The following is a 115,343-nucleotide window of genomic DNA, read 5'->3' on the forward strand; positions in this document are numbered from 1 at the left end:
ACAAGGATTTATGGGAGAAAAATATGCCATTCAAAAAGGTGAGAGCAATGAAGTCGCTAAGGCAATCAACGAACATTACATGCCAAGAAATGCTGAAGACTCAGTGGCAGAATCCAATCCAGGGGCTGTCTTAGCGGTTGCTGAGAAGCTGGATACAATCGTATCATTCTTTGCTATTGGTACCATTCCAAGTGGCTCACAAGATCCATATGCCCTAAGACGTCAAGCAACAGGCATTGTTCAGACATTAATTCGTAAAAATTGGGACATTAAATTAGAAGAATTACTAGAAGATGCATTAAGTCTAGTTGGTGAAGCAGAAATTAATAAGACTGAGTTAACTGAAGTGAAAACAAATCTACTTTCATTCTTCAAACTCCGTCTAAAACATTTCTTACAAGAACAAGGAATTCGTTATGATTTAATTGATGCTGTCCTAGCTGACGAAGTAGGGGTTGTTTCATCACTTGTTCGTAAAGCTCATGTTTTAAACGCTAAAAAAGAGCAAGATGGATTTAAAGAAGATATGGAATCATTAAGCCGAATTCTAAACATTTCTAATAAAGCTGAGAATGTAGGAGCAATTAATATCGAGATTTTTGAAAACCAATATGAAAAAGATTTATACGAAAAATTCCAAGTAATTAGTAATCAAGTTTCGAATTTAGTGAATGAAGAAGAGTACTTCCAGTTGCTCACATCCATGAGACCAGAAATCGATGAATATTTTAATAACACCATGGTTATGGCCGAAGATTTAAAGATTCGTGAAAACCGCTTAAACCTTATGTTTGCCATTGCTCAAGTCATTAAGCAGTTTGCTCATGTAAATGAGGTAATTGTAAAATAGTTAGAACACTTGAGGAACTTTACAAGAATAAAATATTGAGAGCCTATCCAGAAGGGATAAGGCTCTCATCATTCATACACTTTAGTTTTAATCACTGCTCAAAATAAAAACTATTCTTTTCATTTTGAATAAATAGTATATAATATTTCTTATAAAAGTATAACATTATTAATCAATGGGCAACTAAGGTGGTGATTAAAATAGAACTTAACAAAAGGCAAGAATTAATTTTACAGATTGTAAAAGAGAATGGGCCAATCACCGGTGAACACATAGCAGATCGACTTAATCTAACTAGAGCCACTTTACGACCGGATTTAGCTATTTTAACAATGGCGGGCTACTTAGATGCAAGGCCTCGAGTTGGCTATTTTTATACAGGAAAGTCTGGGACGCAGCTACTTACTGAAAACCTACAAAAATTATATGTTAAAGACTATCAATCCATTCCTGTCGTTGTAAACGATAGTGTCTCTGTGTACGATGCTATTGTAACCATGTTTTTGGAAGATGTAGGGACTCTGTTTGTTGTTGACCATTCTTCCTTATTGGCAGGAGTTTTATCTAGAAAAGATTTATTAAGAGCGAGCATAGGAAATCAGGACTTATCTACACTTCCAGTAAATATTATTATGACTAGAATGCCGAACGTTACCATGTGCCAGAAGGATGACCTTTTAATCGATGTAGCCCAAAAGCTAATTGAAAAACAGATAGATGCGATGCCGGTTGTTAAACCGAATGAAAATGGATACGAAGTGACCGGAAGAATAACAAAGACTAATTTAACGAAAGCATTTCTTGCTCTCGCAAAAGATGATTAGGACTTTATATCAAAAGTTTCATATAATTTGAAATAGAAATGGTATAAAAATCATTGTGTAATAGACCATATAGTAAAAAATATTGTAGAAGGGGGATGGTACTAGGAATGGGAGAAATGCCAGTCATTTATGTAGTGTCTGACTCTGTTGGTGAAACAGCTGAGCTTGTTACGAAAGCGGCAATAAGCCAATTTGACGGTAACAGTGTAACGATAAAAAGGTTTCCCTATGTAGAAGACCATACGCATATTGATGAAGTAATGTCATTAGTTAAGTTAGATCAAGGCATGATTGCATATACATTAGTAAAACCTGATATGCGCAAATATCTTCGTGAATTATCGTTAAAAGAGGGAGTATATGCTTTTGATATTATTGGTCCTCTTATGGATCAAATCCAAAAGGCATCTGGCAAACAGCCTCTTTTCGAACCTGGTTTAGTTAGGAAGCTAGATGAGGACTATTTTAAGAAAGTCGAAGCCATTGAGTTTGCTGTAAAGTATGACGATGGAAGAGACCCACGTGGGATATTAAAAGCAGATATCGTACTTATAGGAGTTTCAAGAACATCAAAAACCCCTTTATCACAATACTTAGCGCATAAAAGATTAAAAGTGGCTAATGTCCCTTTAGTTCCAGAAGTAGATCCACCGGAAGAACTTTTTCGAGTTCCACCTGAAAAATGTTATGGATTAAAGATAATGCCGGATAAACTTAATAATATTCGCCGAGAAAGACTAATTTCTCTAGGCTTAAATGATAAAGCTAGTTATGCAAACATTGAGCGGATTAAAGAAGAAATCACCTATTTTGATAAAATTGTTTCGAGAATCGGCTGTAAAGTAATTGATGTTACAAACAAAGCAGTAGAAGAAACAGCGAATGTTGTTTTAAATTATTATCAAAATAAAATCTAAAAAATTAAGCACATGATCACGTGTGCTTTTTCTTTTTGTTCGAGAAAATATTATTTTAACTTTTTTGGTATTTTTTTTGAGTTTAGAGAGTATAAAATATTTAGTGAAAAACAATGGAAAAAACAAAAATTCTATACTATAATAAAAAATTGTGATAAAAATGTTCATAATAGGTTTAGACTTAGGCAAGAACGAATAAACTATTTATTGTCAGAAGTCAAGAAGTATGAGTAAAAAAAAATCGACAAATACTCAATTTTAAAAGTTATTCTTTTTTTTTGAAGGATTATGTGGAGTGATGTAGAATATTTAGTACATTAAGGAATTCAACAATCCTTGTAGATGCAGATTCATGTCCAGTGAAAGAAGAAATTGTCGAAATAGCTAATGACTTTCAATAAAAGTCATCTTCATAGCGTCATATAACCATATGTGAAAAATGACACTTCTAACGAGATATGGAAATTTGTTGATTCAAGTAAAGAAGCTGTTGATTTTTTTATCATGAATCACAAGGGTCCTAAACCTTTTACTCGAGAAGATCGGAATAGGTTTGTAAAAAAATTAAAGGAAATTTTGTCGAAATTTGCAGGAAATCTTTAATTTATCACGAATACCTCATTAATAACATGGAGTTGTTCTCATGGCAGAGCGTATCGCCGAAGAAAAAATTAATGAAATTCGGCAAGCAGTTGATATTGTCGATGTTATTAGCGATTATGTTCAACTAAAGAAACAAGGACGAAATTATTTCGGTTTGTGTCCTTTCCATGGCGAGAATACACCATCATTTTCCGTATCTTCAGATAAACAGATTTATCGTTGTTTTGGTTGTGGTGCGGGTGGTAATGCATTCTCATTTTTAATGGAGCTTGAAGGTTTCTCTTTTCTAGAAGCTGCACTTAAGCTTGCTGAAAGAGCAAATGTAGAGTTGAATATTCAACCTAGTTCATTTGCAAATGACAATTCAATACCTAATGATTTTCGGTTAATGATGGAAGCTCACGAGCTGTTACGTAAATTCTACCATCATTTACTTGTAAATACAAAAGATGGTCAACACGCTTTAGAATACTTGCTAGATAGAGGCTTTACTTTAAAATCAATTGAGAAATTTCAAATAGGGTACGCGCTGAATTCTTGGGACTTTGTCTATAAGTTTTTGACCAAACGGAACTTTCAGCCGGACTTATTAGAAAAATCAGGTCTAGTGATAAAACGTGAGAGAGACGGAAGCTTTTTTGATCGATTTAGAGATCGAATTATGTTCCCTATTTTTGACCATAAAGGGAATACCATTGCGTTTTCGGGAAGATCGCTTGGGGCTGTCGATAACGAGCCAAAATATTTAAATAGTCCCGAAACAGCAATTTTTAACAAAAGTAAAATTTTATATAATTTTCACTTGGCAAGACCGAGTATGAAGAAATTAAGTCAGCTAATATTATTTGAGGGGTTTGCCGATGTAATTGCAGCTGACAAATCAGGCATTGAAAATGGTGTTGCTACAATGGGAACATCGTTGACTGATGATCACGTTTCTATCATACGTAGAAATGTTGAATCAGTTACAATTTGCTACGATGGAGATAATGCAGGGATTGAAGCTGCATACCGTGCTGCTACAACGCTTGCTAGTTCAGGCTCTAGCGTTAGAGTGGCAATGATTCCAGATCGACTGGACCCGGACGACTATATAAAAAAGTATGGCCCAGAAAAGTTTCAAAATGAGGTTATCGGTGCTAGTGTAACCTTTATGACTTTTAAACTTCAATATTTAAGAAGAGGAAAAGATCTTCAAAATGAAGGAGATCGACTCCAATATATCGAAAATGTTCTAAAGGAAATTAGTTCACTAGAAAAAGTTGTAGAAAGAGATCACTACTTAAGACAATTAGCGAATGAGTTTTCCTTATCGCTAGAGGCTCTTCAACAACAACAAAAACAGATTTACTTTGCCAATAAGCGTAATAATCGAGGGCAAGTAATTAAGCCTATCAAGCCTGTAATGATGCAAAGGCAAGTTGATCAGTTAAGACCAGCATACCATACAGCAGAAAGGCATTTAATTGCACATATGCTTAGAGATGCTGAAACTGCATATAAAGTTCAAGAACTGCTTCAAGGAAATTCCTTTAATATTGATGAACATCAAGCAATCATTACTTACTTATTTGGTTATTATGAGAAAGGAATGGAGGCCAATCCAAGTGATTTTCTAAATTATTTAGAAGATGAAAAATTAAAAAGGATTGTGGCTGATATTGAAATGATGTCTATTAATGAAGAACTATCGATGCAAGAGCTGTCTGATTATATCAAACAGGTGTTGAATTATCGAAAAGTGTTAAAGATAAAGGAAAAAGTACTTGAAGAAAAAGAGGCTGAACGTCAAAAAGATTATGCAAAAGCTGCCGCAATTGCAATGGAGATTCTCCAATTGCGTAAATCGTTATAAATTTAGTTTTGTTCTGCGATTTTTGGAAGGAGGGGTTACATATGGCTGAAAAGTCTGCCCGTTCAAAAGAGGTTGATTCAGAATTAACCCTAGAACAAGTGAAAGACCAATTAACCGAAGTAGGAAAAAAAATCGGGGTATTAGCCTATGATGATATTGCTGAAAAGCTCTCTAATTTTGAATTAGATTCTGATCAAATGGATGAGTTTTATGAGTTCTTAGGTGACCAAGGAGTAGAGTTAGTCGGAGATAATGAAGACGCTGATCCTGGTATTCAAGAACTAGCAAAGGGTGAGGAAGAGTTTGACTTAAACGACTTAAGTGTTCCTCCTGGTGTTAAAATTAATGACCCTGTCCGCATGTATTTAAAGGAGATTGGTCGTGTAGATTTATTAACGGCTGAAGAAGAAATTAAGTTAGCAAATAGGATTGAGGAAGGCGACGAGGAAGCAAAAAGACGCCTTGCTGAAGCCAACTTACGTTTAGTAGTAAGTATCGCTAAGAGATATGTTGGCCGTGGAATGCTTTTCTTAGATTTAATTCAAGAAGGAAACATGGGTCTAATTAAAGCTGTTGAGAAATTCGACTACCGTAAAGGATTCAAATTTAGTACGTACGCAACATGGTGGATTCGTCAAGCCATTACACGTGCTATTGCTGACCAAGCGAGAACGATCCGTATTCCCGTTCATATGGTTGAGACAATTAATAAACTAATCCGTGTACAACGTCAATTACTTCAAGATTTAGGGCGCGAACCATCACCTGAAGAAATTGCTGAGGATATGGATTTAACCCCTGATAAAGTCAGAGAAATCTTAAAAATCGCTCAAGAGCCTGTTTCATTAGAAACACCAATTGGAGAAGAAGATGACTCGCATTTAGGTGACTTTATTGAAGACCAGGATGCAACTTCTCCATCTGAGCATGCAGCTTATGAGTTACTAAAAGAACAGTTAGAAGATGTTTTAGATACACTTACAGACCGTGAAGAAAATGTCCTAAGACTTCGTTTCGGACTTGATGATGGACGTACACGTACATTAGAAGAAGTTGGTAAAGTATTCGGTGTAACTCGTGAGCGTATCCGTCAGATCGAAGCTAAAGCATTACGTAAGCTAAGACATCCTAGCCGAAGCAAGCGATTAAAAGACTTCCTAGAATAGAATCTTTCAAGTAATTGGCCAATCTTTCAACAATTTAAATAATTAAATATTGCCAGAAAATAGTTTACTTCTTACAATTGAGGTAAACTATTTTTATTTTGGATAAATTTACTGATTTTGTAAGACTAGGAAGGAACGTCAAAACATGAATGAAGCACGTAAAAAAATTATTGTAAATGAGATTCTTTATTGGAAGAAGAGTCGAATGCTTCCAGAACATTATTGTGATTATTTACTAGCACTGTATACAGAGGGAAATCAACCGCAAGAAATTAGAAATGAAAAAGGAAATGCGAGGAAATCCTGGCATGTATTAAATTATTTTCTCTTGATGTTAATTCCAGCATCGGTATTTTTAATTTATTTTACTGAATTGTCTATTATTTTGCAAATGGCTCTTTTATCTATTTTAATTTTATCTGGGTTAGTGGCAGCAATTTATTTTTCTAGAAAAGGAAATATGTATCAGCTTTCCCTGATAGTGTCTGCACTAATATTACTTTTTTCAACGGTTGAATTAACGACAAAAGCTTTCCCTGATCAAATTGGTTTCCTATACGGGGCTTTAATTTTAAACTGTTTACTATGGTTGTTTAGCGGGCGGAAATTAAGGTTACTATATTTCACCATTTCTGGATACTTAGGTCTAATCTTATTAATTATCTCTATATTCATATAATAAAATTTTTTTCGAGATTTTTAAATGTTGAGAAAATTTATACTTCCCTTATATAATAGTATTGAAAGCGTATTCAATATAGGCGTCAAGGGGGATATAAAATGAACTTCGAATTAACAAGTGAACAGCAAATGATATTACGCACGATTCGTGAATTTGCCAACGAGGAAGTAGCACCAGGTGCAATGGAAAGAGATAAGACAAAAGAATTTCCAAAAGAGATTTTTAAAAAACTTGCTGACTTAGGCATGATGGGATTACCGTTCCCAGAGCAATACGGTGGTGCGGGAGCAGATACGATTAGTTTTGCTATCGTAACTGAAGAGTTAAGTAGAGCATGTGCATCAACAGGTATTACGTATTCAGCTCATATCTCATTAGGTGGGGCTCCACTTTACTTATTTGGAACAGAAGAACAAAAACAAAAATATTTAGTTCCTATCTGTACTGGTGAATCATTTGGAGCGTTCGGATTAACCGAACCAAATGCTGGATCAGATGCAGGTGGTACACAAACAACTGCTGTGAAAAAAGACGACGAATACATTATTAATGGTAATAAATGTTATATTACAAATGCTAGCTATGCAAAGCATTTAGCACTAACAGCAATAACTGGGGAAACCAACGGGAAAAAAGAGATTAGTGCTATTATTGTTCCTACTGATGCAGAAGGGTTCACAGTTATTGATAACTATGAAAAAATGGGCTTAAATGCTTCTAATACTACTGAACTTGTACTTGAAGACGTGCGCGTTCCGACTGAGCACTTGCTCGGTAAAGAAGGGGAAGGTTTTAAACAATTCCTTATTACACTTGATGGAGGAAGAATTGGTATCGGTGCAATGGCTGTAGGTATAGCACAAGCTGCATATGAGAAGGCTTTACAATATGCGAAAGAAAGAAAACAATTCGGTCAGTCTCTATCAAAATTCCAAGCTATTCAATTCAAATTAGCTGATATGGCTATGAAAATTGAATTAGCTAGAAACATGGTTTATAAGGCTGCTTGGTTAAAGGATCAAGGGAAAGCATTCAGTAAAGAAGCTGCAATGTGTAAATTATATGCTTCAGAAATCTGTATGGAAGTTGCGGATCAGGCTGTTCAAATTCACGGTGGATACGGCTACATGAAGGAATATGAAGTAGAGCGTTATATGCGTGATGGAAAGTTAACAGAGATCGGTGAAGGTACATCTGAAGTACAAAGAATGGTTATTGCACGTCAGATTGGATGCTAATTTGTGTAGTACTATTATTTTAGGTATTATGAGAAGAGCTGAACGCTGTGTCAGCTCTTTTCATTTGTTAAAAAGCTGCGTTTTTGTCGAAAAAACGATATATTGGAAAATTCGATGATATATCCATTAAATTCGATGATATATCCATTAAATTCGATGATATATCCATTAAAATCGGTGATATATAAAAGAATTCGATGATATATACACTATTATCGATGATAAAAGAAAATTCTCTAATCTTTTCCTTGCAGAATCTCAGTTATTTTTCAGTCTGAATACCTTTTCATTCTAGAAAAACTAAAATTATACAACAAATCATTCTAAACATCACTATTTAGCCAAAAAATTTGTCTATTTTACGAACTTAATGTGACAAAGTTTACTTTAGGGCTTTTCCTTCTTCTTATTTTCAAGTAAAATAGATTTTGTTTGTACTCTATCATTAATGGAAATGTTCTTACATAAGGGAGGTAAAAGCATGAATCGTAATCCGATCATTCCATTCATTCTAATTATGGTTTTCGGTGTAACTGCAATGTTTCTTGTTTCTTTTAAAGGTTTAGGTGACATGAAAGACCTTGCTGCTGAAAAAGAAGGCGGAGAAAAAACTGAAGAAGTGGCTTCAAACCCTGAAGACATTTATCAGCAAAGCTGTATTGGATGTCATGGAGCAGATTACTCAGGTGGAGTTGGTCCAGCATTAAAAGGTGTTGGTGACAAATTATCAGCTGAGGAAATCGAAAATATCCTTGTAAACGGTCAAGGATCTATGCCACCAGGATTAGTAAAACCAGAAAATGCACCTGCTATGGCAGAGTGGCTAGCTGAAATTAAATAAATAGAAGTCCTTTGCATATGCAAAGGACTTTTTTTATACTAAAGGATATAAAGTCTTAATACATAGGTGTGGTGTTGATATGAATAGTGAGAAATTATCAAATAGATTAGCAACGGTAGTAAAGTATATACCAAAAGGATTTAAAATTGCAGATATTGGTTCTGACCATGCTTATTTACCTTGTCACGTTGTGGCACAGGGGTTAGTTCCCTTTGCCATTGCTGGCGAAGTAGTAGAAGGACCATTTCAATCAGCCAAAAAACAAGTAGCATTAGAAGGGCTTACGGAGAAAATTTCAGTAAGAATGGGAAGTGGGTTAGAAGTCATTTCACCTAATGAAGTTGATTGTATTACGATTGCCGGCATGGGAGGAGCTTTAATTGCTTCTATTTTGGACGAAGGTAAAGACAAGCTGGGTTCAGTCCAAAGGTTAATTCTACAACCAAATTTAAGTGCTAAATCAATCCGTACATGGTTAATCGACCATCATTGGGAGTTAGTTGGTGAAGAGATTCTAGAGGAAGACGATAAGATATATGAAGTATTAATCGCGGAGAAAGGTGACCCTTTGGCCCCTTATTCTAATGAAACTTTAGAATCTGACTTGTTATTTGGACCGTTCCTTAAAAAACAGAAATCTGAAACTTTTACGAAAAAGTGGCTTAATGAAAAGAAAAATTGGGAGCGTATACTCCAGCAAATAGAAACAGCATCAAATCAAGGTGAAAATAATCCGAAACGTGAGGAACTACTAAACAAAATAAAAATGGTAGAGGAGGTCTTAAATTGAAAAAAGTAAACGGACATGAAATAATTCAGCTTTTTGAACAATATTCCCCAAAAGGATATGCAATGGAAGGGGATAAAATCGGGTTACAAATTGGCCGACTAAATAAACCAGTTGAAAATGTCATGGTTGTTTTAGATTTACTTGAAGAAGTGGTGGAAGAAGCAATCGCTAAAAATGTTCAGTTAATTATCGCTCACCATCCCATTATCTATCGACCGCTTCAAAAAATAGCCACTGATACTCCAGCTGGAAGAATTATAGAAAAACTTTTAAAACACGATATAACAGTCTATGCTGCTCATACAAACCTAGATGTTGCTAAGGGTGGGGTTAATGACCTTTTAGCAGAAGCATTAGAGTTAACGGACGTAGAGGTATTAGTGCCTACATATAGTGAAAACTTGAAGAAACTTGTCGTTTTTGTTCCTGAGGAAGCGAGCAATCAAGTCAGAGACGCATTAGGAAACGCGGGCGCGGGAGCAATTGGAAACTATAGTCACTGCTCTTTCTCCTCATCTGGTACAGGACAATTTCTACCAGGGGAAAATACAAACCCTCATATTGGTGTTCAAGGTCAGTTAGAAACTGTTGCTGAAGTACGAATTGAAACGATTTTTCCAGAGCACTTAGAGAAAAAAGTGTTGTCCGCCATGTTTAAATCACACCCATACGAGGAAGTAGCCTACGATATATATTCTCTTGATAATAAAGGGGAATCCCTTGGTTTAGGTAGAATAGGAAAAATTAAGGAAATGACGTTAAAAGAATTTGCAGACCATGTGAAAAAGTCTCTTGATGTTAAAGGTGTCCGTGTCGTTGGAGACTTAAGTTCTAAGGTGAAAAAAGTAGCTGTACTTGGTGGAGATGGCAATAAATATTTTAGCTCTGCGAAGTTTAGAGGTGCCGATGTATATGTAACGGGGGACCTTTATTATCATGTAGCACATGATGCGATGATGATGGGGCTAAATATGGTTGACCCTGGCCATAACGTTGAAAAAGTGATGAAACAAGGTGTTAGTACAGTTTTAACAAAAATGTGTCAGGATAAGGGGTATGATGTGAAGGTATTTCCTTCAGAAATCAATACCGATCCATTTCAATTTTTATAAGTTAAAAAAACCGAATTCCACATGCGGAATTCGGTTTTTTCACTTCTCTTTCCTATTGTTTAACTCGAGGTAAAATTTTATTTAATGGAACTTTCTTCTCTGTCACCCAAGTAGCTGGATTTGTTGGGTCAAATTGCTCGATGAAAGAAATCACTTCTTTAGTGATTGGTGTTGGTGTTGAAGCCCCAGAAGTGACTGCTACAGTTTGGGCATCTTTTATCCAATCAATATTCAGTTCAGAAAGATCACCAATTCGATAAGCTGTCGTGTGAGCTATTTCCTCTGAGACTTGTGCGAGCCTGTTAGAATTATTACTTTTAGGATCTCCAACTACAATTAATACATCCGCTTGACCCGCTTGTTCAGCCACAGCCTCTTGTCTTACTTGAGTAGCTAGGCAAATCTCTTTATGGAATTCAGCATGAGGATACTTATCTTTGATGTTTTCCATTAGATGTCCGACATCCCATTGACTCATTGTCGTTTGGTTTGTCACAAGGATTTTATCAGCTTGGATATTTAAATCTTTAATGTCAGTATCTGTTTCAACTAGATGGACAATATTTGGAGCGACACCTAATGCACCTTCTGGCTCTGGATGTCCTTTTTTACCAATGTAGATGACTTGGTAACCCTCTGTTTCCTTTTCGCGAATCAAATCATGTGTTTTCGTAACGTCCGGACAAGTCGCATCAATGGTAACAAGTCCTTTTTTCATAGCGATTTCTCTAACTTCTGGAGAAACACCATGGGCTGTAAAAATAACTGTTCCTTTGTCCACTTTTTCTAAGATTTCTTTGCGATTTTTACCGTCTAAAGTGATAATACCTTCTTCTTCAAATGCGTCAGTAACATGTTGATTATGAACAATCATTCCTAAAATATATATAGGTCTAGGTAATGTCTTATCTAAAGCAGCGTTTCTTGCTATAACCATTGCATCGACAACGCCATAACAGTAGCCACGTGGTGAAATTTTAATTACTTTCATATTTATATCCTCCTAAAAGCAAAATGCTTTAGCTCTATATAATTATATATAACTTAGTGTATTTCATAAAGTATCTTATAAATACAGAATGATGTCTAATAAAAACAAAAAAGAATGCTTTTGCATTCTTTTTAGATTGTACTTTATTTTGTTAAACATATAATTTCGGAACAGATTGACCTCGTGTATTTCCTGACTTTACTAGCTTTGTTTCTTCAACCGACTCTATATTATTATTCTGAGTTGTGGGTCTTTTTTTCTTAGCTGGTCTTTTTGTTTTTGCTTCAGCTTCTGTGGCTTCCGTTTCTACATCGTTTGTTTCATCTGCATCAGGAAGATCTTTTAATCCTCTATACAACTTCCACATTGCTGGAATGTTTTTTACGATTGGTCCATATTGCTGTACCATTGGACCGATTTGTTGTGCTGTATTTAATACCTTTTGTGTGTTTGTTAAAAATCCGTTTAAAGCAGTAGGGTTCGTCAATGCTTGCATGATACCACCGCCTCCTGAAGAAGCGGCACCAGCTGATCGACTGGCGGCTCCTAGGATGCTTCCAGAGCGTCCTGCTGACCCTAAGGCTGATTGTGCGCCGGTTGAGTTACCTTTACCTAATAGTTTAGCTAATAAGCCACCACCGGCTTTCCCTTGAGGTCCTCTAGGCATTCCACCCATCATCGGTCCCATTCCGCCTCTACCCATCATAGGGCCATAAGAAGGTGGTCTCATCATGGAATTCATCATTTGAGGTGGAAATCCACCTCGCATTGGAAATCTTGGTGCCATTTTGTTTGCCTCCTTTCAAAATAATCTCTTATATTAACCTATGCACTTAAAAGAATTTGGTTTAGTTCTTTTGCGGAGGACAACTTAATTTGTTAAAAATAAGGAAAAAAGCTAAAAATAATAATATGAAATACCAACTGAGTGGCGCTTTACTAAAATCTTTATTATAATTACATGATGGATATTCGGGCGGTGTTTAATAGTGGCTGTTTATACGAGGTAATTAACCTCTAAAAATGTCCGGAAAAAATCAGACAGCCTAACCAAAATAGAAGGAGTAAACATATGACGGAAACTAAATTTGATGTATATGATTTCAAACCATTCATAATAAAAGCAATTAAAGAAATTGGTTTTTATGAACCTACGGAAATTCAAGAAAGATTAATCCCTACCGTTTTAAAAGGGGATAGTGCGATTGGACAATCTCAAACGGGTACAGGAAAAACACATTCTTACATACTACCTATCCTTGAAAAAATCAATCCAAACAAGCAAGAGGTACAAGCTGTCATTACTGCACCAACACGTGAATTAGCTAGTCAAATCTACCAAGAGATATTGAAGATTACGAAGCATGCTTCAGAAGGTGAAGAAATCACAGCTCGTAATTTTATCGGAGGAACAGACAAACAAAGAGCGATTGAGAAACTAAAGACTCAGCCTCATATTGTTGTCGGTACTCCAGGAAGATTAAATGATTTAGTAAAAGAACAAGCTCTATTTGTGCACACAGCAAAAATGCTCGTTGTAGATGAAGCAGATTTAATGTTAGATATGGGCTTTATTGAAGATGTAGATCAAATGGGGGCTAAGATGCCTGGTGACTTACAAATGTTAGTTTTCTCAGCAACCATTCCTGAAAAACTAAAGCCTTTCCTGAAGAAGTATATGGAAAATCCGAAATATATTCATATTGAACCGAAGCAATTAACCGCAGCGAAGATTCAACATTATCTTATTCCTTCGAGACACAGGGATAAAAAAGCAGTCGTATTTGAAGCATTGAATGCTTTTAATCCTTACCTAGCCATCGTGTTTACAAATACAAAGAAAATGGCCGAGGAAGTAGCTGGGGCACTGTCGCATAGAGGATTAAAGGTTGCACGTATCCATGGAGATTTAAGTCCGCGCGAACGTAAAAAAATGATGAAGCAAATTAAGGATTTAGAGTTCCAATATATCGTTGCTACAGACCTTGCAGCACGAGGAATTGATATTCAAGGAATTAGCCATGTTATTAACTATGAATTACCATCAGACTTGGATTTCTATGTTCACCGTGTGGGACGTACAGCTCGTGCAGGATTCTCGGGTATAGCCTTAACCATTTATGAAACTAGTGATGAAGATGCACTAAACAAGCTAGAGAAGTTAGGAATTGAGTTTAAGAATGTCGACTTGAAAAAAGGGGAAGTAATCGAGCTTGAAGATCGAAATAAGCGTAAAAAACGTCAACGTCAAGTCGATGAAGCCGCTCTAGCTGCTCAAGCAATCGTAAAGAAGCCGAAGAAAGTTAAACCTGGCTATAAAAAGAAAATGAAATATGAGATAGATAAAGTTAAAAAGCGTCAAAATCGAATAAAAAAACGAGATAAATAAAGGGAGTTAGGGGAGAGAAAAAGATGTTAAAGATTGGATCTCACGTTTCAATGAGTGGAAAAAAAATGCTTCTAGCTGCTAGTGAAGAAGCTGTCTCATATGGTGCAAACACATTCATGATTTATACAGGAGCTCCACAAAACACGAGACGAAAAAAAATTGAAGACTTAAACATTGAAGCTGGTCTTAAGCATATGAAAGAAAATGGCATTGACGAAATTATTGTACATGCCCCATATATTATAAACATTGGAAACACAACAAACCCTGATACATTTGATTTAGGAGTTCGTTTTTTAACTACTGAAATTGAAAGAACAGAAGCTCTCGGCGCTTCACAGATCGTCCTTCACCCTGGTGCTCATGTAGGGGCAGGAGTAGACGAAGGCATTAAGAAGATTATTGAGGGTCTAAATGAAGTTCTAACAGGTAATGAAAAAGTACAAATTGCTCTAGAAACAATGGCTGGTAAGGGATCAGAGTGCGGAAGCTCCTTTGAAGAACTAGCAAGAATTATTGATGGTGTCTCTCATAATGATCGAATTTCTATCTGTTTTGATACATGTCATACTCATGATGCAGGTTATAACATCGTTGAAGATTTTGATGGGGTACTAGATCAATTTGATAAAATTATCGGACTAGACCGTTTAAAAGTCTTACACATTAATGATAGTAAAAATGAAAAAGGAATGCGTAAGGACCGACATGAAAACATTGGGTTTGGTCACATCGGCTTTGAAGCTTTAAATTATATCGTTCACCATCCTCAACTAACAGCAGTGCCTAAAATTTTAGAAACACCATTTGTAGGTGAAGATAAAAACGATAAAAAGCCACCATACTTCCATGAAATCCAAATGCTAAGAAATAAAGAGTTTAACGAAAATGTATTAAACCTAATCGCTTCAATCTAAAATTAAGAAGAACAAGTCGATAAACTTGTTCTTCTTTTATATGTGTATATACATATTCGGATAGCTCTCTAAGTACTATTTAGTAAATTGAGTAAATATTTTATTCACTTCTTTTGCTGTATTAGGTCCAGCTATTTTAGCAATTTCTTTTATAATTTTTGCACGGTCACTGTCATTAAAAATATTCACTTGTTTCCCTCTTAAGTAATTAGCAATTTGCTTCGCATGATCTCTACTTATAGACACTTGAAATTGCTTTGCGTATTTAAGTAGTTCTTCTGCTGTTATTGTGTTGATTTTATGATTGATGATGTTTTCAAAGATTTTCAATTTTCATCACTCCCTCGTAGTAGCCTATGAGGTACTTTTGGAATATGTGACAACAAATAAATATAAAAATAAAACCGTTAGCTCTTATAGATTAAAACCAACCAACTTTACAACATTAAGAAGTTGAGTTATACTACATTCTGTTAAATCGGAATGATTCTTAATTTTTAAGGTGATAATAATGCATTCACAAAATATAATCGATATAAAAAATTTATCTTATCGATATGATAAGGAGCTTGTCCTTGAGAATGTCAACCTATCGATTCCAGAGGGTGCATTTTTAGGACTAGTTGGTCCAAATGGTTCTGGTAAATCCACAATTATAAAGTTAATTCTAGGTTTATTAAAGGCACAAATGGGAGAAATAAAACTATTTGGTCAGGATAGCAATCGTTTTAAAGACTGGCATCGGATAGGGTTTGTTTCACAAAAGGCTAATTCCTTTAATACTGGTTTCCCTGCAACGGTTTATGAAGTAGTAGCAAGTGGATTGACCCAAAAACTAGGTCTATTTAAAATGATGAAAAAACACCATCATCAAAAGGTTCAAGAGGTTCTTGAATCAGTTGGCCTTTCCTCGTTCGCTACTCGTAATATTGGAGAGTTATCTGGAGGGCAGCAGCAGAGGGTGTTTATTGCAAGAGCACTTGTTAGTGATCCCAAATTGCTTATTTTAGATGAGCCAACCGTTGGGGTTGATGCACAGAATGTACAATCTTTTTATGAAATGCTCGATCAGCTAAACAAAAAGGATGGAATCACATTACTTTTAGTTACACACGATATTGGAACCATAACAGACAAAGTAACCCATGTTGCCTGTCTAAATAAATGCCTTCATTTTCACGGGCTTACTCAAGAATTTGAGCAACTTAAAAACAATGATTTATCTCAATTTTACGGTCATGATGTTCACGTTCTGACACATAACCATGATCATCACCATTGTCATGGAGGAACACATCAATGATACAAGGTATATTACAATATGAATTTTTACAAAATGCCTTTCTAACTGGTGTAATTATTGGGATTATTGCCCCTTTACTAGGAGTTTTTATTGTTGTACGCCGATTATCTCTAATCGCAGATGCCCTTAGTCATGTAACATTGGCAGGAATAGCGGCAAGCCTTTTTATTGAAAAAAAACTCATGCTATTTCCAGGGTTGAACCCTATGTATTTGGGAATGGGATTCTCTGTAACAGGAGCATTATTGATTGAAAGGCTTAGAAGTGTTTATAAGCATTATCAAGAGCTTGCCATACCTATTATTTTGTCTAGCGGAATTGGATTAGGTGTAATCTTCATTTCTTTAGCGGATGGTTTTAATACTGATTTATTTAGTTATTTATTTGGAAGTGTTAGTGCTGTCAGTCGAACGGATTTATATATTATTATTTTGATAAGTATTGTTGTTATTTCGCTAATTATCCTTTTATATAAGGAATTATTTGTATTATCTTTTGATGAAGAACATGCAAAAGCGGCAGGTATTCCCTCTAAAAGAATTCACTTCATTTTTATCATCATGGTGGCTTTAGTCATTGCTGCCTCCATGAGGGTAGTGGGAATTTTATTAGTTTCTTCGTTGATGACGTTACCTGTAGCGGCCAGTATCAGAATTGCAAATGGTTTTAAACAAACGATTTTTTTCTCTGTTTTATTTGGTGAAATTGCTGTTCTAGGTGGACTCACGCTCTCCTATTACTTAGACCTTGCACCTGGTGGAACCATTGTAATGATTTCTGTCTTAATTTTAATTATAGCTATTTTATTTAAACAACTTTATTCGCGGTTTTCTGTTCCTAAAAGTTTATAATGATTTTAAGGTAAGGTTTTAATTGAGGTGAAATTGGATGAATGTAGGTCAAGCATTGGAGTTAATGAAAGAAAAAGGATTCAAATATACAGGGAAAAGGGAAGAAATGCTACAGCTTTTCTCTATTCAAAATAAATATTTAACGGCAAAAGATGTATTAGATGCCATGAAGAATGATTATCCAGGACTTAGCTTTGATACAATCTATCGCAATCTTTCGTTATTTGTGGAGCTCGGTATTCTTGAAATGACAGAATTGTCAGGGGAAAAGCATTTCCGTTTTACATGCTCACATAAACACCACCATCATCATTTTATTTGTTTAGATTGTGGAAAAACAAAAGAAATTGAAACTTGTCCAATGAATAATCTGAAAGAAAATTTAAATGGTTATGATATATCGGGTCATAAGTTTGAAATATATGGGCGCTGCCCTGAATGTGTGTAATAGATGAAAAAAAAGACGACTTTATACAGTCGTCTTTTTTCGTTTATGTAGTTGACTTCAGCCAATCATCTACCCATTTCTTTGCTTCTAGCCAATGGGTTACTCGTATCACGCCGCTCGGAATAGGGTCTTGGTTATACGGTGTATCAAAAAGTATGACCGGAATTCCACATTCCTCGTGAATAGAGACTGCATTATCATGCTTGTCCTCAAAAAAGATATCCACTTGACATGCTTTTGCTGTTTCAACCTTTTCATGAGTTCCAATAAGTTCAATATGATGGTAACCGAGTTCATTTCTTTGAAACCATTTCTTTGTGACATCTAATAAATAAGATCCCCTTGCACTTATAAAATAAAGCTCATGCTCCTTTTGCCATTCTAGTAGGATATTTTTCGCTCCATCAGCAAGAGGAGACTCGGCATAAATCAGGGGCTCACTTTCTAGAAACCATTTGGCAAACTCTTCCTCAGAAACATCCACTAAAGGCATTAAATCATACTGCTTTATATCAGCAAGGGTAATATCTAAATTAAACGATCGATTTAAGTAAGGAACGATGGTGGCTGGACAAGTGACTGTACCATCAATATCAATGCCAAATCTTTTTTTCATTATGGTTCTCCTCACAGTAGTTGTTCTTATTATTTTATCAAAATTATCGGGTGTACTAAAGGACTTTTGCGTTTTTATTAGATAAGAACTTATCGTGGCTAACCGAAGGGCGCTTTCGTTTTTCTTATGACAACTAAGACAAAGATTAACAATTATAAAAGAACCATTATATCAAATAATATAAATGCTCCACCAAAGAAAGCGAGGGATTCGAATATGGCAGATCAACGTAGCAATAACGATGATAGCAATCTTCGTAGTAGCGAGCAATTTGGTCAGAATACAAAAGACAACCAAACGGGAACTGCAAATTATTCTAGTACAACCTCAGCTGATATTGCAGCACCTGGTATCTATTCTGAAGAAGCATCTTCAAAATCAACTGCACCAAGAAGTGCTGATTCCAGTAAAACAAGTTTTTCAGAAGAAACTTCAACTGAATTAACATCACCATCAAGAACACATTATAGTGGTGCAAGTTATTTTGAGAATTCAGCTTCAACTCAGAAGTCTCAAAATAATTATAATGAGGAAACTTCAAACGAGTTAACTCAGAATAATTATACTGATCAAACTTATACAGGAATGTCTGTGCCGATAAATTCTAAGAATAAAAACAATAAAAATTATTCTGAGGAAACGGCAGCGGAGATTGCTGCACCTGTGTCATACGATAGAGGGATAGCAAATAGACGTAAAACAGAAGGTCAAACAAATGATGGCAGAGGTATGGCAGCAGCAGGTACAGGAGTAGGATTTGCTGCGATCATCCTTTCTATTTTATCTTTATTTGTTTTACCAGTATTATTTGGTGCAGCAGGGATTGTACTAGGTTTCATTGCTTTACGTAGAGGTTCAACAGGTCTTGGTAGCTGGGCGATTGGTATTGGAGCAGTTTCAATTATCATCGGTATATTTATATTACCGTTCTTTTAATGAAGATGTAGATATAAAAAAGGCTTGGCGAACGCCAAGCCTTTCCTGTAATTATACATTTTGAGATTCAGCTTGTTTGGCTAAATATTCTTCAGCAATTTGATCAATTTCCTTCTTTAGCTCTTCCACCATAATCGCTTCAGGAACCTTTCTAACGATTTCACCTTTGCGGAATAATAAGCCTTCGCCTCTTGCTCCGGCAATTCCTATATCGGCTTCACGAGCTTCTCCAGGACCATTTACTGCACATCCAAGTACAGCAACCTTAATTGGTACCTTAATTTTTTGAATGTATTCTTCTACTTCATTTGCAATACTAATTAAATCAATTTCAATACGTCCACATGTAGGGCAAGAAATAAGGGTTGCAGCATTAGACAGCAAGCCAAAAGACTTTAATAATTCTCTAGCCACTTTGACTTCTTCAACAGGGTCTGCACTTAAAGAAACACGTACTGTATTTCCAATACCCATGTTTAAAATTGCTCCTAAACCAGCGGCACTCTTAACCGTCCCGGCAAATAAAGTACCTGACTCTGTAATCCCGAGGTGAAGAGGATAGTCAAAGGATCGAGATGCTTTTTCAAAAGCTTCGATAGCTAGATTAACGTCAGAAGCTTTCATGGAAACGATAATATCATGGAAATCTAAATCCTCTAAGATCTTTATATGATGTAGAGCACTTTCGACCATTCCATCTGCTGTTGGATATCCGTATTTCTCAATGATACGCTTTTCTAGAGATCCAGCATTTACACCAATACGGATAGGAATCCCACGCTCTTTAGCGGCTTTTACAACGGCTTCTACTTTCTCACGTTTTCCAATGTTCCCTGGATTAATTCTGATCTTATCTGCTCCACCCTCAATAGCTTTAAGCGCTAACTTGTAATCAAAGTGAATATCAACTACAAGAGGTATATTAATTCTTTTCTTAATTTCACTAATAGCATTAGCGGCTCTTTCATCAGGACATGCAACACGAACAATTTGACATCCTGCTTCTTCAAGACGTTTAATCTCAGCAACAGTTGCCTCCACATCATGTGTTTTTGTTGTTGTCATACTCTGAATAATTACCTGATTATTACCACCAATGGTTAAAGGTCCTACTTTTACAGGTCTAGTTTTGGTACGATGTATAATCTCACCCAATCGTGATTCGCTCCTTTAAATTTCATCTTTTACGATTCGTTTTGGCTGTTTTTTACAAAACATTAAGAATAGACTAATACGCTATTGTATACGGATGTTTACAAAATAGCTTTTTAATTAACCTAAAGAAAAAAGTCTAATGATATTTTGTCTTTATACCGTTTATTGTATCAATGAAGTCATAAAATTGACAAGAAAGTAACTAGTCAATGAAAAAAATTACTCATTACTATAGTTTGGAAACTTATATGTTTGACCAAATTTAATTTGTTCAGGCTTTAATCCAGCGTTGAGCTCAATGAAATCATTTACTACTTTCTCTATAGAAACAGGAATGGATTGATCTAACTGCTTTTCAATTACTGATAAAACCGTATCACCATGCTCTACCTTTTTCTCGAAATATGAAATTGTGGTTTCCTCTGTAGTAGTAGTAACCATCGTTGGTTCTGCTATAGCAGGGAGTGTCCCTTGGCTTAAGTCATAATATACAACATACATAACTAATATAAACATCAAGAATCCTAGTAATCGCTTCATAGGAAATACCACCTTAATTTAATGGTTTTTCCAAAACATATGCTTGTCCAATAATATATAGAACTTCTTTTATAGCTTAAAAGATTTATTTTTTATTCTGTACCTTCCCGTTATAGATCAGATTATTTTTCACCTTAAAGAAAACATTACATATCCTTTACAAATTCTTAATAGTAATTTGTCATAATGAGATTGGATATTAGGGGAAAGGTGTGTTTTCTTGGTGGTAAGTGGCGATATTTATCGAAAATTTTTTACTAGGAAAAATGGGAACATAGAAAAAAGTAGTTTGTTCTCGACCAAAAGTATACGGGGGAGATTGTTATTTAGTTTTAGTTTTATTTTATTTGTTTCAGGGGTTTTAGCTTTTTATTCAATAATAAATGTTAAAAAAGTAAATGAATTAGCAGAAGAGCTAATTTTAAATGAATCAGAAGAGCTGATATTATTACAGGATTTAAGATTTAATATGTCTGAAAGGTTGAGACTAGTTAATAACTATCTACTTGAAGGAACACCAGTGGCAAAAGACCAATTCGAAGCCAATGTGAATATCAGTAAGAAAATGGAAGGTCAGATATTAGCAAATAAAAGGAATAAATCCTCTGAAAAAGAGATAAAAAAAATAATTGAATCGGGAACAAAGTGGAATGAAATCATGCAAAAAGACGTGATAACTGTCTATGATCAGGGAGACAAGCGTCAGGCTCTATTAAATCTTGGCTCAGAGCAATTTAAGGCTGAAAATAATATGTCTGCATTAAAAAAAATAGCTGATGAAAAAGAAAAAAGAGTTAAAGAATTAGGTAATGAAATAATAACAAACGGTAACAAAGTTAGTTTAATTACAACCATATTAACGGTAATAGTAGCAATGGTTACCATATTAGTTGCTGTACTCCTATCAAAATCCATTTACATACCGATTAATCGACTTTCTTTACGAGTAAAAGACATAGCTGATGGAGATTTTAGTAAACCGAAAATGGAAGTAACTTCAGAAGATGAAATAGGACAACTAACAAAAATGTTTAATATGATGGTTCAAGACCTTAGGAACCTAATTGTCCAAGCGTCAAGTACGTCATTCCAAGTTTATGCTTCTGCTGAAGAGTTAACAGTTAGTTCGGAAGAAACGTCTAAAGGTACTGAACAAATTACAAGCTCAATACAGGAAGTTGCCGCTTCTTCTAACAAACAATTAGCAAGTGTAAATGAAGCAACACAAACAATTGAAGAGTTAAACAAAAATCTAGATACATTAAAACAGTCAGTTTATGTATTAGAACATTCTTCACTAGCTGTAGCAGAAGTATCTAATAAAGGTAATAATGTAGTTGAACATGCCATTTCTCAAATGAACCATATTAGCCATTCAGTTAGTGATGTATCATATCTAATTGAAACACTTGGAAAACGCTCGAATGAAATCAGTTCTATAACTGAAGTCATTACAAGTCTCGCTGAACAGACCAATTTATTAGCCTTAAATGCTGCGATTGAAGCTGCGCGAGCTGGTGAACAAGGTAAAGGATTTGCGGTTGTAGCAGATGAGGTAAGAAAGTTAGCTGTACAATCAAAAGACTCTTCTAATCAAATTGTTCAACTTATTACCCGAATTCAAGCGGATACGCTTAACGCTATTGAAGCAATGAAAAAGAGTACAAAAGAAGTGGAAAATGGGACCGTAGCAGTCAATGAAGCAGGTTTGTCTTTTAAACATATAAACCAGTCTATACAAGATATTAGAAACAATATTGACTCGATTAACGCATTTGTTGACAATATGTCATCTAGTTCAAAAAATGTAACTTCAAATATTGAAGTGTTAACGGAAATTGCCAATATTAACTCAACATATTCCAATAGCGTAGCTTTATCAGTAAAAGAACAACTAGCAACCATCGAAGAAATAACAGCTTCTGCACAGACGCTAAATACTATGGCTCTTCATCTAGAGGAAGTTTTGCGTAAGTTTAAAATATAGTACATACATAATGCAAAAGGGGTGGCAAAAGCCAACCCCTTTTTGGTTTATTTATTTTTGGGTTTTGGAATTTCTCGTATAGCTAGGAATAAAACAAGTATTGAAACAAACCAGTTTAATAAGAAGCCGTTTGGTACGCCGGTTTGAATCGCTTCCATTATGGTAAAGAAAATCGTTGGCAGAGTTACACTGTATGCTGCCATTCTCCATAATTGTCTATATTGAAGATTCCTTTGAGTCATACTTCTTAATACTAAACCAATAGCAGCTAAAATAGAAACCTCTATAAACTTAATCCCGCTAGAGAAGATATAAATAACAATGATAAAAATGGGAATTATAATAGCCAAGAGTGAATCAAGAGTATCTAAGAATTTAATAAAGTCATCTTTTGTTATAACTAGATCAGTAAACATTGAATAGGAATAAGCATCTAAAGTTCCACCTGTAACAACGATAAAGTCCTTTTGTAGGAGTGCAATACCATTGTCTACAGTCTTTAAGTCATCTTGCTGTATCTTGCCTGTTGAATCAAAGATAATTGAAAAATCATTCTCATGAATTTCTACAGGTTCGGTTTGTTCACTAGAAAGTGATCCATTTTCAATAACAAATGAAGGGATTTCATCATTAATTGTTGATTGGGCTGCTTCAAGTCCGTTTACCATTGTCATACTGAAGTATGTTACGGTTGGAATAACTGATAATAAAGTTAACAAGAAAACATAAAGAATTGTTTTTCCAATCCCTTGAAAACGGAACAAAGCAATATCTTTTGGAGAATATAAGCTTTTTGTAAATTGTTTAAATATGTTCATGATAGACCACCCTTATAAATATTCATCATTTATTTTAGCCTTCTATCATTCTTAGTACAAGTTTTGAGAAAAATTAATGATTATAATCATTATAATCTGTAACAGAATTGTAATATAGTAGTTCTATTGTTAAGGTATTGTAAATTCGCTATCTAACATATTTACATATTCTAAACAATTAAACATAATTGTAGAGGGTTTGTTGGTTATTGTCGAATAATTATTTAATTAGGGGTTGAAGAATTTTGGAACTTGATGTTCAGAAGATGATATTCGAATTTATAGGTGGCCTTGGTATTTTCTTATTTGGTATTAAATTTATGGGGGATGGTCTTCAAAAATCTGCAGGAGATAAGCTTCGTGATATTTTAGACCGTTTTACAACAAATCCACTAATGGGTGTATTAGCTGGGGTTATTGTTACTATATTAATCCAAAGTAGCTCAGGAACAACTGTAATTACCGTAGGATTAGTAAGTGCAGGTTTCATGACGCTTAGACAAGCTATTGGGGTTATAATGGGTGCTAACATAGGAACAACCGTAACGGCATTTATTATCGGTATAAAAGTAGGAGACTATGCTCTTCCGATTATCGCTGTTGGAGCCATTTTAATTTTCTTCTTTAAAAATAATCGAATACAGAACTTTGGAAATATTGTCTTTGGTTTTGGAGCTTTATTCTTTGGATTAGAGTTAATGAGTTCTGGTATGAAGCCTCTAAGATCTTTAGAAGCATTTCAGGAGTTAACGGTTAGTTTGAGTTCAAATCCAATTCTAGGAGTAGTAATTGGAACAGTATTTACTGTCATTGTTCAAAGCTCGAGTGCTACTATTGGGATATTACAGGGGTTATTTGCTGAGAACCTAATAAACTTAGATGCAGCTCTTCCAGTACTTTTTGGTGACAATATTGGTACAACGATTACCGCTGTACTAGCTGCTATCGGTGCATCAGTTGCTGCAAGACGAGCAGCTGCGACTCACGTCTTATTTAACCTAATTGGTACAACCATTTTCATGATTTTACTAGTACCATTTACATCAGTAGTTGGTTATTTACAAAATGCAATGAACTTAAACCCTGAAATGACAATTGCATTTGCACATGGAATATTCAATACAACGAATACATTAATACAATTACCTTTCATTGGACTATTAGCTTTAATTGTTACAAAATTAATTCCAGGAGAGGATTCTATAATAGAGTACAAAGCGAAACATTTAGATCCACATTTTATCCAACAATCTCCGTCGATTGCACTTGGACAGGCAAAAGAAGAAGTCCTACGTATGGGTCAGTTTGCTGTACTTGGTTTAGAGGAAACAAACAATTTTTTAAAAACTTCACAAACAAAACATTCACAAACAGCACTTCAATTAGAAGATGCAATTAACAATTTAGACCGCAAAATTACTGATTATTTAGTTGACCTTGCATCACATTCTTTATCTCATCACGAATCAGAAGAACACTCTGCTTTAATGGATACGGTTCGTGATATTGAACGTATCGGTGACCACTTTGAAAACATCGTTGAATTAGTGGATTACAAACAAGCAAATAAAGTGAAAATTACTGATACAGCTATGTCTGACCTTGAAGAAATGTTTAATTTAACCATTTCTACTGTAAAAGAAGCTATGCAAGCTTTAGACCATAAAGATAAAGACGCTGCAAGACATGTTGTGGAGAAAGAAGATCTTATTGATAAAATGGAGAGAAAACTTCGTAAGCAGCATATCATTCGTATAAATGAAGGTTCATGTTCGGGTCAAGCTGGTATCGTTTATGTTGACATCATTAGTAACCTTGAGCGTATTGGTGACCATGCGGTAAATATTGCTGAAGCAGTATTAGGCGAAAGACATTAACTCCATATGTTGAAAAAAGTAAGGGAAAGATTCCCTTACTTTTTTTGATAGAAGAATATACTATATAGGTAATTTTTATATTTTGTTGTATGATTAATCATAATTGGAGAATCATGTTAGGAGTGTTTGAATTGGCTGAATCTTTATATTGGGGAATCATTATTATTCTCTTTATTATTTCATTTATTGGTTTAGTGTACCCTATTATTCCAAGTGTTCTATTTATATTTGCTGCTTTTATCTTATATGGTTTTTTATTTACCTTCGAGCCTTTTAATTGGTTATTCTGGCTCATACAGAGTTTATTTTTAATTTTACTATTCGGAGCGGATTATGTTGCTAATATGATAGGAGTAAAAAAATATGGAGGCTCAAAGGCGGGGATTTGGGGAAGCACAATCGGATTATTGGTAGGGCCTTTTATTATCCCTCTATTTGGAATAATCATTGGACCATTTATAGGAGCAATTATTGCTGAACTGATAGTGAATAAAAAAGATTTTAAAGACGCTGTTAAAATTGGATTTGGCTCCGTAGTGGGCTTTATTAGTAGTGTGATAACAAAAGGAATTATCCAAGGAGTTATGATTGGATATTTCTTACTAGTCGTTCTATAGAAAAAATCGCCTGTTTTGGCGATTTTTTTCATACTAATTCAACCCGCAAATTTCGTAAGGGCAATTTTGGCAATCAACTTCTTCTTTTAAATAACTTAAGTTTTTTACGGTAAATTTTAATTGATCGTATGAGATGACATTTTTATCTCTTAGTTCTTTCAACATTCTTAATACGACTTCTCGAGTACTAAAGGTTAAACTGGCTAATTCTTGATGAGTTAGTGGCAAATCAATTAAAATGCCATCATCCCGCATAATACCGTAGCTGTTACATAAACGTATTAAGATGGAATACAAACCACCCTTTTTACCATTCATCATTAAATCCTGGCATTTCATTTGTGCCTTTAAATATCGAGTACTTAACCAGGTTGTGAGAGTTGTCAAAGCTTGAGGGTTACTAAGGATAAATTTTTCAAATATCTCTCTATTAATCATTAGAACTTCACAATCGGATAACGTTTTCGCATAAAAGTGATATTTCGGATTATGCTTAAACAATTGATACTCAATGATTAACTCGTCATGATTTAGGATTTTTAAGATAAATTCTTTACCCTTTGAATGGTACCTCCCTACAGAGACTTTACCCTGTAATAATATATAAATATGATTAACAGAATCAGATTCATTAAAAAGAAGAGTCCCGGCCCTAATTTTTTGAACAGTCTCTTTATCAATAAATTCTTGAACTAATAAGCTATAAAGTGAGATAGTTGGTATGTTCACATGAGGTCACTCCTTTGTCTCTCCCTTTGATTAAATAAAATTGATTAAACACTGTCAATATGACATTGGAAAACCATGGGAGTGAAATGAGCTTAGCGAAGACAAGAACGTTGATTTGTCACTGCTTTTAACATTATTGACAATATGTTGAATCATTCATTTCAATGCTATTTTCAACATTAAAAGGGACCTTAAATGAAAAATATAGAGAAAACTTTTCTAAAGTAAACAGGAAAATGCCAGGCTTATGGTGAATATTCTTAAGCTATATGGGTATTGTATATTTGTTAGCATAAATATACTTGCAAAATTGAAAGCATTTTATTTGAATCAAATATCCATCTTTGGTAATCTTAAGTTAATCACTTTAGAAACATTCTTAAATGAAAAACTTTATTGAAATGCTTCTAAGGATTATAAAAAAATAAATACATACATAGGAGGAGTAAATTATGGCATTTGAATTACCACAATTACCTTATGCTTATGACGCTCTAGAACCACATATCGACAAAGAAACTATGAACATTCACCACACAAAACACCACAACACTTATGTTACAAACTTAAATGCTGCATTAGAAGGAAACGAAGAGCTTCTTTCAAAATCAATCGAAGAGCTAGTTTCTAACTTAGATGCAGTTCCTGAAGCTGCACGTACAGCTGTACGTAACAATGGTGGAGGCCATGCTAACCACGCATTATTCTGGCAAATCCTTTCTCCAAACGGTGGGGGAGAGCCAACTGGTGATCTAGGAACTGCAATCAACAGCAAATTTGGAAGCTACGATAACTTCAAAGCTGAATTCGCTAAAGCTGCAACTACAAGATTTGGTTCTGGTTGGGCTTGGCTAGTTGTAAACAACGGTGAGTTAGAAGTAACAAGCACACCAAACCAAGATACTCCATTAATGGAAGGCAAAACTCCTATCCTAGGTTTAGATGTTTGGGAGCATGCCTACTACTTAAACTACCAAAATCGTCGCCCTGACTACATCAGCTCTTTCTGGAATGTAGTTAATTGGGAAGAAGTTTCAAACCGTTACAACGCTGCAAAATAATCATATATGAAAGAAGAGGCCATTGGTCTCTTCTTTTTTTTCTTCATTTTCTCATATGTGAATAATCAATGGCATTTTGTAGAGACTAATCCCTAGATATAAAGGGGAGTTTCTTATGAGCATATTTAAAAAACTGATCGGCGACATTGAACTAACAAAGGATTTAACTTTATTGCTATTAATAGGTGGGCTATATTCTCTGAGTGTTGCCTTATCTAACACATTTGTAAATATCTATCTTTGGAAGCAAACGGGAGAATACCTGAATTTAGGTTTATATAATCTATCTATTGTTGTCTTACAGCCAATAACCTTTATTCTTGCGGGAAGGTGGGCTAAAAAAATTGACAGAGTGATTGTGTTAAGAATCGGTGTCATTTTTTTAGCTCTCTTTTATTTATCTGTTTTGCTGATTGGTGCTAATGCTTCTAAATTTCTCTTGGTATTAGGGGGACTATTAGGTATTGGCTATGGATTCTATTGGTTAGCCTTTAATGTATTAACCTTCGAAATTACAGAGCCTGAAACTAGAGACTTCTTTAATGGATTTTTAGGGATTTTATCTTCTGTTGGTGGAATGATAGGTCCCTTTGCAGCAGGATTCATTATTTCTAAGTTGGCAAAAACGGCAGGATATTCAATTGTTTTTGGGATTTCACTAGGCTTATTTTCTCTAGCCGTTTTATTAAGCTTTTCTCTTAAGAGAAGACCAGCGGAGGGGAAATATTGGGTTACGAGAATTCTTAGTGAACGAAAAAACAATTTGAATTGGAAAATGGTTACTAATGCTCATTTTTTCCAGGGCCTACGAGAAGGTACTTTCGTCTTTGTTATTTCGGTATTTGTATTTATTTCAACAGGGAGTGAGATGGCCTTAGGAACCTTTGGGTTAGTGAACTCTGGTATTGCCTTTGTCACCTATTATTTGGTTTCGAGGATGATTAAAAAGGACCAACGCAAAAAGGCGATATTAATTGGCGGAATATTACTTTATGCTGCCATACTTATAATCGTCTTTAAGGTTACCTATATGAAAATGTTAATATATGCAGCTGTTATTGCGATTGCTTATCCCATTCTTTTAGTACCTTATGTTTCCTTAACTTACGATGTGATTGGTACTGGGTGGAAAGCTGCTGAAATGAGGATTGAGTATATTGTTGTTAGAGAAATATTTTTAAATTCAGGTAGAATTGTTTCCATATTAGCATTCCTTTTTACCGTTTCGTTCTTTAATCCTGAGAAAGGTATACCTATATTGTTGTTAATCATTGGTGCGGGACATTCGATAATCTACTTTTTTATAAGACGGATTCAGTTTTCTTCATAACTGTGGGAGAGGTAATTTACCTTTCCTTTTTCGCGTAAATCCTTATTAAAAACATAGATATTCTCTTTTGAACGGATGTGAAAATGAAAGTGAACAGTAAAACCAAGAAGAAGAAGACTCATGTACCCTTCCGTTTAAATGTTGTATTCTTCTTAGTATTTCTTCTTTTTTCTGTGCTCATATTACGGTTAGGTATGGTACAAATTGTTTATGGTGACGACTACAAAAGGGAAATAGAAAGAACGGAAGATTATACGATTAGTAATCCTGTTCCGAGAGGGAAAATTTTTGACCGAAACGGAAGGATTATTGTGGACAATGTAGCCCAAAATGCCATTACATATACGAATCATGGAGCAAGTCAAAGTGAAATGTTAAAGGTTGCTGAAAAGCTCGCTTTTTTAATTGAGATGGATACGGATAAAGTGACAGAGCGGGACAAGAAAGATTACTGGATTATGAAAAACTTAAGCAAAGCTCAGAAAAAAGTATCTAAGGAAGAAAGGGAGAGGATCAAAAGCAAAGATATAACAGTCAAGGAATTTAATAGGCAAACTTATGATTTAATGCTACAAAGAGTAACTGATACCGAGTTAAAAGAGCTTAACAAACATGACTTAGAGGTTTTGGCTATCTACAAAATTTTTAATAATGGATATGCACACTCAAGATTAATGGTAAAAAATAAGGGTGTGACAAGAGAGGAATATGCTAAAGTTAGTGAAAACCTACAATTATTACCTGGGGTAGACACAACGACAGATTGGGAACGAAGCTATGCGTTTGATAAAACCTTAAAAACGATACTGGGTAAAGTGAATGATGGGGTTCCGAGAGAGCAGCTTGACTATTTTATGGCGAGAGAATACAGTCAGAACGATCGAGTGGGTAGAAGCTATATTGAATATCAATATGAAAATGTTTTGCATGGTCAGAAAGCGAAGGTAAAGAATATTACTGATAAAAAAGGAAACGTTTTAAGAACAGAAGTGGTTTCGGAAGGAAAAAGTGGAAAAGATATTGTTTTAACCATCGATATGGAACTACAGCTGGCGGTTGAAAAAATATTAGAGCAAGAATTATGGAAAGCCAAAAAACAACCAAATACAGAGTTGTTAGATAGAGCTTATGTTGTCCTATTAAACCCTCATACAGGGGAAGTCTTGTCCATGGCTGGCAAACAAATCGCAAGAGATGAGAAGACAGGAAAATTAGAAATGCAAGACCATACGTATGGAACGATATCTAGTTCCTATAGCATGGGATCTTCTGTTAAAGGTGCAACCATCCTGACTGGTTATAAAACAGGTGTCAATCAAGTTGGAACATACTATTTAGACATTCCTCTAAAGATAAAAGATACTCCACCAAAAGGATCATGGAGTAATAAATTCGGTACTTTGAACGAAATTCGTGCTCTAAGAGTGTCCTCAAATGTATATATGTTCAAAACTGCAATTGCTATTGGAAATGGTGAATATGAGCCTAATCAACCACTTCGGATGGATACCAATAAAGCATTTGACGTAATCAGGCAGTCCTTTACGGAGTTTGGCCTTGGAACCCGAACAGGGATTGATCTTCCTAACGAACAAATAGGATTTAGAGGACCACAAAAGCTCCCCGGCTTCCTATTAGACTTAGTAATTGGCCAATATGATACATATACACCGATGCAAATTGCTCAATATGTAGCAACGATAGCTAATGGTGGGTATCGAGTTCAGCCTCGTATAGTAAAAGAAATTCGCGAGACAACGATAGACGACACTAGACTAGGTCCAATTATCCAAGAAATAGAACCAACCGTATTAAACCGGATTGACTTAAAGCCTGGTTGGTTGGAAAATGTTCAGGAAGGGTTCAGACAGGTTATGCAGCATCCAGAAGGAACAGCTGCAAGGCGTTTTAAAGACGCACCCTATTCTCCTGCCGGAAAGACAGGAACGGCTGAAGCGTTTTATGATGGACCAGAAAGAAGGAAGTATCAAAAAGCACCTGAGGTTATGAATCTAAGTTTAGTTGCCTATGCCCCTCATAAAAATCCTGAAGTTGCTATGGCGGTAGTTGTTCCTTGGGCATATCAAGGGAAAAAAGGCCATACGGCTAATTACGAAATAGGTCGTAATGTTTTAGACGTGTACTTTAAGCTTAAAAAAACAAATGTGAATCATTAGTTAAAGCACATGTCTATTCAAATGTACTCTTTTATGAGTACATTTTTTTTCTTATCTAGGAAAGATTAAGACTAAATAAAAGCTTATTAACTAAAGAAAGATTTGAAATGGCTTTAATATAGTGCTTCATCAAAGGTTAGAATCCAATATGTTGCCCAAACTTCGACAGGTTTACACAAGATTCAACTGAATTTACAAAAGCTTTACATTTCATTAAAACCATATTAACACTCTCCGTTTATTCTAATACTCGTAGGACAAATACAAAAAACCAAAATTTCTTAGGGGGAATTACGGAAAATGAAAAGTCTTAAAAAGGTTAGCTTACTATTACTACTATCAGCGTTAATGGTTATCGTGGCTGCATGTGGTGGTAATGAAAAAACGAATGAAGAAACTAAAGGGTCAGATAATACAGAGTCTCAAGAGCTAGAAGGCAGTGTAGTAATTGATGGATCAGGTACAGTATATCCTTTCATGGCTAAGGCTGCTGAAGACTATATGATTAATAAAGAAGAAAATGTTTCAGTTGAAGTAGGTCGCGCAGGTACATCTGCTGGATTCAAAAAATTCTTAGTAGAAAACGGAACAGACTTTAACAATGCTTCTCGTACGATTAAAGAAGAAGAAGCTGCAACTGCTTCAGATTTAGGAATTGAAGTACAAGAATTAAAAGTAGCTTTAGATGGTTTAACATTTGTTATCAATAAAGAAAATACATGGGCAAAAGAACTTACTAAAGAAGAAATTATTGAGATCTTCCTTGCAAGTGGTGGTAAGAAAAACTGGTCTGATGTACGTCCAGACTTCCCGAATGAGCCTATCGTTGCAATGGGTCCAAATGAAAACCATGGAACATATGAGTTCTTCTGGGAAAAAATTCTTGGTGAGCAAGATTTAGTTGAAGGAGTTAACCTTCAACAAGAATATTCGACATTAGTTGACTTAGTATCTAAAGACAAAAATGCTATCGCGTTCTTCGGTTATGGTTACTATGAAAGCAATCAAGATAAATTACAAGCTGTTAATGTAGATTTCGGAAATGGTCCTATTGAGCCATCTTTAGACACAATTGGTGAAGGTGATAGTTTTGCTTACTCTCCATTCACTCGTCCTGTGTTTACTTACCTAAACAAACAAATGGCGAAAGACAAGCCACAAGTATTAGACTTCGCCATCTATGCAATGGAAAACGCACAACAAACAGCTAAAGACACTGGATTCGCTCCTTTAACGGATGAAGAAGTTCAAGCATCTGTTGACGCTTTAAAAGCTCTAAAATAATCTACTGGGGTTTAGTAGAAGAAGGTGAGAAGTCAATCTTCTCATCTTCTTTAGCTGTAAAAATTTTTAGAATAGTATTTAGATTATTATTCTAAAGGGGTAAGGATGAAAGGGGTTTTTAACTTGGATAAAACGATAGAAAATAATAAGAAAGTGAATGTAAGAGAGTTAATCGAACAAAACAAACGCTCTGTTACGATCACAACCGTTCTAGAAAAACTGATGCCAAAAATACTTTTTACAATTGCAACTATTTCTATCCTAACAACAGCTGGAATTTTATTTACATTATTAACGGAAACGATAGAATTTTTTAAAGATGTCCCTTTTATTGAATTTTTCACAGGTACGGTATTAAAGCCTTTAGGGGAACATGCTCAATTTGGAGTATTACCATTACTGACAGGTACATTAATTTCCTCAGCTATTGCGATGCTTGTCGCTATTCCTATTGGATTAATGACCGCTATTTACTTAAGTGAATATGCGTCAGATAAAGTTAGAAGAGCATTAAAACCAATGTTAGAAATACTAGCAGGTATTCCTACCATTGTATATGGATTCTTTGCATTTACATTTGTGACTCCATTATTAACAAATATTATACCTTCATTACAGCCTACTAATATCCTCAGTCCTGGTATCGTAATGGGTATTATGATTATTCCAATGGTTGCATCTCTTTCAGAAGATGCAATGAGTTCCGTTCCAAATTCAATGAGAGAGGGAGCTTTAGCTCTAGGTGCAACAAGACTAGAAGTTACTTGGAAGGTAGTTGTTCCAGCGGCTATCTCCGGGATTATCGCTTCATTTGTTCTAGGAATTTCTCGTGCAATTGGGGAAACGATGATTGTTACCATCGCAAGTGGAAGTTCTAAAAATTTCACTTTTGATGTTACTCAGTCTATGCAAACGATGACTGCTTATATAGTTGAAGTTACTGGTGGGGATGCTCCAGCAGGCTCAACTCTATATTTCAGCTTATATGCAGTGGCTATGACGCTATTCGTATTTACGTTAGTGATGAACCTATTTGCACAGTATATCTCTCGTAAATTCAGGGAGGAATATTAATATGAAACATGTCGATACAGCTTTAGTTAAAAAAAGAATGGGTTCACGTCTATTCATAAATAATTTAGGAAAAACTTTATTTCTTTTAGCAACCCTTTTTGGTTTAGTTGTACTAGTAGTCTTAATATATCGTGTATTTTCACAAAGTATTGGCTGGATAGATATAGATTTTCTTATGAACAAATTATCTACTGATCCCAATAGAGCTGGGATACAAGGGGCTGTTGCTGGAACGCTATGGTTAATGCTTGTAGTAGCTCCAGTTACGATGCTATTAGGGGTAGGTACAGCGATTTATCTAGAAGAATATGCACAAAAAGGAAGAATTCAATCTTTTATTCAAACGAACATTACAAACTTAGCTGGTGTACCATCTATTGTATTCGGATTATTAGGTTTAACATTATTTGTTAGGGGTCTAAACCTAGGTTCAATTATTTTAGCTGGTGGACTTACAATGGCCTTACTTGTATTACCGGTTGTAGTTGTTGCTAGCCAAGAGGCGATCCGGGCAGTTCCACAATTTTTACGTGAGGCTTCATATGGTATGGGTGCTACTAAATGGCAAACGATTAAGAATGTAGTTTTACCAGCAGCTATTCCTGGCATTTTAACTGGTCTTATTTTAGCTCTATCTCGTGCAATTGGTGAAACAGCACCATTAGTTGTTATCGGAATTCCTGCGTTAATAATTCCTATTCCAGATAGTGTCTTTGATAAGTTTACGGTAATGCCAATGCAAATTTACTACTGGACAATTGACTCAGCTCTCGTTTCTGAATATGCAAATTTAGCGGCAGCTACCATTGTCATTTTATTACTTATTTTATTTTTAATGAATTCAATTGCAATTGTGATTAGAAATAAATTCCAAAGAAGATTTTAATGGATGAAAGGGGTATTCACCATGGCAGTTATGACTGGTAATGAGAATACAGTAAAGCAAGCTACGACAATAGGGAATGTTGAAGAACAAATGGTAAACAAGAAAGTAGTATATGATACGAAGGATTTAAATTTATGGTATGGAAATGATCATGCTTTAAAGAACATTAATCTTCAAGTACATGAAAATGAAGTTACGGCCATCATTGGTCCTTCAGGTTGCGGGAAGTCAACATTTATCAAAACACTTAACAGAATGGTTGAACTTATTCCTGTTGTGAAAATTTCTGGAGATATCCAGTATAGAGGAAAGAGTATTTTAGATAAATCCTATAAAGTAGAAGAGTTAAGAACCCATGTAGGAATGGTGTTTCAAAAGCCAAATCCTTTTCCGAAGTCAATTTATGAAAATATTGTATACGGTCCTAAAATCCATGGGATCCGCAACAAGAAAATATTAGATGAAATCGTTGAAAAAAGCTTACGTGGTGCAGCTATTTGGGATGAAGTTAAAGACCGTCTTCATGAAAATGCTTATGGTCTATCAGGTGGTCAGCAACAACGTTTATGTATTGCACGTTGTTTAGCAGTAGAGCCTGATGTCATTCTAATGGATGAGCCAACATCCGCTCTAGACCCAATTTCAACCTTAAAAGTAGAAGAGCTAATGCAAGAGCTTAAAAAAGATTTCAGTATCATTATTGTTACTCACAATATGCAACAAGCTGCACGTATCTCTGATAAGACTGCATTCTTCTTAAACGGAGAAGTTGTGGAGTACTCAGATACAAATAAAATCTTTTCTACTCCATCTGATAAACGTACAGAAGACTATATAACTGGCCGATTTGGATGATACGTAATCGTCGTTTATATAAATTGACAAAGGGAGGATTAGACAGATGCCAATCCGTGAACGGTTTCATTATGATTTAAAAGAGTTACAAGACAAATTATTGGAATTGGGTAATTTTGCTAATGAGGCATTACAGCAATCACTTCTTGCATTAGAAACAAAAAATGTTGAGCTAGCATTAGAAATTATGGAGAATGATACAAAAGCAGACCTTTTATACGAAGAGATTAATGACTTCGCTATCCTTTTGATTGCTAAACAACAACCAGTAGCCATTGATTTAAGGAGAATCATTGTTGGGATTAAAATTGCTACAGATATTGAACGTATTGCGGATTTTGCCGTAAATATTGCAAAGTCAACTATTCGTATTGGAAACGAAGATCATGTAAAACCTCTAGATCATATTAGAAAAATGTCTGAAATCACTTCTCAGATGCTAAATCTTTCTTTGGAAGGATTTATTGAAGAAGATCTTGATATGGCTAAAAAAGTTGCAGAAATGGATGATGAGGTAGATTCCCTATATGGGCAGGCAATTAAGGATCTTTTACAAATTAATCAGCAGAAGCCGGAACTTTTACCACAAATTACACAGTTATCCTTTACATGTCGATATTTAGAGCGTGCCGCGGACCATGTAACAAACATTGCTGAAAGTATTTTCTATCTTGTAAAGGGTAGACATTATGATTTAAATGACTAAAGTATATTAAAGGGAGGTCTGACAAATCAATGTTGTCAGACCTCTTTGTGTTATATCTTTAATCAGGACTTCCTTGTACAAGGTAATTATCCGCAGGATTTTCTAAATGATCCTCACCATAGAATCGGTCATTAATTTTCATATTTGCTTCCATGGTTTGAACATCTTCAGTCTCGAGACGTTGAATCATTTCACTTCTTTCTTTACTTGAAACCGCTTTTCTATTTTCCAATAGTGTCACCCCCAGTATGATTAGTTTTTTCTGAATATCCTAAAATATATCCATAATAAAACCATTAAATGTGAACATTTAATGGTTGCAGTTTAATTATTCTTAGTTATCGTTCTACCAATTTCCTCAAATGACATCATACTACTTATTTGATAAGTTCCTAGTTGTAGCCTTGTTGCATAATCTTCATCGACTAAGAACAACTCAAATTCAATAGCATCATCAATAATATTTGCTTTTTTTAGTTTGCTTGATATTTCATCAGCAGTCATTCCTCTTTTAATTTCGAGAGTGTAAATCTTTTCGATTTGAATCTCTTTCTTTGTTTCTTTTTCTTTTTTGTTATTTTGTTTATCCGTTTTATCAGTCGTTTCGGTTTCTTCTTTTTTAGTTTCTTCTTGTTGTTCCTGCACTTTTTCTAATTGTGCATACTCGTCTGCAGAAAGTACTTTATAGCCAGCTTTTGTTAGTGTTGTTATCGCTTCCTTTTCGCTCAAAGGCTCTTGATTAGACGAATTAGACGAATAATAATAAACACCAATGAGTGAGGTGGATAGTAGAATTCCTAATGAAAAAGCTCTTAATGTACTTCTATTCATACGGATAGCCTCGTTTATTAGATTGCTCATTTAAAATCTCTTCAACATCGTCCTGGGATAAGGAAGACTGTTTACAGATTTGATCGATGGATAAGCCTTGCTGCGCTAATGAAATAACTTGGTTCTTGATAATAGCATGTACTGTTTTTTTAGAAGAAGGTACAGTTTGAACAAAAGAAGCTACTGAGGGCTTCTCATACTCTGCATCATTCAATAAGAGTTCTTCCTCTAAGACTTTAAGTTTTCTTTTTATTTGATAAAGCTCTTGAATGTTTTGCATAGATAGCTGATCAAGCTCATTTCTCACTTCTTTAACAGAATCTTTAACAAAAAAGGAGCTAAGAAGTAATAATATTGAAACGGAAAGCAGTCCAATAAAAATATATTCCACAATGTCACCTCAATGATTTCCATAGGTAAAAATACCTATACATAATTACTTGATAGAAATATTCTATCATTTTAACTGACAAAATTCGATATATCCTTATAGAAATAAAAAATATCATTGAACTTGTCGGAAAAGTAACGATTAATCAGTGTTTTCATGTCGAATGTAAAGATTTTATATGTATTGGATGAGGGAATAAAAAAAAATTATTCGCCCTATCTCACTATTCCCTAGGAAATACAATTTACGACAAAATGCGTTCGTTGTAGGTGAATCTTATCAATGCTAACATTATATATAGATGAAGGAATATATGTTGTTTCCGTACATACAATAGATAAGTTAACCTGAGGTGGTTAGTGTGATAAATGAAATAATCAAGCTTAAGAGAAAAGGACTGTCCTTCCGAAAGATTGCCGAAGAACTAAATTCAACGGTCGGAAAAGTTCAATATCAATGGAATAAGTATGCAAAAGTCCAAGCCCCAACTCCAATAAAAACAGATTTTACTCCAATTAGAAAAGCTAAAACTACTGCTACTCAACCTTTAACTGAGCAGTCTACCTTACGTCGAGAAGGTATTAGTGCTTGGTTAGTTAGTAATAATCGACTGATTACTTTTTGGGACATCCCAGAAGCGAAAAAAAGACTGATTTCCTTTTACTTTGATAAGGATTATAGTTGTTTTTTATTGGCTTTGAGGATATACGATGTAACTAGCATTATTTTTAATGGGAGTAATGAACACTCTTATGTTGAAACAATCGTACCGGAAAATCAAAAACATTGGGTTTTTAAGGACTTAAAGCCAAACCGTAGCTACTGCCTTGAAATAGGGCTGAAGATAACCGAGTCAAAATTTCACCCTATACTACGTTCCAATTCTTTACAAACCCCTAGAACTAGCTGTGAGCAAGTTGGATCCTTAGAAAAAGACATACATTCATTTTTAGAAGATACAAACTCTCCTCCAAACTGGATTGAGCATGTTAGTACTTATAGCTATTATGAAACGGAAAGTAAAGGGGGATTGAAGGCATGATAAACCAAAACTTCCAATTAGTCATTCACTCAAATATCCCTTGTCTGGATTTTTTTAATAGTCGTGATGAGGAGAAACTTCCGTTGTTCTCTTTTACAGAAGATTTTATCTCTTTGTTGATGCTGTTAGAAGTGAACCACTTTCATCGTGTTCACCTTGGAATAATCCCTCTATATTATGAGTTAATTAATCACCCTACTTTTAAAAATGAAATGCATATTTACTTTCAAGAAAAAGAGAGGACAACTAGCGATACATACATGTATTGGGAAAAGTATAACGGTAATTTGTCCATTCCGATAAGAAAACTGATTGAGTGTGAAAAAATAGAGTTGTTGGCAGCACCTGTTACCTTTGTTAATCTCCCATTCCTATCTACTTCTAATGGATTAGAACATCAAATAAAAACGGGAATATCCATTATTGAGGATTTCTTTTTGGTTAAGCCAAAAGGATTCTGGTTTCCTAATGGGTCATACACTCCAGGATTAGATTTATCTTTAATGTCAGAAGGAATTGAATATAGTTTTATTCATCACCAAACCATTCACTACGCAGATCCTACGCCTGTGAAATTAGGGAGAGGACCTGTTTATTCTCCACATGGGCTAATCATGTACCCAATAGAAGTTATCACAAATGCTGCTGAGATAAAGTTCGAAGATGGGGAGTCTTGTGCTGATACAAGATATCTATGTATATCAATGGCTGAGTCGTTAGACAATCAAATGTCACTGTTAGGAAAGGTCAGTCCTAGTGAAACCTTAAGTAAACTAAATACGGAACTGGAGAAAGTTCATTTATGCTCTTCTTTTTTAAGTGAGGATCTCAGCGGATCATTTAATTATGAAAGTAGTCCGTTCTGGTCAGAAAGTCATTTCATTGAAAAAGATTTAGAGAATTTAAAAGAAAAAATAGTGACTGATAACCAGCTAGCAATTTACCGTGAAATGATGAAAGAATGGATGTTATTAGTAGGTGTACTTTCATCAAAAACTAACTCTACACTTTCATTACAAGATTATATTGACCGATACAACGAATTGAGGTCTTATTTTATCGCAGACAGCAAATTGCCATCAGGATTTTTCAATCGACCAATTCTTGAGAACTTTTTGTTGTTTAATATATTTTCGAGACCAAGCAATGAACGCCAAGAGAAAATATTAATGTTAACTTGGGAGTATCCTCCTAACATTGTAGGAGGGCTTTCAAGACATGTACATGGGCTATCAAAAGCTCTTAGTAATTTAGGTTATGAGATTCATATTATAACAACACAGGTGAATGACCTTCCAAACTACGAAGAAGATCATGGAGTTCATGTCTACAGAGTAAAGCCTCTTAATGAAAAAGACCCTGACTTCTTATCATGGGTTGGGGGATTGAACTTATCTATGGTTGAAAAAGCAATGGAACTATTAGTTACCCATGATTTTAAAATGATTCATGCCCATGATTGGTTAGTTGGGGCAGCTGGATTAACCATAAAAGAAGAAATGAACCTTCCACTTCTTGCCACAATTCATGCAACAGAGCATGGAAGGAATGATGGAATTTACACAGAGATGCAAAAGTTTATTCATAACAAGGAACGTTCACTCATTAATGGTGCAGACAAAGTCATTATCTGTAGTGAGTTTATGAGAGAAGAATTAATGAAGGTATTTCGGGTAAGTGAAGATAAATTAGCTATGATTCCTAATGGGATTGATGAAAGCGAAAATCACCTAGTTAGTAGTGATTGTTTTGATTTACCGATTGATAAAAATAGAAAAATGATTTTTTCAATTGGGCGTATGGTGAAGGAAAAAGGTTTTGATACACTCATACAAGCAGCAGAGAAAATGAGAGATTTAAAGTCTGATGTCTATTTTATCGTCGCAGGAAAAGGCCCCTTACTTGAAGAGTATCGAAGAAGAGTGTTTGAAACGAGATTAAGTGAACAAGTTTATTTTGTTGGGTTTGTAACAGATGAACAAAGACAGGCACTTCTAAACTACTGCCATATAGCTGTTTTCCCGAGCAGATATGAGCCATTTGGTATCGTAGCATTAGAATCAATGTTATATAGTAAGCCGACCATTGTTTCTAACGTAGGCGGGCTAAAAGGAATTGTGCAACATCAAAAAACGGGTTTACTTATGGAACCAGATTGTTCTGAAAGCTTAGTAGAACAATTAAGCTTTCTTATTCATAATGAAGACGTTGCTAGAGATTTAGGTGAAAAAGGAAAAAGGATTGTTGAACGTTTATTTAGTTGGCAGCGTGTGGCAGAAGAAACAAAGCGAGTCTTTGAAGAAACATTAATCAATAAATCAATTTTATAATAATAATTGTTTTTATGAGATTTATGTTGTTGAAGAATGGAGCCAAGGAGGATTTCTATGAAGGGTGTAATCATGGCAGGAGGAAAAGGCTTAAGACTGAAACCACTAACTGAGAAAATAGCCAAGCCTCTTGTCCCCATAATGAATCGCCCTGTTATGGAATACTGCATTGACTGGTTCAAATTACAAGGAATAAAAGAAATCGCTATAACTCTTCAATACTTAAGTAAGAGCATTATCGACTTTTTTGGAGATGGGAGTAAGTATGGAGTAAAACTCATTTACTTTACCGAAAATTCCCCATTAGGTACTGCAGGAGGAGTTCGAAACATCACTCACTTTTTAGATGATACCTTTGTCGTAATAAGTGCGGATATTTTGACGGATTTTTCGCTACAGGATGCTTTTCAATACCACTTAGAAAAGAGAAGTCAATTCACTATGATTACGACAAAGGTATCGTTTCCAAATGACTACGGAATTGTTCTGAAGCATGGGGACGGTAGAATAAGAGCTTTTATCGAAAAACCACCGATTTACAAGTGGGTTAGTGATCAAGTCAATACGGGAATCTATATTATAGAACCAGAAATAATCAACTATATACCTAACAATCGTTATTTTGATTTTAGTCGTGATTTATTCCCTTTATTACTATCAAGAAAATTAAACTTTTTTGCTTATGAACTAATAGGGTATTGGATTGATATTGGTCAATTCTCCACTTATTTAAATGCCAATAGAGATATTTTGGGTGGAAAATTAAAAGTAAAAATGGATCTTAATAATAAACTCAAAGATAATGTTTGGATAGGGAGCAATAGTGATGTAAATCCTGAAGCAATAGTTGAAGGTCCAGCCCTAATCGGAAGCGGTTGTAAAATTGAATCAGGGGCTCACATCAAGCCTTACTCTATCATAGGTAATCACACAATAATCCATTCTAAAGCTGAAATAGATGAATCGATTATATGGAGTAATGTAACCATACAAGAAGGAGCAAGATTAAACCAAACCATAATTGGATCAAATACTTATATTGGAGAAAGAACCATCATTGATAATCAGGCTGTAATTGGCCAGAACTCGTATATTGGCCAACAAAGTTTAATTGGTTCTAATATAAAGGTAAATTCTTATTCGAAGATTCCTGAACATTCTGTCTTTAAAAGGCTGAATTTGAAGGATTACCATCAAAAAAATGTTCTAATATTAACGGATGTATACCAAGGGAACAAACATTTGAAAAAGGAAGTTGTATACTGCCCAAATCATGTGAAATCAAAAATTATGCGGTTATTGATTGAGGAAAGCAAGACCGAGCTCATTGATTTAACAGAGGGAATTAAATTCGTGCATACTCCTTATTGCTGGACGAAAATTACCTCACATGAATTAGAAGGTTATTTAAATATTTATTGTTATGCTGATAATCCCAGGATGGCAACAGAGATATTGAAATACTATGTTAAACAAATAAAAAATTATCAGAAGGTGTGAATCATGATCACAAATAGCTACTATATGTTAGAAGATGAAGTGGTGAAAAATACATTTTCAAGAAATGAGATACTAACGACACCCGGCATTTGGATAAATGGTAAAACTTATTGGATACAAGACAGTAGGGAAAAGTTAATAGCAGAAGAAGGAATTTCGGTTCACATAAGAGAGGAAGCTCTACATTCAAAGATGAAAAATCTTGAGGTACTCGTAACAAATCATAATATTACAACTAGGAAAAAGGTAAAACTATTGTTTATGCACCAACATATCAATGCTTTAAAAGATCAGTTTACTTTCGTTTCACCAACAGAAAATGTGATATTCCATTTAACTAACAGCTGTGTTTATCTAGTGAACGCAGGCAGTAACGATGGAGTCAGTCAAATGACTGTTCATCCTTACCTTAGTCTTTATACTGAATCCATTTGGAGCTGCATGGAAAAAGGAAGCCTTAAATTTCAACCAATGACGAAGGGTTCTTCTATTAGTATCTTGTCTGTTGATATGGAAGTTTCGCCTAAGACTACTAGTAAAGGTTACTCTTGGGTAATAAGTGGAAAGAAAAAAGAAGGCCTAATTCGGTTAAATCGAGCTTTTCTTAAAAACACACTAGCATTTCCATTTGAAAAGTGATATTATAGAAAAGTCGTATGAACGAACTAGTATGAACATAGTTTGGAGGGAAATAACATGCGTGTAAACATTACATTAGCTTGCACTGAAACTGGTGACCGTAACTATATCACTACGAAAAATAAACGTAACAACCCAGATCGTATTGAGCTGAAAAAATACAGCCCAAGATTAAAGCGCGTTACATTACACCGCGAAACAAAATAAGCAGTGGGATTATTCCTACTGTTTTTTTTGTATCTAAATTTTGGTTTGTTATCCGATTTTATGAGTAAAAAAGGAGGAGAATCATATGACTGACAAGAAAAACCTTCGTAAACAAATACAATACAATCTTTCTTCCATATCTAAACCTTCCTATGAACATATGTCATACATAATTGCTCAAAAATTATTCCAAAACCCATCATGGATAAAAGCAACAACGATTGCTGTAACTCTTTCAAATCCTCCAGAGGTTGATACTTTTCAAATCATTCGAAAAGCTTGGGAAGAAGGTAAAAAGGTTGTTGTTCCAAAGTGTCTTCCTAAAACGAGAGAAATGGATTTTAGAATCCTAACTAAGTTTTCTCAACTAGAATCTGTCTATTCGGGCTTATTAGAACCGATTGAATCTGAAACAGAACTAATTGCTAAGAAGGATATTCAGTTAGTCATTGTTCCTGGTCTTGGTTTTAGTAGAAAAGGATTTAGATTAGGATTCGGTGGTGGGTACTATGACCGATTCCTCATAGAATATGAAGGAGATACCCTCTCCCTAGCTTTCGAGCAACAAATACTAGAGAGTGTTCCGGTTGAGGAGCACGATATTCCTGTGAAGCAAATCATTTCGAATGAGGAGATAATCGTAATTCATGATTAACATAGTAGTTCTTATATTTATTATTGTAACAGCCATATTAGGATACTACTTTCGCTTACTTACATTATCAGGCAGTATAGCAGCAGCAGTAGTCGGAATATTTACAGCACTAGGACTTGGACTAAAAGGTTTATTTGTTCTAGGGCTTTTTTTTGCCTCTTCAAGTTTTTGGTCCAAATATAAGAGATCCCGCAAAAGCAAGGTGGAAGAGCGACATGAAAAAGGTTCAACAAGAGATTGGCAGCAGGTAGTAGCAAACGGCGGTGCAGCGGGAATGGTTAGTTTCGTTTATTTTATAAATCCAGATCCTATATGGGTTATGGTGTACTGTATCTTACTTTCTAGTGCTAACTCCGATACATGGGCTTCTGAGATTGGTACATTGAGCAAAACTAAGCCATTCTCCCTTCGAACATTTTCTCTAGTTCCGAGCGGTACATCTGGAGCGGTTAGTATGTTAGGAACATGGGCTGCGTTAGCGGGTGCAAGCTTAATAGCTGTTAGCTCAAAATTAATATTTTCTTTCAGTATTCAGGCAATGTTTTTTATCGCTGTTCTAGGCTTTCTAGGTAATCTGATTGATACAATTCTAGGGGCATATATTCAGGCATCTTATAAATGTAGAGAATGTGGATTAGAAACAGAAAAATTAATTCATTGTAATGGGAAAACGGTAAAAATAAAAGGGTTCCAGCAAATGAATAATGATCTTGTAAATTTTTTATCAAGCCTACTAGCTGCCATATTCGGTTTGATCATCTTATTAGTTCTTGGATGAAACTATATGTAAAATTATGGATAAATCTAGAAATTGTAACAATATCGCTAAGATTTAAAGAGATGTACTAGTAGTTATTGGTTAAAATTAATAATACAGTAACATCATTTTTCTAACTTAGTATGGGAACAATTAGTAGAGGTAAATTTGAGGAGGAGTAGGATGAAAAATCGAATTAATCGAGTAGCATTAATTGGGACTGGATTTGTTGGATCTAGCTATGCTTTTGCTTTATTAAATCAAGGGGTAGTAGAAGAGTTAGTCCTAATTGATCTAAATAAAGAAAAAGCAGAAGGCGATGCGATGGACCTAAATCATGGTCTTCCATTCTCACCTTCACCAACCAAAATATGGTTCGGTGATTATTCCGATTGCAAAGATGCGGATCTAGTCGTTATTACGGCAGGAGCAAACCAAAAACCAGGTGAAACTCGTTTAGATTTAGTGGAGAAAAATACACGTATTTTTAAGGGAATTGTTGGAGAGGTCATGGCGAGTGGATTTGACGGTATTTTCATTGTCGCTACGAACCCTGTAGACATATTAACTTATGCCGTATGGAAATTCTCTGGTTTACCTAAAGAAAGAGTTATTGGGTCTGGAACCATCTTAGATACGGCTCGTTTCCGTTTCCTTTTAGGGGATTATTTTAACGTAGATACCAGGAATGTCCACGCATACATAATAGGTGAACATGGAGATACAGAATTACCTGTTTGGAGCCATGCGGATATTGCAGGACGTCCAATTTCAGATTGGGTACAGAAGGAAGCAAATTATAAACAAGAAGATTTAGATGACTTGTTCTTAAATGTTCGTGATGCAGCTTATCATATTATACAAAGAAAAGGTGCAACCTATTACGGCATTGCAATGGGTTTAATTCGTTTGACTAAGGCAATATTACAAAACGAAAATTCTGTACTTACCGTTTCTACATATTTAGATGGAGAGTATGGCCAAAAAGATGTATTTATAGGTGTACCTGCAGTTGTAAATAGAAGTGGGATAAGGGAAATTGTTGAACTTTCACTGAGTGAAGAAGAAAAACAAAAATTTAACCACTCAGTTGAGGTTTTAAAGAAGACAATGGAGCCAGTTATTAATAAGTTTTAACGTTTATGGAGGAGGCAGTTTTTAATGCCTCTATATTTTTTCTATATAATGTAACCGTTTTCTTCTATTATATATGTACACTTATTAGGTAGCTAATTTATGATTTTTAGTCAAAATCAAATGTTGCATAAAAGAGATATTTACTTCTCAAACTATAGTTAGGAGGGATGGAAATGTCTCGTTTATTATCCATTTTATTAATTGGACTGGGAGGATATTATATTATCCAAAATCGGTTCCGTGTACTAAATGTTGTCTTTGGGAATCCCATGATAAGAAGATTGTTTGTTCGATCTATCATGAGTTTCCCAGTTGTACGAAATCGTATGATGAAATCAGTATTCCCGGGGCAAGGGCAGCCCAACTATTAAGAAAATAAAAAGGCCGACAAGGTCTTTTTATTTTTTTCAGAGCTATTACCGACCAAATCATTATTATAAAGAAAAAAACTTGTTTATAATGCATATAGATGGTTTAAAGTAAAAAAAGTTCTGAAAGTAGGGGGAATATTGAAAACTCAAGAAGATTATTTATTTTGGAGGTTGGCCCATTACTTTATCACGAAACAAGAATATCGTTTAATTCAATTATCCAAAGATGAAAACGAGCTCTGGCTTGAAAAAATAGAGAATAAACAAGCTCAAGTAATCAGACTTTTAAAATACAATTTAGACTGGAGTAATTGGTTGCAACGGGATATTGAGTTAACCAGCCAAAATGGGGAAAGAATTCGTAAGCAGTTGACTAGAAGAGAATTAAATATACTGAATTTATATATAACTGCCTTTCTGCCAGTGGATGACTATAAATTCCGTATTGCACAGCCTTTTCTCAATCCCAACCAAAATAAAACGATTATCCATAGTAAATTGCTCGATCGCCAATCTTACGATGAATGGATTGTTAGTTTAGAAGATTTATTTGATGAACCAATCCTTATTGCCAAAAGAGAGGAATATTTAGATGAAGAGATTGAACAATTGAAACAATCTGCTCTAAATAGTGCGGTTAATCAAATAAAAAGAGAAAAGTCTTTGTTTGAGTATGGAAAACCGTTTTTTACGTATATATTTATTATTTTACAAGTAGCTTTTTTCGGTTTATTAGAACTAAATGGTGGAAGTACGAATACGTCAACCTTAATAAAATTTGGAGCTAAGTTTAACCCGTTAATTTTAGAGGGAGAATGGTGGAGGTTTTTCACACCCGTTGTATTACATATAGGAATTTTGCATTTGCTAATGAATACGCTAGCCCTGTACTACTTAGGGACTGTGGTAGAGAGAATATATGGAAACTCTAGGTTTTTATTCATTTATCTATTAGCTGGCTTTAGTGGTTCTCTTGCAAGTTTTTTGTTCAGTCCTAGTTTATCGGCAGGGGCAAGTGGAGCCATCTTCGGTTGTTTTGGTGCACTTCTATTTTTTGGACTTATTTATCCTAAACTTTTCTTTAGAACAATGGGTTTCAATATATTAGTTGTATTGGCCATTAACTTATCACTAGGCTTTACCATTCCTGGTATAGATAACGCCGGACATATTGGTGGACTAATAGGCGGGTTTTTAGCTACTGGAATTGTTCATTTTCCTAAAAAAAGAAAATTACTACTTCAGGGATTATTTCTAGGGTTGACTGCACTAGGGGTTGTCGGTTTATTACAGTATGGATACGCTTCAGCAGTAGTAGATGAAAAATCTGTTTTGATTATGGCACAACAGTATAATGAGTTAGAAGAATATGAAAAAGGTTATAGCTTATTATATGCATATACAAAGGAAAATCAGGATTCAGCAGAAGTGTATTTCCTTCTATCCTATACAGAGATTAAATTAGAAAAACTGGAGGATGCTCGGGCTCATTTACAAAAGGTGATTGAATTAAATCCTGATTTTCACGAAGCACATTATAATTTGGCACTAGTTTATTTAAATGAAAATCAACTTGATTTAGCAAAAGAACATGCTACTAAAGCTTTAGATTTGAGACCTAATCAAAACGAGTACAAAGAACTGGTTGGGAAAATTAACGGTCAGTTGTAATCTGCTGACGGAGGAGGAATGGCTCTCCAGTTGATGCTTCAAATACCACGAGTAAATGACTTTTATCGTTTGCTACCAAAATTAACGGGACTGAGCTATTAAATGGATTTATAATAGTTTGGTCCCCTTTTTTAATTCCAAGGAAATAATTTTTATAAATGCCTTCCCATAAGTTTCCTATAATTTTTTGTGTGTCATAAGTTGAAAAGCCTGGTAATGGTTCTTCATTAAATCGAATGATTTCAGTTAACGGGAAAGAAGAGTAATCTTTTCTATTGATGGAATAAGCCTCCATAGCTTTTGACCAGCTACTTTGAAGTTGTTTCCTAGTCATGTTGTCAATCGTGCTTTTCCACTCTAACTCTTCCTTGCCGACTGGAACTCTAAATGCTCGAAGTGGGCTAAATGATGAATCGATGACATACAATTGGTCAGCTGACAATTGCTGCGCACTAAAAATTTCATCATGCTTCATGTGGATTTCAGAGTGATGGAATGTAATCGCCTGAAAAAGACTACTATCTTTACCAACAACCTCAATCTCTTGGGACAGTGTATCTGTATTTTGCTTCCAATCCCCAAGTTTCCCTTTTAATCTTCCATTAACATATAAGAGTCCAACATCTTGCCTCAGGTAAGCTTTCCGGTCAAGGGACGAGCTAATTGCCCAATTTACCAAATAATCATCTTTTTCTTTTCCTTTTCCTAATAAAGTTAAGGTTGTATTAGTAGAGTCGTAGGTAATGGATGGGTCAATGGGAAAATAGGTGATACTTTCTCTCACACTATTTCCATTTAGCGAGTAAATATAAATCACTACCATGACCAAAACCATCATAATAGCAGTAAAAATATTTTTCTTCATCTTATTCCCTCATTTTTTTAAAAGTTGTCCTAATACGAATCTATATGAATGTATAACGGTAAACATAACTATTAGTATGTTTTTTCTTAAGAATGTCAAAGATGTTGTGTATATACTTGGGTTTATCTTTCACACTATAAAAAGCGTAGTTTTTTTGTTAAACAACAAAGTTTGTTTTGAGGTGAAATATGGAGTACCAGTCAAAGAAACTTGTATATGAAGATTTTGATAAGAACTTAGAATATTTAAAGGAAGCCTTAGGGGTAGAAAAAAGTTTCGACGTTATTCAACAAGATGTTGAGTATGCTGGGAAAAAAATGGCCCTGTACTTCATCGATGGATTTGTAAAAGATGATATTCTCCACTTATTAATGAAGCTGTTAGCCAAACTGCCAGAAGGTCAACTAGATGGTGATACACTTACAAAATTAGTTAAAACCTACATTCCATATGTTGAAGTAGAAACGACAGATGATCTTAATAATGTAGTTAGTATGGTCTTAGCTGGTCCAACCGCTTTAGTGGTGGATGGTGTAGAGAAAATTATCTTAATTGATGCTCGTACATATCCCGCACGTGGTCCGGATGAACCCGATATTGAGAGAGTAGTAAGGGGTTCCCGTGACGGTTTTGTGGAAACCTTGGTTTTTAATACAGCATTGACTAGAAGAAGAGTTAGAGATCGAACTCTAAGAATGGAATACTTACAGGTTGGAAGACGATCGAAAACAGACGTGGTAGTAAGTTATATTGAAGATATTGCCGATCCAAAGTTAGTAAATGACATAAAGGATTCAATTTCTAAAATAGATGTTGATGGGATTCCGATGGCTGAAAAAACCATTGAAGAATTTATTTCAGGACGACATTATAATCCTTTTCCCGTTGTGAGGTATAGTGAACGACCAGATACGGTTGCAGCACATTTATATGAAGGACATGTCTGCATTATTGTAGATGGTTCACCAAGTGTTATTATTACTCCAACTACCTATTGGCATCACTTGCAGCACGCAGAGGAATATCGAAATAAGCCAGTAGTGGGTGCATATTTAAGGTTAGTAAGGTATCTGGCTGTTTGGGCTTCTATATTTATTTTACCATTATGGTATTTATTTGCCTCACAGCCACATTTGTTACCGGATGCCCTATCTTTTATAGGACCTAATGAAACAACTAAAGTACCTTTATTTCTTCAAGTGCTTATTATTGAGGTCGGAATAGATATGCTACGGATGGCCGCTATTCATACACCTTCATCATTGGCAACAGCCATTGGTCTTGTTGCTGCTATATTGATTGGTCAAGTAGCCGTTGAAGTAGGGTTATTAGTGAATGAAGTTATTCTATATTTGTCAATAGCAGCACTTGGTACGTTTGCTACACCAAGTTATGAAATGAGCTTAGCAAACAGATTAGTTAGAATAGGCTTGTTAATTTTAACTGCTCTCTTCCATTCATATGGACTTGTTATTGGAGTCACCTTATTCTTTATTATGCTTGCTAGAATGCAATCCTTTGGAGTTCCTTATTTATGGCCATTTATTCCATTTAATATCCGGGCATTCCGAGATGTGTTATTACGATCACCTATTCCATTAAAGGATAAAAGACCACCAATTCTTAATCCTAAGGATCCGGATAGATAAATACATAAACCTGTTTACTTTTAAAAAAAGTGGACAGGTTTTTTAGATTTAATATTAAATATTGGGGAAATTATTACTAAAAACTTAACGTAGGTATTTCAATGTAAATATTGTTTTTTAGTGAAGTCTCTTGAGGGACATAATATTTTAGATTATACTTCTTTGTGTGCATAAAAATTGTTATGTAAAGCTATTACATTGTTAGTTGACTATTGTAGAAAGAAAGAGAAATATAATAGTTCATGTCGATTTTTGGAATTGTACAATAAAAAAGAAACAAAGGTTTAAATAAGAATAAATATTTTCCCAATAGAGGTCCTAGAAATGAAAAATGTATATGAAATTCAACAATTTTTGAAAAAATTTGGAACATTTATATATGTTGGTGATAGGGTAGCTGACCTGGAACTTATGGAAGCTGAGTTAACAGAGCTTTACCAATCTCAACTAGTTGATGTTAAAGATTATCAGACAGCCATTATGATACTTAGACATGAAATTCAAATGACGAAGAAAAAGGATTAGATTACATAAAGAAAAGGTGATTATGATGAATGAAAAGTGGCTTGTAGGTGTAGATTTAGGTGGAACAACAACAAAGCTTGCTTTTATAAATTATTATGGCGAAATTATTCATAAGTGGGAGATTCCTACAGACAACAGTGACGAAGGTAAGAATATTACAATTAATATTGCAAAGTCCATTGATCAAACACTTGAAGAGCTTGAGCAACATAAGAGCAAACTAATAGGAATCGGAATGGGTGCTCCAGGACCTGTAAACTATTCTACAGGGGTTGTCTACAATACAGTTAATTTAGGATGGAGAGATAATTACCCTTTAAAAGACTTGTTAGAAGTAGAAACAGGATTACCAGCATGGATTGATAATGATGCGAATTGCGCGGCACTAGGGGAAATGTGGAAAGGTGCTGGTGAGGGAGCAAAAGACTTAGTTTGTGTGACTCTAGGTACGGGAGTTGGTGGCGGAGTAATCTCCAACGGAAATATCGTACAAGGCGTAAGCGGAGCAGCTGGGGAAATAGGTCATATCACTGCTGTACCGGTCGGAGGAGCGCCTTGTAACTGTGGTAAGACGGGCTGTTTAGAAACCATTGCGTCTGCTACGGGGATTGTCCGAATTGCCACTGAAAAATTAGAATCGGCTAACCAAACTACTACAGGTGAGTTAGTTTCTCTATTTAACACAAATGGTAAAGTTTCTGCAAAGGACGTATTCGATACAGCTAAAAACAGTGATTCTATCGCAATTGAAACCATTGAAGATGTATCTCATCATCTAGGTTTGGCCCTAGCCAATATTGCGAACACACTAAACCCAGAAACAATTGTTATTGGTGGCGGCGTTTCAAAGGCCGGGGACATCTTATTAAACAAGGTAAAGTCAAACTTTGAACGATTTGCTTTCCCTCGTGTAAAAGAATCAACTAGCCTAGCAATTGCTACCTTAGGAAACGACGCAGGAGTCATTGGTGCAGCTTGGTTAATGAAGAATAATTTGAAATAGATAAAATGAAGGGCTGTCTAATTAGACGAATTTTTTCTCCACTTCCTTTTCTATTTGGTATAAGCACTGAGTTGATTGGAGGGGAAGACACTTGACTCCTACGGGATGCAGAGGAAAGGTCGAGACCCCACAGACGGAACGTCGAGGAGGCTTGACTTCCTCCCCGAGGAAGAATTCGCCCTTTGAAAAAATCGGCTTTTGGATTTTTTCATTAATTCTTCCCGTGGAAAGCAAGTGACTGGACCGGAAATCAACGGACGAAATTGCTAGAACCATTCAAATATTAATAGCCTAATAAAAAGGGGCTATTCCAAGAGTCATTTTTATAATGACTTATTGGATAGCCCCTTTTTCATTGTGTCGAAACTTGTCCTATAAAATTCAGTTTAAAATCAGTAAACTATTACTACACTAGAGTAGATTGACCCATATAACCCAGTTTATAAACTTAAGACAAAAGGTTCATTTTTGAAAAAATGGACAATCTTGAAACTTTTTGGATGTTAAATCGTCTATTATTGTGGGTATAAGAAGAATCGAAAATTGTGAAAAATATTATATAATCCATTTATTAATTGGGGTTTGATTTTTTGTAAAAAAAGTATTAAGATAGGGTTTGATTATTTTTAGAATCCTAAATTTGTAAATATTACGTAATTATTTCCATACTTTTGTAAGTAGGGGGAGGCAAAGAATGAACAACTTCAAATGGTCAAAAGTGTCCTTGATGGTTCTTGCGATCATCTTACTTTGGCTAAAAACGTACGTCATCTATAAAACTAGCTTTGATATAAAAATAGAGAATTGGAAACAAGAGCTTATCTTATTCATTAACCCACTAAGTTTTCTCATGTTTATACTTGGTATCGGTTTATTTATGAAAGAGAAGTATCGGAACCGTTATATACTCATTACAACCTTTCTAATTTCTGCAGTCATGTTTGGAAACGTGGTGTTTTATCGGTTCTTTAATGATTTTTTAACCATACCAGTATTATTCCAAACAAGCAATATGTCTGATTTAGGAAGCAGCGTAACGGAGTTGTTAAATTGGACCGATTTATTCTATTTTGTGGACTTCTTGATTTTACTAGCAGTTGTCCTATTAAAGCCTAAATTTGTAGCTTACCGTGAATTCACTAAAGTACATCGTCGAGCATTCTTCCTAGTTGCAATTGCAATTTCATTTTTTAATTTAGGTCTTGCAGAAACTGAGCGTCCACAATTACTGACACGTACTTTCGATCGTGAAATGCTTGTGAAAAATATAGGGACCTATAACTATCACATTTATGATGCATTCCTACAATCAAAATCATCTGCACAAAGAGCACTAGCAGACGGCAGTGAATTAGTCGACATTGAGAACTATGTACGTGCAAATTACAAAAAACCAAATGAAAATCTGTTTGGGATTGCAAAAGGTAAAAACGTTATTTTAATTTCAATGGAATCAACTCAGAGTTTTGTTATCAACAATACGGTTAATGGTGAGGAGATTACTCCTTTCTTGAATGATTTTATTAAGGAAAGTTATTATTTCGATAACTTCTATCACCAAACAGCTCAAGGAAAAACATCTGACTCTGAATTTATTGTTGAAAATTCTTTATATGGTTTGAGTCGCGGGGCTGTATTCTTTACTCACTCAGGAAATGAATATAAAGCAACCCCTGAAGTTCTAAATGAAAATGGTTATTTTACAGCTTCCCTACATGCGAACAATAAAAGTTTCTGGAATAGGGATATCATGTATGATTCATTAGGATATCAACGTTTTTACTCTTTACCTGACTATGATGTAAGAGATGACAATTCAATTGGCTGGGGTTTAAAGGATATTGATTTCTTTGAACAATCAATAGCTCATTTAAAGGAAATGCCAAAGCCATTTTATGCAAAATTTATTACACTAACAAATCACTTCCCGTTTGAATTAGGCGAAGAAGACTTATATATTCAACCTTACAATTCAACAAATAAGACTGTAAATAATTATTTTCCTACTGTTCGATATACAGATGAAGCCCTGAAATTGTTTGTAGAGCGATTGAAGGAAGAAGGTCTCTACGAAGATTCAGTGATCATTATTTACGGTGACCACTACGGTATTTCCGAGAATCATAACAAAACCATGGGTGAGTTTTTAGGAACAGAGGTTACACCATATGTAAGTACACAGCTTCAACGTGTTCCTCTTATTGTTCATATCCCTGGACAAAAGGGTAAAACCATTTCAAAAGTATCGGGACAAATTGATTTAAAACCAACTATTCTGCATTTACTGGGAATTAATACGAAACGTAATATCGATTTCGGTACCGACTTGTTCTCTAAAGATAAAACTGACTTTACGGTGTTACGTGATGGCAGTTTTATTACGAAAGATTATGTATATACTCGTGAAACATGCTATGATAAGTCAACTGGTGAGGAAATTGAAAAGAGTACTTGTGAGCCGTATGCGGAAAAAGCTAAAAACGAGCTTGAATATTCCGATAAAGTCATCTATGGAGATTTACTACGTTTCTATGAGAATACGAAAAGTAAAGTGATAACTGAAGATAAGAAGTAAGGGAAAGTCTGCGGAATTCTGCAGGCTTTTTCTTTATGACTGTTACATTCCCTAATTTCTGTAAAGAAGAAAATTACTGTCATTTTATTTATTCTTCTTCATATGTATCCTATTATGGAGGGGAGGATTTTGATGAATATTAAAGTTCGATCTGGAGATACACTCTGGTATTACAGCCAGCTCTTTATGATTCCAATACAACTTATCATTGATTCAAACCAGAACGTAGATTCAAACTCTCTTCAGGTTGGTCAAGTAATAAAGGTACCGGGATTTACGACAAATAATTATACTATTAAACAAAATGATACCTTCTGGAAGATAGCACGGGAACGGAATCTGTCTATAGACGCTATTTTGTTATTAAATCAAGAACTAAATCCAAATCAGTTACAAGTAGGAAGGACCATTAAGGTTCCACGTAGAATGGTTACCTCTCTTGTTCAAAGAGGGAAACGATATGATTCATCAAGGTTATTTAGAGATATAGGTGAATTAAGAGAAGCATACCCTTTTATTGAGGTAAACACCATAGGGGAAAGTGTACTAGGAAAACCTTTATATGAAATCAAACTGGGGCGCGGTTCTAAAAAAGTTCATTTAAATGCCTCTTTTCATGCGAATGAATGGATCACTTCCCCTATCATTATGACTTTACTGAATTCGTATTTATTAAGCTTAACTAATAATAGTCCAATTCGTGGACTGAATATGTTAAATTTATATAATCAGGTGGAGTTATCTATCGTCCCAATGGTTAATCCTGATGGTGTTGACTTAGTTTTAAATGGGCCTCCTGAAGCGGTTAGAGAAGAAGTAATAAATATTAATAAGGGAAGTACGGATTTTACGGGCTGGAAAGCTAATATTAATGGTGTAGACCTTAATAATCAATATCCAGCAAAGTGGGAGATTGAGAAGGAACGTAAGGAGCCTAAATCTCCAGCACCTAGAGACTATCCCGGTGATGCACCACTCACAGAACCAGAGGCTATAGCTATGGCTGATTTAGCATCGCGAGAAGGCTTTAACCGAATGCTGGCATTCCATACTCAAGGTGAAGAATTCTACTGGGGCTATGAGGGTCTAGAGCCTCCAGAATCAAGGGTACTTGCAACAGAATTTGAACGTGTTAGTGGGTACCAAGCTATACAGAATATAGACAGTCACGCGGGTTTTAAAGACTGGTTTATCAAAGAATTTCGTAGGCCAGCTTTTACACTCGAATTGGGTCGAGGAATCAATCCACTTCCATTGTCTCAGTTCGATCAAATATATGAAAAGGTGTTAGGAATCTTTTTAGCCTCTTTGTATATGTGAATATTGGAAATTAAGCTATAGAAAAATTATCCCAACTATATTTGTATAGGAAAACCTCAAAAGTTATTGGATAATATGAAATAGAGTACAAAAAAAGCCGTGTTGCGGCTTTTTTCCTATTTATTAAGAAGTTTGAAACATTTGGTAAATACTATCGTATCTATACTATGGTTCAAAGAAGGGGGGAGGGTTGAGTGTTAAATTCTAGGTCTATTTATATTTGTTACTTTTGTTTATTTTTACTGGTAACTTCTTTTGTATTAAACGGATGTAATAACATAAAAGAAGCAAAACCAGTTCCGATCTCGAAACACGAAGCACCTCCAACGAAGGAAGATATCCCTATTACTTTCCTTGGACATCATTTTATACTGCCTATAAAAATTCCGGAGGGAAGATTTTATTCTACCTCAGGCTGGATTGATGAGCAGACGATATTATATATCACAGAAACAGGACCGAGTACAAATGTATATACATATAACTTTCACAATGGTGTGAGTCAGCAACTGTTTAAAAGTGATGCTCCAATAGTTAATGTCATGATAAGCCCGCAAAAGAAGTATATACTTATTCATTCTTCACCAAACAATTTTGAAGCTACCTTGACTGTGCTAAATATTCAAGGTGAAAAGATGATGACCCAGTCCATTGAATCAACAGAATTGGCCATTGAATGGAACCCTTTTAATGAAGATATCTTATTAGTTTCTTCTTTTACAGAGGATTGGAGTTTTTATACTTATAAAATGAATTTGTCAGAACAAAAGCTAGATGAAGTGTTTCTTACCCAACCTTTTGCTTATTGGTTAAATGAGGAAGAATTAGTTTACTTAGATTGGGATGAAGAAAGTCCTTCTTTATTTGCACCAGTTAAAAAGCTAAATTTAATCACAAATGAAGAGAATGAGCTCTTTCCCAAAATTTTTCAAATCGCTATGATCGGTCATAAACTATTAACCATTCAAGTAGATGAAAATAATACAGATCAATCTATCAACACCATTTACTCTAGTGCACTAAAAGAAATACGTTCCTTTACTCTACCCCAATTATCAACATATTCGGGTTGGTTAGTACCTAATTATGATTATATTGAAACAGAAGAGAAACTCCTTACTTTTGCACCATTAACTAGTGGAAGTATTGACAGCTATCGTGGCGGCTACCAATTAATATTAAAATCATTACAATCAGAGGATCAAGAGATACTCTTTGAGAACCTTAATAATGAAAGGCTGAGCTGTTCACCAAGTGGGAAATACTGCTTATATGGGAATTACTTAGACTCCATATTAGATTTAAATGAGAAAAATATTTTGAAACTTATAAAAGAATAAGCATAGAAGGACCGTGTTACAAATGTTATATTGATTAAGAAATCAACTTAGAAAGGATGATAAAATGGCTATCGTTGATGTAACTATAATTCCAATAGGAACAGAAACTCCAAGTGTTAGTTCATATGTGGCTGATATACATAAAGTTTTAAAGGGGTTTGAAGAAAAAGGGATTATACGTTTTCAATTAACACCAATGAGTACGATTATCGAAGGAGAACTACCTGTCCTATTTGAGGTTATACAGGCAATGCATGAAGTGCCTTTTGAAAAAGGTCTAGCTAGGGTAGCAACCAATATCCGAATCGATGACCGAAGAGATATCGAGAGAAAAATGGAAGAAAAAGTGGAACGAGTGATTGATAAATTAAATAGTTAAATAAAAGAAAGCCAGAATAAAAAAGGACTGCGGAGCAGTCCTTTTTTATTTTGGCTAGACTAATAACGAAACTTATTAGTGAGCAACAGGATATCCGTGGTTTAATACAGTCATCACCGTAAACCAGCCGAAGATAGCAAAACTTCCAGCACCAAATACGATACCAAGAACGTTTTTGTTTTTAAGTGCAGTGAATGTTCCATATCCTGCTAGTAACGAAGTTAAAGCGAAAATAATGACTAGTCCCATTATGAATGCCCCCTTTATCTAAATAATCATAACAAGCTGTAAGTGCATAACAAGTATATAAACACCTGTATGTAATAGCTAAAGGCTATCTTTATATAGGCTGCTGCTATTCTATAGTAGCATAACCATCAATTATGAAAGAAGCCTAACTAAATGTTTACATTCGCTTTTTATTTTATATTTTTTTTGCCAATTTGTCGAGGTCAAAAAATGACACTTCTATGTCATATGCTTTAGCGGTTCCGAGAATTAGCTCTTGTAGAGCGTTATCAATGAAAAAATAATCTTTACTTTGATGAAGAGTTTGATAAACAAGATGTTCTTCAAGCTGGTATTTAAACATTTGAATGGATGTATCTTCCCCAGACTTAATATAGAAACAAGATAATAGGTCTTTATATAAATAAACACAGCTATTCTTTTCCGAAGGAAGACAATAATCGTAGTAGCATTCACCTTGCGTACCTCCGCTTAACTTAACAAGATCGTGGTTATCTATATAAATATCCCCTTCTATAAGCAACTCCTTAGCTATATCAGCCTCTTTTTGGGACTGATAAATAAAAAATAAGTTCGTATAATCCATACACTCGGTCTCGTTAAAAATTAACTCTTTAAACTCTAGAAGTTCCTCTATTAGATAATGGGCTTCCACTGCATAAATCAATTCCATATTTTCACCTACAAATTCACTTTTGTATTATTTCCTTCTCATTATAGTGTAAAATATAACTAGTCTATCCATCAAATGGAGGTTACGTAAAATGAATTGGGAACAAATACCGCTTGGTCCTTTACAAACGAACTGCTACTTATTAGTAGACTCCAATCAATCTTGTTTAATTGTAGACCCAGGTGAAGAAGGAAAAAAACTAATCGCTCATATTCAAAAAAGAAAGTTAAAACCGCAAGCAATTGTTCTGACACATGCTCATTTTGATCATATCGGAGCAATAGACGATGTTAGAGATCACTATCAAATTCCGGTTTACGTTCATGAGAAAGAGGCAAAGTGGCTTATAGATCCTACCTTAAATGGCTCTCAATTCTTTATGATGGGACCGATTAAAATGAGACCTGCTGAGCATTTCTTAAAAGGAGAAGGTCAAGTAACAGTGGGGAATTTCAGTTTTGAAGTATATGAGACTCCTGGTCACTCTCCTGGCAGTGTATCACTATATTTTAAAGAAGCTGGACTCGTTGTTGCCGGTGATGCATTATTTCAAGGCAGTATCGGTCGAACCGACTTGCCAGGTGGTAATCATGAACAATTAATAAAAAGTATCCATGATAAGCTTTTAGTTTTGCCTGAGGAAACTCAAGTACTATCTGGACATGGTGGGATAACAACCATTGGTGAAGAGATGGATACCAATCCATTCTTGAATGGATTTTAGGTTAAAAATGGTTGAAAATAGAAAAGCCCTTCTCAAGAAGAGAAGGGCTTTTCTGGGGGATGTTCTATTCATATAATGGGAGGGGATATAGTTAAGCTACTATCCTTACATTATAATAAAGTTAACAACGTGTCAATAGTGATAACTGAAAAAAGGAGCAAATATGCAAAATTTTCTAACAGAGTATATCTTAGGTAAATCCCAAAAAATGATTACTTATGCAGAGTATATAAGTTTAGCCCTCTATCATCCTGAATACGGTTATTATATGCGAGATGAACCGAAAATTGGTAGAGAAGGTGACTTTATTACGACTAGTAATATTTCAGATATGTATGGAAGAATGCATGCTAAATGGTTTGCTAGTATTCAAAAAGAACTCTCATTACCTCCTGTAGTATGTGAAATAGGAGCAGGGACCGGAAGATTTGCTAAAGCCTTCATTGATGAATGGAAAGAAGTAAGCAAGGAAGAACTGCATTATTATATTATTGAGCAAAGCCCATATCATCAAAATAAACAAAGAGAAATGATAACGTTTAATGAAAGTATTAAACAAGTTAAAAATTTAGATCAAATCAATCCCTTTAGTGGCCTGATTTTTTCAAATGAACTATTTGATGCATTCCCTGTACATGTAGTTGAAAGAAGAAATCATCAATTAATGGAAGTGATGGTCACTTTCAATGGAGAAGAGTTAATCGAAACCTTTGTCCCTTTAGAGAATGAAAAAATAAAAACATTTTTAATTAATAGTAAAATGGACATCAAAAACAATCAACGAATAGAAATTCCTCTAGCTATGGATGATATGTTATCCCAAATAGCAAAAATACTTCATAAAGGGCTAGTACTTACAATTGATTATGGTTATAGCAATGAGGAGTGGATGGAACCTAGTCATCGTAAAGGCAGTTTAAGGGGGTATTATAAACACCAGCTTATAGATAATGTTCTGGTGCATCCTGGAGAAATGGATATTACCAGTCATGTTCATTTTGATTCTCTAATCGATATTGGTCAGAATTGGGGGCTTGATTTTATAAAGCAATTAAGACAAGACGAGTACTTAATTTCTTTAGGGATATTAGAGGAATTACAAAATCACTTTGATCCTAACCCTTTTTCGGAAACTAGTAGAAGGAATCGGGCCATTAGGAGTTTAATAACACCCGGTGGCATAAGCTCATTTTTTCAGGTAATCCTGCAAGAAAAGGGACTCGATCATGAGAAAGCTAAGCAAGTAATAAGAATGAAATAAAAAAAGCGATGGAATCCATCGCTTTTTTTATTAGTGGCCGCCAGCCCCTGGAGTCATCATAAATGTTGACCAGTAGGTGAAACCGATAAAGAAAACAGTTAAGTATGCACCAAAAACATAAATATACATACGTTCAGAAAGCCTTAAATAGCTTAATAATAGGAAAAATCCTGTTTGACCGAAGAAAATTAAAGACGTAGTATACATATCGCCTAAATAGAACATTACAGCAAAAATACCAGTCCAGAATCCTAACACTCTGTACATACGCTCCATATGTATCCCTCCTTTTACCCAACAAGTCCATCACTACAATATTATAAATTAAACTTCATGAAAAAGTAAATAATAGATTGTTTCTACTTTGTGACTAATGCTTGGTAAGAGCATGAATGGCAGCCAGAAAGCATGTTTTCTTTTTCAATTAATTCTACTGAATCAAACAACTGCTCAAACATTCCTTTTAAAAATTCAAAGTGAGTATTACATACGGTTTCAGAATGTTCAATAGCAACTTCTTTAAACGGGCAATTAAATATTTGGAAGTAAATTTTAGTTTGATCATCATTTGCCTCGAACTCTGGATAGAAACCAGCCATAGTTGCAGCATTCTTTAAGCTGTTTAACTTTTGTTCAAAGGTTAGTGAGCCACCGTTATTCTGACGATTAATCTCTTGTTCAATGACTTCCTTACCAAATTTTTTACCAGTAAGGTAAAGTGCTTTTTTTCCTTCTTCTCCAAGTGAAATCATGGTTTCTATCGCAATTCTAGATAGAAGTTGATAATCTCTGAATGGAAAATTTAATTGGATAACATCATCAGATAAACGATAAAGACGACTTGGTCTTCCACCTTTACCTGTTTTCTTAGTTTCAGAAATAAGCATATTCACATCTTCAAGTTTAGATAAGTGAAGTCTCGCTACGTTAGGGTGAATATTAAAGTTATCTGCAATCTCTTGAACAGTCACTTCTTGATGCATCTTTGTAATGTATTGATAAATGTAATAACGTGTTGGATCAGATAGAACATTTGTAATTTTTAATGTTTGTTCCAACTAAGTTCACCTCAGGCCTTTTAAATTTACTCCATTATAATATAGGCATTTTATGTTAACACTGTATTCACTATAAGTTTAGAAAATGTTCACATTTAATTGAATAAAAATTGAACAAAGTACTGTACATAAGTTATACAAATGGTATACAATGTGTTTAAGAAAAGTTTTGCTAATTCATCTTACTAAAGTGAGGAGAAAAGAGCATGAGAGAGTTAACATTTTTTACCTATCCAAGTTGTACTTCTTGCCGTAAAACAAAAAAATGGCTACATAACAATGCCGTAGAATACGAAGAAAGACATTTATTTAGAGAAACACCTTCATACGATGAAATATTAGGACTTCTATCTTTAACAACTGAGGGTCTTGATGAATTGCTAGCAACAAGAAGCCAAACATTTAAGAACTTAGGTAAGGACATCGATGAACTTTCTTTATCGGAAGTAATCAAAATGATTATTGATGATCCCAAATTACTTCGACGCCCAATTGTGACTGATGGAAAACAACTGGTAGTTGGGTATAATCCGGATGCTTTAAAAAGTATTGCAAAAAAAGGATTATATAAGTTAAGTAGTTAAAAAAATGTTTGTAATGAATGTCTGTTATTATTATTCCAATCAGACCGAGTAAAATTACTTTTTATAACAGTTTCACAAATATAGAAAAAGGAGGAAGCGAGTGCTTCCTCCTTTTTTTATACTGGGCTAGCTGGATTCGAACCAACGCATGTCGCAGTCAAAGTGCGATGCCTTACCGCTTGGCTATAGCCCACCGAAATTTTTAAATGTGACTTGCTGTTTGTAATATATATTATATTTACTTTTGAAAAATTTATTCAAAAAAATTGTCATTTAAAGAAGGAATATAAAAAATCTAGTCGAATTATTTAATTCAAACTAAAAAGGTGGTGTTGTTACCCTGAGTTCAATTGAACTTTTAGCAAACAGAATTATTAAAGATGCCGTAAGAAATTATGCATCTGATATCCACATCATTCCTCGAAGAGATGACACTCTCATACAGCTAAGAATGGCAAACAGACTTATTCCCCGAATGTATTTACCAAAAGAAGAATGTGATCGACTGATTTCTCACTTTAAATTTACAGCATCCATGGATATTGGTGAAAGAAGACGTCCTCAAAGTGGTGCACTCTCCCATAAAGTAGATGGTCATTATGTTGGTCTTCGGTTATCGACTCTCCCAGCCAATCAAAAAGAAAGCTTAGTCATTCGAATTCTCCCTCAGCAAAATCAAATCCCGTCGTATCAACTCTCTTTATTTCCAAACATGTCTAGGAAACTCACTGCTCTACTGCAACATGCTCATGGTCTCATCATTTTTACTGGACCGACAGGCAGTGGCAAAACCACCACTTTATATTCCTTATTAAATGAATCCATCCATAAATATCAGAGAAATGTAATTACATTGGAAGACCCAATTGAAAAAGAAAATGATTTTGTTTTACAAGTTCAAGTGAATGAGAAAGCGGGGATTACTTATTCAACAGGATTAAAAGCAATTCTTAGACATGACCCCGATATTATCATGGTTGGTGAAATAAGGGATAGTGAAACAGCAAGAATTGCCGTACGTGCAGCACTCACTGGACATCTAGTACTCTCAACGATGCATACAAGGGATGGAAAGGGAGCCATTTATCGTCTAATGGAATTTGGTGTCAGTCATTTGGAAATTGAACAGACGCTTATTGCAGTAACCGCTCAACGAATAGTTGAATTAACCTGCCCGTTTTGTAAGGATAGCTGTTCAACCTATTGCTATACATCTGGGAGGTGGAAAAGAGCAAGTGTATTTGAACTGTTAACTGGGAAAGCACTAACAGCCATATTTAAAGAAATGAATGGTGAAAGGAGCAGCTATTACTATAAGACGTTGAAAGAAATTATTATTAAGGGAATAGCACTGGGATATATTAAGGAATCAGAGTTTAATCGGTGGGTGTATGACGATGAAAAGACGTAACTGGACATTACAGGAACAAGCTTACTTTTTAAGGAAAGTTGGAGAATTATTAGAAAGGGGTTACCCACTTGCTGAAGCAATTGATTCTATCAAGTATCATATAAAGAAAATTCGAAAGGAGGAGATGATAAAAAGTTTAAACAAGCTGAAAGAAGGACATCCCTTTCATGAGATCTTGTTAGAACTGAACTTTAACAAGACATTAGTTGGCTTTGTATATTTTGCTGAACAACATGGGGGACTGGCCCTAGCTTTAAAAGATGGTAGCGATATGATGTTAAAAAGGAGGGACGATTTACAGAAATTAAAACAAATCATTTACTACCCATTAATGCTCATTTTTATTACATTTTTACTCTTCCTCTTTATTGAAAATGTGTTGCTTCCTAGATTTTCGGTACTATTCCAATCCATGAACCTCCCTCAGAACTTCTTTACAAAATTAATTTATCTATTTGGAACCTTCCTACCTATAATATTTTTATTGATAACTCTTCTCTTTGCCTCAAGCCTATCTTACTACTACTTTAACTTTCGAAAGCTCTGCCCAATTAAGCAAAAAACACATATTTCCTCAATCCCTGTCATTGGTCCTTTCTATCGTTTGATATGCTCCCATTATTTTACCGTCCAGTTAAGCTATTTACTTGGTGGAGGCCTATCTGTACTTGAAGCATTAAACCTATTTGAAAAACAAGAAAAGCAACCTTTTGACCAAGCGATCGGGAGGGAAATGAAAAGGAAATTGTCAACTGGCCTTAAATTTGAAGAGATTATACAAGAGTATACTTTTTTTGAAAAGGAGCTTCCTTTAGTTATTAAGCATGGACAAGAGAATGGAAAGCTTGAACAAGAATTATTCTTTTTCAGTAAACATTGTTTGAGTGTTTTTCAAAATAAAACAGATAGCGGACTAAAGATTATCCAGCCAATCCTATTTTCTTTTATAGGAATCTTAATTGTTTCTATGTATTTGGCTATCTTACTGCCAATGTTTCACATGTTAAAAGGAATGTAAAAGGTAAAAGGAGAAATATAAAATGAAAAATGAAAAAGGATTTACTCTTATAGAAATGATGATTGTTTTACTCGTAATTTCAGTTCTGCTGATTATTACCATACCAAATATAACAAAGCATAATTCAACGATTAACGATAAGGGGTGTAATGCTTTCATAAAATTAGTCGAGGCTCAAATACAAGCCTTTCAGATGGATAAGCAAAGACTACCAACTGGTATAGCTGAGCTAGAAACCGAAGGATATTTAAAGGCAGGACAGACTGCTTGCCCAAACGGTGATGCTGTTCAAATTGGGGCAAGTGGTGAAGTAACAAAAGTAGTAGTAAATGAATAATGAAAAAGGTTTTACTTTATTAGAATCGATATTTGTATTAAGTATTTTCTTTATTATTGTTTCTCTTTCATTTCTGCTTCTTCAGCCTCAAAACAAAGCCCTCGAAAAGCAACTGTTTTTTTCCCGATTAAAAGGTGACCTTTTGTATGTTCAACAATATGCTATCTCCCATCAAGAATCTGTAACGGTTAATTTTATCAATAACCAGCAACAATACTACGCTAAAAATTCAAGTCAAAATATATTCTTAGAGAGAAAATTCTCTAAAGAAATAAAGTTTGCACCAGGTTCCCTTAATCTAGTAATTAGATTCAATCCTAATGGAAACATTACTCAATTTGGTTCCATCTACATCTATATAAAGGACGTTAGATATCGCCTGACATTTATGATTGGTAAGGGGAGATTCTATGTTATTAAAGAATGATGGTTTTTTCTTGGTGGAACTATTGCTGTCACTTACCATCTGGTTAGTGATAACAAGTGGACTTGTCCCCATCTATATTCATCTTAGCAAGCAAACAATGGATATAGAAAAAGAATTAGAAGCAACTCATCTTCTATATGAACTTTTACAAAGAACGGTTTTAAAAGGGTCTAACATACAATCTGAATATGTAAATAGAGGTGGATTTAATTTTTTAGTACAAGCAAGTTATGGTCAAGAGGTGTGTGTTCAATATGAAAATCGAAACAACGAGCCTGTTCAAATCTGTGACAAGATTGAATAATAAAGGTTTTACCATGCTAGAGATGCTATTTTCATTTACTGTTACTTGCATGATCGTTTCGTTTTTACCCCTTTCATTTCAATTAATCTTAAAGGAGCAATCCATTGAAAATAGGATTCAAAGAATGGAGTGGGAAGTATTTATTAGTCAGCTAAAACAGGAAATACAGAGTTGTGATCACTATTCTATAGGGGAAGGGATATTAAATATTACGATTAATGGTGTCAACATAACGTTCGAAAAGTACAACACGAATATTAGAAGAAGAGTGAGCCTTCAAGGACATGAGATTGCTCTTCAGCATGTAAAAAGTATTGTTTTTGAAGAACGGGTTCAACAAATCTATATAGAAGTGGTAGATACATCTAACCAAACGTATATTTCATACATTTCACCGTTTGTTCAGACAGGAGACTCTTATGAATGAAAGAGGTTTTATGTATCCAATCAATCTATGTGTGTTATTAATATTTACCGTATTTTTAACCATTCAGTTAAATCAATACGTAACAGATAAGCATTTATTAAAGGAAGTTACCATAAATGAAAGAAAACATTATTATTTCCTTTGCTCCATGAGAGGGCTAGAAGAAAGAATGTCAGAGGAAGAGTTTGAACTCACAGGCCTTTTCCAATATGAAGGTGGAGCTGTACAATACTATATAGAAAGTTACTCGGAAGAAATGTATAAAATAACTTATTATTTAGACTTAGGGTTAGATAAGAAGGTTGTTAGCGTTTCCTATTATGACAAAACTTTAAAGAAAATGGTAAAATGGGCGGAAAAGAGCTAAGTAAAAAGGAGATTAAAATGCAGGGGATATTTTTAGTTGGGTTCATGGGAACAGGAAAAACGACTATTGGCACAGCTTTAGGAGAACGATGGGGGTTACCTGTGTATGATACGGATGAGGAAATCATCAAAAAAGAAGGAATATCTATCAATGAAATTTTCAAACGAAACGGGGAGGACTACTTTAGAAAGTTAGAGACTCAAATATTAAAAAATGTTCCCGTGAAAAATTGTATTATAACAACTGGTGGAGGAGTTATTTTAAAAAAGGAAAATCGTGAATATTTAAAAAGCATTGGTAAGGTTATTATGCTAAACGCTTCTGTAGAAGAGATACTTAAAAGAGTTGAGACTGATCATACGCGTCCTTTGTTGGTAGGAGACAAAAGAGAAAAAATAGTTAATCTATATAAAGATAGGTTTGAGCTTTATATAGAAACTGCTAGTATCATCATTGAAACAACAGGAAAAACCGTGAATCAAATATGTGAAGAAATTGAACAGGGATTATTGAACTAAAGAATGGACATACTTGTAAGGTAAGCAAGAAGTAACATCATAAGGCAGGTGTGTCTATGAATACAAACGATTATGTGAAATACATCACTCAAACAGTGGTAAAGTATATTGACCAACCAAAGGATGAACGTAAGAAGCTACGTGAACAGCGTAAAAATGAAAAGGAAACCTTTTTATTTAGATGGTTTGGTATCATTCCTTATGCATTTCTAGGGATGAGAAAAAAGAAGTAAGCAGGACTTTGCTTACTTCTTTTATATGGTTAGAAATAAAATAATTATACTGCTAGGTCCGTCAAATAGAATAGACCACCATTTATAATTGAAATATTAATTTTTGGTTCGTACTGATCTTGAAGAGCTTGCCTTTCATTGAAGTAGCTGTCCCCTTTTTCCTCTATATCTTCATAAAAATGTTCTAGCAAATTTAAATCTTTTTGCCAACGATCTCTTGCAGCCTCCGCCCAGCTTTGATCTTCTAATTCAATTTCTCTTCGTAACTGGTTTTCAATTCTAAAGATCCCACTCTTCGGCATGATTAGAGGAGATAATGTAAAAGAATAATCAGGTATTTTTGGTGTTAGCTTTAATTTTAATAGTTCGTCATGAAAGTTCTCTATCATTTGACCGTTAATTAATTGTAGTCCGATTGAACGAAAAACATCTCGTTTACGATCACATTGGTAAGATATTTTTAAATTGATCCCTAGCCAAGGTCTTAGGGGGACATGCTGACCAGATTGAAGTTCATGGTTTTCATATAGTCTAATATAACCTGCTAAGTTCTTTGTTGATTGGAATATCTGATGTAGCCTTGGGGAACCGAAGTGAATCAGTTCTCCCTTAATATGCTCAGGTGCAGCATCTTTGTCCGTTATAAATGTTAAACGCATCGGGTTAGGAATGCCGCCTGTTTTCTCAAGATAATGCCAATAAAAGGGACGGTTCATCAACTCTTTATCTAACTCAATTGTTAATTGGACAGTCATATAACCTTTGTGATTTTCAACAATCTCGCATCCGTTAGCTACAAAGTATCTTTCGAGAAATTTATGAATTTCCGGTTGCTGCACGTGCTTCACCTTCCTTGTATTCTTCTGCAAACTGAATCATCGATGTTAAGTTCTCCATTTTTATTCTCATTTCGCCTTCAGAAGTTGAATGTCCAAAGATATCAACAAGATGGTCCTCAAAATTGCCAAACTCTAATTTTGTTAAAATATCATCTAGGTCCCCAATTACCTTTTCAAACAAACTAATTTTTTCATATAGTAACTTTAAGACATGTTCTTCAACTGTGTCTTTTGTAGCGAAATTATATATCATGACATCTTTCTCTTGCCCGAGCCTATGAATACGTCCTATCCGTTGTTCTAGTCTCATGGGATTCCAAGGTAAGTCAAAATTAATAATATGATTACAAAATTGGAGGTTTATTCCTTCCCCACCAGCTTCTGTTGCAATTAATACTTGGACATGTTTTTGGAAAAGTTCTCTCATCCAATCTTTTTTCCCTCGTTTAAATCCTCCGCGGAAAGGTACGGAACTAATTCCATTTTGCTTAAAATACCATTGAAGAAAAATTTGTGTAGCACGGTATTCCGTGAAAATGATTACTTTATCATTTATTTTTTGAATTAGCTCTAATGCTTTTTCTGCTTTTGAGTTTTTACGGACTGCCTCAACCTTTGAAATCAAGCCTTGAATACATTCCTGATATTCTTTTGTTGGGTTTTCTTGTTTCTTGAGCATATTCCTAAGCGTATAAAAGACTGCTTCACGGCTGGAACAGGCTTCACGCTGTAAAGTCATGACTGAAAATGCACTCGTTGCCGCCCAATCTTCATCATTACGAAGTTCAGTAACTGATTCATATAAATCCCGCTCTTCCTTACTAAACTCAATAGGAATTGTTTCAACATGTCTCTTCGTCCACTCAATTCCGGTATCTGCTCTTCTATTTCGAATCATGACTTTATTTACAATTTCTTTCAAATGAGAATCATCATTTAATGAACGGGCATCTCGTTTATATTTTTCGTAAAACACGGCTTCATTTCCTAAATGTCCAGGTTTCAATAAGGAAACTAAATTAAAGATTTCCTCTATTCGGTTTTGAATGGGAGTTGCTGTAAGAAGTAAGCAAAACTTCTTTTTTAGGTTTTGTACAAACTCATAGTTTCTCGTTTTATTATTTTTTAGCTTATGGGCCTCATCAATAATGATTAAATCATAATCCTGATTGTATATGATATCCCGGTGTGGGTTTCTCTTAGCTGTATCGATGGACGAGACGACGACATCACATTGTTCCCAAACGTAACTTTTCCTCTGGGCAACTGCTGGAATATAAAATTTAGAATTCAATTCAATAGACCACTGAGTAACAAGAGATGCGGGTACTAAAATTAATACTTTTTTTACTAATCCACGAATCATATATTCTTTTAAAATTAGACCAGCTTCAATCGTTTTACCTAGACCCACTTCATCTGCTAAAATCGCTTTTCCATTCATGTTTTCAACTACTTGTTTTGCGACCTCGAGTTGATGAGGTAATGGGGTAAGCTGAGGCAAATGTTTAGGCGCTTGGAGTCCTTCAAAGTCATCAATGACAGTATGTTTCTCTACCTCGATGGCCAGTTTAAATAACTCCCAATTACCCCAAGGCCCGTCGTCATTTATTCTTTCGAGAAACTCGTCTTGCCAAGTGGAATCAAAGTTGATTTCTACCGTCATATAAACAACTCCTTAATGCATAAATAATATATTGCTCAATTAGTTTTCTAGTGGTAGGATGTTATTAGATTTAAAAATTTAGAAATTTGTCACATTATCGGTTATCTTGGAGTTTTACACATATCAATACCTTATAGTATTGACCACATTGGAAAATTTTATAAATGCGAATGATAACAAGGGGAGAGACTACCTTTGTAGCGCCGAAGGAGCAAGCAAGAAATTGTGAATCTCTCAGGCAAAAGAACTCTTGTTTGACGCGCCTCTGGAGAGAGCTTTAGTTGATATTAAAGCCACCAAAGGGGAAAGCCGTTTAGGTAAACTTTCAGGTGCCAGGACAGAGATCTTCTCATTGAATTATGGGAGATTTCTGTCCTTTTTTTGTGCAAAGGATCTAAATTAGAGTAAGTTTGAAAGGGGATTAGTGAATGTCAGAGCTAAAACGCACACCACTTTTTGAGGTATATAAGGAATATGGTGGTAAAACGATTGATTTTGGGGGATGGGAATTACCTGTTCAATTTTCAAGCATTAAAGAAGAACACGAAGCGGTTCGAACAAAAGCTGGATTATTTGATGTTTCTCACATGGGAGAAATTGAAGTAAAAGGGACAGAAAGTCTAGCTTATCTTCAAAAGATGATGACAAATGATATCTCTAAAATAAAAGATGGCGGTGCTCAATACACAGCAATGTGTTATGAGAACGGTGGGACAGTCGACGATCTTCTAGTCTATAAAATGGCTGATGACCATTACTTATTGGTTGTGAATGCTTCAAATATTGAAAAAGACTATAAATGGTTACAAGACCACGTTCAAGGTGATGTTCACTTAGAAAATCTTTCTGAAAACATGGCCCAACTTGCTCTTCAAGGTCCATTAGCTGAAAGTGTATTACAAAAATTAGTTAATAATGTGAATTTAAGTGATATTGGATTCTTTAAATTTCAAAATGAAATAGATTTGAATGGAAGGAAAGCGCTTATTTCTAGAACAGGTTATACAGGAGAAGATGGTTTTGAAATCTACTGTGATGCAAATGATGTTGTTGCCATTTGGTCAAACATTTTAGAAGCTGGAGCAGCAGAAGGGGTTCTTCCATGTGGATTAGGATCTCGTGATACCCTTCGATTTGAAGCGAACTTAGCTTTATATGGTCAAGAGTTATCACCAGATATCTCTCCATTAGAAGCAGGCATTGGTTTTGCTGTTAAATTGAATAAAGAGTCAGATTTTATTGGTAAGTCTGTTTTACTACAACAAATAGAAAACGGTGTCCCAAGAAAGCTTGTAGGAGTAGAAATGATTGACCGAGGAATTCCTCGACATGGCTATCCTGTATATGTTGGTGAAGAGTTAATCGGTGAAGTGACAACGGGTACACAATCACCTACATTAAAGAGAAACATCGGTATGGCACTATTAAAAACAGATTTTGCTGTACTTGATCAAGAGGTTGAAGTAGAAATCCGTAATAAGCGTGTTAAGGCAAAAGTCGTACCTACACCTTTCTATAAGAGAGAGAAGAAATAAGGAGGAATTAATCATGAAGCATCGCTATTTACCGATGACAGAAGCAGATAAACAAGCAATGTTAGAAACAATCGGTGTTTCTTCTGTTCAAGAGCTTTTTAATGATATCCCTGAAAGCGTTCAATTTAAGGGAGAATACAAGATTAAGCAAGCTAAATCAGAAACGGCATTAATGAAAGAGTTAACACAACTTGCAGGGAAAAATGCAGACTTAAAAGCTAATACTTGTTTTCTAGGTGCTGGTGTGTATGACCACTATATGCCAGTTATTGTTGACCACGTATTATCACGTTCTGAATTTTATACTGCATACACACCTTATCAACCGGAAATCTCACAAGGTGAGCTTCAAGCCATTTTTGAGTTTCAAACGATGATTTGTGAGTTAACAGGTATGGATGTAGCTAACTCATCTATGTATGATGGCAGCACGTCACTAGCTGAGGCAGCAATGCTTAGTACAGGTCAAACGAAACGTAAAAAAGTCTTAATTTCTAGTGCAGTTCACCCTGAGTCTAAAGAAGTTGTAAAAACTTACGCAAAGGGCCAATACGTAGAAGTAGTGGAAATTCCTCATAATGATGGGGTAACTGATTTAGATGCTCTTAAAGAAATGATGAGTGATGAGATTGCAGCAGTAATCGTGCAATATCCAAACTTCTTTGGAAGAATTGAACCAATGAAAGAATTAGAAGAAATCATTCATGGTCAAAAAGCTATGTTTGTTGTTTCAAGTAACCCACTTGCACTTGGGGCGTTAACTCCTCCAGGTAAATTTGGCGCAGACATTGTGGCAGGAGATGCTCAAGTATTTGGTATTCCAACTGCCTTTGGTGGCCCTCACTGTGGTTACTTTGCTGTCACAAATAAACTAATGAGAAAGGTTCCTGGCCGTTTAGTAGGACAAACAACAGACGATGAAGGTAGACGTGGATTTGTTTTAACATTACAAGCACGTGAACAACATATTCGCCGTGATAAAGCTACTTCCAATATCTGTTCAAACCAAGCTTTAAATGCCCTTGCTGCTTCAGTAGCGATGACTGCACTTGGTAAAAAAGGTGTTAAGGAAATGGCAACAGCGAATATGCAAAAGGCTTACTATGCTAAAAAAGTGTTTAAAGAAAACGGCTTTGAATTAGCTCTTGAAGGTCCATCTTTCAATGAATTTGTTGTTAAATTAAATAGACCAGTTAAAGAAGTAAACCAAGCTCTACTACAAAAAGGTATTATTGGTGGGTATGATCTTGGACGTGACTTTACAGATCTTGCAAACCACATGCTAGTTGCTGTTACTGAATTACGTACAAAAGAAGAAATTGATACATTTGTGAAAGAATTGGGGGATTACCATGCATAAGGATGATCAAGCGCTGATATTTGAACTTACTAAGCCTGGCCGAGTTGGTTACAGCCTCCCAGAGATGGATGTACCAGAACTAGATTTAAACGAACTTTTACCTGAAGGATTTTTACGTGAAGAAGAGCCTGAATTACCTGAAGTTTCAGAGCTTGACATTATGCGTCATTATACAGCTTTATCTAGAAGAAACCATGGAGTTGATTCTGGATTCTATCCGCTAGGCTCTTGTACTATGAAGTACAACCCTAAAATCAATGAAAACGTAGCACGCTTTAATGGCTTTGCTCACATCCACCCATTACAAGATGAGAGCTCTGTGCAAGGTGCATTAGAATTAATGTATGACCTACAAGAACACTTAATCGAAATTACAGGTATGGATGAAGTTACTCTTCAACCAGCTGCAGGTGCTCATGGTGAGTGGACTGGATTAATGATGATCCGCGCTTATCACGAAGCAAACGGAGACACGAAGCGTACGAAAGTCGTAGTACCAGACTCTGCTCACGGTACAAACCCAGCTTCTGCAACCGTTGCAGGTTTTGAAACGATTACTGTAAAATCCGATGAAAATGGATTAGTAGATTTAGAAGACTTAAGAAGTGTAGTAGGAGAAGATACGGCAGCATTAATGCTAACAAACCCAAATACTCTAGGATTGTTTGAAGAAAACATTTTAGAAATGGCTGAAATCGTTCACGCTGCAGGCGGAAAGCTTTATTACGATGGAGCTAACTTAAATGCGGTACTTTCTAAAGCAAGACCAGGAGATATGGGATTTGACGTAGTTCACTTAAACTTACACAAAACATTTACTGGCCCTCACGGTGGTGGTGGACCTGGTTCTGGTCCTGTAGGGGTTAAGGCTGACTTAATTCCATTCTTACCTAAGCCAATCGTAGCGAAGCGTGGCGATGAGTTTGTACTAGATTATGACCGTCCACAATCAATTGGTCGAGTAAAACCGTACTATGGTAACTTTGGTATCAATGTTCGTGCATACACATATATTCGTACAATGGGTCCAGATGGACTTAAAGCCGTAACGGAGTATGCGGTATTAAATGCAAACTATATGATGAGAAGATTACAAGAATTCTATGATCTTCCGTTCGATAGACATTGTAAGCATGAGTTTGTACTAAGTGGAAGAAGACAGAAGAAGTTAGGTGTTCGTACGTTAGATATTGCAAAACGTCTACTTGATTTTGGCTACCATCCACCTACTATTTACTTCCCGTTAAACGTAGAAGAATGTATTATGATTGAGCCTACTGAAACGGAATCAAAAGAAACTCTAGATGCATTCATTGATGCAATGATTCAAATTGCAAAAGAAGCAGAAGAGAATCCTGAAATCGTTCAGGAAGCTCCTCATACAACGGTCATTGGTCGTCTAGACGAAACGACAGCTGCTCGTAAGCCAATTTTACGTTACCAAAAACAATAATGTTGTAAGAGCCTTACAAGGTATAAGCTTGTAAGGCTCTTTTTTGTTTTGTAATTTTTTTTTTGAGTATAATATAATGAAAATAAACAGCTAAAGTAAGGAGGAAGAGAAGGGTGAGTGTTCAGGTTACCGTAATTGTTATCATTTGTTTCTTCTTATTGATTAAACCATTTCGATACCTGTTAAATCTATTTTTAAATGAAAACGAAAGCAGTCTGTACAAGCTTGCACATCTGATTGGTCTAACTGTTTTGTCCATCTTCTTATTAGTTGTTATGAATGATTTGACTCCTGAGCCTACTAATCTTTATCAATCAGATAAAGCTTCATTATTTTTAGTTGGCCCATTACTCATGATATTGACCCTTTATGTTACGTGTTTATTTTTATATTTAAAAAACGTGGTTCATTATATTCAAAAATTTAAAACGCTTATTATTGTGGCACAAATTTTATTGGCTACTGTGTCTATTGTTAAAATGGGGAGTAACAGTTCTCTTTTATTTAAAAGACTAGGGGGAGGACCAGAAAGCCCTGGATCTATCATATATGAAATGCCATGGATTAATCCTTATACAACAGGACTTGTGTTTAATGGATACTTACTAGTTTTTCTAACATCCATAACTTTCTTTTGTGCTTATATGTTAAATAGCAAAAAGTCGATAAAGTAATAAAGCCCTCTTCCATTTTGAAGGGGGCTTTATAAATAGATAAAGTGCAAAAATGAAGAACATACACTTTTATTAATTTTTAGTTTTAATTTTACCTGTCCACTTTTTGAAACCACCTTGAAGATGGGAAAGTTCTTTGTAACCTTTACGATGAAGAAGTTGAGCAGCACGTCCACTTCTTAGACCGCTTTGGCAATACAGGTAAACAGGCTTATCAGGACGAATTTCTTTTAGACGGACCTTCATCTGTGATAGAGGAATGTTTCTAGCGCCTAGAACATGTCCAGCTTCAAACTCATTTGGTTCACGCACGTCAATTAATTGCGCCTTACGGTAACCTTCACGGAATTGCAGTTCAGTTAATGTTGTTACAATTCTGCGTTGATAGAAGTAGGTTACAACTGAGTAAGCGATAATCGCCCCTAAAACGATAAGTAGAAAATATAAAGTACTCATATTTGGTTAACTCCTTTCTCGGAAAGCTTGAGCCAAATTATATTATATATTTTTCTTCACATTTGAGTAAAGAATTATATAAACTTTTTCTAGGTCGAATTTACGGATTCACCTTACTTTAATTTTTACATTAGATTTGATAGACTTAAACCGCTACATATAAACAATATACACAAATGAGGTTAATATATGAATAAAGAAACTTGGAGATTTATTGACTCAGGCTTCGGCTCTCCATCCTTCAATATGGCGTTAGATGAAGCGTTATTAGAGTGGCATAGTGAAGGTAAAATTCCACCTGTTATTCGTTTTTATGGATGGGACCCTGCAACATTATCTATCGGATATTTTCAAAAAGTAGAGAAAGAAATAGATATGGATGCAGTTAAGGCTCATAAATTAGGGTTTGTTCGTAGACCCACAGGTGGGCGTGGAGTCCTACATGACAAAGAATTAACTTATAGCGTTATTGTATCAGAAGAACATCCAGATATGCCTAAAACGGTTACAGAGGCTTACAGAGTGATATCAGAAGGAATTCTAAAAGGTTTTCATCGCCTTGGTATGGATGCTTATTTCGCTGTACCTAGAACAGCTGAAGAAAAGGATTCATTAAAAAATCCACGTTCTGCCGTGTGTTTTGATGCTCCTAGTTGGTATGAACTAGTGGTTGAAGGAAGGAAAGTAGCTGGTAGTGCTCAAACTAGACAAAAGGGTGTCATCCTTCAACACGGCTCAATCTTATTAGATTTAGATGAGGATATGTTATTTAGTCTATTTAAGTATCCTAATGAGAGAGTAAAAGAACGTATGCAAAAGGCTTTTAAAAATAAAGCTGTAGCTATAAACGAAATTAGTTCAAAGCGGATTGAGCTTGAAGATGCTAAAGAAGCATTTAAAGTTGGCTTTGAAGAGGGGTTACACATTAACTTAGAGCCATATGAACTATCACAGGAAGAACTTGATTATGTTTACAAGTTGGCTAGTGAGCGTTACGAAAGTGACGAGTGGAATTTTAAAAGATAAAATAAAAATAAAGGTAAAGCAAAGTATTTTCAGATTGTACTTCGCTTTACCTTTTTCATTTGAAATGCATGAAAATTTTACCATGATACTTTTTACCTATATGAATAAAAGTGCAAGCTGTGAAAATTGTTAAAATTTATCATAATATGCCGAAAACCTATCTTAAACTCTATTTTTCTCGTTTTTCTAGTTTTTCTTATGTTTGACAAAATAAATTTCTTTTGAACTAAACACAATATATAGTGTTGTCGAAAATAATTGATACACTATATATTGATTTCGTAGTTTTGATATGGTAACTTTAGGGTACTCTTAAAAACAACTAGATTCTACTAGCTAGTTTCTATATATTATTAAAATAGACTTTGAAGTGATTGAATTTCTTAAAGGAGTTGTGTTTATGTCTGTTGCGTTAGGACAAAAAATTAGTATTAATGTGGAACAATTGAACAAGGATATTAGCTTATTCCCTCAAGTTCATCCCATTACCCCTGATATGAAAATTACCCACAAAGGTGTTTCTCGTTTGGTAATGTTAGATCGTTACACATTTAAAGATACAGAAAAAATTACTTTATCAAACGGTGACTTCGTCGTACTTACTATCAAAGAAGACCCAAAATTCCCAGCGCGTGGACTAGGATATATTTTAGAAATTGATTGGGAGCAAAAAGCCGCAAAGGTTCTTGTAGACGAGGAATTCCGCGGTGTTCTAGATGACCCAGAAGAATCATCGACAGGTATCATCAAACGTTCCCTAGATGTAATTGAAAAGCCTCTTGAAGTTTTCTATGAGCAAATCGCCAAACGAAACGCAACAGGCTTATCTTCTGTTGAAACGACAGAGGAAAAAAGGCAAGAGTGGTTTGGGAAGTTCTACCACGAATTAGTAAGCTTAAACTTTATTCCAGCAGGGCGAGTATTATACGGAGCTGGAGCTGATACAGATGTTACGTACTTTAACTGCTACGTTATGCCATTTGTTCAGGACTCACGTGAAGGAATCTCAGAACATCGTAAACAGGTTATGGAAATCATGAGCCGCGGCGGTGGAGTTGGAACAAACGGTTCTACGTTAAGACCAAGAAACACACTTGCAAAAGGTGTAAACGGTAAATCATCTGGTTCCGTATCTTGGTTAGATGATATTGCAAAGTTGACTCATCTTGTTGAACAGGGTGGATCAAGACGTGGGGCCCAAATGATAATGCTAGCGGACTGGCATCCAGATATTATTGAATTTATTATTTCGAAGATGCAAAATCCAAGAATATTAAGATTCTTACTAGAAACAACGAATGATGAAGCAATTAAAAAGTATGCGAAAGATAAACTAAAATTTACCCCATTAACAGAATCAGAAAGAACAATGTACCAAGGTATTGTTAACTATAAAACTATACCAGGAACAGGTGGTTTTACAGAAAAGAACATTTCTGATGCGGAAGAAAAATTAGCTACTGGCGGTAACTACTCTGTACACAATTCAGAGTTTTTAACAGGTGCTAATATCTCAATTTGTTTAACTAAAGACTTTATGGATGCAGTAGAAGCTGATGCTTTATACGACTTAAAGTTCCCAGATGTTGAAAGCTACAGTGCTGAAGAAATGAAGATTTATAATGAAGAATGGCATAAGGTTGGAGATGTACGCGAGTGGGAGAAAATGGGCCACAAGGTACGCGTATACAGGAAAATTAAGGCGAAAGAGTTGTGGAACTTAATTAATATTTGCGCAACCTATTCAGCAGAGCCTGGAATCTTCTTTATCGACAATGCAAACGACATGACCAATGCTAAGAGCTATGGACAAAAGGTTGTTGCAACTAACCCGTGTGGTAGAGTAGCTTAATTTGCCTCACGTAAAAAATTGCGGAATAAAGCGGGAAGGCTGAGATGCTAATCCGAACCGAAGGCTAGATTTAAAAGTCTAGTCAGGGGCAACGCATAGGTGGTGAACCTCTTAAGGAGAATATAACCCACCCACGAGGCCGCAACATTACACACTTATAAATTTTTTAATTTATGAAAAGTGTGTGTAATGAAAAGATATGCTGAGCTTACAGGAACTGAACTGTAAGAACTAGAGGATAAAAAGCCTTTAGGATAACAAAAACTGGAACAACCTCTCGCGCCATACTCTGTCTGTAACCTTGCTGCAGTTAACTTAGCTGAAATGGCGGATAAAGAAAATAAAGTAGTTGATTTTGATAAATTAAGACAGACGGTTGCTGTTGGTGTACGTATGCAGGATAACGTTATTGATGCAACGCCTTACTTCTTAAAGGAAAACCAAACTCAAGCTCTAGGTGAGCGTCGTGTTGGTCTTGGAGTAATGGGACTACATGATCTTCTTATTTACTGTGAAACAGAATACGGCACAGTTGAAGGAAATGAGCTTGTAGATAAAGTATTTGAAACGATAGCGACTACAGCGTACGAGACTTCTGTTGAATTAGCTAAGGAAAAGGGAAGTTTCCCATTCTTAGAAGGTCAAACAGATGAAGAGACGAATCGTCTACGCAAAGCCTTTACTGAAACAGGATTTATGAAAAAAATGCCTGAGCATGTAAGAGAGGCTATATTAGAAAGTGGAATTAGAAACTCTCACTTATTAACCGTTGCTCCCACAGGATCCACTGGGACGATGGTTGGGGTCTCAACAGGCCTTGAGCCTTACTTCTCGTTCTCTTACTATAGAAGTGGACGTTTAGGTAAATTTATTGAAGTGAAAGCAGATATCGTCCAAGAATATTTAGACCGTAACCCAGGTGCGGATGCGAATAATCTTCCAAATTGGTTCGTGACTGCAATGGAACTTTCTCCTGAAGCGCATGCTGACACACAATGTGTCATCCAGCGCTGGATTGATAGCTCAATTAGTAAAACGGTTAATGCTCCAAAAGGCTATAGTGTGGAGCAAGTAGAAGCTGTGTATGAGCGCTTATACCGTGGTGGAGCAAAAGGTGGAACGGTATATGTAGATGGTTCTCGTGATTCTCAAGTACTAACGTTAAAAGCAGAAGAAAATAGTTTTGAGGACACGAAACAAGAGGAAAAACCAAAGCAGCATGTTGTATTAGTTGATACGATTAGTGATCTTCGTTCTACAGATGTAACTATAGGTTCCGAAGTCGGAAATACTTGTCCTGTCTGTCGAAAAGGAAAAGTAAAAGAAATTGGTGGCTGTAACACTTGTACGAACTGTAACGCTCAATTAAAATGTGGCTTATAACTAATAGGAAATAAATATCGATAAGCTAAAAGAGGATGGAAAAATTTTATTCCATTCTCTTTTTTCGTTTCTCCTCATTTTTGCTCATACTACAGAATATAGGCTAACACTATTAGTAAAGCCATATAGATGAAATGAGGTTAAACCATGAAGCCATTTGTTCCACAACTCGTTTATATAGAACCACAAGCTTTAGAGTATCCGTTAGGGAAAGAGCTTAAAGAAAAGTTTGAGGGAATGGGATTAGAAATACGAGAGACTACTTCCCATAACCAAGTAAGAGGAATCCCTGGAGATAACGATTTACAACAATATCGTAACGCAAAATCAACCCTCGTAGTAGGGATTAGAAGAACATTAAAATTTGATACCTCAAAGCCGTCAGCTGAATATGCAATTCCTTTAGCGACAGGTTGTATGGGGCATTGTCATTATTGCTATCTACAAACAACCCTCGGGAGTAAACCATATATTCGAACATATGTAAATTTAGAGGATATCTTTGACCAAGCACAGAAATACATGGACGAGAGAAGTCCAGATATAACAAGATTTGAAGCGGCATGTACATCGGATATTGTTGGATTAGACCATTTAACCCATTCGCTTAAAAAGACAATTGAATTTATTGGGCAAACAGAATATGGTCGTCTAAGGTTCGTTACTAAATACCATCATGTTGACCATTTATTAGATGCCAAACATAATGGGAAAACCCGCTTCCGCTTCAGTGTCAATTCAAGATACGTAATTAAAAATTTTGAGCCAGGGACTTCCTCTTTTGACGAAAGACTGGAGGCAGCACGTAAAGTAGCAAATGCAGGCTACCCGCTTGGCTTTATTGTAGCCCCAATCTATTTACATAAGGATTGGAAAGAGGGCTACTACGAATTATTTCAGCGTTTGAGTGACTCTTTACAAGGAGTAAATCTCGAAGGATTGACATTCGAATTAATTCAGCATCGCTTTACTAAACCAGCAAAGAAAGTAATCGAAAAACGTTATCCGAAAACGAAATTAGAAATGGATGAGGAAAAAAGAAAATATAAGTGGGGACGTTATGGGATTGGTAAATACGTATATCAAAATGAAGATGCTAAAGACCTTGAAATGACAATTAGAGGATATATTGAGTCATTTTTTCCGGGAGCTGAGGTACAATATTTTACTTAAGTTGATATTCAGTTTAATAAAACTTTTGGAAATATTCATTTTTAAAGTGTATCGGCTCTGAGTTTTTATGTTATATCCAATAAGGAATCTTTAAGATAAAATGGTTATTAGTTATCATAGCGAAATAAAAAACATAAAATAAATAGTTTGTACGCCGTACTATTTTTGTAAGCAGCGGATTAGTATGTATCAATGAATACATCTAAGGAGTGGCTTACATGTATATAGACGGCGTTTTTTCCGGAGGAGGCATTAAGGGGTTTGCTCTTATTGGTGCATATGAAGCCATTGAACAAAAGGGATTTAAATTTAAAAGGGTAGCCGGTACGAGCGCCGGTTCTATAGTTGCAGCTTTAGCAGTAGCGAATTATTCAAGTAAAGAGATATACGAGCTGGTTGATGAGTTAGATTTAAAACAATTCCTTGATTTAAGAACATCTATTGTGCCATTTTCTGTAGCAAAATGGTTTTGGCTCTATTGGAAGCTAGGATTGTACAAGGGAGCACAACTTGAAAAATGGCTAGAAGAAGCTTTATCTAAAAAAGGTTTAAAAACATTTGGAGACCTACCTCCACATTCCTTAAGGGTCATCGCCTCGGATTTAACTAATGGTAGAATGATAATTTTACCAGATGACTTAGTGCAGTATGGGATAAACCCTAATACTTTTTCGATAGCAAAAGCCATTAGAATGAGCTGTAGTCTCCCTTACTTTTTTGAGCCGGTAAAATTAAAAAGTGGAAATAAAACCAGTCTTATTGTTGATGGAGGAGTTCTCAGTAATTTTCCGATGTGGCTGTTTGATGCAGAGAATGTTAAAAAGATAAGGCCAGTTTTAGGCATTAAACTAAGTCACAACCTGAATGAGAGGCCACAAAATGAAATAAATAATGCTATACAATTATTTGAGGCACTATTTGAAACAATGAAGGATGCCCATGATTCTCGCTACATATCTAGAAAGCACGAGAAAAATATTATTTTTATTCCAACAGAAGGTGTGTTAACAACAGAATTTCAATTAACGAATGAAAAAAAGAAAGCACTTTTTGATTTAGGAAGAAAACAGGCTAACCAGTTCTTTACGAGATGGGGATATTAAAAGAATAAAACAAAAAAATCGAGCTCAGAAGGACGCTCGATTTTTCTTTTTGCCTTTTTTACCCTCGATGACAGTGAGGTGTGTATTTGATTTTTTCTTATTATTAGCTTTTTTAATAGTAGAAAGTGCACCAACTCGAGGTGAAGCTTTTTGGACATCTTTTGTTAAAAATCTTCTCTTCGAACGTTTTGCAGCTTTACGAAATGCTTGTTGCTCACGCTTCTGAGGGTTAGCTCCATAAAAGCGTCGAACTAACATATAAATAATAACACCGACGATTAGCATTACAGCAATGCTTTTTAGAAACCCAGTGGGATCATTGATAAGCTTACTGATGATACCTAATATGGCAAGGAAAATAACTCCTAATACAATATAAAATGAAGTTCGATTATTCAAGAAAGCCACCTCCCTAAAAGCATGATAAGCATCTTTTCTATCTTTTAAACTACTTATAACAATATTTATACAATTTCTTCTGTTTTCATTTCATTTTCTGTGTTTTTTTCCATTTTTAATAGCTCATTAAAAGAAAGAATGGCAACTTCTACTTGCTTGTCGTCTGGTTCTTTGGTTGTTAATAATTGAAGCCATAAACCTGGCAAGCCTAGAAATTTTAAAACAGGAATATCTCTAACTTTATTAGTAAATTGTAATACTTCAAAGGAGATTCCTAAAACTACTGGTATTAATGCTAGTCGATTAATAACACGAACCCAAAGGGGCTCCGTTGGTACCAGCATGTAAACGAATACACCAATAATAACCGTGAATAGGATAAAGCTACTACCGCAACGATAATGTAGACGAGACTGAGCCTGAACATTTTCAATTGTTAATTTTTTTCCATTTTCAAAAGCGTTAATTACTTTATGCTCAGCACCATGATACTGGAACACTCTTTTGATAATGGGTGTGAGGGAAACAAAGTAAATATAGAATAAAAGTAGGATTAATTTGAAAAAACCTTCAACAAGAATTTGGCTCATATCACTTGAAAAAATAGGTCTAGTTAACTCTGCCAAAAAGACCGGTATAAGAGTGAAAATGAATTTACCAAATAAGAAGGAAAGAACACCAATTGCAGCTACTCCTAGAATCATGGTGAGTTTCGAAGTTTCTTTTTGATTAATGGTATCATCATCTTTCGGATCTAAATCATATCGATCAGTTGAAAAGTTTAAATGCTTTGAGCCATTAGCACTTGCTTCGATAATGGCAACAATTCCACGAAGAAAAGGTATTTTCTTTAACATAGTAAAAATTGGGTTAGATTTTCTTGGTAAATGATAGTATTCAATGGATTCATCTTTTCGTCTGACAGCTGTCACATAATGATGTTTGCCACCAAACATGACACCTTCAACAACGGCTTGCCCCCCGTAGACGGGTTTTTGATTATTTGTCATTATATTTTTACACCAACCTATGCTTGAACTTGTACGAAACAGTGAGTGTGTTTACTACTATGTGTCTATGTTTCCATTGAGTAGAAATTTTATTACTTAATATCAATAGACGACTTAGCTAAACGAAGCTACTGTACCTATCTTTATTCTACTAGAAAACGAATAAAACCTCTAGAATAGGGATTTATTTTATAAGGTCTTTTTCAATCGTGTCATTTTTAAAGTGAAATTTGTTTAGTGATGGATATAAGAGCACCCAATAAAAAAGTACTTATTTATTTCTATTATTATGCAAAGGAATAAATACCGTGGACATAATAAAAAATGGAGGTGGATTAAATGGCAGAGTCAAATAAGAAGCTGGAACAAAATCAAGAAGAAAAACCATTATCCTTTATAGCGATGGTGGTCTTAACAGGATTAGTTGGAGGGATACTTTGGAGTGGACTTGCCCAGATTGCTTATGTTTTTAACTTTACGGAGATTAGACAAAATGTCATCTTGGAACCTTGGGCTCTTGGGGACTGGAAAAATGGCTGGTTAGGAACCGTTATCTCTATTTGTTTAATTGGAGGTCTTTCGATTATTGTTGCCTTAATTTATTATGCAACGTTAAGAAGATTTCAAGGAATATGGGTAGGGATGGGATATGGAATTGTGTTATTTCTACTCGTCTTTTTTGTGCTAAATCCAATATTTCCGGGAATTCCGCCATTTGGTGATTTAACTAGGAATACCCTCATTACTTCTGTCTGTTTCTATGTTTTATATGGGACGTTTATCGGTTACTCCATATCATATGAAGAATCTGAAAATAAACAAAAGGAACATTCAGAAAAAGAGGTACCCTCCTAGGATGGCTTGTAGCATATTTATGATAGAATGTTCTTTGTAGGACATTCTTTTTCTGTTAATATACAAAATAAAACTAACGTCCTTTAGGTTAGCAGGAAAAAATGTTTTGGTTATCGAAGTAATTATCTAGGACTATTTTTGTAGAACTTTGTTGATATTTAATAAATCAGCAATGTTTTACGAAAACAAACTTAGGTGATAAGGGGAGAGGAAAATATGGAAAAAATACAAAAACTACGTGAGGCTTTTGGAAAACTTGGTATTGACGGGATGTTAATTACAAGCAACTACAATCGCCGTTATGTGTCTAATTTCACTGGCTCATCGGGTGTTGTTTTAATAAGTGGTGAGGCAGCTCAGTTTATTACAGATTTCCGCTATGTTGAGCAAGCAACGAAACAATGTGAGGGTTTCGAAGTAGTAAAACACTTAGGATCTATTCCAGATGAAGTAGCTACACAAGCTAAGAAACTGGGGATTAAAAAGCTTGGTTTTGAAACAGAGCACTTAACTTTTTCATCTTATAAAGCGTATGAGAAAGCAGTTGAATCAGAACTTGTACCAGTTTCAGGAATAATTGAAAAGTTACGCTTGATTAAGACGGATTCAGAGATTAAGATATTAAAGGAAGCAGCCGACATTGCAGACGCTGCATTTAAACATATTTTAGATTTCATTCGCCCTGGTATTACAGAACTAGATGTATCAAATGAGCTTGAGTTCTTTATGAGAAGAGCAGGCGCAACATCATCTTCGTTTGATATTATTGTTGCATCTGGTTATCGTTCAGCACTGCCACATGGTGTTGCTAGTGATAAACTTATTGAAAAAGGCGATTTTGTAACTCTAGACTTTGGTGCTTACCATAAAGGTTATGTTTCTGATATCACTCGTACTGTTGCAGTAGGAGAGCCAGAAGATAAATTAAAAGAAATCTATAATATTGTCCTTGAGGCTCAACTTCTTGGCATGGATGGCATTAAGCCAGGAATGAGCGGTAAAGAGGCAGATGCTCTAACAAGAGATTACATTACCGCAAAAGGCTATGGAGAATATTTTGGACATTCAACTGGACATGGAATTGGTCTAGAAGTACATGAAGGACCAGCTCTTTCTGTGAAGTCAGATATCATTTTAGAGCCTGGAATGGTTGTAACAGTAGAGCCAGGAATTTATATTCCAGGGCTTGGAGGAGTTCGAATTGAGGATGATACTTTAATTACGAAGGATCATAACGAGTCGTTTACTCACTCCACTAAAGAACTAATCATTCTTTAAACGAACACATTAGGAGGATTTTAGTAATGATTTCTGTAAACGATTTTCGTACGGGACTAACAATTGAAGTGGATAACGGCATTTGGCGCGTTATTGATTTCCAACACGTAAAACCAGGTAAAGGAGCAGCTTTCGTACGTTCAAAACTACGTAACTTACGTACAGGAGCAATCCAAGAAAAAACGTTCCGTGCAGGTGAAAAAGTAGCTAAAGCTCAAATTGATAACCGTAAAATGCAATACTTATATGCAAACGGTGATCAACACGTTTTCATGGACAACGAATCATATGATCAAATTGAACTTCCAGCAACTTCAATCGAGTATGAGTTAAAGTTCTTAAAAGAAAACATGGAAGTACATATCATGATGTATGGTACTGAAACAATTGGTATCGAGCTTCCTAACACGGTTGAACTTGAAGTAACTGAAACAGAACCTGGTATTAAAGGGGACACAGCTTCAGGTGGTTCTAAACCGGCCATTATGGAAACTGGTCTTACTGTTCAAGTTCCATTCTTCATTAACCAAGGTGACCGTTTAATCATCAATACAACAGATTCATCTTACGTATCACGTGCATAATTAAAAAACCAAATGGATTCTTTAATCCATTTGGTTTTTTTTTCGATTTGTAGACCTAACCTTCCACCAAAAATATTACAAAACCATTTCAGGTGCCTGTCACCAGTAATGTTGCTGTTACTCTCTACCCGTAACTCCAGGTGAAAGGGTGCTTTCGTTTCGGTTGTTGTATTTTGGGTCCGCTTGTGCTTTTTCACGATTGTCTCGAGCTCCGGCTAGATACTTTGCTTCTCTTTGATGTTTGAAAAATTCGTCTTTATTTTCATTAACCATTTAGAATCACCCCTCATTCATTCCAACATTTATTACAGCAAGTCTTCTATTATTATTTTCAAAAAAGAAGAAACCTCACTTGGAAAAGTGAGGAAATGAATACTCAGTATTAACTTACATAGTAAATATATACGGCAGTGACAGTAGATTTTATTTCTAGACTTCCTGGTTCAATTGGGGTGGTACTCGCACCTTTCACAAATTGTGATTCTGCAAAGGGGATAGGCTCTTTTTGTGGAGACGTTCCTTCAATCACTAAAATAGGTGTATAAACTAACCTAACTTGAATGGTATTAGCAATCGTTGATGCCTTTTCAAAAGCATTGTTTAATGCTAGTGCTAAAGCTTGTTGGTAAAGGCTGTTAGAGTCAGTAACAGAAAATCGGATATTAGAAATACTATTAGCTCCGTTTCTAACCGCTGTATCAACGACTAGGCCAACTTTAGAGATATCCCTAACAGTAACAAGTAGCCTATGCTCAACTTTGTAGCCTTTAAAAGTTTGCTTACCGTCGATATAGTCGTAGAGAGGGAATATAGAATAGTCAACCGTTTGAATATCCTCACCTGCTATATTTAGTCCTTTCAACGACCCAATAACCTGAGTGGTAATTTGTGAATTCTCCGATTGAGCTTCAACTAACTCCATATTTTCGGTAATAACACCTACTGTTATTTCAGCCTTATCCGGTTGGACAGATAGAATCCCTTCACCTGTTACTCTAATTTCATTGATTGTATTTTTAGGAGTCATAGTAGGGGCGATAGGCATAGAGGGAACCGTTCGATAAGGTTGCTGGTAGTAATACATCTCACTCACTCACTTTCCATGAGGCTCTTTCATGTTAGTACTATAACATGATAAAGCCCATCTGTTTTATCACTCTCCCTAAAGTGTACTGGTTAAAAAACAGAAAGATTCTATAAGAAATGAATTTATTTATCCCTTGCTAAAAAATCCTTTACAAAGGAAGTGGACGAACTTAGATCATACGATTGATATAAACCGGAGGATAAACGTATGGGATCTCCAAAAAAGAATCGCTCATACAACGTTTGTCTCGTACCAAAAGCACTCATGGAGGCATCCCATGCTAATCGAAAAAGCTTTACTTTTTCCTCAGCATTTGCTCCGGCAGCTTGTAAGTAAAGCTGTAAGTCAGGCTTAATTTCCGAGGAAAAGTCACCCTCGGTTGGTATAGATGCTAATCCACTAGCTCCTATTTGTTGGAATATTTCCATAAACCTCGGATATATTCTAGGAAAAATAGTAGCAGCCACTTTAACTGCATTTTCTTCAGGAATCATAATGTTCCATTTGTTTGATCGTGCATTCAATTCGGATGTAAGTAATAAAGACTTTAATGTTTCTAAGCCGACAATAATTTCACTGATTTTTTCTTGTACATGCTGATACTCACTTACATTAATCGTTTCCACTAAAAGCTGAGCTATGCCGAGAATAAATTCAGTTTTAACGACCCGTCTACATAGAACATGATGAGTAATTAACGGGAAAAAACTACTTTCACTATAAATGTTATACGCAATCTCGGGGTGATTATAAAAAAATACTCTTTCCCATGGAACCAAAACATCATCAAAAACAACAATAGCGTCCATTTCCTCAAATTGAGACCCAAGCGGATGATTAAATTTGGAATGGTCATAAGCAAAGGACTCTCTACAAATAAACTTTAGGCCGGGTGTATTGCTAGGAATAGCAAAACCATATGCTAAGTCATCGTTATAAGAAGCAGCTTGAGAGGGTAGCACAAGAATTTCATCCGTTATGCCACCCTGAGTTGCTAGAAGACGTGCCCCTTTGATAATAAACCCTTCGGACGTTTTTTTAATAGGCTGCGCAACTATGATTTCTTTGTCATTTTCATAATAGATTTTAGAGCGGTTCACTTGTGGATTGATAAAGGTGTGTGTCATACATAAGTCATTTTCTCGAACAAATTCAAAATATCTTTCTAAGTTTTTTGTAAAGCTTGCATCTTGCTTAGATAAAATGTCAGCTGAACTAGCGATAGACATTAACGCAGTATTCATATAGTCAGGAGACCTTCCGAGCATTCCCCCACTAGCTTTTGCCCATGTTTGAATCATGAATCGGCGTAGAGCCAAGTCTTCTATTGTTCTTGGCTCTAAAAATGAAACTCCTACTTTGTCACCTGAAGAAGGAGAAGGAAAGGTCATTTTGTCTATTATAGATTGATCTAATTGAAGGTCATACAATTGACTTTGGGTTTGTATAACGCCACTAAAAGCTTTATGTTTGGATAACTCTCCAGTTACCTTTGTGCCATCTAGCCAAATTTCCGAATGAAGTTGATCCACTCGTTTTATATACTCTTCTCCAGAAATCGCAGGCATTCACTCTCACATCCCTCAAATACCTATTTCTAATATACTTACTCAGGATAGCTTCAGAATGCCTGTACGTATACCTATATATATATATTATTGGATACTTCAGTTGAACTGGTAAAGTGCTGAATTAACTTTTGCTTAAAAGATTCTTTTCTTTCGTTAAATTGTTTAATTCTATGACCATTACCTCCAGAAGGATGAGGAAATCCTAATAAACATTGTTCTTGTTTGATATAGGAAGCTTGAATCCATTTCACTAGTATTGTTTCAACTGCTTTTCCTAAAGGAATGATTAAAGGATTCTTTAACGGTAAAATATTTGTCTGCAACGTGTTTTGCACATATTTTTGTATAAAAATATTTTGGGTTATGGACGGAGAATGGCCGTTATAGTTCTCCTGTTTGACGAACAAAGGATATTTAATTAAGGAGCAAGTATGTATTAGATAGTCTCTTTCCGAGAATAAATCTTCAGTAGAAGATAATGGTAGAAATAGATTTAATTTCAGTTCATCAAGCATGGAAATAAGGTTCTTTCTCATACTCCCGTAGAAACGGCAATCTCTTTTTACCCTCTTAAATATCGTTTGTATATCATTTTCTTCCTCCATATATTGCCTTGTATGTCGGATCGCACATTCCATCTGAGTCCAACCGGGTGTAATTCCAAGAATTAGTATCTTTGCAGAAAGATTAACATATTCATTATGGGGTGAATAAAAGATCTCGAAATTCCCTTCTCTTTCAATTAAAAAATCGTCTGTTAACAATTCCTGCTTCCCATAAATCTCTTTGATAGGTAAATGAGAGATAGCTGATAAGTAATTTGCTGCACTAATATTATTCATAATATCTCCTGTTATCTTCTATATTGAAATAAGGAGAAGAGGGAATGTCCTCAGTCTCCTTACCGATTAATTCATTATTCTTCTAAAAATTCATACCCCATTAAGTTTTCAATTCTTTTTGGAACATCGGTATTGTCCATCACTCCATCAAAGACTTCTGCTCCTTTTCCAAACGCAAATATAGGAATCATATTACCTGTATGTCCCCCAGTCTTGCTAATAGAGCGTACTTCATTTCTAACAATTCCAGCCTGATAGTGTTCAGAAATCAGATTTCCTATTTCCCATGAGACTTTAAATTTTTTATAAACCTGATCTTTTGAGTTTTCTATACTTTCATTGAATTTTTTAACTTCCTCATTTGATAGTTCAATATGGGCATATGTTTTAAAGACATCCTTTATACTTTTTTCAGTATATCCATCCTTTGTCTTTTTCCGGATGAGCTTTGATGCCATATAAGCTGGTGAAACTTTAATGTTTTTTAACTCGTTTAGTGCAATTGGTTCGGTTAAAGATATCCCCATTGTTTCGTGATCTGCTACAACAATTACGAGAGTATCATTCCGAGTATTTGCCCAGTTGACAGCTCCTTTTACCGCTTGATCAAATTCAATTGTCTCCTTCCAAATACCAGTAATATCCGAAGAGTGTGCAGCATGATCAATTCTTGCCCCTTCTACTATTAAAAAGAATCCTGTTTCTCCTTTTGATAAGAATTCGATCCCTTTCTGAGTCATTTCTGTCAGTGAAGGTTCATTACTTTTTAATACCTCTTGATCTAATTTAAATGACATGTATGAAGAGTTAAATAAACCGAGCAGTTTTTCTCCTTTTGCTTTTGAAAGCTCGGTTCTATTGGTTACATATGAATACCCCTTGTTCTTAAATTCATCTATTAATGAAGCTCCGCGCTCGTCACGTTTCTGAAAAAATTGTGATCCGCCCCCAAGTAAAACATCAACATTTAATTTAAGCTGTTGCTTAGCTATTTCGTATTGACCGTCCCAGCGATTTTGTACACTCGCGGTGAAGGAAGCTGGAGTGGCATCGGTAACTGTATTGGTGGAAATGACTCCAACCTTTTTTCCATTCGCCTTAAATTTATCAAGTATACTATCTACTTCTTTTTTGTCAGGAGACATTCCGATCATTCCATTGTTTGTTTTCACCCCTGTTGCTAAAGCGGTACCTCCAGCAGCTGAATCTGTTACAACGTTATTAGCTGAGTAGGTATGGACTAAGCCTACGTGAGGAAGTGTTTCAATAAATAATTTGCCTTCCCGGCCATATTCAAACATTCTGGCGATTTCCATTTGGCCTAGACCCATTCCATCTCCTATCATCAAAATGACATTTTTGGGACGATTATGCTGGTTAGTTTCCCCTTTTACTACTGGCTTTGGATTAAATACTGAAAATGTAATAAGTAGTAATAGAAAGTATATCTTCTTTTTCATAAGCCCTCCAAACAAGTTCTATTTCCTATTTAGTTTGAACAAAAGTAGAGAAATCAAACGAATAAAAGATTTTGCATTTTTGCCCGTTCCTTTCCGCTCCAGGCACTTGCTTTCCGCGGGGAGGAAGTCGAGCCTCCTCGACGTGCCGTCTGTGGGGTCTCGACCTTTCCTCTACTTCCCGCAAGAGTCAAGTGCCTTCCGCTCCAATCCACTCAGAGATTTCATCTCAGATGTTGGCTAATGCAACCATCATTACAAATAGAGTCTTACTTTTTATTCGTAAAAACATTTATTTACGACGTTTTGAAAAGAAAGTCATATTGTGGCCAAGTAGGCATACATTTGAATTAAGGCTGTTTTCGTATCATTTTGTTAGTATCATTCGCTAGATTCGTAAGGAATTTATAAAGATTTAGGAGGAGACGCTGTGGAAGAAGTTTTGAACATGCTCCCAAAAAATATAGCTAATCAATTAGAACAGATTCCTCCTTTTCATAAAGACGGAATGGAAGAAATTAGAATACGGATTAATAGACCCATTGAAGTAACGGTCAAGGGGATTCCTCGTTTTTTATCTTATATTGTACAACCTGAGGATGCTCTTCAGCTTTTGAATAAAATTAGTCATTTTTCGATTTATACGTTAGAGGAAGAGTTAAAAAGAGGTTATGTTACGATTTCTGGCGGTCATCGTGTGGGACTAGCAGGAAAAGTAATACTTGAAAATGGACAGGTAAAAGCGATTCGCGATGTTTCTTCCTTTAATATTCGAATTGCTAGAGAAAAGGTAGGCATTGCCGAGAAATTAGTTCCACTTCTATTTGAGGAAGGTTGGCTCCATACCATGATAATCGGTCCTCCGCAAACGGGTAAGACCACACTTCTAAGAGATTTAGCTCGAATTATTTCCGACGGTGGTGAAGATGGATTGCCGTATAAAGTTGGAATTGTCGATGAAAGGTCTGAGATTGCCGGAAGTGTAAACGGAGTCCCACAATTAACTTTTGGTCCAAGAATTGATGTGTTAGATGCCTGTCCAAAAGCAGAAGGAATGATGATGATGATTCGTTCCATGAGTCCGGATGTTCTTGTAGTAGATGAAATTGGTAGAAAAGAAGATAGTGATGCCATTATGGAAGCGGTAAATGCTGGAATTAAGCTATTTATGACCACTCATGGAAATAGCTTTGATGAAGTCAAAAAACGACCATCTTTAAGACCACTTATAGAAATGGGAATCTTTCAAAGGTATATCGAATTAGGTCGATCTGAAGGCCCTGGAACGATTCTATCCATAAAGGATGCGACCGGGAAACAGATGGCACAAAAAGTGAGAGTGACTTAGATGATTAAATTAATCGGCGCTTTAATAATTATTGTAGCAACGACTTGGACGGGCTATGAAGCGTCTCGACACTTAAATGAAAGACCAAGACAGCTTCGACAATTGAAATCGGCTCTTCAATCGCTAGAAGCTGAAATTATGTATGGACATACTCCTTTGCATGAAGCATCAAGGCGTTTGTCTACACAGCTTTCAAAACCATTATCATGGTTTTTTGAATCTTTTGCAAAAAAATTAACCAATTCGGATACAACCGTAAAAGCAGCATGGGAAGAGAGTTTAAAGGAAGTCTGGAAGCTGACAGCCTTTAAACAGGGAGAATTTGAAATTATGAAGCAGTTTGGAGAAACTTTAGGTCGCCACGACCGGATTTCTCAACAAAAACAGATTCGATTAACCCTTTCTCACTTAGAGCGTGAGGAAGCAGATGCTTGTGAAAAACAAGCAAAGTACGAAAAGATGGTCAAAAGCTTAGGGCTTCTATCAGGGATATTATTAGTTATTTTACTAATTTAATAGAAATAAGTGGGACTTCGTTTGATTCGACAATTAATGCCATGACAGTTTCGAGGAGGTAAGGATATGGGTTTAGAAGTAGATATTATTTTTAAAATTGCGGGGGTTGGAATAGTAGTGGCCTTTTTACATACGATTCTCGATCAAGTAGGGAAAAAAGAATATGCCCAATGGGTAACTTTGTTTGGGTTTATATATATTCTGTTCATGGTTGCATCAATAGTAGATAACTTATTTCAAAAGATTAAATCCGTATTTCTTTTCCAAGGGTAAGGGAGGGTTTTGTCATTGAGATTATTCAAATAGTCGGAGTTGCACTTATCGCTACCTTTCTAGCACTCATCATAAAAGAGCAAAAACCCAATTTCGCCTTTTTATTAGTTGTCTTTGTTGGCTGTTCAATCTTTCTTTACCTAGTAGACCAAATCTATGCGATTATTCACATGCTTGAGAAGATTGCAGTCAACGCAAACGTCAATTTAGTTTACGTAGAAACCATTCTAAAGATTATTGGTATAGCCTATATTGCGGAGTTTGCGTCGCAAATTACGAAAGATGCCGGTCAAGGAGCGATTGCTTCTAAGATAGAAATGGCTGGTAAAATCCTTATCCTCGCAATGGCTATTCCAATATTAACCGTACTAATAGAGACCATTATCCAATTGATTCCAAATTAGATGACTACACACCCGTTTAAAAGAAGGTGAAAAAATTGAAGCAATGGACGCAGATTATTTCAACGATATTCGCAGCATTCTTTTTCTTAACTATTACTACCAGTGTACAAGCCAATACAAACGGAGAAGAAGAGAGTCACATAAACTTGGATCCGCAACAAATAGTGGATTCACAAATTGAATCACTTAAAATGGACGAGCTTAAAAAATATTGGGAAGACATTATAAATGAGTATGGTGGGTTTCTTCCTGAAAGTCAGAAAGGAAGTCTTTACGATTTCATTAAAGGAGAGAAACATTTCTCCATTAAGGAATGGTTTTCAGGATTTGTAAAATTTTTGTTTCATGAATTTATTGTAAATGGAAAATTACTTGGAACTCTTATTATGCTAACGGTTTTCTCGATGTTTTTACAATCTCTACAAAATTCATTTGAAAATAGTTCTGTCAGTAAAATCGCTTATTCAATAGTGTTTATGGTGTTAATTATTATTGCATTAAATAGTTTTCATATTGCTATTCAATATGCTAATAACGCAATCAATACCATGATTTCTTTCATTCTAGCGTTGATTCCACTTTTGCTTGCTTTAATTGCCTCATCAGGAGGATTAATATCAGCAGCATTCTTTCATCCAGTCATTCTATTCCTCATGAATACAAGTGGACTTTTAATCCAATATATCATACTGCCATTACTGTTCCTTTCGGCCGTTCTAAGTATTGTTAGTACACTAACGGAGCATTACAAAGTGACACAGCTAGGAAACTTACTAAGGAACTGGAGTATTGGTTTACTAGGTTTATTTTTAACTGTTTTTCTAGGAGTACTATCTGTACAAGGAGCATCTGCTGCTGTTACGGATGGAATCACCATTCGAACTGCTAAGTTTATTACTGGAAATTTCATACCGGTAATAGGGAGAATGTTTACCGATGCAACAGACACAGTGATTAGCGCATCTCTTTTATTAAAAAATACGGTTGGAATAGCCGGTGTGGTCATTCTACTACTAATCGTTGCATTCCCTGCAATCAAGATTTTAATGATTGCGTTCATATATAAATTTGCGGCAGCTATCTTGCAGCCACTTGGTGGAGGTCCTGTGATTTCCTGCCTCGATATCATTAGCAAGAGTATTATTTATATATTTGCTGCATTAGGAATTGTTTCACTTATGTTCTTCCTAAGTTTGACCGTAATTATTGCAGCTGGAAATTTAACGATGATGGTTCGTTAAGGAGGGAGAACAAATGGATTTTTTAAAAGAATGGATTACCAATATTATACTCTTTGTTCTACTTGCAACCGTCATCGATATGCTTCTCCCCAACTCAAGCATGCAAAAGTATACGAAGATGGTGGCAGGACTGCTGTTAATTGGCATTATTTTATCGCCTGTTTTAAAACTAGTTTCGAATGATTTTGAGACGGCGCTAGCTTCAATCCCTGGAATAAAGAGTTCTGAAGAAAAAAATATGGAAAATTTAATAGAATTGCAAAAAAAAGAAATACAAGCCTCCCATCGTGCATATATTTTAGAACAGATGGCTGTCCAACTTAAAAAGGACGCAGAAGAGGAGTTGATGGACCAATACGGATTAGAGATTGCTGACATTGATCTTATAGTGGACGAGAGTAGCAATAGTGATTTTCCAGATAATCTGAAATCAATCGTCGTTCATCTGAAGGATCCAGGAAAAGAAGCCGAAGCTGTAGCAGTGGTCAAAAAGGTTGAAATTAATACGAAACAACCTCTCCCTTCAAAGGACCAGGAAGATGAAAATTCTAAAAAAATTGCTTCTCTTCTTTATGAAAAATGGGATGTTCAACCAGCTAATGTTGAGATTGTAGTAGAAGGGGGGAACACTTAAGCAATGGATAATGGAAAAGGCCCAATCACATGGCTTAAAAATCTCTTTTCAAAAGAGAATCAGTCCGATAAAAAGGCCGGAAAGTATCAGTATTTAATTCTCGTCTTATTATTTGGTGTAGCCATCATGTTAGTTAGTAACTCGTTTTTTAGTGATGAAACAACAAATGCCAGCTTCCCCGTTTCAAGTGAAACGAATGAGAAAGCTGAAACCGTTGAAACCTTTGGGCAAAAAAGTTCAGGTGGATCTGACATCATCTCTGCATATGAAAAGCATTATGAAACCCAGTTAAAAGAGGCTCTAGAAGGAATAACTGGTGTAAGCAATGTGATGGTTGTTGTCAACGTAGATGCAACGGAGAGAAAGATTCTAGAGAAAAATGTAATTACTAAATCCCAGAATACGGACGAAACGGATCGTGAAGGTGGTCAAAGGAAAGTGGAAGACCAGTCGAAAGATGAACAACTCGTGATCGTCCGAAATGGTGAAAAAGAGGTCCCGATTGTGTTAGAAACGAAAAAACCTGAGATTCGTGGTGTTCTCGTTGTCGCAAAAGGGGCAGAGAATATTCAAGTGAAAAAGTGGATTATTGAATCGGTCACTAGATTACTAGATGTACCGAGTCATAGAGTTTCAGTAATGCCAAGAAAATAAAAGGGGGAATTATAAATGTTATTGAAAAAGCAAACAGTTTGGTTATTAACAATGTTAAGTTTAGTAGTGGTATTGTCGGTGTATTACATTACTTCACCAGAACAAAAAGGTAGTGATTTCGCTGCTGTACAAGAAGAAGGAAAAGAGAAACAAGATCAAGAAACAGCATCAACTGAAACAGAAGATGGCGAAGCAGTGATCTCTAGCACAGCTAGCGACGAAGTATTCGAGTCTTTACGTTTAAAGTTAGATGAAGAGCGCAGCAAAATGAAAGAAGAGTTAACAGCGATTGTAGCTTCAACGGATTTACCAAATGAAAAACGTAATGAAGCATATGATAAAATTCAACATTTAGATGATGTGACACAAAAAGAAAGTTTACTAGAAACTTTAATCGTTGCTATGGGTTATGACGATGCATTAGTTCGTGCTGATGGTGAGAAAGTTCTAATTACGGTAAAAGCGCAAGAGCCATCTGCTTCAGCAGCTAACGACATTATCCAACTAGTAAGAACGGAAATGGGCAACCTTCAACCAGTTGCTGTAGAATTCCAAGCTAAAAAATAATGAATATGAAAAGTAAACGGAAAGCACTCAGCGGCTTTCCGTTATTTTTGTTGTATCTTTAATAGATTATCTACTGAATTTTGAGCTTTTGACACTGAAGTGAACAATAATTCATGCTGATTGGTTTGGAGTCCAACAGTTGATGCTAATTCTTGTAATGAAGCACTCGCTTGTTCAATAACCGTACTAAATTCATTAATGGATGTTCCAATCGACGTAGACGATTGATAAATTTCATCTGTAAGCGACCCATATATAGTAATATCCTCTTTTAATTGATTAAAGGTCCTTTGAATTTGCGTAAAAGCTTCCTGTGTTTCTACTGCTAATTGTAAATTGTGCGTGATTTTTTCTCCCGTTATATTCACGTTTTCTTCCGTTTGTCCCATGTCAAGCATCACATTACCAAGATTTTCAGAAATTTGGGTAGCTGTCATCCTTGTACTATCTGCCAGTTTTCTTACCTCGTCAGCTACAACCGCAAATCCCTTTCCGCTTTCTCCAGCCCGTGCAGCCTCAATCGATGCATTCAGTGCTAAAAGGTTGGTTTGATCGGCAATATCTTGGATTGTCTTAGCAAATAGAGAGGTTTCCTTTACAAGATTGGATAATGAATGCATATAGTCATTCACTTTTTTCATATTCTCAAAGGAAACGGACAGGTCTTCTTTTAATGTTGAAACAAGCTTTTCACCGTCATTCGTTACTCTCTCGGCTAAAAGAGCGTCATCATGGAGTTTGTTTACTAGCTGATTGGTTTTAGTAACGACTTGATTAGATTTATCCAGAGATTGAGTAATTTCAAAAATAGCATCCGATTGTGACTGGATACCTGAAGCAATCTCCCCTATTGATTGATTCATTTCATGAGAGGATTGGACATTTTCATGGCTTTTTGTTTTTACAAAATCAATTAAGCTGGAAAGATTTATTGTACTTTCTTCAACTGTCTGTTTTGTCTCTCTATCTTTATAAAGAAGAAGCTCGGTTTCTTTTTGAGCAGAAACAATATTCTCCGATAATTTTTTTGATATGGCGAGTTGAAAGGATAATAACACAGTAACTAATAGATATAGTAAGTAGATAGTCACATAGTTCTTAGTTTCTAATGGCAATACTTCATGATGGAAAGAAGTAAATAATGTGATTAAGACAAAACCTAGTATAGAACCTAACCAAAGGACCAGTCTTTCCATATAAATCGCAGAAGTTGCAATAATAAAATAAACTAAGAAGTAGGCAGTTGGTGACACTGTGTTCTCCATAATGATATAGATGACTATAGCTACTATGGAGATAGCAAGATAAGGTATAACTGAAGTTAGTTTCTTTAAGTAGTGTAGGGTGGCGATAATACCAACACCAATCCCCCCACCAATCACGATAGATAAAATTACGGCAAGCTCTTTTTTCATGGCAATATCAACCATTGTAGCCAGGATAACGCTTACAAAGGTTGCTTTAATAACCAGTGAATTTTTCCTGATTAAATCTTCCTGTTTTATATCTTCAATAGATTTCAATATATTTCAACCTCCTCTAGAAAATACTATTTCGATATTACAAATCAAAATTCCTTTAATAGAAACAGGTTTTATTTAGTTTTTACAGTGTTTTTAGAGTTTTTTGAAAATTAAGCTGGTAAAAAGTACACAAAAAATTCAAAAAAATTTAAATGATTTTTAGAAAGAAATGTAGAATTATATATTAGTCAAGCACTAAGGAAGTTTTGATGTATTCCTATTGAACTTTTATAAGGTCTTATCGTATGATATTAGTATCTAGTGCTAAAAACGAGAAACTACAAGGGGTGCCAAAAATGTTAAAAGTACAAGAAATCCGAGAATTGATTAAGCTTGTTGATCAATCTAGTCTAGATGAGTTTGTTTACGAATTTGAAGGTTCTAAGATAAAAATGAAAAAGAATGTTGCAGGAACTGAAGTAGTAACTAGACCTGCTGTTCAGACTGCTGTAGTTGAACAAACGCCTCAACCACAAGTTGTTGTTCCAGCTGCTGTAAGCCAAACAGCTCCTGTTGAAGAGAAACAAGCAGAGCCAGTTAAAGAAGTAAATGTGGATACATCTAATTTACATAAAATTACTTCACCAATGGTAGGAACATTCTATCAGTCTCCATCACCAGATTCTGATGCTTATGTAAAAGTAGGTTCAAAAGTTTCGAAGGATGCTATCGTATGTATCGTTGAAGCAATGAAGCTGTTTAATGAGATTGAAGCAGAAGTAAATGGGGAAATTGTTGAAATTCTAGTTAAAGATGGCCAATTAGTTGAATACGGACAACCACTATTCTTAGTTAAACCTGAATAAGGAGCGGTTTTTAAATGATAAAAAAACTGTTAATCGCAAATAGAGGAGAAATTGCTGTACGTATCATCCGTGCGTGCCGCGAGTTAGGGGTTGAATCTGTAGCGGTTTATTCAGAAGCTGATAGAGAATCATTACATGTTCAGCTAGCTGATGAAGCTTACTGTATTGGACCAACTGCATCAAAGGATAGCTATTTAAATTTTACCAATATTATTAGTGTTGCTAAGTTAACGGATTGTGATGCTATCCATCCTGGATATGGATTTTTAGCGGAGAATGCTGATTTTGCTGAGCTTTGCCGTGAATGTAACATTACATTTGTAGGGCCAACACCTGAGGCAATTAGTAAAATGGGGACTAAAGATATTGCACGTGAAACGATGAAAGAGGCTGGCGTACCAATTGTTCCAGGTTCTCAAGGAATTATTAATCATATAGACGAAGCGATTGCTTTAGCAAATAAAATTGAATACCCTGTTATTATTAAGGCTACTGCTGGTGGAGGCGGTAAAGGTATTAGGGTAGCTCGTAATGAACAAGATTTAATTAAAGGAATTAATATTACCCAACAAGAAGCATTAACTGCGTTTGGTAATCCAGGCGTATATATTGAAAAATATATAGAAGATTTCCGCCATGTTGAAATTCAAGTGCTAGCTGATAATTTTGGAAATACTCTTCACTTAGGTGAAAGGGATTGTTCAATCCAAAGAAGACTTCAAAAATTATTAGAAGAAACGCCTTCACCTGCTCTTGACGGGGAAATTCGTGAGGAAATGGGAAATGCTGCAGTTAAAGCAGCTAAAGCAGTTGATTATACAGGCGCTGGCACGGTAGAATTTATATATGATTATCGCAATCGTAAATTCTACTTCATGGAAATGAACACTCGTATACAAGTGGAACACCCTGTTACAGAAATGGTTACAGGAGTAGATCTTATTAAAGAACAAATTAAAATTGCATCTGGAGAAAGATTACTTCTTAAGCAAGAAGAAGTTACTTTCACAGGCTGGGCAATTGAATGTAGGATCAATGCAGAAAACCCTGAGAAGAAATTTATGCCTTCTCCAGGAAAAATAGAAATGTATTTGCCGCCTGGTGGTCTAGGAGTAAGAATAGATTCAGCAGCATACCCTGGTTATAGGATTCCACCGTATTATGATTCCATGATTGCGAAAGTCATTACGTATGGAAGTAGTAGGGAAGAGGCAATTTCACGTATGAAGAGAGCTCTAAGTGAATTCGTAGTCGAAGGAATTCATACAACTATTCCATTCCATTTAAAATTGCTTAGTCATGAAAAGTTTGTAGAAGGGCAATTTAATACTAAGTTTTTAGAAATGTACGATGTAATGGGTACTGAAGAATAATAGGAGGTGCTTTCAATGAGCGAAAATAACATCTTGGAAATGAGCCAAGGAAACACAGGCCTTGGTAAAGTGGAAATTGCTCCAGAAGTAATTGAAGTTATTGCAGGTATCGCTGCTTCTGAAGTAGAAGGAGTTTCTCAAATGAGAGGAAACTTTGCTTCAGGTGTTGTAGAGAGACTGGGCAAGAAAAACCATGGTAAAGGTGTTAAAGTAGAACTTACTGAAGAGGGCATTAAAGTGGACGTTTACTGCTTAATGAAGTTCGGAGTATCTATTCCTACTGTTGCACAAAAGGTTCAAGATAATATCCGCCAAGCACTTTTAAATATGACTGCACTTGATGCAGAAGAAGTAAATGTTCATATCGTAGGGATTCAATTTGAAAATCAAAAGCAAAACGAAGTAGAATCAGACCAAGAAATGTAATTTTCCTTAAGCCAAAGACATAAGTATCGTCTTTGGCTTTTTTATATTGCAATAAGCCCAAATTTCTAAAAATGTGTGTGTTTCATCAAATAATTGGACAGATTGAAAATATACTATTTTAAAATTAAGATTGAATATTAAATTATTTACGATTAAAGTGCGTTGAATCCTTCATTGTGCTATTATCAGTATGGATTAATTATTGGCTGTAACTATAAATACATAATTTAATGTTAACCCTATAAAAGTTGCGTCACTAAAAAGCAGATAAAGAATTATTATGTAGAAGGAGTATTAATAGAATGAAAAGAAGAACAGCGAGAGAGAAAGCATTACAAGCTTTATTCCAAATTGAAGTAAGTGAGATCGAACCAAAACAGGCCGTGGTAAATGTGCTTGAAGACCAACCAGGTGATAACTATTTAAATAAATTAGTTTTGGGTGTCATGGATAATCAACTGACGATTGATGAGGTAATAAAAAACCATTTAGAGAAATGGACTATTGAACGTTTAGCAAATGTTGATCGCAATTTATTAAGGCTAGCTGTTTACGAACTGCTTTATTGCAAAGAGGAAGTACCAGCAAACGTTGCTATTGATGAAGCTATTGAGATTGCAAAAATTTATGGAGACGAAAACTCAAGCAGATTTATCAATGGTGTCCTTTCTAAAGTTAAATTCCTCTAAATGGACCTAAGGGGGGAAACGGGATGACCGCAACATTAATAGATGGTAGAGAAATTGCTAATAAAAAGAAAGAATTAATTGAAAAAGAAGTAGAAAAGTTAAAAAAGCAAAATATTGTCCCTGGACTTGCTGTTATTCTCGTCGGGGATAATCCTGCATCAAAGACGTATGTGACAAACAAACGTAAAACCTGTCAAGAGTTAGGTATGCATTCAGTTTTGATTGAATTGGAAGATACGGTTTCTGAAAGAGAATTATTAAATACCATTCAAGATTTAAACATAGATGCTTCCATACATGGGATTCTTGTGCAACTTCCACTCCCAAAACATATTAATGAGAAGAAAGTAATTGAGACAATCATACCCGAAAAAGATGTTGATGGATTCCACCCTATTAATATTGGGAGAATGATGACTGGACAAGATGCATTACTTCCTTGTACACCATTTGGAGTCATGGAGATGCTAAAAGAAATCAACATACCGGTGGAAGGGAAGCATGTTGTTATTGTAGGGAGAAGTAATATTGTCGGAAAGCCTTCTGGACAATTGTTTCTTAATGAAAACGCTACGGTTACATACTGTCATTCAAAAACCATTCATTTAAAGGAACATACGAAAACAGCGGATATCATTGTTTCTGCTGTTGGTAAAGTCAATCTAATCACAGCAGACCATGTTAAACCGGGGGCCATTGTCATTGACGTTGGAATGAATCGAGACGAAAACGGTAAGTTATGCGGGGATGTTGCCTTTGAGGAAACAAGAAAGGTCGCTGGATATATTACCCCTGTACCAGGTGGAGTGGGACCAATGACTATTACGATGCTTATGTATAATACGGTGAAAGCAGCAAAATTACATACTGAAAAACTAAACAATCTATAATTGAACTTGATTGCTGTCCTGAATCTATTATGTAAACGGAGCCTATTCGAGCAGTATCCTAGCGTGACGAATGGCAGCTCTTTTTTTATAATAGAAGGGACAGTTTTTTGTTTTTAATAAACGCATTCTTTTTAAGGAGTTAACTATGATAGAACAGCGTTATTTAAGTGTTCAAGCATTAACTAAATATATTAAAAGAAAATTTGATGCTGATCCTCATCTTCAAGATGTTTTAGTGAAAGGTGAAATATCAAATTTCAAACAACATTCTAGCGGACATATGTATTTTACCTTAAAGGATGAAAAGTCGAGAATTTTAGCTGTAATGTTTTCGAGCTACAATAAAAATATGAAATTTTCTCCTGAGAACGGAATGAAGGTTTTAATAAGGGGAGAAATTTCTGTCTACGAATCAAGTGGACAATACCAAATCTATATTAAAGAATTACAGCCAGATGGAGTCGGGGATTTATATTTAGCTTTTGAACAGTTGAAAGAGAAATTAGAAAAAGATGGTCTATTCTCTTTAGAGTATAAAAAGCCGTTGCCAAAGTACCCAAATACCATAGGTGTCATTACCTCCCCAACAGGTGCTGCTATTCGAGATATTATTACAACCATCAAGCGACGATATCCTATCGCAAATATTCTCATCTTCCCTGCACTAGTTCAAGGAGATCAAGCTGCTCCGTCCGTTGCAAGAGCGATTGAAAAGGCAAATGAGTTAGGTGAAATTGATGTTCTAATAGTAGGTCGTGGTGGTGGTTCCATTGAAGAACTTTGGGCTTTTAACGAAGAATTGGTTGCTCGTGCAATCTTTGCTTCTAGGACCCCTATCATATCTGCGGTAGGTCATGAAACCGACTTTACAATTGCGGATTTCGTTGCTGATTTAAGAGCACCAACACCAACCGCTGCAGCGGAGTTGGCTGTCCCCCATATGGAAGAGATGTTGGAAAGAGTACTCACTAGGCAAACGCGACTCATAAGAGTAATGAAAGAAAAATTTAATTTTCAATCCGATCGACTTGCAAGGATCCAAAAATCTTATGCTTTTAGATATCCTCAAAGATTATACGAGCAAAAGTTAGAACAAGTTGATAAGTTATCAGAAGGACTAGTACGTGGTGCAAAGAAAAACTTTGAAATAAAGCAAGAGGAGTTTAGACATCTTCACAGACGGGTGGAGAGAAGTCATCCTAAAGGTCTATTGGATGAGGCTAAATTAAAACAGGAAAAATTAGAAAAGCAATTGAACCGGTCACTCACTAATCGATTATTAGATAAACAAAAGGATTTCGGTCGTGTCTTAGCTACTTTGGAGGCATTAAGTCCTCTCAAAATTATGGACCGTGGATATAGTCTTGTTTATGGTGAAGAAGGTAAGCTTGTGAAAAGTGTTGAGAACGTTAAGGATAACGAGCTTATTGAAGTACGGCTCGCAGATGGTTCGCTGACTTGTAAAGTAGAAGAGATAAAAGGAGAGGGAAATAAATGAGCGTAGAAGAAAAGCTAACTTTTGAAGAAGCTATGAAAAAATTAGAAGTAATAGTAGATAAGCTAGAGGAAGGGGATATCCCATTAGAGGAAGCCATTTCGATCTATAAAGAAGGAATGGAACTATCAAAGCTCTGCCACGATAAACTTAAAAATGTGGAGGAACAGCTAACACAAATATTAACAGAGGATGGACGTAAAGAAAATTTCTCCATTGGAGAGGAGGAATAAAAGGATGAACGATACTTTTGTCCCCTTTTCAAACAAACACAAGATGTTAGTGGAAAATCAATTAAGAGAAAGTGTGAATCGATTAAAGGCACCTTCTGTTCTAAAAGAGTCTATGCTTTATTCGTTAGAAGCAGGTGGAAAGAGAATTCGACCATTACTTTTGTTTGCAACATTAGAAGCATTTGGAGAGCAAACGGAAAAGGGCTTACAAACTGCAGCTGCAATTGAAATGATTCACACATACTCACTTATACATGATGATTTGCCAAGTATGGATGATGATGACCTGCGTAGAGGTAAGCCAACAAATCATAAAGTTTTCGGTGAGGCTTTTGCTATTCTAGCGGGAGATGCCTTATTAACACATAGTTTTCAACTGATAGCAGAAACACCAGAGAAATTTGCAGGTGCGGATGTAAAAATGAAACTAGTTCTGGAACTGGCAAAAGCGGCAGGCGCTGAGGGAATGGTTGGCGGTCAAGTCGCTGATATGGAGGCTGAAGGAAAGCTTCTTACATTAGAAGATCTAGAATATATTCATATTCACAAGACGGGTAAGTTGTTATCGTACAGTGTAATGGCTGGTGCTATTTTGGCAAACGCAAATGATAAACAAGTGGAGCTACTAACAGCATTTGCTCATCATCTTGGCCTAGCATTTCAAATTCAGGATGATATTTTAGATTTAGAGGGGTCAGAAGAAAAGATTGGCAAACGTGTAGGAAGTGATGAGCAAAATCAAAAGAGTACGTATCCTGCGCTATTAACGATGAATGGAGCCAAACAAGCTTTAAGTCAACATATTGACATGGCTAAATCTTCTTTAAAACAAACGGGTCTAGACACTGCGGTGCTTGAGGAAATTACTGATTTAGTGGCTAGTCGTGATCATTAAATCTAAATTTTGTTGTATCTAGTTTGTTAAAACTCATCTATAACAGCCCAAAGAAAAGTATAATTTGAGGCAAATTCACACGTGTGATATACTTTTTAGTAGGGAGGAAATGAATCCTCCTTTTTATACATATCAACCAAACTTGCCAATACGACCTGAGTGGAGTGTTAAAATGCCGTTATCACTTTTGTGTTAGCGGCTCTTTTATCATTTTTAATCATTTTATACTGTGCTAAACTAATAAGCTACATTGGCATTTGGAAAATCCTTTGTAATAAGGTAGTCTAGAGGTAGTATAATTGAAGAGGCAACTTTTACGGATTAATAGATAAATTAGAACGAGACAACGTACCAATTAGAAATGAAAGTGAGTGGTCCTAACATGGATCTTTTATCAATTAAAGACCCTTCCTTTTTAAAAAAGTTGAATAATCAAGAACTAGAAGCTCTCAGTGAGGATATTCGGAATTTTTTAATTGAAAAACTATCAGCAACAGGGGGCCATATCGGACCAAACCTAGGTGTTGTTGAATTAACGGTGGCACTTCACAAATGTTTCGATAGCCCGAAGGATAAAATTTTATGGGATGTAGGTCATCAATCTTATGTACATAAAATTTTAACAGGAAGAGCCTGTGAATTTGATACATTAAGACAGTATAAAGGATTATGTGGTTTCCCTAAAATGGTTGAGAGTGAGCATGATGTATGGGAAACAGGACATAGCTCCACTTCTCTATCAGCTGCTATGGGTATGGCGATTGCAAGAGATATCAGGAAGGAAAAATCTCATGTTATCCCGGTAATTGGTGATGGTGCTTTAACGGGTGGTATGGCTTTAGAAGCGCTAAATCATATTGGTCACGAAAAGAAGAATATGATTGTGGTTTTGAATGATAATGAGATGTCCATAGCACCGAATGTAGGGGCTCTTCATAATGTTCTCGGAAAACTCAGAACAGCTGGTAAATACCAATGGGTAAAAGACGAATTAGAAATGTTACTTAAGAAAGTTCCTGCAGTTGGCGGCAAATTAGCTTCAACAGCAGAAAGGCTAAAGGATAGCCTTAAATATATGTTCGTATCAGGTATGTTTTTTGAAGAATTAGGATTCACCTACCTTGGTCCAGTGGACGGTCATAACTATGATGATTTATTTGAAAACCTTGCTTATGCAAAGAAGACGGAAGGTCCTGTACTTCTTCATGTTATAACGAAAAAAGGGAAGGGCTACCATCCTGCTGAATCGGATAAAACGGGAACTTGGCATGGAACAGGTCCTTATAAAATAGAAACAGGTGATTTTGTTAAACCAACTACTACGCCTCCACCAGCTTGGAGTAAGTTAGTAAGTGAAACGGTAAGACGACTGGCTCGCGAAGATGAAAGAATTGTTGCCATTACGCCAGCTATGCCTGTTGGGTCGAAGTTAGAGGGTTTTGCAAGTGAATTTCCTGATCGTATGTTTGACGTAGGAATTGCTGAGCAACATGCAGCTACAGTGGCTGCAGGTTTAGCGACACAGAAAATGAAACCTTTTTTAGCAATCTATTCAACATTTTTACAAAGGGCTTATGACCAAGTGGTTCATGACATTTGTAGACAAAACTTAAATGTATTTATGGGAATCGATCGTGCAGGACTTGTAGGAGCAGATGGTGAGACACATCAAGGTGTATTCGATATTGCATTTTTACGACATGTTCCTAACTTAGTTCTGATGATGCCGAAAGATGAAAATGAAGGTCAACATATGGTTAATACAGCTATTAAATACGATGATGGACCAATTGCTATGCGTTTCCCTAGAGGAAACGGACTGGGTGTTCCGATGGATGAGGAGCTAAAGACTATACCGATTGGAACTTGGGAAGTTCTTCGAGATGGTGAAGATGCGGTCATTTTAACATTTGGTACGACGATACCGATGGCAATGGAAGCAGCAGAAGTTTTAGAAAAACAAGGGTATTCTGTCAAAGTGGTAAATGCACGTTTCATCAAACCACTTGATGAAGTGATGTTAATCGATTTATTTGGTATGAATGTACCCATTCTTACAATTGAAGAAGCCGTTCTTCAAGGTGGTTTCGGAAGTTTTGTATTAGAATTTGCCCACGATAAAGGCTATCACCATGCTGAAATAAAAAGTATGGGAATACCAGATAAGTTTATTGAACATGGTAGTGTTAAAGAGCTATTAAATGAGATTGGATTAACAACGGAAAATGTTATTCATAATGTAAAAACAATGGCTCGAAAAAAACAAAAAAGGGCTTAAATGATGAAAAGTAAGAAAGAACGTTTAGATATATTATTAGTAGAAAAAGGTTTAGTTGAAACGAGGGAAAAAGCAAAGCGGGCGATTATGGCAGGCTTAGTTTTTAGCAATGAAAATCGTCTTGATAAACCAGGTGAAAAGGTTAGTGTTGATTTACCCTTAACTGTAAAAGGGAAAGTTCTGCCTTATGTTAGCCGTGGCGGACTTAAACTTGAAAAAGCACTAAAAATCTTTGATGTTGATATCAAAGATAAAGTTCTTCTTGATATAGGAGCTTCAACTGGTGGATTTACGGACTGTGCCCTTCAAAACGGAGCAAAAATGTCCTATGCATTAGATGTGGGCTATAATCAACTAGCATGGAAGTTAAGACAAGATGAACGAGTGGTTGTGATGGAGAGAACGAACTTTCGCTATGTAACTCCTGCAGACCTTGTTAAGGATATGCCTAACTTTGCTTCTATTGATGTTTCTTTTATATCCTTAAAACTGATACTTCCTGTACTAAGAACTTTGCTTGTTCAAGGAAGTGATGTAGTCGCACTAGTAAAACCACAGTTTGAAGCAGGTAGAGAGCAAGTTGGAAAAAAAGGAATTGTAAGAGACCCGAAAGTTCACGATATGGTTATACAAAAGATTACTGAATTCTCATTAGAGATAGGCTTTGATGTAAGGGATCTTTCGTTTTCTCCCATTACAGGTGGAGACGGTAATATAGAATTTCTTCTTCACTTACGTTGGGAAGGGGAAAAAGAGGTAGGAGTGAACTACTTACCTAAACCAATTACTAATGTAGTTAGTGAAGCCCACGCGGAATTGAAGAGTAAAAGTAAAGATACAAATACAGATACAGATACAGATACAGTAGAGGAGGAATAGGCATTAGCTGCTTATTCCTTTTTGTTATGATAAAAATGGTTATTCATTATTCTATTTGTATGAATATTCAAATTTTTATTTTTTCTAGAAGGTTTTTAATAGTATTTGTCGAATAAAATAAAAAAACAGAGAAAAACGATGAATGATTGTACAAGATAGGAAAAATCGGCTAACATAATAGTAATAGGGCTTTTCATGAATTTTTATAAAAATTCATCTGAGAATTTCCTGATATAATCTATTTTTTACCGTAATCTCGAGGTGAGCAAAGTTGAATAAAGGACAACGTCATATAAAAATACGTGAAATTATTACGAATAATGATATAGAAACACAAGATGATTTAGTGGATGAGCTAAAGAATGAAGGATTTAACGTTACGCAGGCAACTGTATCTAGAGATATTAAAGAACTTCATTTAGTAAAGGTCCCTTTGATGGATGGTAGATATAAATACAGTTTACCAGCCGACCAACGCTTTAACCCATTACAAAAGTTGAAAAGAAATCTAATGGATGCATTTGTGCGAATTGATTCAGCAGGACATCTTCTTGTGATGAAAACTCTGCCCGGGAATGCAATGGCCATTGGTGCCTTGCTTGATAATCTAGACTGGGAAGAAATTTTAGGTACGATTGCAGGAGATGATACCATCTTAATCATTTGCAAAACACCTGAAGACACAGAAACCATTTCAAATCGATTTCTTGATATGCTTTAATTCGAGGTGAGATTTTTTGTTAGGGGAATTATCAATTAAGAATTTTGCCATTATTGAAGAACTTTCTGTATCGTTTGAAAAAGGGTTAACTGTTTTAACAGGTGAAACAGGGGCAGGGAAATCCATCATTATAGATGCTGTTCATTTACTTGTTGGTGGTAGGGGATCTTCAGAGTATGTCCGCCATGGAGAAGATAAGGCTGAAATTGAAGGATTATTTCAAATTGAAAGCCTAGAACACCCAAGTCATCTAAAAGCAAAGGAATTTGGAATCGAAATAGAAGATGGAATGATTGTCTTGCGTCGTGATATATCTAGAAGTGGAAAGAGTGTTTGCCGTGTAAATGGTAAGCTTGTAACGATTTCAACACTTAGAGAAATTGGAAGCACATTAATCGATATACATGGACAACATGAGCACCAAGAATTAATGGATGAAAGCAGACATTTATCTTTATTAGACCAGTTTGGTGCAGAGGAAATTATTCCTGCTCTTGAAGAGTATGAGATGCTTTATCGATCTTATGAGCAAACTTCTAAGAAATTAAAGAGTTTAAGTGAAAATGAACAGCAGGTTGCCCATCGATTAGACTTAATCACGTTTCAGCTAGATGAAATCACAAAAGCTGGGCTGAAAATTAACGAAGATGAAGAATTGTTAGAAGAGAAAAGACGATTTAGCAACTATGAACGTATATACGATGCGATAAAATCTGGTTACTCGGCTCTTCATGGCGATCAAAGAGGTCTCGATTGGATTGGTCTTCTCATGAGTCACCTAGAAGACGCTGCTCAACTAGACAGCAAATATAAGGAAATGGCTGACGCGGTTTCTGGAAGCTTTTATATGCTAGAGGATTTAGGAAGGTCTTTAAGGAATGAATTAGACATACTTGAATTTGACCCACAAAGGTTAAATGAGATTGAAGACAGATTAAATGAAATTAATCAGTTGAAAAGAAAGTATGGGAAAACGGTACAAGATATTCTTGAATATGGTTCAAAAATTGAAGAAGAAATAGAAACCCTTCAAAATAAAGAAACACATATTGAACAGCTTCAAAAAGAACTCACTTCCATTAAAAAAGATTTAACCATTGAAGCAAAAGAAATCAGTATCATTAGACAAAAATTCGCTACTCATTTGACGAAGCTAATTCATCAAGAATTAAAAGATTTATACATGGAGAAAACGGTTTTTGAGGTGATGTTTGAAAGTGATTATGACTCTTTCACACGAACAGGCTCCGATAAAGTTGAATTTTATATTTCAACAAACCCTGGAGAACCATTAAAGCCGCTTTCAAAAATTGCATCAGGAGGAGAACTTTCTAGAATTATGCTCGCGTTAAAGAGTATTTTTTCTAAACACCAAGGAATTACTGCCATTATTTTCGATGAGGTAGATACAGGTGTTAGTGGAAGAGTAGCCCAAGCGATTGCAGAGAAAATTTATAAAGTTTCGGTTAATTCACAAGTACTATGTATTACTCATCTTCCTCAAGTAGGAGCCATGTCTGATACACATCTTTACATTTCTAAAAGTATTAGTAATGGTAGAACGAAAACTTCTGTTAAACCGCTTAACGCCGAAGAAAAAATTAAAGAAATTGGTCGGATGATCTCTGGAGTAGAAATTACAGACTTAACGAGAGAGCATGCGAAAGAACTTTTATTTTTAGCAGAAAAATTAAAGTGACTTTAAATATTTTGTTGTTTTAATAAGTATAAATAAAGAAATAATGGGAAATAACCAGTTAATTTGTAAAGCTATCCAATATGGGTAGCTTTTTTATTTGTTCTGAGGTTATAAATGAGTTTGAGTCAGGCAAAATTAAAGATGTAGCCATAAATATATAAATGTTGTGTGTGGACTAGAAGCGAGGAGAGTGAAGATGTTGAAATATGAACTTCTTAGAAAAATAATTGGTGGAATTCTCCTTGTTTCAATAGTTGCAATTGGATTTTCCAAACCATTTCAAGAATATCTTCAAATTCCGAAAAACATTACCCTTTTTGAAGGACAAAATTACGAATTACAAAGAGCTACCCCTGTATCAGCAGTCGTATCTCCTGACAATAAAAGTATTTCAGTTCAACAAGAAAATGATTCAGTTTCATTATATGCCAAACAATACGGGAAGAACGAAATGCTTTTAGAATTAGCGGGCTTTCCAATTAAAAAGGTCGATGTAAACGTTTTAAAGGATTTCAAAGTCATTCCTGGTGGACAATCTATCGGGGTGAAGCTTAATACTTTAGGCGTATTAGTGGTTGGTCACCACCAAGTGAATACGGCAGAAGGAAAACAATCTCCTGGTGAAATAGCTGGAATTAAAGTTGGAGACATTATTACCAAAATTAATGGACAAAAGATTGAAAAGATGGCAGACGTTGCTCCGTTAGTACAAGAAGCAGGACAAAAGAATAAGGATTTGGATGTTGAATTAAGCAGAGAAGACGGTAAAGTACAAACAAAGTTAAAACCTTTACAAGAAAAGGGCGAAGATAATTTCAAACTCGGCTTATATATACGTGATTCAGCAGCTGGAATTGGAACGATGACGTTCTATCATCCAGACTCTAAAAAGTATGGTGCTTTAGGACACGTTATTTCTGACATGGATACGAAAAAACCGATTGTAGTGGAGGATGGACAAATCGTTCGTTCAACCGTTACATCTATTGAAAAAGGAAGCAATGGAGATCCTGGTGAAAAATTAGCCCGTTTCTCTTCAGATAAAGAAGTCATTGGAGATATTACAAGGAATAGTCCGTTTGGTATTTTCGGAAAACTAAATCGAAAAATTGATAATGGTATTATGGATAAACCAATGCCAATTGCATTGTCACATCAAGTTAAAGAAGGACCAGCACAGATTTTAACGGTAGTAGAGAATGACGAAGTAAGACTATTTGATATAGAAATTGTTAGTACCATTCCACAGAAATTCCCAGCCACCAAAGGAATGGTCATTAAAGTAACAGATAAAGAATTACTTGAAAAAACGGGCGGAATCGTTCAAGGAATGAGTGGGAGCCCTATTATTCAAAACGGAAAGGTAATAGGTGCAGTAACCCACGTATTCGTAAATGATCCAACATCTGGTTACGGTGTTCATCTAGAATGGATGCTCAATGAAGCCGGAATTGACATCTACGAAAAACCGAGAGAAAAAGCAAGCTAATAGAAAAGCGCCTTTGCCCTTAGTAAAGGCGCTTTTCTATGCCTATATAAGTATCTTTTTCTAATCCAAACTGTATGTTAAAATAAGAAAATAAAGATTTTTCGACAAAAATAAAGCGCTTTTATTGTCAACTAGCGAAATTAGTCGAAAAGAGGAGAAAATAAAAGAAAAATAAGGATTTTATCCCTTTTTTAAGAAAAAAATAAAAAATAAGAGGATTTATAGTTGCATTGTCGAATTGGTTATTAGAATATATATATAGATGTTATTTTTGAGACGAGAAATTGGATCGAGGAGGAAGCAATAAGTGAAAAAAATAAAAGTATGTGTTGTGGATGATAACAGAGAACTAGTGGGTTTATTGGAAGACTATTTATCATCCCAAGAGGATATGGAAGTTGTAGGGGTAGCACATAATGGGCAAGAATGTATGGATGTACTAGAAGAGACGGATCCAGATGTTCTTGTATTAGATATTATTATGCCGCACTTAGATGGGCTGGCTGTGTTAGAAAAAATTCGTGCAACAAAGAAAAATCCACCTAATGTAATCATGCTTACTGCGTTCGGTCAAGAAGACGTAACGACTAAGGCAGTTGAATTAGGAGCCTCATACTTTATTCTTAAACCATTTGATTTAGAGAATTTGGCTAATCATATTCGCCAAGTAAGTGGGAAAACTAGTGCTCTTATTAGAAAGACTTCTCCTGTAACAACATCTGCATATCGTTCTCAAGTGGAGTCTAAGCCGAAAAATTTAGATGCAAGTATTACCAGTATTATTCACGAAATTGGTGTACCAGCTCATATTAAAGGCTACTTATACTTAAGGGAAGCAATTTCAATGGTGTATAACGATATCGAACTACTTGGTTCCATTACAAAAGTTCTTTATCCGGATATTGCAAAGAAATACAATACGACAGCTTCCCGTGTGGAACGTGCTATTCGCCATGCGATTGAAGTAGCATGGAGTCGTGGAAATATTGATTCTATTTCTTCATTATTTGGCTATACAGTTAGCATGTCTAAAGCAAAGCCAACTAATAGTGAATTTATAGCGATGGTAGCTGACAAATTACGTTTAGAACACAAGGCTTCTTGAAAGAGTTAGAATATTAATTTGAACTTTTTTTGAAATGATTTAAGATTTTGAACTTATATAATTATTTAGTAAAGGCTTCTTTAGTATTGATGATGGATCAATATTAAAGAGGTCTTTTTCTATTGAAAGTATAGGCAGTAGCATTTTTAATCGACGTTAGGTCTAAATGCTTATTTTATAGTTATAATATTATAAATTTTGCGAGTAATTTACCCAATTGACCTATTTTCCTATATACTGAAATTATCCTATTTTATTTTATTATAAACACATAAATTTTCAAGTTACCAATAGAAATATGCATATATGTTAGTCAATTTACCACTAATGTTTTAACAGCATATAGTGAGCCTATATATCCAATAATTAGGAAGGTATTGCTATGGAATTATTTAAAAATGAATATATTTTACTTGAAGAAGAGAATGGAGTTATCTACATAACGGTATTCCAATTAGGGTTTACCTTATCAAGTTTAGAAGTCATTCTAAAGGAATTTCCTCGAATGACAATATCTAAATTTTTATTGTTAAAAGAGGCACTAGAAAAGGCAGAGGCTAGAAAAATTCATATAGGTGAATATAAACCTCTCATTACTCTGACCATGTCAAAGGATCAAATGACAGTAAAAATTAGATTGAATTGTACTGTTGATCAACTGAATGAAAATAAAAAAGAGTACGTATCAAAAATATTAGAAACTCTTCATCAAAACCAAGTAAAAGAAGGAATTCTTGTCTCGGTCTTAAACGAAGAATTGGAAGTTCAGAAAGATATCATTATTGCAAAGGGGACAGAACCCGTCAATGGCGATGATGCCGTTGTTCGCTATTACAAATTGTCTGACAGGAAACCAACCATTAGGGAAGACGGTAAAGCAGATTATTATGAAATGAATTTTATTGATGAAGTGAAAAAAGGTGACTGGTTAGGAGAAAGAACACCTCCAACCGAAGGGACTCCTGGTAAAACTGTTACCGGTGAATTGTTAATGCCGAAAAAAGGGAAAGAGAAGAAATTTTTATATGACCGAAGTACAGTAAGTGAGTACGAGGAAAATGGTAAGTGGTTTTTGAAGGCTCTCACAGATGGAGTAGTTCTATTTAATGGTGGAAAAATATCGGTCGGCAATCATTTAGTTGTTGAAGGGGACGTTGGATTGCAGACAGGAAATATCGATTTTGAAGGTAGTGTAACCGTTAAAGGAATTGTGAATACTGGATTTAGTGTAACGGCAAGAAAAGATATTTCCATTCTTGGCGAGATGGGTGTAAGCGGCATTAAAGAAATCGTTTCTTACAATGGGGACATTTTTATCAAGGGTGGCGTTTTCGGGCGTGGAAAAACCATTATAAAGGCAGCCAAAAATATATTTGTTAAACATGCAAATGAATGTATATTAGAGGCTGGTGGAGACATAAACATCGGTTACTATTCTATAGGCAGTGTCCTTAGAGGCAAAAATATTGTTGCTGATAGCGATAAGGGAAAAATAATAGGTGGATCTATTGAAGCTAAAGGGAAAGTAGTTACAGCCATTCTAGGAAATAAAATGGAAACGAAAACCATTATTCAAGTAGAAGGATTTAATAGAGAAGAACTTCAGAAAAATCTGGAAGAGCTATTATTGAAATATAAGGACCAGATTATAAAAATTGAAAAACTTAAAAGACAACTAGAAGTGTTTGAAAGTTTTCTTGACCAGTTAAACACGGGCCAGAGAAAAGACTACGAAGAAATGAGGAATTCTTTCGAAGCTGAATTGGTGAAAATTACGGTTTTAGATGATCAACGTAAATCAATAATGGCTTTGTTAGAGACAAAAGGTGAAGGAGAAGTATCTATTCAACAAGTTGCTTATCCAGAAACGATGCTACAAATTAAAAATTTTCATAAAAGGCTTCATTCATCGGTAAAAGGGACCTTTTATGCTGATAAAAATAATCTTAATTTCGAGTAGGGGTTGGTGAAGTGTTAAATAGTATAAGTTCCAAGGAGTCGTATCACCCCCTAATGGAAGCGATTGACTTCTTTACTCAACGCTTTCATATTGATCATATTTTGCAATATGGTTTAATTTTCTCAAAAAGAATAATCAAACTTGATAAAACGGCTTTATTTATAAAAAAAGAAAATCGTTATTTCCTACATGGAGACAGCGATTTTAAAATTAATGTATCTGTTATGAATGGCTCCCCCAAACTTGAGGAGCTACCTTTATTTAACGGAAGAATTATTTTAGAGCATTTTGAGGATTATTTTTCAATAGACGTTATTGAGACTTATCAGCTAAAATTAGTCATCCCGCTTATAAACGATACAGAGTTAATCGGATTGATTGTTTCTAATGGAAAAGGGGAGGACCCATTAACTCCTGAGGAACTATTTTTAGCAGAAAC

The 115,343-nt window shown here is 35.4% G+C and carries 117 protein-coding genes, 1 tRNA gene, 2 pseudogenes and 1 riboswitch (2 of these 121 only partly in view); of the genes and pseudogenes, 92 read left to right on the forward strand and 28 right to left on the reverse strand.

Going from position 1 to position 115,343, the window contains the following annotated elements; genetic code table 11:
- The 10 genes from glyS to SM124_RS04255 all read left to right on the forward strand — a co-directional run.
- Positions 1-850, forward strand: partial view of a glycine--tRNA ligase subunit beta gene (gene glyS, locus SM124_RS04205; RefSeq protein WP_322445490.1) — the 3' end only. It extends 1,223 nt beyond the left edge of the window; the window shows 850 of its 2,073 coding nt (coding positions 1,224-2,073); its start codon lies beyond the left edge, outside the window; it ends in the stop codon at positions 848-850.
- Positions 851-1,038: 188 nt separating this feature from the next.
- Positions 1,039-1,674, forward strand: coding sequence for a transcriptional regulator CcpN (ccpN, locus tag SM124_RS04210; protein WP_322445491.1), 636 nt, complete (start codon positions 1,039-1,041; stop codon positions 1,672-1,674).
- A 107-nt stretch (positions 1,675-1,781) separates the two neighbouring features.
- Positions 1,782-2,591, forward strand: coding sequence for a pyruvate, water dikinase regulatory protein (locus tag SM124_RS04215; RefSeq protein WP_322445504.1), 810 nt, complete (start codon positions 1,782-1,784; stop codon positions 2,589-2,591).
- 643 nt (positions 2,592-3,234) lie between these two features.
- The gene (gene dnaG, locus SM124_RS04225) at positions 3,235-5,049 is read left to right on the forward strand and encodes a DNA primase (protein WP_322445492.1); all 1,815 of its coding nucleotides are present in this window, start codon (positions 3,235-3,237) and stop codon (positions 5,047-5,049) included.
- A gap of 41 nt (positions 5,050-5,090) precedes the next feature.
- Positions 5,091-6,215 (forward strand): RNA polymerase sigma factor RpoD, encoded by a 1,125-nt coding sequence (gene rpoD, locus SM124_RS04230; RefSeq protein WP_322445493.1) that lies wholly within the window; start codon positions 5,091-5,093, stop codon positions 6,213-6,215.
- Positions 6,216-6,360: 145 nt separating this feature from the next.
- On the forward strand, positions 6,361-6,894 hold the full coding sequence (locus tag SM124_RS04235) for a hypothetical protein (protein WP_322445494.1): 534 nt from the start codon (positions 6,361-6,363) through the stop codon (positions 6,892-6,894).
- A 101-nt stretch (positions 6,895-6,995) separates the two neighbouring features.
- A complete protein-coding gene (locus tag SM124_RS04240; protein ID WP_322445495.1) occupies positions 6,996-8,135 on the forward strand; it encodes an acyl-CoA dehydrogenase in 1,140 nt (379 codons plus the stop codon).
- A gap of 481 nt (positions 8,136-8,616) precedes the next feature.
- Positions 8,617-8,976 carry a cytochrome c550 gene (gene cccA / locus SM124_RS04245; protein WP_322445496.1) on the forward strand — a complete coding sequence of 120 codons (360 nt, stop codon included), beginning with the start codon at positions 8,617-8,619 and terminating at the stop codon, positions 8,974-8,976.
- A 79-nt stretch (positions 8,977-9,055) separates the two neighbouring features.
- A complete protein-coding gene (locus SM124_RS04250) occupies positions 9,056-9,766 on the forward strand; it encodes a tRNA (adenine(22)-N(1))-methyltransferase (protein ID WP_322445497.1) in 711 nt (236 codons plus the stop codon).
- A complete protein-coding gene (locus tag SM124_RS04255; protein WP_322445498.1) occupies positions 9,763-10,878 on the forward strand; it encodes a Nif3-like dinuclear metal center hexameric protein in 1,116 nt (371 codons plus the stop codon). Before SM124_RS04250 ends, SM124_RS04255 begins: the two co-directional genes overlap by 4 nt.
- Before the next feature lie 52 nt (positions 10,879-10,930).
- On the opposite strand, the gene SM124_RS04260 is transcribed toward SM124_RS04255, so the two are convergent.
- Together SM124_RS04260 and vrrA are read right to left on the reverse strand one after the other, a co-directional pair.
- Positions 10,931-11,869, reverse strand: coding sequence for a 4-hydroxy-3-methylbut-2-enyl diphosphate reductase (locus tag SM124_RS04260; RefSeq protein ID WP_322445499.1), 939 nt, complete (start codon positions 11,867-11,869; stop codon positions 10,931-10,933).
- A 151-nt stretch (positions 11,870-12,020) separates the two neighbouring features.
- On the reverse strand, positions 12,021-12,656 hold the full coding sequence (gene vrrA, locus SM124_RS04265) for a VrrA/YqfQ family protein (protein ID WP_322445046.1): 636 nt from the start codon (positions 12,654-12,656) through the stop codon (positions 12,021-12,023).
- Between the two features lie 285 nt (positions 12,657-12,941).
- On the opposite strand from vrrA, the gene SM124_RS04270 reads away from it, so the two are divergent.
- Together SM124_RS04270 and SM124_RS04275 are read left to right on the forward strand one after the other, a co-directional pair.
- Positions 12,942-14,258, forward strand: a complete 1,317-nt coding sequence (locus SM124_RS04270; protein ID WP_322445047.1) for a DEAD/DEAH box helicase — start codon at positions 12,942-12,944, stop codon at positions 14,256-14,258.
- A 23-nt stretch (positions 14,259-14,281) separates the two neighbouring features.
- Entirely contained in the window at positions 14,282-15,175 is an 894-nt protein-coding gene (locus SM124_RS04275; protein WP_322445048.1) for a deoxyribonuclease IV, read from the forward strand.
- A 75-nt stretch (positions 15,176-15,250) separates the two neighbouring features.
- Here SM124_RS04275 and SM124_RS04280 read toward each other — a convergent pair whose 3' ends face one another.
- Complete coding sequence (locus tag SM124_RS04280; protein WP_322445049.1) at positions 15,251-15,505, reverse strand: DUF2624 domain-containing protein; 255 nt, start codon at positions 15,503-15,505, stop codon at positions 15,251-15,253.
- A 181-nt stretch (positions 15,506-15,686) separates the two neighbouring features.
- Here SM124_RS04280 and SM124_RS04285 point away from each other — a divergent pair, with 181 nt between their 5' ends.
- Genes SM124_RS04285 through zur form a run of 3 tightly spaced genes read left to right on the forward strand, consistent with a single transcriptional unit; the run spans position 15,687 to position 17,777 of the window.
- A complete protein-coding gene (locus SM124_RS04285) occupies positions 15,687-16,478 on the forward strand; it encodes a metal ABC transporter ATP-binding protein (protein ID WP_322445050.1) in 792 nt (263 codons plus the stop codon).
- Positions 16,475-17,329, forward strand: a complete 855-nt coding sequence (locus SM124_RS04290) for a metal ABC transporter permease (protein ID WP_322445051.1) — start codon at positions 16,475-16,477, stop codon at positions 17,327-17,329. Before SM124_RS04285 ends, SM124_RS04290 begins: the two co-directional genes overlap by 4 nt.
- Positions 17,330-17,366: 37 nt before the next feature.
- Positions 17,367-17,777, forward strand: coding sequence for a zinc uptake transcriptional repressor Zur (zur, locus tag SM124_RS04295; RefSeq protein ID WP_322445052.1), 411 nt, complete (start codon positions 17,367-17,369; stop codon positions 17,775-17,777).
- A gap of 43 nt (positions 17,778-17,820) precedes the next feature.
- Here the strand turns inward: zur and SM124_RS04300 are convergent, their stop codons facing one another.
- Positions 17,821-18,393 (reverse strand): hypothetical protein, encoded by a 573-nt coding sequence (locus SM124_RS04300; RefSeq protein ID WP_322445053.1) that lies wholly within the window; start codon positions 18,391-18,393, stop codon positions 17,821-17,823.
- Positions 18,394-18,978: 585 nt separating this feature from the next.
- Here SM124_RS04300 and SM124_RS24055 point away from each other — a divergent pair.
- A complete protein-coding gene (locus SM124_RS24055) occupies positions 18,979-19,329 on the forward strand; it encodes a hypothetical protein (protein ID WP_407691376.1) in 351 nt (116 codons plus the stop codon).
- Positions 19,330-19,380: 51 nt separating this feature from the next.
- On the opposite strand, the gene ispG is transcribed toward SM124_RS24055, so the two are convergent.
- Both ispG and yqfZ read right to left on the reverse strand, forming a co-directional pair.
- Positions 19,381-20,475, reverse strand: a complete 1,095-nt coding sequence (gene ispG, locus SM124_RS04310; protein WP_322445505.1) for a flavodoxin-dependent (E)-4-hydroxy-3-methylbut-2-enyl-diphosphate synthase — start codon at positions 20,473-20,475, stop codon at positions 19,381-19,383.
- A 228-nt stretch (positions 20,476-20,703) separates the two neighbouring features.
- A complete protein-coding gene (gene yqfZ, locus SM124_RS04315) occupies positions 20,704-21,024 on the reverse strand; it encodes a protein YqfZ (protein ID WP_322445055.1) in 321 nt (106 codons plus the stop codon).
- Positions 21,025-21,343: 319 nt separating this feature from the next.
- Between yqfZ and SM124_RS24150 the strand changes: the two genes are divergently transcribed.
- Positions 21,344-23,011, forward strand: coding sequence for a methyl-accepting chemotaxis protein (locus SM124_RS24150; protein ID WP_322445056.1), 1,668 nt, complete (start codon positions 21,344-21,346; stop codon positions 23,009-23,011).
- Between the two features lie 47 nt (positions 23,012-23,058).
- Here the strand turns inward: SM124_RS24150 and SM124_RS04325 are convergent, their stop codons facing one another.
- Complete coding sequence (locus SM124_RS04325; protein ID WP_322445057.1) at positions 23,059-23,829, reverse strand: DUF1189 domain-containing protein; 771 nt, start codon at positions 23,827-23,829, stop codon at positions 23,059-23,061.
- 245 nt (positions 23,830-24,074) lie between these two features.
- Here SM124_RS04325 and SM124_RS04330 point away from each other — a divergent pair, with 245 nt between their 5' ends.
- Together SM124_RS04330 and SM124_RS04335 are read left to right on the forward strand one after the other, a co-directional pair.
- Positions 24,075-25,706 (forward strand): Na/Pi cotransporter family protein, encoded by a 1,632-nt coding sequence (locus tag SM124_RS04330; protein ID WP_322445058.1) that lies wholly within the window; start codon positions 24,075-24,077, stop codon positions 25,704-25,706.
- A 113-nt stretch (positions 25,707-25,819) separates the two neighbouring features.
- Positions 25,820-26,323, forward strand: a complete 504-nt coding sequence (locus SM124_RS04335) for a DUF456 domain-containing protein (protein ID WP_322445059.1) — start codon at positions 25,820-25,822, stop codon at positions 26,321-26,323.
- A gap of 33 nt (positions 26,324-26,356) precedes the next feature.
- On the opposite strand, the gene SM124_RS04340 is transcribed toward SM124_RS04335, so the two are convergent.
- Positions 26,357-27,052, reverse strand: coding sequence for a Crp/Fnr family transcriptional regulator (locus SM124_RS04340; RefSeq protein ID WP_322445060.1), 696 nt, complete (start codon positions 27,050-27,052; stop codon positions 26,357-26,359).
- Positions 27,053-27,504: 452 nt separating this feature from the next.
- Between SM124_RS04340 and SM124_RS04345 the strand changes: the two genes are divergently transcribed.
- The 8 genes from SM124_RS04345 (at position 27,505) to phoU (ending at position 36,425) form a co-directional block, all read left to right on the forward strand.
- Positions 27,505-28,113: a superoxide dismutase gene (locus tag SM124_RS04345; RefSeq protein WP_322445061.1), complete on the forward strand. Its 609-nt coding sequence runs from the start codon at positions 27,505-27,507 to the stop codon at positions 28,111-28,113.
- Between the two features lie 115 nt (positions 28,114-28,228).
- Positions 28,229-29,443 (forward strand): MFS transporter, encoded by a 1,215-nt coding sequence (locus SM124_RS04350; RefSeq protein WP_322445062.1) that lies wholly within the window; start codon positions 28,229-28,231, stop codon positions 29,441-29,443.
- Between the two features lie 83 nt (positions 29,444-29,526).
- Positions 29,527-31,620, forward strand: coding sequence for a peptidoglycan D,D-transpeptidase FtsI family protein (locus tag SM124_RS04355; RefSeq protein WP_322445063.1), 2,094 nt, complete (start codon positions 29,527-29,529; stop codon positions 31,618-31,620).
- Between the two features lie 300 nt (positions 31,621-31,920).
- On the forward strand, positions 31,921-32,904 hold the full coding sequence (locus SM124_RS04360) for a PstS family phosphate ABC transporter substrate-binding protein (RefSeq protein WP_322445064.1): 984 nt from the start codon (positions 31,921-31,923) through the stop codon (positions 32,902-32,904).
- A 105-nt stretch (positions 32,905-33,009) separates the two neighbouring features.
- On the forward strand, positions 33,010-33,978 hold the full coding sequence (gene pstC, locus SM124_RS04365) for a phosphate ABC transporter permease subunit PstC (protein ID WP_322445065.1): 969 nt from the start codon (positions 33,010-33,012) through the stop codon (positions 33,976-33,978).
- Position 33,979: 1 nt separating this feature from the next.
- Positions 33,980-34,864, forward strand: a complete 885-nt coding sequence (gene pstA, locus SM124_RS04370) for a phosphate ABC transporter permease PstA (protein WP_322445066.1) — start codon at positions 33,980-33,982, stop codon at positions 34,862-34,864.
- Positions 34,865-34,954: 90 nt separating this feature from the next.
- The gene (gene pstB / locus SM124_RS04375; RefSeq protein ID WP_322445506.1) at positions 34,955-35,719 is read left to right on the forward strand and encodes a phosphate ABC transporter ATP-binding protein PstB; all 765 of its coding nucleotides are present in this window, start codon (positions 34,955-34,957) and stop codon (positions 35,717-35,719) included.
- A 46-nt stretch (positions 35,720-35,765) separates the two neighbouring features.
- On the forward strand, positions 35,766-36,425 hold the full coding sequence (phoU, locus tag SM124_RS04380) for a phosphate signaling complex protein PhoU (RefSeq protein WP_322445067.1): 660 nt from the start codon (positions 35,766-35,768) through the stop codon (positions 36,423-36,425).
- Between the two features lie 58 nt (positions 36,426-36,483).
- Here phoU and SM124_RS04385 read toward each other — a convergent pair whose 3' ends face one another.
- From SM124_RS04385 to SM124_RS04395, 3 genes are all read right to left on the reverse strand, one after another.
- A complete protein-coding gene (locus SM124_RS04385; protein ID WP_322445068.1) occupies positions 36,484-36,657 on the reverse strand; it encodes a hypothetical protein in 174 nt (57 codons plus the stop codon).
- A 92-nt stretch (positions 36,658-36,749) separates the two neighbouring features.
- The gene (locus tag SM124_RS04390; RefSeq protein WP_322445069.1) at positions 36,750-37,256 is read right to left on the reverse strand and encodes a hypothetical protein; all 507 of its coding nucleotides are present in this window, start codon (positions 37,254-37,256) and stop codon (positions 36,750-36,752) included.
- Positions 37,249-37,647 carry a hypothetical protein gene (locus tag SM124_RS04395; protein WP_322445070.1) on the reverse strand — a complete coding sequence of 133 codons (399 nt, stop codon included), beginning with the start codon at positions 37,645-37,647 and terminating at the stop codon, positions 37,249-37,251. Before SM124_RS04395 ends, SM124_RS04390 begins: the two co-directional genes overlap by 8 nt.
- A 361-nt stretch (positions 37,648-38,008) precedes the next feature.
- On the opposite strand from SM124_RS04395, the gene SM124_RS04400 reads away from it, so the two are divergent.
- The 10 genes from SM124_RS04400 to SM124_RS04445 all read left to right on the forward strand — a co-directional run bounded on the left by SM124_RS04400 (position 38,009) and on the right by SM124_RS04445 (position 47,956).
- Positions 38,009-38,689 (forward strand): DUF4912 domain-containing protein, encoded by a 681-nt coding sequence (locus tag SM124_RS04400; RefSeq protein ID WP_322445071.1) that lies wholly within the window; start codon positions 38,009-38,011, stop codon positions 38,687-38,689.
- Positions 38,686-41,019, forward strand: a complete 2,334-nt coding sequence (locus tag SM124_RS04405; protein WP_322445072.1) for a glycosyltransferase — start codon at positions 38,686-38,688, stop codon at positions 41,017-41,019. The genes SM124_RS04400 and SM124_RS04405 overlap by 4 nt, the downstream gene beginning before the upstream one ends.
- 57 nt (positions 41,020-41,076) lie before the next feature.
- A complete protein-coding gene (locus SM124_RS04410) occupies positions 41,077-42,519 on the forward strand; it encodes a nucleotidyltransferase family protein (protein WP_322445073.1) in 1,443 nt (480 codons plus the stop codon).
- 3 nt (positions 42,520-42,522) lie between these two features.
- Entirely contained in the window at positions 42,523-43,158 is a 636-nt protein-coding gene (locus SM124_RS04415) for a hypothetical protein (protein ID WP_322445074.1), read from the forward strand.
- Positions 43,159-43,215: 57 nt separating this feature from the next.
- Entirely contained in the window at positions 43,216-43,365 is a 150-nt protein-coding gene (gene rpmG / locus SM124_RS04420) for a 50S ribosomal protein L33 (RefSeq protein WP_322445075.1), read from the forward strand.
- 85 nt (positions 43,366-43,450) lie between these two features.
- Positions 43,451-44,020 (forward strand): 5-formyltetrahydrofolate cyclo-ligase, encoded by a 570-nt coding sequence (locus tag SM124_RS04425; protein WP_322445076.1) that lies wholly within the window; start codon positions 43,451-43,453, stop codon positions 44,018-44,020.
- Positions 44,013-44,798: a DUF92 domain-containing protein gene (locus SM124_RS04430; RefSeq protein WP_322445077.1), complete on the forward strand. Its 786-nt coding sequence runs from the start codon at positions 44,013-44,015 to the stop codon at positions 44,796-44,798. The genes SM124_RS04425 and SM124_RS04430 overlap by 8 nt, the downstream gene beginning before the upstream one ends.
- Before the next feature lie 162 nt (positions 44,799-44,960).
- Positions 44,961-45,914 (forward strand): L-lactate dehydrogenase, encoded by a 954-nt coding sequence (locus SM124_RS04435; RefSeq protein WP_322445078.1) that lies wholly within the window; start codon positions 44,961-44,963, stop codon positions 45,912-45,914.
- Positions 45,915-46,087: 173 nt separating this feature from the next.
- Complete coding sequence (yqgO, locus tag SM124_RS04440) at positions 46,088-46,285, forward strand: protein YqgO (protein ID WP_322445079.1); 198 nt, start codon at positions 46,088-46,090, stop codon at positions 46,283-46,285.
- 138 nt (positions 46,286-46,423) lie between these two features.
- Positions 46,424-47,956, forward strand: a complete 1,533-nt coding sequence (locus SM124_RS04445; protein ID WP_322445080.1) for a rhomboid family intramembrane serine protease — start codon at positions 46,424-46,426, stop codon at positions 47,954-47,956.
- On the opposite strand, the gene SM124_RS04450 is transcribed toward SM124_RS04445, so the two are convergent.
- Complete coding sequence (locus SM124_RS04450) at positions 47,940-48,821, reverse strand: hypothetical protein (RefSeq protein WP_322445081.1); 882 nt, start codon at positions 48,819-48,821, stop codon at positions 47,940-47,942. The two genes, SM124_RS04445 and SM124_RS04450, sit on opposite strands and share 17 nt — an antisense overlap.
- A 188-nt stretch (positions 48,822-49,009) precedes the next feature.
- On the opposite strand from SM124_RS04450, the gene SM124_RS04455 reads away from it, so the two are divergent.
- The 7 genes from SM124_RS04455 (at position 49,010) to SM124_RS04485 (ending at position 57,612) form a co-directional block, all read left to right on the forward strand.
- Complete coding sequence (locus SM124_RS04455) at positions 49,010-50,470, forward strand: spore germination protein (protein ID WP_322445082.1); 1,461 nt, start codon at positions 49,010-49,012, stop codon at positions 50,468-50,470.
- Between the two features lie 324 nt (positions 50,471-50,794).
- Positions 50,795-50,995, forward strand: coding sequence for a YqgQ family protein (locus SM124_RS04460; protein WP_322445083.1), 201 nt, complete (start codon positions 50,795-50,797; stop codon positions 50,993-50,995).
- Positions 50,996-51,020: 25 nt separating this feature from the next.
- Positions 51,021-51,998, forward strand: a complete 978-nt coding sequence (locus SM124_RS04465; protein WP_322445507.1) for an ROK family glucokinase — start codon at positions 51,021-51,023, stop codon at positions 51,996-51,998.
- 694 nt (positions 51,999-52,692) lie between these two features.
- Entirely contained in the window at positions 52,693-54,573 is a 1,881-nt protein-coding gene (locus tag SM124_RS04470) for an LTA synthase family protein (protein WP_322445084.1), read from the forward strand.
- A gap of 132 nt (positions 54,574-54,705) precedes the next feature.
- Positions 54,706-55,893 carry a M14 family metallopeptidase gene (locus SM124_RS04475; RefSeq protein ID WP_322445085.1) on the forward strand — a complete coding sequence of 396 codons (1,188 nt, stop codon included), beginning with the start codon at positions 54,706-54,708 and terminating at the stop codon, positions 55,891-55,893.
- A 194-nt stretch (positions 55,894-56,087) separates the two neighbouring features.
- A complete protein-coding gene (locus SM124_RS04480; protein ID WP_322445086.1) occupies positions 56,088-57,233 on the forward strand; it encodes a YqgU-like beta propeller domain-containing protein in 1,146 nt (381 codons plus the stop codon).
- 64 nt (positions 57,234-57,297) lie between these two features.
- Positions 57,298-57,612 carry an MTH1187 family thiamine-binding protein gene (locus tag SM124_RS04485; protein ID WP_322445087.1) on the forward strand — a complete coding sequence of 105 codons (315 nt, stop codon included), beginning with the start codon at positions 57,298-57,300 and terminating at the stop codon, positions 57,610-57,612.
- A gap of 75 nt (positions 57,613-57,687) precedes the next feature.
- Here the strand turns inward: SM124_RS04485 and SM124_RS04490 are convergent, their stop codons facing one another.
- Positions 57,688-57,861: a DUF2759 domain-containing protein gene (locus SM124_RS04490; protein ID WP_322445088.1), complete on the reverse strand. Its 174-nt coding sequence runs from the start codon at positions 57,859-57,861 to the stop codon at positions 57,688-57,690.
- 175 nt (positions 57,862-58,036) lie between these two features.
- The gene (locus SM124_RS04495) at positions 58,037-58,534 is read right to left on the reverse strand and encodes a hypothetical protein (RefSeq protein ID WP_322445089.1); all 498 of its coding nucleotides are present in this window, start codon (positions 58,532-58,534) and stop codon (positions 58,037-58,039) included.
- A gap of 91 nt (positions 58,535-58,625) precedes the next feature.
- Here SM124_RS04495 and SM124_RS04500 point away from each other — a divergent pair, with 91 nt between their 5' ends.
- Positions 58,626-59,258 (forward strand): MBL fold metallo-hydrolase, encoded by a 633-nt coding sequence (locus SM124_RS04500; RefSeq protein ID WP_322445090.1) that lies wholly within the window; start codon positions 58,626-58,628, stop codon positions 59,256-59,258.
- Positions 59,259-59,421: 163 nt separating this feature from the next.
- Positions 59,422-60,519, forward strand: a complete 1,098-nt coding sequence (locus SM124_RS04505) for a class I SAM-dependent methyltransferase (protein ID WP_322445091.1) — start codon at positions 59,422-59,424, stop codon at positions 60,517-60,519.
- Between the two features lie 30 nt (positions 60,520-60,549).
- Here the strand turns inward: SM124_RS04505 and SM124_RS04510 are convergent, their stop codons facing one another.
- Together SM124_RS04510 and SM124_RS04515 are read right to left on the reverse strand one after the other, a co-directional pair.
- Positions 60,550-60,795, reverse strand: coding sequence for a DUF2626 domain-containing protein (locus tag SM124_RS04510; protein ID WP_322445092.1), 246 nt, complete (start codon positions 60,793-60,795; stop codon positions 60,550-60,552).
- Positions 60,796-60,878: 83 nt separating this feature from the next.
- Positions 60,879-61,577: a helix-turn-helix transcriptional regulator gene (locus SM124_RS04515; RefSeq protein WP_322445093.1), complete on the reverse strand. Its 699-nt coding sequence runs from the start codon at positions 61,575-61,577 to the stop codon at positions 60,879-60,881.
- Positions 61,578-61,783: 206 nt separating this feature from the next.
- On the opposite strand from SM124_RS04515, the gene mgsR reads away from it, so the two are divergent.
- Positions 61,784-62,161, forward strand: coding sequence for a transcriptional regulator MgsR (mgsR, locus tag SM124_RS04520; RefSeq protein WP_322445094.1), 378 nt, complete (start codon positions 61,784-61,786; stop codon positions 62,159-62,161).
- A 121-nt stretch (positions 62,162-62,282) separates the two neighbouring features.
- On the opposite strand, the gene SM124_RS04525 is transcribed toward mgsR, so the two are convergent.
- A tRNA-Gln gene (locus tag SM124_RS04525) sits at positions 62,283-62,354 on the reverse strand.
- Between the two features lie 147 nt (positions 62,355-62,501).
- On the opposite strand from SM124_RS04525, the gene comGA reads away from it, so the two are divergent.
- Genes comGA through SM124_RS04570 form a run of 9 tightly spaced genes read left to right on the forward strand, consistent with a single transcriptional unit; the run spans position 62,502 to position 67,203 of the window.
- Entirely contained in the window at positions 62,502-63,572 is a 1,071-nt protein-coding gene (comGA, locus tag SM124_RS04530) for a competence type IV pilus ATPase ComGA (RefSeq protein WP_322445508.1), read from the forward strand.
- The gene (comGB, locus tag SM124_RS04535; RefSeq protein ID WP_322445095.1) at positions 63,559-64,590 is read left to right on the forward strand and encodes a competence type IV pilus assembly protein ComGB; all 1,032 of its coding nucleotides are present in this window, start codon (positions 63,559-63,561) and stop codon (positions 64,588-64,590) included. The genes comGA and comGB overlap by 14 nt, the downstream gene beginning before the upstream one ends.
- 22 nt (positions 64,591-64,612) lie before the next feature.
- The gene (gene comGC / locus SM124_RS04540) at positions 64,613-64,927 is read left to right on the forward strand and encodes a competence type IV pilus major pilin ComGC (protein ID WP_322445096.1); all 315 of its coding nucleotides are present in this window, start codon (positions 64,613-64,615) and stop codon (positions 64,925-64,927) included.
- On the forward strand, positions 64,920-65,354 hold the full coding sequence (gene comGD, locus SM124_RS04545) for a competence type IV pilus minor pilin ComGD (RefSeq protein ID WP_322445097.1): 435 nt from the start codon (positions 64,920-64,922) through the stop codon (positions 65,352-65,354). The genes comGC and comGD overlap by 8 nt, the downstream gene beginning before the upstream one ends.
- Positions 65,338-65,658 carry a hypothetical protein gene (locus tag SM124_RS04550; RefSeq protein WP_322445098.1) on the forward strand — a complete coding sequence of 107 codons (321 nt, stop codon included), beginning with the start codon at positions 65,338-65,340 and terminating at the stop codon, positions 65,656-65,658. Before comGD ends, SM124_RS04550 begins: the two co-directional genes overlap by 17 nt.
- On the forward strand, positions 65,609-66,085 hold the full coding sequence (gene comGF / locus SM124_RS04555) for a competence type IV pilus minor pilin ComGF (protein WP_322445099.1): 477 nt from the start codon (positions 65,609-65,611) through the stop codon (positions 66,083-66,085). The genes SM124_RS04550 and comGF overlap by 50 nt, the downstream gene beginning before the upstream one ends.
- Positions 66,078-66,452, forward strand: a complete 375-nt coding sequence (comGG, locus tag SM124_RS04560) for a competence type IV pilus minor pilin ComGG (RefSeq protein WP_322445100.1) — start codon at positions 66,078-66,080, stop codon at positions 66,450-66,452. The genes comGF and comGG overlap by 8 nt, the downstream gene beginning before the upstream one ends.
- A 17-nt stretch (positions 66,453-66,469) precedes the next feature.
- Positions 66,470-66,970, forward strand: coding sequence for a shikimate kinase (locus tag SM124_RS04565; RefSeq protein WP_322445101.1), 501 nt, complete (start codon positions 66,470-66,472; stop codon positions 66,968-66,970).
- A gap of 56 nt (positions 66,971-67,026) precedes the next feature.
- Positions 67,027-67,203: a YqzE family protein gene (locus tag SM124_RS04570; protein WP_322445102.1), complete on the forward strand. Its 177-nt coding sequence runs from the start codon at positions 67,027-67,029 to the stop codon at positions 67,201-67,203.
- A gap of 44 nt (positions 67,204-67,247) precedes the next feature.
- On the opposite strand, the gene SM124_RS04575 is transcribed toward SM124_RS04570, so the two are convergent.
- Together SM124_RS04575 and SM124_RS04580 are read right to left on the reverse strand one after the other, a co-directional pair.
- Positions 67,248-68,042, reverse strand: a complete 795-nt coding sequence (locus SM124_RS04575; RefSeq protein WP_322445103.1) for a YqhG family protein — start codon at positions 68,040-68,042, stop codon at positions 67,248-67,250.
- Entirely contained in the window at positions 68,020-69,708 is a 1,689-nt protein-coding gene (locus SM124_RS04580; protein WP_322445104.1) for a DEAD/DEAH box helicase, read from the reverse strand. Before SM124_RS04580 ends, SM124_RS04575 begins: the two co-directional genes overlap by 23 nt.
- A gap of 170 nt (positions 69,709-69,878) precedes the next feature.
- A riboswitch (glycine riboswitch) is annotated at positions 69,879-69,968 on the forward strand.
- Between the two features lie 168 nt (positions 69,969-70,136).
- Here SM124_RS04580 and gcvT point away from each other — a divergent pair.
- The 4 genes from gcvT (at position 70,137) to SM124_RS04600 (ending at position 74,730) form a co-directional block, all read left to right on the forward strand.
- Positions 70,137-71,243: a glycine cleavage system aminomethyltransferase GcvT gene (gene gcvT, locus SM124_RS04585; RefSeq protein ID WP_322445105.1), complete on the forward strand. Its 1,107-nt coding sequence runs from the start codon at positions 70,137-70,139 to the stop codon at positions 71,241-71,243.
- Positions 71,244-71,256: 13 nt separating this feature from the next.
- Positions 71,257-72,603, forward strand: coding sequence for an aminomethyl-transferring glycine dehydrogenase subunit GcvPA (gene gcvPA / locus SM124_RS04590; protein ID WP_322445106.1), 1,347 nt, complete (start codon positions 71,257-71,259; stop codon positions 72,601-72,603).
- Complete coding sequence (gene gcvPB / locus SM124_RS04595) at positions 72,596-74,056, forward strand: aminomethyl-transferring glycine dehydrogenase subunit GcvPB (protein WP_322445107.1); 1,461 nt, start codon at positions 72,596-72,598, stop codon at positions 74,054-74,056. The genes gcvPA and gcvPB overlap by 8 nt, the downstream gene beginning before the upstream one ends.
- Before the next feature lie 113 nt (positions 74,057-74,169).
- Complete coding sequence (locus SM124_RS04600) at positions 74,170-74,730, forward strand: hypothetical protein (protein WP_322445108.1); 561 nt, start codon at positions 74,170-74,172, stop codon at positions 74,728-74,730.
- 72 nt (positions 74,731-74,802) lie between these two features.
- Here SM124_RS04600 and SM124_RS04605 read toward each other — a convergent pair whose 3' ends face one another.
- A complete protein-coding gene (locus SM124_RS04605; protein WP_322445109.1) occupies positions 74,803-75,186 on the reverse strand; it encodes a rhodanese-like domain-containing protein in 384 nt (127 codons plus the stop codon).
- Between the two features lie 189 nt (positions 75,187-75,375).
- Between SM124_RS04605 and lipM the strand changes: the two genes are divergently transcribed.
- From lipM to SM124_RS04630, 5 genes and pseudogenes are all read left to right on the forward strand, one after another.
- Positions 75,376-76,212 (forward strand): octanoyltransferase LipM, encoded by an 837-nt coding sequence (gene lipM, locus SM124_RS04610; protein WP_322445110.1) that lies wholly within the window; start codon positions 75,376-75,378, stop codon positions 76,210-76,212.
- Between the two features lie 400 nt (positions 76,213-76,612).
- Positions 76,613-78,052: pseudogene (locus tag SM124_RS04615) on the forward strand (vitamin B12-dependent ribonucleotide reductase); the annotation flags it as partial.
- A gap of 279 nt (positions 78,053-78,331) precedes the next feature.
- Positions 78,332-79,447: pseudogene (locus SM124_RS04620) on the forward strand (ribonucleotide reductase barrel domain-containing protein); the annotation flags it as partial.
- A gap of 147 nt (positions 79,448-79,594) precedes the next feature.
- A complete protein-coding gene (gene splB / locus SM124_RS04625) occupies positions 79,595-80,620 on the forward strand; it encodes a spore photoproduct lyase (RefSeq protein WP_322445111.1) in 1,026 nt (341 codons plus the stop codon).
- Between the two features lie 218 nt (positions 80,621-80,838).
- Positions 80,839-81,723: a patatin-like phospholipase family protein gene (locus SM124_RS04630; protein WP_322445112.1), complete on the forward strand. Its 885-nt coding sequence runs from the start codon at positions 80,839-80,841 to the stop codon at positions 81,721-81,723.
- Between the two features lie 24 nt (positions 81,724-81,747).
- On the opposite strand, the gene SM124_RS04635 is transcribed toward SM124_RS04630, so the two are convergent.
- Positions 81,748-82,131, reverse strand: a complete 384-nt coding sequence (locus SM124_RS04635) for an SA1362 family protein (RefSeq protein WP_322445113.1) — start codon at positions 82,129-82,131, stop codon at positions 81,748-81,750.
- Positions 82,132-82,187: 56 nt separating this feature from the next.
- Positions 82,188-83,132: a DUF1385 domain-containing protein gene (locus tag SM124_RS04640; protein WP_322445114.1), complete on the reverse strand. Its 945-nt coding sequence runs from the start codon at positions 83,130-83,132 to the stop codon at positions 82,188-82,190.
- Between the two features lie 339 nt (positions 83,133-83,471).
- Here SM124_RS04640 and SM124_RS04645 point away from each other — a divergent pair, with 339 nt between their 5' ends.
- The 3 genes from SM124_RS04645 to efp all read left to right on the forward strand — a co-directional run bounded on the left by SM124_RS04645 (position 83,472) and on the right by efp (position 85,849).
- The gene (locus SM124_RS04645; protein WP_322445115.1) at positions 83,472-83,987 is read left to right on the forward strand and encodes a YqhR family membrane protein; all 516 of its coding nucleotides are present in this window, start codon (positions 83,472-83,474) and stop codon (positions 83,985-83,987) included.
- 216 nt (positions 83,988-84,203) lie between these two features.
- A complete protein-coding gene (locus SM124_RS04650; protein WP_322445116.1) occupies positions 84,204-85,265 on the forward strand; it encodes a M24 family metallopeptidase in 1,062 nt (353 codons plus the stop codon).
- Positions 85,266-85,291: 26 nt separating this feature from the next.
- On the forward strand, positions 85,292-85,849 hold the full coding sequence (gene efp, locus SM124_RS04655; protein ID WP_322445117.1) for an elongation factor P: 558 nt from the start codon (positions 85,292-85,294) through the stop codon (positions 85,847-85,849).
- A gap of 117 nt (positions 85,850-85,966) precedes the next feature.
- On the opposite strand, the gene SM124_RS04660 is transcribed toward efp, so the two are convergent.
- The 5 genes from SM124_RS04660 to SM124_RS04680 form a co-directional block, all read right to left on the reverse strand.
- Positions 85,967-86,122, reverse strand: a complete 156-nt coding sequence (locus SM124_RS04660) for a hypothetical protein (RefSeq protein ID WP_322445118.1) — start codon at positions 86,120-86,122, stop codon at positions 85,967-85,969.
- A 109-nt stretch (positions 86,123-86,231) separates the two neighbouring features.
- The gene (locus SM124_RS04665) at positions 86,232-86,933 is read right to left on the reverse strand and encodes an SIMPL domain-containing protein (protein WP_322445119.1); all 702 of its coding nucleotides are present in this window, start codon (positions 86,931-86,933) and stop codon (positions 86,232-86,234) included.
- A 125-nt stretch (positions 86,934-87,058) separates the two neighbouring features.
- A complete protein-coding gene (gene hpaB, locus SM124_RS04670; RefSeq protein ID WP_322445120.1) occupies positions 87,059-88,504 on the reverse strand; it encodes a 4-hydroxyphenylacetate 3-monooxygenase, oxygenase component in 1,446 nt (481 codons plus the stop codon).
- Between the two features lie 74 nt (positions 88,505-88,578).
- Complete coding sequence (locus tag SM124_RS04675) at positions 88,579-89,349, reverse strand: hypothetical protein (protein WP_322445121.1); 771 nt, start codon at positions 89,347-89,349, stop codon at positions 88,579-88,581.
- Positions 89,350-89,423: 74 nt separating this feature from the next.
- Positions 89,424-90,809 (reverse strand): alkaline phosphatase, encoded by a 1,386-nt coding sequence (locus SM124_RS04680; RefSeq protein ID WP_322445122.1) that lies wholly within the window; start codon positions 90,807-90,809, stop codon positions 89,424-89,426.
- A 427-nt stretch (positions 90,810-91,236) separates the two neighbouring features.
- On the opposite strand from SM124_RS04680, the gene spoIIIAA reads away from it, so the two are divergent.
- From spoIIIAA to SM124_RS04720, 8 genes are all read left to right on the forward strand, one after another.
- Entirely contained in the window at positions 91,237-92,154 is a 918-nt protein-coding gene (gene spoIIIAA / locus SM124_RS04685; RefSeq protein ID WP_322445123.1) for a stage III sporulation protein AA, read from the forward strand.
- Positions 92,155-92,670, forward strand: coding sequence for a stage III sporulation protein SpoIIIAB (gene spoIIIAB, locus SM124_RS04690; protein ID WP_322445124.1), 516 nt, complete (start codon positions 92,155-92,157; stop codon positions 92,668-92,670).
- A gap of 66 nt (positions 92,671-92,736) precedes the next feature.
- Positions 92,737-92,943, forward strand: a complete 207-nt coding sequence (spoIIIAC, locus tag SM124_RS04695; RefSeq protein ID WP_009332905.1) for a stage III sporulation protein AC — start codon at positions 92,737-92,739, stop codon at positions 92,941-92,943.
- A 14-nt stretch (positions 92,944-92,957) separates the two neighbouring features.
- Positions 92,958-93,347, forward strand: coding sequence for a stage III sporulation protein AD (gene spoIIIAD, locus SM124_RS04700; protein ID WP_322445509.1), 390 nt, complete (start codon positions 92,958-92,960; stop codon positions 93,345-93,347).
- 35 nt (positions 93,348-93,382) lie between these two features.
- The gene (spoIIIAE, locus tag SM124_RS04705) at positions 93,383-94,588 is read left to right on the forward strand and encodes a stage III sporulation protein AE (protein ID WP_322445125.1); all 1,206 of its coding nucleotides are present in this window, start codon (positions 93,383-93,385) and stop codon (positions 94,586-94,588) included.
- A 13-nt stretch (positions 94,589-94,601) separates the two neighbouring features.
- Complete coding sequence (spoIIIAF, locus tag SM124_RS04710) at positions 94,602-95,222, forward strand: stage III sporulation protein AF (RefSeq protein ID WP_322445126.1); 621 nt, start codon at positions 94,602-94,604, stop codon at positions 95,220-95,222.
- 3 nt (positions 95,223-95,225) lie between these two features.
- Positions 95,226-95,876 carry a stage III sporulation protein AG gene (spoIIIAG, locus tag SM124_RS04715; protein ID WP_322445127.1) on the forward strand — a complete coding sequence of 217 codons (651 nt, stop codon included), beginning with the start codon at positions 95,226-95,228 and terminating at the stop codon, positions 95,874-95,876.
- A 15-nt stretch (positions 95,877-95,891) separates the two neighbouring features.
- Positions 95,892-96,443 carry a SpoIIIAH-like family protein gene (locus SM124_RS04720; RefSeq protein ID WP_322445128.1) on the forward strand — a complete coding sequence of 184 codons (552 nt, stop codon included), beginning with the start codon at positions 95,892-95,894 and terminating at the stop codon, positions 96,441-96,443.
- Between the two features lie 41 nt (positions 96,444-96,484).
- Here the strand turns inward: SM124_RS04720 and SM124_RS04725 are convergent, their stop codons facing one another.
- Positions 96,485-97,966, reverse strand: coding sequence for a methyl-accepting chemotaxis protein (locus tag SM124_RS04725; protein WP_322445129.1), 1,482 nt, complete (start codon positions 97,964-97,966; stop codon positions 96,485-96,487).
- 296 nt (positions 97,967-98,262) lie between these two features.
- Here SM124_RS04725 and accB point away from each other — a divergent pair, with 296 nt between their 5' ends.
- The 16 genes from accB to SM124_RS04805 all read left to right on the forward strand — a co-directional run.
- The gene (gene accB, locus SM124_RS04730) at positions 98,263-98,772 is read left to right on the forward strand and encodes an acetyl-CoA carboxylase biotin carboxyl carrier protein (protein WP_322445130.1); all 510 of its coding nucleotides are present in this window, start codon (positions 98,263-98,265) and stop codon (positions 98,770-98,772) included.
- 14 nt (positions 98,773-98,786) lie between these two features.
- A complete protein-coding gene (gene accC / locus SM124_RS04735) occupies positions 98,787-100,145 on the forward strand; it encodes an acetyl-CoA carboxylase biotin carboxylase subunit (RefSeq protein ID WP_322445131.1) in 1,359 nt (452 codons plus the stop codon).
- A gap of 15 nt (positions 100,146-100,160) precedes the next feature.
- Entirely contained in the window at positions 100,161-100,571 is a 411-nt protein-coding gene (locus SM124_RS04740; protein ID WP_322445132.1) for an Asp23/Gls24 family envelope stress response protein, read from the forward strand.
- 302 nt (positions 100,572-100,873) lie between these two features.
- Complete coding sequence (nusB, locus tag SM124_RS04745) at positions 100,874-101,260, forward strand: transcription antitermination factor NusB (protein WP_322445133.1); 387 nt, start codon at positions 100,874-100,876, stop codon at positions 101,258-101,260.
- 23 nt (positions 101,261-101,283) lie between these two features.
- Positions 101,284-102,150 carry a bifunctional methylenetetrahydrofolate dehydrogenase/methenyltetrahydrofolate cyclohydrolase FolD gene (folD, locus tag SM124_RS04750; RefSeq protein WP_322445134.1) on the forward strand — a complete coding sequence of 289 codons (867 nt, stop codon included), beginning with the start codon at positions 101,284-101,286 and terminating at the stop codon, positions 102,148-102,150.
- A gap of 145 nt (positions 102,151-102,295) precedes the next feature.
- On the forward strand, positions 102,296-103,648 hold the full coding sequence (xseA, locus tag SM124_RS04755; protein WP_322445135.1) for an exodeoxyribonuclease VII large subunit: 1,353 nt from the start codon (positions 102,296-102,298) through the stop codon (positions 103,646-103,648).
- Positions 103,645-103,878: an exodeoxyribonuclease VII small subunit gene (locus SM124_RS04760; RefSeq protein ID WP_322445136.1), complete on the forward strand. Its 234-nt coding sequence runs from the start codon at positions 103,645-103,647 to the stop codon at positions 103,876-103,878. The genes xseA and SM124_RS04760 overlap by 4 nt, the downstream gene beginning before the upstream one ends.
- Before the next feature lie 4 nt (positions 103,879-103,882).
- Positions 103,883-104,773 carry a polyprenyl synthetase family protein gene (locus tag SM124_RS04765; protein WP_322445137.1) on the forward strand — a complete coding sequence of 297 codons (891 nt, stop codon included), beginning with the start codon at positions 103,883-103,885 and terminating at the stop codon, positions 104,771-104,773.
- Positions 104,774-105,155: 382 nt separating this feature from the next.
- Positions 105,156-107,051, forward strand: a complete 1,896-nt coding sequence (dxs, locus tag SM124_RS04770) for a 1-deoxy-D-xylulose-5-phosphate synthase (RefSeq protein ID WP_322445138.1) — start codon at positions 105,156-105,158, stop codon at positions 107,049-107,051.
- A 3-nt stretch (positions 107,052-107,054) separates the two neighbouring features.
- On the forward strand, positions 107,055-107,930 hold the full coding sequence (locus tag SM124_RS04775) for a TlyA family RNA methyltransferase (RefSeq protein ID WP_322445510.1): 876 nt from the start codon (positions 107,055-107,057) through the stop codon (positions 107,928-107,930).
- A 271-nt stretch (positions 107,931-108,201) separates the two neighbouring features.
- Entirely contained in the window at positions 108,202-108,651 is a 450-nt protein-coding gene (gene ahrC, locus SM124_RS04780; protein ID WP_322445139.1) for a transcriptional regulator AhrC/ArgR, read from the forward strand.
- A 16-nt stretch (positions 108,652-108,667) separates the two neighbouring features.
- Positions 108,668-110,350, forward strand: a complete 1,683-nt coding sequence (recN, locus tag SM124_RS04785) for a DNA repair protein RecN (RefSeq protein ID WP_322445140.1) — start codon at positions 108,668-108,670, stop codon at positions 110,348-110,350.
- 196 nt (positions 110,351-110,546) lie between these two features.
- Complete coding sequence (gene spoIVB / locus SM124_RS04790; RefSeq protein WP_407691371.1) at positions 110,547-111,839, forward strand: SpoIVB peptidase; 1,293 nt, start codon at positions 110,547-110,549, stop codon at positions 111,837-111,839.
- A 307-nt stretch (positions 111,840-112,146) separates the two neighbouring features.
- On the forward strand, positions 112,147-112,944 hold the full coding sequence (spo0A, locus tag SM124_RS04795) for a sporulation transcription factor Spo0A (protein ID WP_322445141.1): 798 nt from the start codon (positions 112,147-112,149) through the stop codon (positions 112,942-112,944).
- A 382-nt stretch (positions 112,945-113,326) separates the two neighbouring features.
- Entirely contained in the window at positions 113,327-114,904 is a 1,578-nt protein-coding gene (locus SM124_RS04800; protein ID WP_322445142.1) for a flagellar assembly protein A, read from the forward strand.
- A gap of 11 nt (positions 114,905-114,915) precedes the next feature.
- Positions 114,916-115,343, forward strand: partial view of a hypothetical protein gene (locus tag SM124_RS04805; protein ID WP_322445143.1) — the 5' portion only. The gene runs 1,375 nt beyond the window's last position; the window shows 428 of its 1,803 coding nt (coding positions 1-428); the start codon lies at positions 114,916-114,918; its stop codon lies beyond the right edge, outside the window.

Origin of the sequence: Robertmurraya mangrovi (genome assembly GCF_034427655.1) — a bacterium.
GTDB classification, from domain to species: Bacteria; Bacillota; Bacilli; order Bacillales; family Cytobacillaceae; genus Robertmurraya_A; species Robertmurraya_A mangrovi.

Coding starts and splice junctions, on each gene's coding strand:
- SM124_RS04215 (WP_322445504.1), top strand. CDS start 1,782: ATGGGAGAAATGCCAGTCATTTATGTAGTGTCTGACTCTGTTGGTGAA.
- dnaG (WP_322445492.1), top strand. CDS start 3,235: ATGGCAGAGCGTATCGCCGAAGAAAAAATTAATGAAATTCGGCAAGCA.
- rpoD (WP_322445493.1), top strand. CDS start 5,091: ATGGCTGAAAAGTCTGCCCGTTCAAAAGAGGTTGATTCAGAATTAACC.
- SM124_RS04235 (WP_322445494.1), top strand. CDS start 6,361: ATGAATGAAGCACGTAAAAAAATTATTGTAAATGAGATTCTTTATTGG.
- SM124_RS04240 (WP_322445495.1), top strand. CDS start 6,996: ATGAACTTCGAATTAACAAGTGAACAGCAAATGATATTACGCACGATT.
- cccA (WP_322445496.1), top strand. CDS start 8,617: ATGAATCGTAATCCGATCATTCCATTCATTCTAATTATGGTTTTCGGT.
- SM124_RS04250 (WP_322445497.1), top strand. CDS start 9,056: ATGAATAGTGAGAAATTATCAAATAGATTAGCAACGGTAGTAAAGTAT.
- SM124_RS04260 (WP_322445499.1), bottom strand. CDS start 11,869: ATGAAAGTAATTAAAATTTCACCACGTGGCTACTGTTATGGCGTTGTC.
- vrrA (WP_322445046.1), bottom strand. CDS start 12,656: ATGGCACCAAGATTTCCAATGCGAGGTGGATTTCCACCTCAAATGATG.
- SM124_RS04270 (WP_322445047.1), top strand. CDS start 12,942: ATGACGGAAACTAAATTTGATGTATATGATTTCAAACCATTCATAATA.
- SM124_RS04275 (WP_322445048.1), top strand. CDS start 14,282: ATGTTAAAGATTGGATCTCACGTTTCAATGAGTGGAAAAAAAATGCTT.
- SM124_RS04285 (WP_322445050.1), top strand. CDS start 15,687: ATGCATTCACAAAATATAATCGATATAAAAAATTTATCTTATCGATAT.
- SM124_RS04290 (WP_322445051.1), top strand. CDS start 16,475: ATGATACAAGGTATATTACAATATGAATTTTTACAAAATGCCTTTCTA.
- zur (WP_322445052.1), top strand. CDS start 17,367: ATGAATGTAGGTCAAGCATTGGAGTTAATGAAAGAAAAAGGATTCAAA.
- SM124_RS04300 (WP_322445053.1), bottom strand. CDS start 18,393: ATGAAAAAAAGATTTGGCATTGATATTGATGGTACAGTCACTTGTCCA.
- SM124_RS24055 (WP_407691376.1), top strand. CDS start 18,979: ATGTCTGTGCCGATAAATTCTAAGAATAAAAACAATAAAAATTATTCT.
- yqfZ (WP_322445055.1), bottom strand. CDS start 21,024: ATGAAGCGATTACTAGGATTCTTGATGTTTATATTAGTTATGTATGTT.
- SM124_RS04325 (WP_322445057.1), bottom strand. CDS start 23,829: ATGAACATATTTAAACAATTTACAAAAAGCTTATATTCTCCAAAAGAT.
- SM124_RS04335 (WP_322445059.1), top strand. CDS start 25,820: ATGTTAGGAGTGTTTGAATTGGCTGAATCTTTATATTGGGGAATCATT.
- SM124_RS04345 (WP_322445061.1), top strand. CDS start 27,505: ATGGCATTTGAATTACCACAATTACCTTATGCTTATGACGCTCTAGAA.
- SM124_RS04350 (WP_322445062.1), top strand. CDS start 28,229: ATGAGCATATTTAAAAAACTGATCGGCGACATTGAACTAACAAAGGAT.
- SM124_RS04355 (WP_322445063.1), top strand. CDS start 29,527: ATGAAAGTGAACAGTAAAACCAAGAAGAAGAAGACTCATGTACCCTTC.
- SM124_RS04360 (WP_322445064.1), top strand. CDS start 31,921: ATGAAAAGTCTTAAAAAGGTTAGCTTACTATTACTACTATCAGCGTTA.
- pstC (WP_322445065.1), top strand. CDS start 33,010: ATGAAAGGGGTTTTTAACTTGGATAAAACGATAGAAAATAATAAGAAA.
- pstA (WP_322445066.1), top strand. CDS start 33,980: ATGAAACATGTCGATACAGCTTTAGTTAAAAAAAGAATGGGTTCACGT.
- pstB (WP_322445506.1), top strand. CDS start 34,955: ATGGTAAACAAGAAAGTAGTATATGATACGAAGGATTTAAATTTATGG.
- phoU (WP_322445067.1), top strand. CDS start 35,766: ATGCCAATCCGTGAACGGTTTCATTATGATTTAAAAGAGTTACAAGAC.
- SM124_RS04390 (WP_322445069.1), bottom strand. CDS start 37,256: ATGAATAGAAGTACATTAAGAGCTTTTTCATTAGGAATTCTACTATCC.
- SM124_RS04405 (WP_322445072.1), top strand. CDS start 38,686: ATGATAAACCAAAACTTCCAATTAGTCATTCACTCAAATATCCCTTGT.
- SM124_RS04410 (WP_322445073.1), top strand. CDS start 41,077: ATGAAGGGTGTAATCATGGCAGGAGGAAAAGGCTTAAGACTGAAACCA.
- SM124_RS04415 (WP_322445074.1), top strand. CDS start 42,523: ATGATCACAAATAGCTACTATATGTTAGAAGATGAAGTGGTGAAAAAT.
- rpmG (WP_322445075.1), top strand. CDS start 43,216: ATGCGTGTAAACATTACATTAGCTTGCACTGAAACTGGTGACCGTAAC.
- SM124_RS04425 (WP_322445076.1), top strand. CDS start 43,451: ATGACTGACAAGAAAAACCTTCGTAAACAAATACAATACAATCTTTCT.
- SM124_RS04430 (WP_322445077.1), top strand. CDS start 44,013: ATGATTAACATAGTAGTTCTTATATTTATTATTGTAACAGCCATATTA.
- SM124_RS04435 (WP_322445078.1), top strand. CDS start 44,961: ATGAAAAATCGAATTAATCGAGTAGCATTAATTGGGACTGGATTTGTT.
- yqgO (WP_322445079.1), top strand. CDS start 46,088: ATGTCTCGTTTATTATCCATTTTATTAATTGGACTGGGAGGATATTAT.
- SM124_RS04450 (WP_322445081.1), bottom strand. CDS start 48,821: ATGAAGAAAAATATTTTTACTGCTATTATGATGGTTTTGGTCATGGTA.
- SM124_RS04455 (WP_322445082.1), top strand. CDS start 49,010: ATGGAGTACCAGTCAAAGAAACTTGTATATGAAGATTTTGATAAGAAC.
- SM124_RS04460 (WP_322445083.1), top strand. CDS start 50,795: ATGAAAAATGTATATGAAATTCAACAATTTTTGAAAAAATTTGGAACA.
- SM124_RS04465 (WP_322445507.1), top strand. CDS start 51,021: ATGAATGAAAAGTGGCTTGTAGGTGTAGATTTAGGTGGAACAACAACA.
- SM124_RS04470 (WP_322445084.1), top strand. CDS start 52,693: ATGAACAACTTCAAATGGTCAAAAGTGTCCTTGATGGTTCTTGCGATC.
- SM124_RS04475 (WP_322445085.1), top strand. CDS start 54,706: ATGAATATTAAAGTTCGATCTGGAGATACACTCTGGTATTACAGCCAG.
- SM124_RS04485 (WP_322445087.1), top strand. CDS start 57,298: ATGGCTATCGTTGATGTAACTATAATTCCAATAGGAACAGAAACTCCA.
- SM124_RS04490 (WP_322445088.1), bottom strand. CDS start 57,861: ATGGGACTAGTCATTATTTTCGCTTTAACTTCGTTACTAGCAGGATAT.
- SM124_RS04495 (WP_322445089.1), bottom strand. CDS start 58,534: ATGGAATTGATTTATGCAGTGGAAGCCCATTATCTAATAGAGGAACTT.
- SM124_RS04500 (WP_322445090.1), top strand. CDS start 58,626: ATGAATTGGGAACAAATACCGCTTGGTCCTTTACAAACGAACTGCTAC.
- SM124_RS04505 (WP_322445091.1), top strand. CDS start 59,422: ATGCAAAATTTTCTAACAGAGTATATCTTAGGTAAATCCCAAAAAATG.
- SM124_RS04510 (WP_322445092.1), bottom strand. CDS start 60,795: ATGGAGCGTATGTACAGAGTGTTAGGATTCTGGACTGGTATTTTTGCT.
- mgsR (WP_322445094.1), top strand. CDS start 61,784: ATGAGAGAGTTAACATTTTTTACCTATCCAAGTTGTACTTCTTGCCGT.
- comGB (WP_322445095.1), top strand. CDS start 63,559: ATGAAAAGACGTAACTGGACATTACAGGAACAAGCTTACTTTTTAAGG.
- comGC (WP_322445096.1), top strand. CDS start 64,613: ATGAAAAATGAAAAAGGATTTACTCTTATAGAAATGATGATTGTTTTA.
- comGD (WP_322445097.1), top strand. CDS start 64,920: ATGAATAATGAAAAAGGTTTTACTTTATTAGAATCGATATTTGTATTA.
- SM124_RS04550 (WP_322445098.1), top strand. CDS start 65,338: ATGTTATTAAAGAATGATGGTTTTTTCTTGGTGGAACTATTGCTGTCA.
- comGF (WP_322445099.1), top strand. CDS start 65,609: ATGAAAATCGAAACAACGAGCCTGTTCAAATCTGTGACAAGATTGAAT.
- comGG (WP_322445100.1), top strand. CDS start 66,078: ATGAATGAAAGAGGTTTTATGTATCCAATCAATCTATGTGTGTTATTA.
- SM124_RS04565 (WP_322445101.1), top strand. CDS start 66,470: ATGCAGGGGATATTTTTAGTTGGGTTCATGGGAACAGGAAAAACGACT.
- SM124_RS04570 (WP_322445102.1), top strand. CDS start 67,027: ATGAATACAAACGATTATGTGAAATACATCACTCAAACAGTGGTAAAG.
- SM124_RS04580 (WP_322445104.1), bottom strand. CDS start 69,708: ATGACGGTAGAAATCAACTTTGATTCCACTTGGCAAGACGAGTTTCTC.
- gcvT (WP_322445105.1), top strand. CDS start 70,137: ATGTCAGAGCTAAAACGCACACCACTTTTTGAGGTATATAAGGAATAT.
- gcvPA (WP_322445106.1), top strand. CDS start 71,257: ATGAAGCATCGCTATTTACCGATGACAGAAGCAGATAAACAAGCAATG.
- gcvPB (WP_322445107.1), top strand. CDS start 72,596: ATGCATAAGGATGATCAAGCGCTGATATTTGAACTTACTAAGCCTGGC.
- SM124_RS04605 (WP_322445109.1), bottom strand. CDS start 75,186: ATGAGTACTTTATATTTTCTACTTATCGTTTTAGGGGCGATTATCGCT.
- lipM (WP_322445110.1), top strand. CDS start 75,376: ATGAATAAAGAAACTTGGAGATTTATTGACTCAGGCTTCGGCTCTCCA.
- splB (WP_322445111.1), top strand. CDS start 79,595: ATGAAGCCATTTGTTCCACAACTCGTTTATATAGAACCACAAGCTTTA.
- SM124_RS04630 (WP_322445112.1), top strand. CDS start 80,839: ATGTATATAGACGGCGTTTTTTCCGGAGGAGGCATTAAGGGGTTTGCT.
- SM124_RS04640 (WP_322445114.1), bottom strand. CDS start 83,132: ATGACAAATAATCAAAAACCCGTCTACGGGGGGCAAGCCGTTGTTGAA.
- SM124_RS04645 (WP_322445115.1), top strand. CDS start 83,472: ATGGCAGAGTCAAATAAGAAGCTGGAACAAAATCAAGAAGAAAAACCA.
- SM124_RS04650 (WP_322445116.1), top strand. CDS start 84,204: ATGGAAAAAATACAAAAACTACGTGAGGCTTTTGGAAAACTTGGTATT.
- efp (WP_322445117.1), top strand. CDS start 85,292: ATGATTTCTGTAAACGATTTTCGTACGGGACTAACAATTGAAGTGGAT.
- SM124_RS04660 (WP_322445118.1), bottom strand. CDS start 86,122: ATGGTTAATGAAAATAAAGACGAATTTTTCAAACATCAAAGAGAAGCA.
- SM124_RS04665 (WP_322445119.1), bottom strand. CDS start 86,933: ATGTATTACTACCAGCAACCTTATCGAACGGTTCCCTCTATGCCTATC.
- hpaB (WP_322445120.1), bottom strand. CDS start 88,504: ATGCCTGCGATTTCTGGAGAAGAGTATATAAAACGAGTGGATCAACTT.
- SM124_RS04675 (WP_322445121.1), bottom strand. CDS start 89,349: ATGAATAATATTAGTGCAGCAAATTACTTATCAGCTATCTCTCATTTA.
- SM124_RS04680 (WP_322445122.1), bottom strand. CDS start 90,809: ATGAAAAAGAAGATATACTTTCTATTACTACTTATTACATTTTCAGTA.
- spoIIIAB (WP_322445124.1), top strand. CDS start 92,155: ATGATTAAATTAATCGGCGCTTTAATAATTATTGTAGCAACGACTTGG.
- spoIIIAC (WP_009332905.1), top strand. CDS start 92,737: ATGGGTTTAGAAGTAGATATTATTTTTAAAATTGCGGGGGTTGGAATA.
- spoIIIAF (WP_322445126.1), top strand. CDS start 94,602: ATGGATTTTTTAAAAGAATGGATTACCAATATTATACTCTTTGTTCTA.
- spoIIIAG (WP_322445127.1), top strand. CDS start 95,226: ATGGATAATGGAAAAGGCCCAATCACATGGCTTAAAAATCTCTTTTCA.
- SM124_RS04720 (WP_322445128.1), top strand. CDS start 95,892: ATGTTATTGAAAAAGCAAACAGTTTGGTTATTAACAATGTTAAGTTTA.
- accB (WP_322445130.1), top strand. CDS start 98,263: ATGTTAAAAGTACAAGAAATCCGAGAATTGATTAAGCTTGTTGATCAA.
- accC (WP_322445131.1), top strand. CDS start 98,787: ATGATAAAAAAACTGTTAATCGCAAATAGAGGAGAAATTGCTGTACGT.
- SM124_RS04740 (WP_322445132.1), top strand. CDS start 100,161: ATGAGCGAAAATAACATCTTGGAAATGAGCCAAGGAAACACAGGCCTT.
- nusB (WP_322445133.1), top strand. CDS start 100,874: ATGAAAAGAAGAACAGCGAGAGAGAAAGCATTACAAGCTTTATTCCAA.
- folD (WP_322445134.1), top strand. CDS start 101,284: ATGACCGCAACATTAATAGATGGTAGAGAAATTGCTAATAAAAAGAAA.
- xseA (WP_322445135.1), top strand. CDS start 102,296: ATGATAGAACAGCGTTATTTAAGTGTTCAAGCATTAACTAAATATATT.
- SM124_RS04760 (WP_322445136.1), top strand. CDS start 103,645: ATGAGCGTAGAAGAAAAGCTAACTTTTGAAGAAGCTATGAAAAAATTA.
- SM124_RS04765 (WP_322445137.1), top strand. CDS start 103,883: ATGAACGATACTTTTGTCCCCTTTTCAAACAAACACAAGATGTTAGTG.
- dxs (WP_322445138.1), top strand. CDS start 105,156: ATGGATCTTTTATCAATTAAAGACCCTTCCTTTTTAAAAAAGTTGAAT.
- SM124_RS04775 (WP_322445510.1), top strand. CDS start 107,055: ATGAAAAGTAAGAAAGAACGTTTAGATATATTATTAGTAGAAAAAGGT.
- spoIVB (WP_407691371.1), top strand. CDS start 110,547: ATGTTGAAATATGAACTTCTTAGAAAAATAATTGGTGGAATTCTCCTT.
- SM124_RS04800 (WP_322445142.1), top strand. CDS start 113,327: ATGGAATTATTTAAAAATGAATATATTTTACTTGAAGAAGAGAATGGA.